Source organism: Providencia sp. PROV210 (assembly GCF_028479445.1).
Lineage (GTDB): Bacteria > Pseudomonadota > Gammaproteobacteria > Enterobacterales > Enterobacteriaceae > Providencia > Providencia rustigianii.
Map to the genome: position 1 here is coordinate 115,343 of NZ_JAMPNQ010000016.1, position 115,343 is coordinate 230,685.

The 115,343-nt window shown below is 41.4% G+C and carries 104 protein-coding genes and 1 tRNA gene (1 of these 105 cut by a window edge); 41 read left to right on the forward strand and 64 right to left on the reverse strand.

Going from position 1 to position 115,343, the window contains the following annotated elements; all coding sequences use genetic code 11:
* Positions 1 to 453: 453 nt before the first annotated feature.
* The gene (locus PR761_RS13445) at positions 454 to 1,341 is read left to right on the forward strand and encodes a helix-turn-helix domain-containing protein (protein WP_006815056.1); all 888 of its coding nucleotides are present in this window, start codon (positions 454 to 456) and stop codon (positions 1,339 to 1,341) included.
* A 50-nt stretch (positions 1,342 to 1,391) separates the two neighbouring features.
* On the opposite strand, the gene PR761_RS13450 is transcribed toward PR761_RS13445, so the two are convergent.
* The 15 genes from PR761_RS13450 to napF form a co-directional block, all read right to left on the reverse strand.
* A complete protein-coding gene (locus PR761_RS13450; RefSeq protein WP_039855157.1) occupies positions 1,392 to 3,431 on the reverse strand; it encodes a TonB-dependent copper receptor in 2,040 nt (679 codons plus the stop codon).
* Positions 3,432 to 3,606: 175 nt separating this feature from the next.
* Positions 3,607 to 4,041, reverse strand: coding sequence for a DUF2946 domain-containing protein (locus tag PR761_RS13455; protein WP_039855158.1), 435 nt, complete (start codon positions 4,039 to 4,041; stop codon positions 3,607 to 3,609).
* Positions 4,042 to 4,259: 218 nt separating this feature from the next.
* Positions 4,260 to 5,333 carry a cytochrome c-type biogenesis protein CcmH gene (locus tag PR761_RS13460; RefSeq protein WP_115164601.1) on the reverse strand — a complete coding sequence of 358 codons (1,074 nt, stop codon included), beginning with the start codon at positions 5,331 to 5,333 and terminating at the stop codon, positions 4,260 to 4,262.
* On the reverse strand, positions 5,330 to 5,887 hold the full coding sequence (gene dsbE, locus PR761_RS13465; protein WP_006815061.1) for a thiol:disulfide interchange protein DsbE: 558 nt from the start codon (positions 5,885 to 5,887) through the stop codon (positions 5,330 to 5,332). Before dsbE ends, PR761_RS13460 begins: the two co-directional genes overlap by 4 nt.
* A complete protein-coding gene (locus tag PR761_RS13470; RefSeq protein ID WP_154610662.1) occupies positions 5,884 to 7,815 on the reverse strand; it encodes a heme lyase CcmF/NrfE family subunit in 1,932 nt (643 codons plus the stop codon). Before PR761_RS13470 ends, dsbE begins: the two co-directional genes overlap by 4 nt.
* On the reverse strand, positions 7,812 to 8,291 hold the full coding sequence (ccmE, locus tag PR761_RS13475; protein ID WP_006815063.1) for a cytochrome c maturation protein CcmE: 480 nt from the start codon (positions 8,289 to 8,291) through the stop codon (positions 7,812 to 7,814). The genes PR761_RS13470 and ccmE overlap by 4 nt, the downstream gene beginning before the upstream one ends.
* Positions 8,288 to 8,500, reverse strand: coding sequence for a heme exporter protein CcmD (gene ccmD, locus PR761_RS13480; protein ID WP_006815064.1), 213 nt, complete (start codon positions 8,498 to 8,500; stop codon positions 8,288 to 8,290). The genes ccmE and ccmD overlap by 4 nt, the downstream gene beginning before the upstream one ends.
* Complete coding sequence (locus PR761_RS13485; protein ID WP_006815065.1) at positions 8,500 to 9,237, reverse strand: heme ABC transporter permease; 738 nt, start codon at positions 9,235 to 9,237, stop codon at positions 8,500 to 8,502. The genes ccmD and PR761_RS13485 overlap by 1 nt, the downstream gene beginning before the upstream one ends.
* A 140-nt stretch (positions 9,238 to 9,377) precedes the next feature.
* A complete protein-coding gene (gene napC, locus PR761_RS13490) occupies positions 9,378 to 9,980 on the reverse strand; it encodes a cytochrome c-type protein NapC (protein WP_006815066.1) in 603 nt (200 codons plus the stop codon).
* Between the two features lie 9 nt (positions 9,981 to 9,989).
* Positions 9,990 to 10,439, reverse strand: coding sequence for a nitrate reductase cytochrome c-type subunit (gene napB, locus PR761_RS13495; protein WP_006815067.1), 450 nt, complete (start codon positions 10,437 to 10,439; stop codon positions 9,990 to 9,992).
* Complete coding sequence (gene napH, locus PR761_RS13500) at positions 10,436 to 11,299, reverse strand: quinol dehydrogenase ferredoxin subunit NapH (RefSeq protein WP_006815068.1); 864 nt, start codon at positions 11,297 to 11,299, stop codon at positions 10,436 to 10,438. The genes napB and napH overlap by 4 nt, the downstream gene beginning before the upstream one ends.
* On the reverse strand, positions 11,286 to 11,981 hold the full coding sequence (gene napG, locus PR761_RS13505; RefSeq protein WP_006815069.1) for a ferredoxin-type protein NapG: 696 nt from the start codon (positions 11,979 to 11,981) through the stop codon (positions 11,286 to 11,288). Before napG ends, napH begins: the two co-directional genes overlap by 14 nt.
* Positions 11,982 to 11,987: 6 nt before the next feature.
* On the reverse strand, positions 11,988 to 14,474 hold the full coding sequence (gene napA / locus PR761_RS13510) for a nitrate reductase catalytic subunit NapA (protein WP_112837234.1): 2,487 nt from the start codon (positions 14,472 to 14,474) through the stop codon (positions 11,988 to 11,990).
* Positions 14,471 to 14,734 (reverse strand): chaperone NapD, encoded by a 264-nt coding sequence (napD, locus tag PR761_RS13515; RefSeq protein ID WP_039855161.1) that lies wholly within the window; start codon positions 14,732 to 14,734, stop codon positions 14,471 to 14,473. The genes napA and napD overlap by 4 nt, the downstream gene beginning before the upstream one ends.
* Positions 14,724 to 15,215: a ferredoxin-type protein NapF gene (gene napF, locus PR761_RS13520; protein ID WP_006815072.1), complete on the reverse strand. Its 492-nt coding sequence runs from the start codon at positions 15,213 to 15,215 to the stop codon at positions 14,724 to 14,726. Before napF ends, napD begins: the two co-directional genes overlap by 11 nt.
* A gap of 756 nt (positions 15,216 to 15,971) precedes the next feature.
* Between napF and nrfA the strand changes: the two genes are divergently transcribed.
* The 8 genes from nrfA to yegD all read left to right on the forward strand — a co-directional run bounded on the left by nrfA (position 15,972) and on the right by yegD (position 24,573).
* On the forward strand, positions 15,972 to 17,405 hold the full coding sequence (nrfA, locus tag PR761_RS13525) for an ammonia-forming nitrite reductase cytochrome c552 subunit (RefSeq protein ID WP_006815073.1): 1,434 nt from the start codon (positions 15,972 to 15,974) through the stop codon (positions 17,403 to 17,405).
* A 48-nt stretch (positions 17,406 to 17,453) separates the two neighbouring features.
* Positions 17,454 to 18,026: a cytochrome c nitrite reductase pentaheme subunit gene (gene nrfB, locus PR761_RS13530; RefSeq protein WP_006815074.1), complete on the forward strand. Its 573-nt coding sequence runs from the start codon at positions 17,454 to 17,456 to the stop codon at positions 18,024 to 18,026.
* Positions 18,023 to 18,694 (forward strand): cytochrome c nitrite reductase Fe-S protein, encoded by a 672-nt coding sequence (gene nrfC / locus PR761_RS13535; RefSeq protein ID WP_112837235.1) that lies wholly within the window; start codon positions 18,023 to 18,025, stop codon positions 18,692 to 18,694. The genes nrfB and nrfC overlap by 4 nt, the downstream gene beginning before the upstream one ends.
* On the forward strand, positions 18,691 to 19,647 hold the full coding sequence (gene nrfD / locus PR761_RS13540) for a cytochrome c nitrite reductase subunit NrfD (protein ID WP_006815076.1): 957 nt from the start codon (positions 18,691 to 18,693) through the stop codon (positions 19,645 to 19,647). The genes nrfC and nrfD overlap by 4 nt, the downstream gene beginning before the upstream one ends.
* Positions 19,648 to 19,671: 24 nt before the next feature.
* Positions 19,672 to 21,453, forward strand: a complete 1,782-nt coding sequence (locus PR761_RS13545) for a heme lyase CcmF/NrfE family subunit (protein WP_154610663.1) — start codon at positions 19,672 to 19,674, stop codon at positions 21,451 to 21,453.
* Entirely contained in the window at positions 21,446 to 22,519 is a 1,074-nt protein-coding gene (gene nrfF, locus PR761_RS13550) for a heme lyase NrfEFG subunit NrfF (protein ID WP_006815078.1), read from the forward strand. The genes PR761_RS13545 and nrfF overlap by 8 nt, the downstream gene beginning before the upstream one ends.
* 113 nt (positions 22,520 to 22,632) lie before the next feature.
* The gene (locus PR761_RS13555; protein WP_223844705.1) at positions 22,633 to 23,019 is read left to right on the forward strand and encodes a hypothetical protein; all 387 of its coding nucleotides are present in this window, start codon (positions 22,633 to 22,635) and stop codon (positions 23,017 to 23,019) included.
* A 201-nt stretch (positions 23,020 to 23,220) separates the two neighbouring features.
* Positions 23,221 to 24,573 carry a molecular chaperone gene (yegD, locus tag PR761_RS13560; RefSeq protein WP_154610664.1) on the forward strand — a complete coding sequence of 451 codons (1,353 nt, stop codon included), beginning with the start codon at positions 23,221 to 23,223 and terminating at the stop codon, positions 24,571 to 24,573.
* A 39-nt stretch (positions 24,574 to 24,612) separates the two neighbouring features.
* Here yegD and PR761_RS13565 read toward each other — a convergent pair whose 3' ends face one another.
* The 5 genes from PR761_RS13565 to PR761_RS13585 all read right to left on the reverse strand — a co-directional run bounded on the left by PR761_RS13565 (position 24,613) and on the right by PR761_RS13585 (position 30,992).
* Entirely contained in the window at positions 24,613 to 25,287 is a 675-nt protein-coding gene (locus PR761_RS13565) for an ABC transporter ATP-binding protein (protein WP_039855165.1), read from the reverse strand.
* 18 nt (positions 25,288 to 25,305) lie between these two features.
* Complete coding sequence (locus tag PR761_RS13570; RefSeq protein ID WP_006815083.1) at positions 25,306 to 27,006, reverse strand: ABC transporter permease; 1,701 nt, start codon at positions 27,004 to 27,006, stop codon at positions 25,306 to 25,308.
* Positions 26,990 to 28,024, reverse strand: coding sequence for a Fe(3+) ABC transporter substrate-binding protein (locus PR761_RS13575; protein WP_039855440.1), 1,035 nt, complete (start codon positions 28,022 to 28,024; stop codon positions 26,990 to 26,992). The genes PR761_RS13570 and PR761_RS13575 overlap by 17 nt, the downstream gene beginning before the upstream one ends.
* A gap of 254 nt (positions 28,025 to 28,278) precedes the next feature.
* Positions 28,279 to 29,733, reverse strand: a complete 1,455-nt coding sequence (locus tag PR761_RS13580) for a glycoside hydrolase family 32 protein (protein WP_154610665.1) — start codon at positions 29,731 to 29,733, stop codon at positions 28,279 to 28,281.
* A complete protein-coding gene (locus PR761_RS13585; protein WP_006815086.1) occupies positions 29,730 to 30,992 on the reverse strand; it encodes an MFS transporter in 1,263 nt (420 codons plus the stop codon). The genes PR761_RS13580 and PR761_RS13585 overlap by 4 nt, the downstream gene beginning before the upstream one ends.
* 237 nt (positions 30,993 to 31,229) lie before the next feature.
* Here PR761_RS13585 and PR761_RS13590 point away from each other — a divergent pair, with 237 nt between their 5' ends.
* Complete coding sequence (locus PR761_RS13590) at positions 31,230 to 32,153, forward strand: aminoimidazole riboside kinase (protein WP_112837242.1); 924 nt, start codon at positions 31,230 to 31,232, stop codon at positions 32,151 to 32,153.
* 29 nt (positions 32,154 to 32,182) lie between these two features.
* Here the strand turns inward: PR761_RS13590 and PR761_RS13595 are convergent, their stop codons facing one another.
* From PR761_RS13595 to PR761_RS13645, 11 genes are all read right to left on the reverse strand, one after another.
* A complete protein-coding gene (locus PR761_RS13595) occupies positions 32,183 to 32,671 on the reverse strand; it encodes a hypothetical protein (RefSeq protein WP_112837243.1) in 489 nt (162 codons plus the stop codon).
* Positions 32,672 to 33,181: 510 nt separating this feature from the next.
* Positions 33,182 to 33,682, reverse strand: a complete 501-nt coding sequence (locus PR761_RS13600; RefSeq protein ID WP_154610700.1) for a tyrosine-type recombinase/integrase — start codon at positions 33,680 to 33,682, stop codon at positions 33,182 to 33,184.
* A gap of 270 nt (positions 33,683 to 33,952) precedes the next feature.
* Positions 33,953 to 34,402 carry an IrmA family protein gene (locus PR761_RS13605; RefSeq protein ID WP_154610666.1) on the reverse strand — a complete coding sequence of 150 codons (450 nt, stop codon included), beginning with the start codon at positions 34,400 to 34,402 and terminating at the stop codon, positions 33,953 to 33,955.
* 65 nt (positions 34,403 to 34,467) lie between these two features.
* The gene (locus tag PR761_RS13610) at positions 34,468 to 34,956 is read right to left on the reverse strand and encodes a hypothetical protein (RefSeq protein ID WP_154610667.1); all 489 of its coding nucleotides are present in this window, start codon (positions 34,954 to 34,956) and stop codon (positions 34,468 to 34,470) included.
* A gap of 150 nt (positions 34,957 to 35,106) precedes the next feature.
* On the reverse strand, positions 35,107 to 35,580 hold the full coding sequence (locus tag PR761_RS13615) for a hypothetical protein (RefSeq protein ID WP_154610668.1): 474 nt from the start codon (positions 35,578 to 35,580) through the stop codon (positions 35,107 to 35,109).
* 5 nt (positions 35,581 to 35,585) lie between these two features.
* Positions 35,586 to 35,762 (reverse strand): hypothetical protein, encoded by a 177-nt coding sequence (locus PR761_RS13620; RefSeq protein WP_195848282.1) that lies wholly within the window; start codon positions 35,760 to 35,762, stop codon positions 35,586 to 35,588.
* On the reverse strand, positions 35,759 to 36,466 hold the full coding sequence (locus tag PR761_RS13625; RefSeq protein WP_154610669.1) for a helix-turn-helix transcriptional regulator: 708 nt from the start codon (positions 36,464 to 36,466) through the stop codon (positions 35,759 to 35,761). Before PR761_RS13625 ends, PR761_RS13620 begins: the two co-directional genes overlap by 4 nt.
* A 212-nt stretch (positions 36,467 to 36,678) precedes the next feature.
* Complete coding sequence (locus tag PR761_RS13630) at positions 36,679 to 37,515, reverse strand: DUF932 domain-containing protein (RefSeq protein ID WP_154610670.1); 837 nt, start codon at positions 37,513 to 37,515, stop codon at positions 36,679 to 36,681.
* Between the two features lie 14 nt (positions 37,516 to 37,529).
* Positions 37,530 to 37,955: an antirestriction protein gene (locus PR761_RS13635; protein ID WP_154610671.1), complete on the reverse strand. Its 426-nt coding sequence runs from the start codon at positions 37,953 to 37,955 to the stop codon at positions 37,530 to 37,532.
* Between the two features lie 91 nt (positions 37,956 to 38,046).
* The gene (locus PR761_RS13640; protein WP_154610672.1) at positions 38,047 to 38,919 is read right to left on the reverse strand and encodes a GTPase family protein; all 873 of its coding nucleotides are present in this window, start codon (positions 38,917 to 38,919) and stop codon (positions 38,047 to 38,049) included.
* A gap of 61 nt (positions 38,920 to 38,980) precedes the next feature.
* Positions 38,981 to 39,913 carry a hypothetical protein gene (locus PR761_RS13645; RefSeq protein ID WP_112860536.1) on the reverse strand — a complete coding sequence of 311 codons (933 nt, stop codon included), beginning with the start codon at positions 39,911 to 39,913 and terminating at the stop codon, positions 38,981 to 38,983.
* A gap of 437 nt (positions 39,914 to 40,350) precedes the next feature.
* On the opposite strand from PR761_RS13645, the gene PR761_RS13650 reads away from it, so the two are divergent.
* A complete protein-coding gene (locus tag PR761_RS13650) occupies positions 40,351 to 40,938 on the forward strand; it encodes an inovirus Gp2 family protein (protein ID WP_036975213.1) in 588 nt (195 codons plus the stop codon).
* Between the two features lie 105 nt (positions 40,939 to 41,043).
* Complete coding sequence (locus PR761_RS13655) at positions 41,044 to 41,253, forward strand: helix-turn-helix transcriptional regulator (RefSeq protein WP_036968140.1); 210 nt, start codon at positions 41,044 to 41,046, stop codon at positions 41,251 to 41,253.
* Between the two features lie 348 nt (positions 41,254 to 41,601).
* On the opposite strand, the gene arsC is transcribed toward PR761_RS13655, so the two are convergent.
* The 6 genes from arsC to PR761_RS13685 all read right to left on the reverse strand — a co-directional run bounded on the left by arsC (position 41,602) and on the right by PR761_RS13685 (position 47,759).
* Positions 41,602 to 42,054: a glutaredoxin-dependent arsenate reductase gene (arsC, locus tag PR761_RS13660; protein WP_036975215.1), complete on the reverse strand. Its 453-nt coding sequence runs from the start codon at positions 42,052 to 42,054 to the stop codon at positions 41,602 to 41,604.
* 10 nt (positions 42,055 to 42,064) lie between these two features.
* A complete protein-coding gene (locus PR761_RS13665; protein ID WP_036975217.1) occupies positions 42,065 to 43,354 on the reverse strand; it encodes an arsenic transporter in 1,290 nt (429 codons plus the stop codon).
* 55 nt (positions 43,355 to 43,409) lie between these two features.
* Positions 43,410 to 45,161, reverse strand: coding sequence for an arsenical pump-driving ATPase (gene arsA, locus PR761_RS13670; protein ID WP_154610673.1), 1,752 nt, complete (start codon positions 45,159 to 45,161; stop codon positions 43,410 to 43,412).
* 13 nt (positions 45,162 to 45,174) lie between these two features.
* Positions 45,175 to 45,540 carry an arsenite efflux transporter metallochaperone ArsD gene (gene arsD / locus PR761_RS13675; protein ID WP_036975222.1) on the reverse strand — a complete coding sequence of 122 codons (366 nt, stop codon included), beginning with the start codon at positions 45,538 to 45,540 and terminating at the stop codon, positions 45,175 to 45,177.
* Positions 45,541 to 45,587: 47 nt separating this feature from the next.
* Positions 45,588 to 45,923 (reverse strand): metalloregulator ArsR/SmtB family transcription factor, encoded by a 336-nt coding sequence (locus tag PR761_RS13680; protein ID WP_154610674.1) that lies wholly within the window; start codon positions 45,921 to 45,923, stop codon positions 45,588 to 45,590.
* Positions 45,924 to 46,169: 246 nt separating this feature from the next.
* Positions 46,170 to 47,759, reverse strand: coding sequence for a competence protein CoiA family protein (locus PR761_RS13685; RefSeq protein WP_154610675.1), 1,590 nt, complete (start codon positions 47,757 to 47,759; stop codon positions 46,170 to 46,172).
* A 300-nt stretch (positions 47,760 to 48,059) separates the two neighbouring features.
* Between PR761_RS13685 and gapS4a the strand changes: the two genes are divergently transcribed.
* A complete protein-coding gene (gene gapS4a / locus PR761_RS13690; RefSeq protein WP_110732138.1) occupies positions 48,060 to 48,977 on the forward strand; it encodes a GapS4a family protein in 918 nt (305 codons plus the stop codon).
* Between the two features lie 3 nt (positions 48,978 to 48,980).
* Positions 48,981 to 50,090 (forward strand): GapS4b family protein, encoded by a 1,110-nt coding sequence (gene gapS4b / locus PR761_RS13695; RefSeq protein ID WP_154610676.1) that lies wholly within the window; start codon positions 48,981 to 48,983, stop codon positions 50,088 to 50,090.
* Between the two features lie 42 nt (positions 50,091 to 50,132).
* Here gapS4b and PR761_RS13700 read toward each other — a convergent pair whose 3' ends face one another.
* Together PR761_RS13700 and PR761_RS13705 are read right to left on the reverse strand one after the other, a co-directional pair.
* The gene (locus PR761_RS13700; RefSeq protein ID WP_154610677.1) at positions 50,133 to 51,341 is read right to left on the reverse strand and encodes a tyrosine-type recombinase/integrase; all 1,209 of its coding nucleotides are present in this window, start codon (positions 51,339 to 51,341) and stop codon (positions 50,133 to 50,135) included.
* 194 nt (positions 51,342 to 51,535) lie between these two features.
* Positions 51,536 to 51,612: transfer RNA gene (locus PR761_RS13705), tRNA-Arg, on the reverse strand.
* 188 nt (positions 51,613 to 51,800) lie between these two features.
* Here PR761_RS13705 and folD point away from each other — a divergent pair.
* Complete coding sequence (folD, locus tag PR761_RS13710) at positions 51,801 to 52,658, forward strand: bifunctional methylenetetrahydrofolate dehydrogenase/methenyltetrahydrofolate cyclohydrolase FolD (protein WP_006815090.1); 858 nt, start codon at positions 51,801 to 51,803, stop codon at positions 52,656 to 52,658.
* Between the two features lie 17 nt (positions 52,659 to 52,675).
* Positions 52,676 to 52,888 carry a ribosome-associated protein YbcJ gene (gene ybcJ, locus PR761_RS13715; protein ID WP_006815091.1) on the forward strand — a complete coding sequence of 71 codons (213 nt, stop codon included), beginning with the start codon at positions 52,676 to 52,678 and terminating at the stop codon, positions 52,886 to 52,888.
* Between the two features lie 44 nt (positions 52,889 to 52,932).
* On the opposite strand, the gene PR761_RS13720 is transcribed toward ybcJ, so the two are convergent.
* Both PR761_RS13720 and cysS read right to left on the reverse strand, forming a co-directional pair.
* Entirely contained in the window at positions 52,933 to 54,012 is a 1,080-nt protein-coding gene (locus tag PR761_RS13720) for a protein-tyrosine phosphatase family protein (RefSeq protein ID WP_112837259.1), read from the reverse strand.
* A 546-nt stretch (positions 54,013 to 54,558) separates the two neighbouring features.
* Entirely contained in the window at positions 54,559 to 55,947 is a 1,389-nt protein-coding gene (cysS, locus tag PR761_RS13725; RefSeq protein WP_006815094.1) for a cysteine--tRNA ligase, read from the reverse strand.
* A gap of 298 nt (positions 55,948 to 56,245) precedes the next feature.
* Here cysS and ppiB point away from each other — a divergent pair, with 298 nt between their 5' ends.
* The 5 genes from ppiB to PR761_RS13750 all read left to right on the forward strand — a co-directional run bounded on the left by ppiB (position 56,246) and on the right by PR761_RS13750 (position 60,596).
* The gene (gene ppiB / locus PR761_RS13730; RefSeq protein WP_006815095.1) at positions 56,246 to 56,740 is read left to right on the forward strand and encodes a peptidylprolyl isomerase B; all 495 of its coding nucleotides are present in this window, start codon (positions 56,246 to 56,248) and stop codon (positions 56,738 to 56,740) included.
* 10 nt (positions 56,741 to 56,750) lie between these two features.
* Positions 56,751 to 57,473, forward strand: a complete 723-nt coding sequence (lpxH, locus tag PR761_RS13735) for a UDP-2,3-diacylglucosamine diphosphatase (RefSeq protein WP_006815096.1) — start codon at positions 56,751 to 56,753, stop codon at positions 57,471 to 57,473.
* A gap of 153 nt (positions 57,474 to 57,626) precedes the next feature.
* Complete coding sequence (gene purE / locus PR761_RS13740) at positions 57,627 to 58,142, forward strand: 5-(carboxyamino)imidazole ribonucleotide mutase (RefSeq protein WP_006815097.1); 516 nt, start codon at positions 57,627 to 57,629, stop codon at positions 58,140 to 58,142.
* Positions 58,142 to 59,224, forward strand: a complete 1,083-nt coding sequence (purK, locus tag PR761_RS13745; RefSeq protein ID WP_126437339.1) for a 5-(carboxyamino)imidazole ribonucleotide synthase — start codon at positions 58,142 to 58,144, stop codon at positions 59,222 to 59,224. The genes purE and purK overlap by 1 nt, the downstream gene beginning before the upstream one ends.
* Before the next feature lie 118 nt (positions 59,225 to 59,342).
* On the forward strand, positions 59,343 to 60,596 hold the full coding sequence (locus PR761_RS13750; RefSeq protein ID WP_039855167.1) for an MFS transporter: 1,254 nt from the start codon (positions 59,343 to 59,345) through the stop codon (positions 60,594 to 60,596).
* Between the two features lie 102 nt (positions 60,597 to 60,698).
* Here PR761_RS13750 and PR761_RS13755 read toward each other — a convergent pair whose 3' ends face one another.
* Positions 60,699 to 62,069, reverse strand: coding sequence for an esterase-like activity of phytase family protein (locus tag PR761_RS13755; RefSeq protein WP_006815100.1), 1,371 nt, complete (start codon positions 62,067 to 62,069; stop codon positions 60,699 to 60,701).
* Positions 62,070 to 62,300: 231 nt separating this feature from the next.
* Between PR761_RS13755 and PR761_RS13760 the strand changes: the two genes are divergently transcribed.
* Both PR761_RS13760 and PR761_RS13765 read left to right on the forward strand, forming a co-directional pair.
* On the forward strand, positions 62,301 to 62,813 hold the full coding sequence (locus tag PR761_RS13760) for a hypothetical protein (protein WP_006815101.1): 513 nt from the start codon (positions 62,301 to 62,303) through the stop codon (positions 62,811 to 62,813).
* 83 nt (positions 62,814 to 62,896) lie between these two features.
* Positions 62,897 to 63,190 carry a hypothetical protein gene (locus PR761_RS13765; RefSeq protein WP_006815102.1) on the forward strand — a complete coding sequence of 98 codons (294 nt, stop codon included), beginning with the start codon at positions 62,897 to 62,899 and terminating at the stop codon, positions 63,188 to 63,190.
* Between the two features lie 42 nt (positions 63,191 to 63,232).
* Here PR761_RS13765 and ybbP read toward each other — a convergent pair whose 3' ends face one another.
* Together ybbP and ybbA are read right to left on the reverse strand one after the other, a co-directional pair.
* Positions 63,233 to 65,680: a putative ABC transporter permease subunit YbbP gene (gene ybbP, locus PR761_RS13770; RefSeq protein WP_154610678.1), complete on the reverse strand. Its 2,448-nt coding sequence runs from the start codon at positions 65,678 to 65,680 to the stop codon at positions 63,233 to 63,235.
* Positions 65,677 to 66,363, reverse strand: a complete 687-nt coding sequence (gene ybbA / locus PR761_RS13775; protein WP_006815104.1) for a putative ABC transporter ATP-binding protein YbbA — start codon at positions 66,361 to 66,363, stop codon at positions 65,677 to 65,679. Before ybbA ends, ybbP begins: the two co-directional genes overlap by 4 nt.
* Here ybbA and tesA point away from each other — a divergent pair.
* The 5 genes from tesA (at position 66,331) to PR761_RS13800 (ending at position 70,196) form a co-directional block, all read left to right on the forward strand.
* Positions 66,331 to 66,966: a multifunctional acyl-CoA thioesterase I/protease I/lysophospholipase L1 gene (gene tesA, locus PR761_RS13780; RefSeq protein WP_039855169.1), complete on the forward strand. Its 636-nt coding sequence runs from the start codon at positions 66,331 to 66,333 to the stop codon at positions 66,964 to 66,966. The two genes, ybbA and tesA, sit on opposite strands and share 33 nt — an antisense overlap.
* A 93-nt stretch (positions 66,967 to 67,059) precedes the next feature.
* Positions 67,060 to 67,845, forward strand: a complete 786-nt coding sequence (locus PR761_RS13785; protein ID WP_126437342.1) for an SDR family oxidoreductase — start codon at positions 67,060 to 67,062, stop codon at positions 67,843 to 67,845.
* A 59-nt stretch (positions 67,846 to 67,904) separates the two neighbouring features.
* Positions 67,905 to 68,762 (forward strand): co-chaperone YbbN, encoded by an 858-nt coding sequence (locus tag PR761_RS13790; RefSeq protein ID WP_006815107.1) that lies wholly within the window; start codon positions 67,905 to 67,907, stop codon positions 68,760 to 68,762.
* A 13-nt stretch (positions 68,763 to 68,775) separates the two neighbouring features.
* Positions 68,776 to 69,720 carry an SPFH domain-containing protein gene (locus PR761_RS13795; RefSeq protein ID WP_006815108.1) on the forward strand — a complete coding sequence of 315 codons (945 nt, stop codon included), beginning with the start codon at positions 68,776 to 68,778 and terminating at the stop codon, positions 69,718 to 69,720.
* Complete coding sequence (locus PR761_RS13800) at positions 69,717 to 70,196, forward strand: NfeD family protein (RefSeq protein ID WP_006815109.1); 480 nt, start codon at positions 69,717 to 69,719, stop codon at positions 70,194 to 70,196. Before PR761_RS13795 ends, PR761_RS13800 begins: the two co-directional genes overlap by 4 nt.
* Here the strand turns inward: PR761_RS13800 and cueR are convergent.
* Entirely contained in the window at positions 70,150 to 70,560 is a 411-nt protein-coding gene (gene cueR / locus PR761_RS13805) for a Cu(I)-responsive transcriptional regulator (protein WP_039855171.1), read from the reverse strand. The genes PR761_RS13800 and cueR overlap by 47 nt on opposite strands.
* A gap of 117 nt (positions 70,561 to 70,677) precedes the next feature.
* Here cueR and copA point away from each other — a divergent pair, with 117 nt between their 5' ends.
* The 4 genes from copA to ybaK all read left to right on the forward strand — a co-directional run bounded on the left by copA (position 70,678) and on the right by ybaK (position 75,611).
* On the forward strand, positions 70,678 to 73,416 hold the full coding sequence (gene copA / locus PR761_RS13810; RefSeq protein ID WP_006815110.1) for a copper-exporting P-type ATPase CopA: 2,739 nt from the start codon (positions 70,678 to 70,680) through the stop codon (positions 73,414 to 73,416).
* A 142-nt stretch (positions 73,417 to 73,558) separates the two neighbouring features.
* Complete coding sequence (locus PR761_RS13815; protein ID WP_006815111.1) at positions 73,559 to 74,134, forward strand: HdeD family acid-resistance protein; 576 nt, start codon at positions 73,559 to 73,561, stop codon at positions 74,132 to 74,134.
* A gap of 159 nt (positions 74,135 to 74,293) precedes the next feature.
* On the forward strand, positions 74,294 to 75,100 hold the full coding sequence (locus PR761_RS13820) for a TraB/GumN family protein (protein ID WP_006815112.1): 807 nt from the start codon (positions 74,294 to 74,296) through the stop codon (positions 75,098 to 75,100).
* 34 nt (positions 75,101 to 75,134) lie between these two features.
* A complete protein-coding gene (gene ybaK, locus PR761_RS13825) occupies positions 75,135 to 75,611 on the forward strand; it encodes a Cys-tRNA(Pro)/Cys-tRNA(Cys) deacylase YbaK (RefSeq protein ID WP_006815113.1) in 477 nt (158 codons plus the stop codon).
* A gap of 57 nt (positions 75,612 to 75,668) precedes the next feature.
* Here the strand turns inward: ybaK and ushA are convergent, their stop codons facing one another.
* On the reverse strand, positions 75,669 to 77,339 hold the full coding sequence (gene ushA / locus PR761_RS13830; RefSeq protein ID WP_115164622.1) for a bifunctional UDP-sugar hydrolase/5'-nucleotidase UshA: 1,671 nt from the start codon (positions 77,337 to 77,339) through the stop codon (positions 75,669 to 75,671).
* Between the two features lie 255 nt (positions 77,340 to 77,594).
* Between ushA and PR761_RS13835 the strand changes: the two genes are divergently transcribed.
* Both PR761_RS13835 and ybaL read left to right on the forward strand, forming a co-directional pair.
* The gene (locus PR761_RS13835; RefSeq protein ID WP_006815117.1) at positions 77,595 to 78,809 is read left to right on the forward strand and encodes an MFS transporter; all 1,215 of its coding nucleotides are present in this window, start codon (positions 77,595 to 77,597) and stop codon (positions 78,807 to 78,809) included.
* A 296-nt stretch (positions 78,810 to 79,105) separates the two neighbouring features.
* Positions 79,106 to 80,854 (forward strand): YbaL family putative K(+) efflux transporter, encoded by a 1,749-nt coding sequence (ybaL, locus tag PR761_RS13840; RefSeq protein WP_006815119.1) that lies wholly within the window; start codon positions 79,106 to 79,108, stop codon positions 80,852 to 80,854.
* Positions 80,855 to 80,915: 61 nt separating this feature from the next.
* Here ybaL and PR761_RS13845 read toward each other — a convergent pair whose 3' ends face one another.
* From PR761_RS13845 to PR761_RS13860, 4 genes are all read right to left on the reverse strand, one after another.
* Positions 80,916 to 81,266: a DUF1937 family protein gene (locus PR761_RS13845; RefSeq protein ID WP_006815120.1), complete on the reverse strand. Its 351-nt coding sequence runs from the start codon at positions 81,264 to 81,266 to the stop codon at positions 80,916 to 80,918.
* A 118-nt stretch (positions 81,267 to 81,384) separates the two neighbouring features.
* Positions 81,385 to 82,161 carry a DeoR/GlpR family DNA-binding transcription regulator gene (locus tag PR761_RS13850; protein ID WP_039855172.1) on the reverse strand — a complete coding sequence of 259 codons (777 nt, stop codon included), beginning with the start codon at positions 82,159 to 82,161 and terminating at the stop codon, positions 81,385 to 81,387.
* A gap of 36 nt (positions 82,162 to 82,197) precedes the next feature.
* Positions 82,198 to 83,427, reverse strand: a complete 1,230-nt coding sequence (locus tag PR761_RS13855) for an FAD-dependent oxidoreductase (protein ID WP_126437344.1) — start codon at positions 83,425 to 83,427, stop codon at positions 82,198 to 82,200.
* The gene (locus PR761_RS13860; RefSeq protein WP_006815123.1) at positions 83,424 to 84,824 is read right to left on the reverse strand and encodes an NAD(P)/FAD-dependent oxidoreductase; all 1,401 of its coding nucleotides are present in this window, start codon (positions 84,822 to 84,824) and stop codon (positions 83,424 to 83,426) included. The genes PR761_RS13855 and PR761_RS13860 overlap by 4 nt, the downstream gene beginning before the upstream one ends.
* Before the next feature lie 242 nt (positions 84,825 to 85,066).
* Between PR761_RS13860 and PR761_RS13865 the strand changes: the two genes are divergently transcribed.
* Together PR761_RS13865 and eutH are read left to right on the forward strand one after the other, a co-directional pair.
* Positions 85,067 to 86,506: an FGGY family carbohydrate kinase gene (locus PR761_RS13865; protein ID WP_006815124.1), complete on the forward strand. Its 1,440-nt coding sequence runs from the start codon at positions 85,067 to 85,069 to the stop codon at positions 86,504 to 86,506.
* Positions 86,507 to 86,540: 34 nt separating this feature from the next.
* Complete coding sequence (gene eutH / locus PR761_RS13870; RefSeq protein ID WP_006815125.1) at positions 86,541 to 87,791, forward strand: ethanolamine utilization protein EutH; 1,251 nt, start codon at positions 86,541 to 86,543, stop codon at positions 87,789 to 87,791.
* Positions 87,792 to 87,864: 73 nt separating this feature from the next.
* Here eutH and PR761_RS13875 read toward each other — a convergent pair whose 3' ends face one another.
* From PR761_RS13875 to apt, 9 genes are all read right to left on the reverse strand, one after another.
* Positions 87,865 to 89,178: an inosine/guanosine kinase gene (locus PR761_RS13875; RefSeq protein WP_112837266.1), complete on the reverse strand. Its 1,314-nt coding sequence runs from the start codon at positions 89,176 to 89,178 to the stop codon at positions 87,865 to 87,867.
* 107 nt (positions 89,179 to 89,285) lie between these two features.
* The gene (gene wzz(fepE) / locus PR761_RS13880; RefSeq protein WP_112837267.1) at positions 89,286 to 90,413 is read right to left on the reverse strand and encodes an LPS O-antigen length regulator Wzz(fepE); all 1,128 of its coding nucleotides are present in this window, start codon (positions 90,411 to 90,413) and stop codon (positions 89,286 to 89,288) included.
* A 118-nt stretch (positions 90,414 to 90,531) separates the two neighbouring features.
* Positions 90,532 to 91,494 carry a ferrochelatase gene (gene hemH / locus PR761_RS13885; RefSeq protein ID WP_006815128.1) on the reverse strand — a complete coding sequence of 321 codons (963 nt, stop codon included), beginning with the start codon at positions 91,492 to 91,494 and terminating at the stop codon, positions 90,532 to 90,534.
* Positions 91,495 to 91,622: 128 nt separating this feature from the next.
* On the reverse strand, positions 91,623 to 92,267 hold the full coding sequence (gene adk / locus PR761_RS13890) for an adenylate kinase (RefSeq protein ID WP_006815129.1): 645 nt from the start codon (positions 92,265 to 92,267) through the stop codon (positions 91,623 to 91,625).
* A gap of 192 nt (positions 92,268 to 92,459) precedes the next feature.
* A complete protein-coding gene (gene htpG, locus PR761_RS13895) occupies positions 92,460 to 94,334 on the reverse strand; it encodes a molecular chaperone HtpG (RefSeq protein WP_006815130.1) in 1,875 nt (624 codons plus the stop codon).
* 318 nt (positions 94,335 to 94,652) lie between these two features.
* Positions 94,653 to 95,252 (reverse strand): recombination mediator RecR, encoded by a 600-nt coding sequence (gene recR / locus PR761_RS13900; protein WP_006815131.1) that lies wholly within the window; start codon positions 95,250 to 95,252, stop codon positions 94,653 to 94,655.
* A complete protein-coding gene (locus PR761_RS13905; protein ID WP_006659291.1) occupies positions 95,252 to 95,581 on the reverse strand; it encodes a YbaB/EbfC family nucleoid-associated protein in 330 nt (109 codons plus the stop codon). Before PR761_RS13905 ends, recR begins: the two co-directional genes overlap by 1 nt.
* 49 nt (positions 95,582 to 95,630) lie before the next feature.
* Entirely contained in the window at positions 95,631 to 97,577 is a 1,947-nt protein-coding gene (dnaX, locus tag PR761_RS13910; protein ID WP_006815132.1) for a DNA polymerase III subunit gamma/tau, read from the reverse strand.
* A gap of 124 nt (positions 97,578 to 97,701) precedes the next feature.
* A complete protein-coding gene (gene apt / locus PR761_RS13915; protein WP_006815133.1) occupies positions 97,702 to 98,253 on the reverse strand; it encodes an adenine phosphoribosyltransferase in 552 nt (183 codons plus the stop codon).
* Positions 98,254 to 98,403: 150 nt separating this feature from the next.
* On the opposite strand from apt, the gene priC reads away from it, so the two are divergent.
* Positions 98,404 to 98,952 carry a primosomal replication protein PriC gene (priC, locus tag PR761_RS13920; RefSeq protein ID WP_006815134.1) on the forward strand — a complete coding sequence of 183 codons (549 nt, stop codon included), beginning with the start codon at positions 98,404 to 98,406 and terminating at the stop codon, positions 98,950 to 98,952.
* Positions 98,953 to 98,966: 14 nt separating this feature from the next.
* Positions 98,967 to 99,137, forward strand: a complete 171-nt coding sequence (locus PR761_RS13925) for a DUF2496 domain-containing protein (protein ID WP_006815135.1) — start codon at positions 98,967 to 98,969, stop codon at positions 99,135 to 99,137.
* Between the two features lie 6 nt (positions 99,138 to 99,143).
* On the opposite strand, the gene mscK is transcribed toward PR761_RS13925, so the two are convergent.
* From mscK to acrR, 3 genes are all read right to left on the reverse strand, one after another.
* A complete protein-coding gene (gene mscK, locus PR761_RS13930) occupies positions 99,144 to 102,530 on the reverse strand; it encodes a mechanosensitive channel MscK (RefSeq protein ID WP_154610679.1) in 3,387 nt (1,128 codons plus the stop codon).
* Between the two features lie 74 nt (positions 102,531 to 102,604).
* Entirely contained in the window at positions 102,605 to 102,958 is a 354-nt protein-coding gene (locus tag PR761_RS13935) for a DsrE/DsrF/TusD sulfur relay family protein (RefSeq protein WP_006815137.1), read from the reverse strand.
* A 12-nt stretch (positions 102,959 to 102,970) separates the two neighbouring features.
* A complete protein-coding gene (gene acrR, locus PR761_RS13940) occupies positions 102,971 to 103,621 on the reverse strand; it encodes a multidrug efflux transporter transcriptional repressor AcrR (RefSeq protein ID WP_006815138.1) in 651 nt (216 codons plus the stop codon).
* 134 nt (positions 103,622 to 103,755) lie between these two features.
* Here acrR and PR761_RS13945 point away from each other — a divergent pair, with 134 nt between their 5' ends.
* From PR761_RS13945 to PR761_RS13955, 3 genes are all read left to right on the forward strand, one after another.
* On the forward strand, positions 103,756 to 104,946 hold the full coding sequence (locus tag PR761_RS13945) for an efflux RND transporter periplasmic adaptor subunit (protein ID WP_006815139.1): 1,191 nt from the start codon (positions 103,756 to 103,758) through the stop codon (positions 104,944 to 104,946).
* Between the two features lie 15 nt (positions 104,947 to 104,961).
* On the forward strand, positions 104,962 to 108,120 hold the full coding sequence (locus PR761_RS13950; RefSeq protein WP_006815140.1) for an efflux RND transporter permease subunit: 3,159 nt from the start codon (positions 104,962 to 104,964) through the stop codon (positions 108,118 to 108,120).
* Between the two features lie 128 nt (positions 108,121 to 108,248).
* A complete protein-coding gene (locus tag PR761_RS13955) occupies positions 108,249 to 108,470 on the forward strand; it encodes a hypothetical protein (protein WP_154610680.1) in 222 nt (73 codons plus the stop codon).
* Positions 108,471 to 108,596: 126 nt separating this feature from the next.
* Here PR761_RS13955 and PR761_RS13960 read toward each other — a convergent pair whose 3' ends face one another.
* Both PR761_RS13960 and PR761_RS13965 read right to left on the reverse strand, forming a co-directional pair.
* On the reverse strand, positions 108,597 to 109,982 hold the full coding sequence (locus PR761_RS13960; protein ID WP_006815142.1) for an SLC13 family permease: 1,386 nt from the start codon (positions 109,980 to 109,982) through the stop codon (positions 108,597 to 108,599).
* A 371-nt stretch (positions 109,983 to 110,353) separates the two neighbouring features.
* On the reverse strand, positions 110,354 to 115,343 hold the 3' portion of the coding sequence (locus PR761_RS13965) for a TcdA/TcdB pore-forming domain-containing protein (protein WP_154610681.1). It continues 1,820 nt past the right edge of the window; only the last 4,990 of its 6,810 coding nucleotides appear in the window; its start codon lies beyond the right edge, outside the window — the gene reads right to left on this strand; it ends in the stop codon at positions 110,354 to 110,356.

Consider the following 115,343-nt stretch of genomic DNA (forward strand, 5'->3'; position numbering starts at 1 on the left):
TTTTTATCATTTATAAAAAACATTTCAATAGTAACAATTTATAATGACAAATTTGAATATTCATGATTGATAATTGAATTACAGCAAATTAGATCCCCTCGAGTAACTCACTGAATGTTTGTCTAAATTTCATTCGATAGGTAAAGTTTTCTATTCTATTTGTATGAATATTCTTTTGTTTGCACAACAACTTAATGCACAAAAAGTGCTTTTATTTCAATCGAAAATTCAGCCTATTCTTACTCAAAACCGCAGTTGAAAAGGCTAGGGCTCAATATATTTGAACGCAAAAATACGAATGAAACTTACTTAACTTCACATTGCTTTAAAAAAAATTGCCCGTAGACATGTTATCCTATGATCAACTAGGATTAGTTCCTATGTATCTTATTTTAATACTCAGATTTGGGGTCTTAATTTTCGTCTAATGCGAAAGTGACTGGAAACGTAACCATGCTACAAGAAAGTGTTATCAGAGAAATTATTCTCTGGATCGAACAAAATTTAGAGTCGCGACTCTCTCTCGATACTGTCGCAGATAAATCTGGGTATACTAAATGGCACTTCCAACGCCTTTTTAAAAACCAAACAGGTTTAGCTCTAGGCTCTTACATTCGAGCTCGACGCTTGTCTTGTTCTGCCGTAGCACTACGTTTAACTAACGACAGTATTATGGATATCTCCCTACGCTACCGATTTGATTCGCAACAAACTTTTTGTCGTGCATTTAAAAAACAATTTGGCGTCACACCATCAGAGTATAGAAAACGTACAGGTTGGCATATTGAAGGTTTCTGCTTACCATTACGTGAAAGCAAAGAACTACAAGCTCAAGTTCAACTCGTCGAATTACCTGAAATTAATTTACTGGGAATGACCCACCGCTATACCCAAGGAATTAATGAGTGGAATTTAAAGACAGAAGAACTCAGAAAACAGTATTGGAGAACCTTTTTAGATAAAAATAAATTGGTCGCCCAGAATCTTTACGCCATCCATGGTGTAGATACCGCCTCCGAGGAAGAAGGTCGTTTTCTCTATTCAACCGCATTCAATGAACAAGACATGGCGACTGTTCCCCCCTTTTCTAAATCACTAAAAGTTCCGGCGGGTAATTATCTAGAAATTAAATTTCTCGGAAATTTACAAGGTACTGACTACAACGATATTATTTATACCGCATACGGCAAAGTTTTAGCAGAAATGGATATTGTTCGCAGCACTGGCTGTGATATTGAACACTATGTTTTGAAATCAACCCCGTCTTATGAGGAATTCGTCAATTATCCTCATGAGTATATTCAAGAACTCAATTATTATATTCCAGTACTTACAGGATAATTGCTAACAACCAGCCAGAAAACTGGTTGTTAGGTTGCGATAATAGCGACTTAGAATGTTAGGTTTAACTTAGCCCAGAAATTTCTTCCCGGTTCGTTAACAGGGCTATTTGATGAATATCCAAATCCACTATTTCCAGCTAAATTTAAGTGCTCGCTATAGGTTTTATCAAACAAGTTATCAACACCTGCACTTAATTTAATGCTTTCATTAATTCGATACGCGGTATTGAGTGAAAAAATGGTGAATCCAGCACTTTCACTGAAATCTTTACCGACAACGTTACCTTCATTAATTGCCACACGATCTTGACGGCTAACCATACGAACCAGTCCTGTTGCCGTCCAGTCCCCTTTTTCCCATGTCAAACCTAAACGGCTTTCCAACGGAGGCATCTGTGGTAACGCTTGACCATCAGTCCTATTTTTTCCCCATGAATATGCGAGGCTAGCATCCGCTTTCCATGCATCACTAAGTTGGTAGCCTACCCCCATCTCCCCTCCCATAATCATGGCATTCACATTCTCCACTTGGCTCATTTTGGCGTTGGTGGCACTGTAGCGGAATAGAATAAAGTCATCGACACGTCCAATGTATGCAGATACCCAAGCATTGGTTTTCTCATCACTGTATTTTGCGCCAATATCTAGTTGGGTGGTTTTCTCTGTTTTCAAATTATCAAAGACGTTTTTACTGCCATCCGGCCCCATTTTAGGTGAAAAAAGTTCCCAATAATCAGGGAATCGCTCGGTATACCCTACCCCCGCATATAACATAACGGGCATCTTAGGTAATGCATGCTCATAACGTACAAAACCAGCTGGCATCACCGTATTGCGCCCAGAAGATCCCACTCCAGTATAGTTATCTACAATAACCCGATCCACACGCCCGCCACCAATCACTTTTCCTTGGTCATTCGTTGCCCACGTTAACTCACTGAACACGCCATAATCCTGAAATTCTGCATCTTTTTTCCAGATATTATTACTATTTTTGCGATGTTTATTGGTTTGCATATCCGCACCGGAGCGCAATTCATAATCATTCCATAGCCAAGTACCCATCACTCGCCCACCAATTGTTTCACGGTCAACTCGCATTTTCATTGGCATATTCATCATGCCATGGCTTCCATGGCCGCCACTCATATGCCCACCGGATCCCATGTTGCTGGTTGGGCTACGTAATGAATAGTTATCCATGATATGGTCGGCATAGTTGTAATACACATTGCCTTCTAGTTTGTCGAATACCTCACCAATATTGCTCTTTTCAAAGCGCAAACCTAAGCTTTCGCGTTTAAATTGAGAGCCATCCATGCCACGACCAGCATAACGAGCCTCTCCATCCCCTTTACCGGCACTTAATTCCACTAATGTATATTCATCCGGAGTCCAGCCGACCGCCACGTCCGCATTCCATTTATCCCATTTCGATGGCACTTTATCCCCGTTACCATCTTTATAGTCGTTAGAACGTGATTTATTCCCAATAATACGAATGTAGCCTTTTTCATTCCCAGCACTGACATCTGCATTAGCATCCCAACGTTGATTTGACGCTGTTAACGCACTGGCATTTCCTTGAATTCCGGCTTCGGTAAAAATCGGTTTCTCACGCTCAAAACGTACCGTTCCTGCTGAGTTTCCCGGCCCCCATAAAACAGTCTGAGGGCCTTTAACCATGGTAAGCAAATCAAAGTTTTCCGGTGATATATAAGAAGTCGGCGCATCCATACGCGAGGGACATGCACCTAGCATTTCGCTGTCATTAGTCATGATCCGCAGGCGCGAACCAAACATACCGCGAAACACAGGATCGCCATTTGTTCCTCCATTACGAATTTGAGAAAAACCAGGAATAGTTTTTAAATAATCAGAGCCGTCACTGGCAGGCACTGGCTGCCTTGGTGTTTTCGGTGACGTTGAAATTGTTAGTGGAGAATCCACCGGCGCAGTCACAATCATGACTGAGTTATTAGTGATTGGCGTTTGGTTTTTCTCATTGTCTGCCACCGCTGAAATGGAGGTGATTGCAGTGATAACAAGCGCTGCGATAGGCGCAAAATTAAAGGTATTTGAGTTCATTTTTAACCTGTATTTATCTATTTATTGTCGCTGCCTTCTCAATGAAGCTTGGTTTACAATCCACATAAAGATGCCTATAACAGAGCCTCCTGAACATAAAACGGATATTCAAGATAAGTGGAATTGTTTTGCGCATTGAGAGCAAAAGCAGAATATTATTTTGTTTAATAATCGATTAGATAAAACAGGAAATCGGAGGCGCTCGCGCTAAACGCAGCGACCAAGGACGAAATACCCACAATTGGATACAGCGTTCATAAGGAATAAACAGGGTTAGTGTCGCCAGTTGTCGAATAATTGCGGCAACAAATAAAATCAGGAATGGGAAATTAACCAACAATTGGCAATAGCCACACGCGATATCTTCCATTGGGGATTGCCCAACACTGACCATCAGCATGTGGTTCATAGCACCGCCTTGCTCACAATGCTCAGACAATGGCATATCATGATGCTGAGACATCGAATGCTCTGCCATTGCGCCATGGCTCTCTGCACAGCTGTTCATCTGTTCCATTGATTTAGAAATCAATGGCGCGATAAACAGCATCGCAACAGCCAGCAATGCAAGATAAGCAGCAGATTGTCTGATTAAGGGGCGTAAGTGCAACGTTTTCCCGTGATTTCACGACGAATAGATAGGGGCGGATTGTATCTTAATTGGATGTTTGTTGTTATTGTTTTTTGCCAAAAACGTTAACTGTTATGCACTTAAACCTAGTGAGTCATATTTATGCTGATTGCACTTAACCATAAGAGGTTAGCTACAACGGATAACGGGAGCCTAAGCTCCCGTTATGGTCAACAATCATCGTTAATGTAGAAATATTATTTCTCTGCCGCGACACCTTTTTTCTCATGCAGCATCATTAAAGCTTGCTCGACACTGCGCTCGATTATAGCTCGGCGCTGGTCATTCTCAGGAAGCAATTTTAACATCATCTGCCATGCCGAAATGGCTTCAGGGTAACGTTCTTGTTCAAAAGCATTGAACGCAAATAAACTCAGTGCTTTAACATTCGTCCGGTTTTTAGCGATCAATTTTTTGAGTAACTCATTACCCTCCTGATTGTCACTGGGATCTGATGAACGCGTTAATACCTCAGCATACCCCAATGCGACAGCATCATCTTCTGGAGATAAGCGATACGCTCGACCATAGGCATCGGTTGCCATTGTCGCATTACCGAGAACCATACCGATGCGCCCTAACATCACCCATCCATCAATATTCTGCGGATCTTCCTGTAAGCGTGTTCTCAGCCCTAACGCCAAGTTCTCCATCTCTTCATTATTCAGAGGAAGTTCATTGGCATTTAACGCTCTATCCAATAATTCAGGGGCTTGCTGATAAGCCACATTCCAGTCAGCCACTTTTTTATAGTTACCGACTTGATAATAGGCTGCACCCGTAATACCCAGCGCAATAACGATCCCGGGAACATACACCCAAAAACTTGCTCGTGTCGCTTCCGGCAATGTTTCGGTATCATCTTGCTGACTATTTTTACTCACTCTTACGCGTTTTTTCGAGCGCGCAAAAATAATCCAGCCGCCAATGGCGATAGCGATAAATGGCATTCCCCATAAGGCTACAGTCAGCGGGGTTAATGGCGGGTTATACGTGACGAAATAACCGTAACGCGCCACCATATAATCGACAATTTCATCTCGATTTTTCCCTTCCTGCATCAATTCATACACTTTCTGGCGCAAGTCTAAGGCGATCATCGAGTTAGAATCAGCGATACTGTTATTTTGGCATTTTGGGCAACGTAACTCTTCTGTTAATTTACGGAATTGCTGCTCTTGCTGCTCATTGTCGAAGGTAAATACCTCCGTCGCTGCAAAACTCATCCCCGCACTCAATCCCCACATCAGCAAGGCAATTACATATCTCATTGCGTACTCTCCTTGCTGTATTTATCCCACAGAGGCTTAAGTTCATTTTGCCAAACACGTTCATCAACAGCACCGGCATGGCGATAACGAATAATCCCTTGCCCATCGATTAAAAACGTTTCAGGCGCGCCATACACCCCAAGATCTAATCCAAGCATCCCTTGCCCATCAAATAGGCTCAACGCATAGGGATTCCCCAGTTCACGCAGCCAAACAATCGCTTTTTGGCGATCATCTTTATAATTAAGGCCGACAACACGGATACCTTGAGCGGCTAATTGGTTCAAATATTGATGTTCTGCACGGCAGGTTGGGCACCACGTTGCCCAAACATTTAACAGTATAGGCTGACCTTGAATAAGCACCTTGGAGTCATATTCTTGCCCCGGATTTTCTAAGGATTCCAAACGGAAAACGGGTACCGGTTTACCAATCAATGCCGACTCTAATAAACGAGGATCATCCCCTTCGGCATTACGGACTAACTGCCACAGCAGGACAGCTGCAATGACCGCAAAAATAGCCAAAGGAATTAAAAAGATTTTGCGATTCATACGGTTTCCCCCTGTGATTTACGACGACGATAGCGCGGATCAAACAAACAAAAGAGCGCACCAATCGACATCAACACACCACCTGACCAAATCCAGCGAACAAACGGTTTGTAATATAAGCGTAACGTCCAAACATTGGGTGATATTTCCTCACCTAATGCGGCATACAGGTCTCGGGCAAAACCACCATCGATTGCGGCTTCAGTCATCACCGCACGGCTGGTACTGTAAAATCGTTTTTCTGGGTGTAATGTTGCAATAACCTTGTCATTCTCTTTCACGGTCAGTGTTCCAATTACCCCTTGGTAATTTGGACCATCGGCTTCATGCACCCCATTAAATACAAAAGTATAAGCGCGGATAGTCACACTATCATCGGCCTTCATTTTGACATCTCGCTCAATACTGTAATTCTGGCTAAAAGCAATCCCGACAATAGTCACCGCCAAACCAAGGTGAGCACAAACCATTCCCCAGTAGCTTGGTGTGAGTTTTATTTTTTTGCTAATGCGAACTTTCATTTCAGCAAAGGCCAAAATGATAATCCAGCACGCCATCATCAATCCCAGCACCGTCAACGCTTCTACGCGATCTTGCATTAACCAAGGCAGCACAAAAGAGAGGATCAATGTCAGCACGAGCGCCATGATTAACAACTTTTTAATCGCAGCTGGGCGATCTCTTCCCCAGCGAACCAGCGGTCCAATTCCTAAGAGCAGGGCAAATGGCACCATCAAGGCGATAAACATGGTATTGAAAAATGGCTCGCCAATCGAAATGGTTCCCAAACCAATTTGTTTGTGAATCAAGGGTAATAATGTGCCTAGCAGCACCACCAGCATCGCGGCGGTAAGGATCACGTTGTTCCCCAATAGCAGAGATTCACGCGACCAAAGTGCATTATTAACTTTGGAACGAACCTTATGCCCACGGACAGCAAAGACCAACAGTGAGCCGCCAATCACCAGTATCATAAAGGCTAAGATAAATAGCCCACGAGCTGGGTCAGAAGCAAAGGCATGCACAGAAACCAAGACACCGGAACGCACCAAGAACGTTCCTAATAAACACAATGAGAAAGCAAAAATAGACAATAACAGCGACCATGCTTTGAACGTAGCGCGCTGCTCAGTCACGGATAATGAGTGGATCAGTGCCGTCCCCACCAACCATGGCATAAAGGAAGCATTTTCTACCGGATCCCAGAACCACCAGCCTCCCCAACCTAATTCATAATACGCCCACGCGGAACCTAGCATGATCCCGAGGGTTAAAAAGAACCAAGCGGCTAATGTCCAAGGACGAGCAAAGCGAGTAAAGGAGCTATCTAATCGTCCACTTAACAGTGCAGCGATAGCAAACGCGAATGCTACAGAGAAGCCCACATATCCCATATACAATAATGGTGGATGGAAAATTAGTCCGGGATCTTGCAGCAGAGGGTTTAAGTCTCGCCCTTCAATCGGGAATGACGGTAACGTCCGCGAAAATGGATTTGAGGTGAAAATAATAAACAGTAAAAACCCAACACTCACCATTCCCATAATCGCTAATACGCGAGCCACAATATCTAATGGCATGCGATGGCTACAGAGGGCAACAGCAAATGTCCAGCCGCTCATCAATAAAACCCATAAAAGTAATGAGCCTTCATGAGCACCCCATGTTGCTGCAACACGGTACCAGATAGGGAGTTGAGTATTTGAGTTATTCGCCACATAAGTGACAGAGAAATCATTCACCACAAAGGCATTGATGAGAACTAAAAAGGCCCCGGTGACACAAAGAAACAGTAGCCATGCAAGCACTCGGGACGATCCCATCAAGCGAGCATCATTACGGGCAACCCCCCATAACGGATAAAAAGAGAGTAATACGGCGATCCCAAGTGCTAAACACAGCAGGATATTACCAATCTCTGGGATCATGATGCATTGTCCTTATACACTGCCTCTGGTCGTTTATGATTCTCTTGCATCGCGTGTTCGACTTCTGGAGGTGTATAATTTTCATCATGTTTGGCTAACACTTCTTTTGCTAATACATGATTATTCGGTTCTAACTCCCCTTGAACCACGACCCCTTGCCCTTCTTTAAATAAGTCTGGCAATGTGCCGCTATAGGTCACATCAATTTCAGCCTCAGCATCATAAACGGTAAACGTCACTTTCAATGAATCGGGATCACGGACAACAGAACCCGGCATCACCATGCCACCGACACGCAACCGCTGACCAACTTCAGGGACTTTTTGAGTTTCCCGTTTACCGTAAATAATTTCGCCAGGAGTATAAAATAGGTCAATGTTCGAACTTAAGGCGTACAGCACCAAAGAGAAGGTTAGCCCTACACCAAGAACTATCGATGAAATAAGCCACAATCGATTACGACGACGAATATTCATAGAGACTCCCTACGCACTCTTGCAGCTTTTTGTCTCGCTTCCCGCGTTTGCTGCTGAATGATTGAGTTGATAATCATTTTTCGTTGGATAAAGGTATGAAAACACAAGCCTAAAATAGGCAATATGGTCAAAACCACTGCAAGCCAGACATAAAATCCGTATCCCCCCATGGCAAAAAAATCGGACCAAGAGGCAAAGGCGCTATTCATTATTTTTTTCCTCTCTTATTCACGATATCTAGAACCCATGGACGATTACGCTCCAGCAATAAAAGTTGATTACGCAAACGAATGAGTGTTAAGGAGATAAACAAAAAGAGATATCCCAAAATCGCGAAACGCAATGGCGTACGCATCGCAGGATTAATACTTTCTTGCATACGGGTTGATGGCTGATGCAAAGTTTGCCACCATTCAACAGAATAGTGAATGATCGGTAAGTTAATCACACCAATAAGCACTAAAATGGCGGCGGCTTTCCCTGCGGTCCGGCGGTCATCAAAAGCATGCCATAAGGCAATAACCCCAACATACAGGAAAAAGAGAATTAATTCAGAGGTTAATCGTGCATCCCATACCCACCAAGCACCCCACATCGGTTTACCCCATGTTGCGCCAGTGACTAACGCAATAAACGTAAACACTGCGCCAACAGGTGCCATTGCTGCTATAGCGACTTCGGATACCTTCATTTGCCAGACTAAGCCAACAAAAGCGGTAATTGCCATCGTGGCATAAATCCCCATCGACCACATAGCGGCAGGGACGTGAATATATATGATCCGGTAACTATCACTTTGTGTTTTATCCGTGGGCGCAAAACCAAAACCCCAGATCCAACCTACCGCAAGAAAGACCACACTTAACACAATAAACCACGGCGCTAATTGCCCGCATAATCGATACAGGTTCATTGGAATGGCAAGTTGGTGAAGCTTTTTCCACATAGTTTAATAGCCCCGATTTATCCCGCTATAACGCGGTTTGCTTATGCTACCTACAATACACAAAACTAGCGTAACTTTATTGATTTAACACAAATATAACTTAGGCTAGCTGCCCCTTTCAAGCCAACTAGCCTACTCAATTAAAAGCCCGGTTCAACTTCTCGCATATCAGGTAGCTTATGTGCGATACCTTTATGACAATCAATACAGGTTTTACCGTCTTTGAGTGCTTGGTCATGCATTTTGGCTGCCACACTTTTTTGCGCGGTGAAATCCATATACTCAAAGTTATGGCAATTACGACATTCTTGAGAATTATTATCCTTCATACGCCGCCACTCATTTTGAGCCATTTCAAGTCGATGAGCTTCGAATTTTTGCGGTGTATCAATGACCCCAAAAATCTTTCCATAAAGCTCTTTACTCGCTTTGATTTTTCTCACCATCTTCGGCACAAACTCATGAGGGACGTGGCAATCTGGGCAAGTCGCTCTCACACCGCTACGGTTAGTATAGTGGATAGTATCCATATACTCTTCATAGACATTTTCACGCATCTCATGGCAGCTAATACAGAATTCTTCCGTATTGGCCTTTTCCATTCCGGTATTAAATCCACCCCAGAAAATCACACCACCCACGAAACCAATCAATAGCAAGGTTCCTAGAGCTAGATGACTAGGACGTCGCCACCACTGCCAGACGCGGCGAATGATGCCCGGCTTATCACTTTTATTCGTCATATCTGCCCCTTATTTCCCAAAGCCTTTGGATGGGGTGAATGTATTATCCACAATCGGCGCAGTATCAGATTGTGGTACGTGACACTGTAAACAGAAATAACGATTTGGCGACACTTCACCTAAGACTTTACCCGTCGCATCCATAAAGTGAGTTGGACTGATTCTTGGTGCGCCAGTAGTTCGGTAGTTTTCAACACCGTGGCACTGTAAACAGCGGTTGGTATTGGTAGTAATTTGATAGCCTTCCACGCTATGAGGGATCATTGGTGGTTGGTTAACATAATTCAGCGCCATTTTTTCCTGTTCTTTAGGAATATGAATGCCGCCCTCTGGAGTGCCAGACACTTCGGGTGATTGGGTCAGATCGACACCATTAGCCGCCCAAGCAAAACTGCTCACAACAACGGCCATACCCGCTATCCAACGGCTTAACGTTTTTTTCAGGACAGGGTTTTTCATGATTTAGCTCCCGAACTCCATTTTAGTGTTATTTTAAAAACGTCCTCAGCACAGACATCGACGCAACGACCGCAAGTGGTGCAATCTTTTGCGAGGATCTGTGCAGGGGCTTGTTTATCAAGAACCGGCGTCCGCAAAACTTGCGGTTCCGGACAAACGTGGAAACAGTCCATACAGCGGTTACACTGCTCTTTTTTATGTGCTGTCACTACCAGTGCGCCTTTACATCCCGCCACACCATACAGTGCGCCGAGCGGGCAAAGATGACCGCACCAACCATGTTCCACAACCAGTAAATCAAATAAAAAAAGTGCAATTAAAACTAAAGCGCCGCTACCAAAACCAAAAATTAGGCTACGTCCCATCAGTGAAACTGGGTTAATCCACTCCCACAATAATGTACCGCTAATCGCTGAACCGACTAAAATAATGACCAGCAAAACGTAACGGATATAACGCGGGATCGTCGCAGATTGATTAAATTCGAATTTTCGACGCAACCAAGCTGCCGCATCCGTGATCGGATTCACTGGGCATACCCAACTACAGAAAATACGCTTTCCTAACAGGGCATATACCCCGAAGACAATCCCAGCACCGATTAACGCAGAGATTCCCGGTAAGTAACCACTTGCTAAGCTTTCTAACGTAATCAGTGGATCAGTTAATGGCACAGTATCAAGCAATAAGCTGCTGCTGTAGTTTCCATGTAAGATCCACACACCAAACCATGGACCACTTAGAAACATAGCGAGCACAAGCAACTGACTGGTGCGCCTTAATACCAACCATTTATGGCTTCTCCACCACCCTTTTTTTGCCAGAGCCTCACGTCCGGCATCGTGTTTACGATTTGCCATTGTTTCCCTCCAGCCAACCAAAGCGGTAATGATGCCCTAACTCACCTTTCGCTAACGATCTTGGCAAGACTTTGATTGCCGATTCTTCTAACACACAGGCCTGTTCGCATTTACCGCAGCCTGTGCAGTATTCGCTGTTCACCGTGGGTAAGAAACGCGCGTGTTTACCGGTTCGATGGTTTTGCTCAAGTTCCAATGTGATCGCTTCATCAATCAATGGGCAAACGCGGTAACATACATCACATCTTAGCCCTTGAAAATTTAAGCAATTTTCATGATCGAGTAACACTGCCAATCCCATTCGTGCATCATTGATAGAAGCAATTTCTTTATCCAGAGCACCACTTGGGCACACTTTGGCACAAGGAATGTCTTCACACATTTCGCAAGGGTTTTCACGGGCGATAAAATACGGAGTACCGGCTGCCATACCTGATGCTAAGGTCGCCAACTTCAGCATGTCATACGGACACGCCTGTACACATTGGCCACAGCGGACACAAGCATTAGCAAATGCACGCTCATCTAAGGCTCCCGGCGGGCGAAGATGCACTCCGCTCGCTCGGGAAGTTTGTTGCTGTAGCCCCAGTACCACACCAACAGCCGCCAATCCACCCGCTGCGCGAGCAACATCACGCAAAAAACGGCGGCGACTATTCTGGGAACCCGGTTTCTGGGACATACGCAATTACACCTTTTCCAGTTTAACGGCACATTTTTTGTAATCCGTTTCTTTAGATAGCGGATCCGTTGCATCTAGCGTGAGGTTATTCACTAGCTGAGAAGCATCGAAGAATGCCATATAAATCAAACCTTTCGGTGGTCTATTTCGTCCACGTGTTTCGACGGTGGACAGCACTTCACCACGACGAGAAAGCACTTTCACTTTGTCACCACGACGCAAATCTTTCGCTTTTGCATCCAGTGGATTCATGAAAACAACAGACTCAGGGAATGCACGGTGTAGTTCAGGCACACGGCGAGTCATACTACCGGTATGCCAATGCTCAAGAACACGCCCAGTGGATAACCATAAGTCATATTCGTCATCAGGTACTTCAGCCGCAGGCTCAAACGGTAATGCAAAAATAACCGCTTTTCCGTCTGGCTTACCGTAGAACTGATAACCTTGCCCCGCTTTCACATATGGGTCATTACCTTCGCTGTAACGCCACTGAGTCTCTTTACCATCCACCACTGGCCAGCGAATACCGCGAGCTTTATGATAAGCATCGAAATCAGCTAGATCGTGACCATGTCCACGACCAAAACTTGCGTACTCTTCAAACAAACCTTTTTGCAGATAGAAGCCCAGTTCGCGAGATTCATCATTCAGTTGGTCTGGATCCAATTCAGTAATTGGGAATTTAGTTACAGATTCATTAGCAAACAGAATGTCGTACAAGGTTTTGCCTCGATATTCTGGTTTTTTCGCTAATAACTCTTCAGGCCAAACCTCTTCCGCTTTAAAACGGCGAGAGAATAACACCATCTGCATTAAGTCAGATTTTGCTTCACCCGGTGCCGGTACTTGTTGACGCCAGAATTGAGTGCGGCGTTCTGCGTTACCATAAGCCCCCTCTTTTTCTACCCACATTGCGGTTGGTAAAATCAAGTCGGCAGCTAATGCACTGACCGTTGGATAGGGATCAGAGACCACAATAAAGTTACGAGGGTCACGCCAGCCAGGCATCCGTTCTTCATTAATGTTCGGGCCTGCTTGCATATTGTTGTTACACATCACCCAATAGAAATTGAGTTTGCCATCTTTCAATGCACGGTCTTGGGCAACAGCATGTAAGCCGACTTTTTCAGGAATAGTTCCAGCAGGCAGTTTCCACACATTTTCGACTTTTTCACGGTGTTTTTCGTTAGTCACTACCATGTCTGCCGGTAAACGGTGTGAGAAAGTTCCCACTTCACGGGCAGTACCACACGCAGATGGCTGACCCGTCAATGAGAATGGACCACAACCCGGCTGAGAGATTTTTCCGGTCAAAAGATGCAAGTTATACGCTAGGTTATTTGCCCAAACCCCACGTGTATGCTGGTTAAAGCCCATGGTCCAGTAAGAAACTACTTTCACATTCGGGTCAGCATATAACTTCGCTAAATCTTCTAATTGATCTTTTGGTACGCCAGTCATTTCGGCAGTTTTGTCGAGAGTATATTCTGCGACAAACGCTTTATATTCATCCCACGTCATCGGTTCAGATGCATCAGAACCTGGGTTTTTAGCTTTCTGTTCTAAAGGATGTGTTGGGCGTAAGCCATAACCAATATCCGTTGCACCGCGACGTAAATTAACGTGCTTATCAAGGAATTCCTGATTCACTGCATTATTTTGAATAATGTAGTTTGCAATATAGTTAAGGATCACTAAGTCTGATTGTGGCGTAAAGACAATACCGTTATCTGCTAATTCAAAACTACGATGCTTATAAGTAGAAAGAACAGCAACCCGCACATCAGGGTTAGATAAACGGCGGTTAGTAATACGCGACCATAAGATTGGGTGCATTTCTGCCATGTTTGAACCCCACAGCACAAAAGCGTCTGCGTGTTCAATATCATCATAACAACCCATCGGTTCATCCATACCAAAAGTACGCATAAAACCAACCACTGCGGAAGCCATACAATGGCGAGCGTTCGGATCGAGGTTATTCGAGCGGAAGCCCCCTTTGAATAACTTAGAAGCCGCATAACCTTCCCATACAGTCCATTGACCTGAGCCAAACATCCCGATACCTTCAGGACCTTTCTCTTTTAGGGTGGTTTTTACTTTTTCTTCCATGATATCAAAGGCTTTATCCCAAGTAATTGGGGTAAATTCACCATTTTTATCATATTCGCCATCTTTCATACGCAGCAGCGGCTGAGTTAAACGGTCTTTTCCATACATAATTTTTGGCAGGAAATACCCTTTAATACAGTTGAGACCACGGTTTACTGGCGCTTCAGGGTCACCTTGGCTCGCTACGATGCGTCCATTTTGTGTTCCCACTAAAACGCCACAACCGGTTCCACAGAAACGGCAAGGTGCTTTATCCCATTTGATACTTTCTTGTTGACCAACCACTGCTTTCGCAATACTTGGTACACCAATGCCTGCCGCCGCAGCAGCGGCCGCTATCGCATTGGCTTTCATAAAGCTACGACGACTGAGTTTCATACTTTTTCCTCACATTGCTCATCCTGCTGGTGATAAACCAGTGAAACATCCAATACACCATCGATATTACGTGCTAAATCAATGGTATCTAATAACGTTTTGCTATCTTCCCCTTCCACGACCACAATTAATTTGCCATTTTCTGGAGAGGAAATAGCGACTTCGCAGTTAGGAAATTGATTTAATTCTTTAGTTACAGCGGGGATTCGTTCACTTTTTACTTGAACAATCAAGCTGCAAACTTGCCAATTATTGTGCATCTTCATGCTCCACGGTAATGGCTGATACGGGGCATCCTGCTACACAGGCGCCACAACCTGTACAGCCCTGCATTTCGATTTTTGGCTGATAAATACCTGACAGCGACGGTGGGAAAGAGATCACTTGCGGCTCGCAACTGTCTTCACAACGCCGACACTCTATGTATTTATAGGCAAGACAATTTTGCCCGATAGAAACCGTAATGTTCCAAGGCTGGGTATTTTGAGGAAGGAAAATAGGCTCAGGACAAGCGTCTGCACAGGCATAACAGAATGTGCATTCACCACGCTGAAAATCAACCATGGGATAGCCACCAGGGCCCGGTTGTAAAATAGACGTTTCACAACTTTTGATACACTGGTTACAACGAGTACACAGTTCAATAAAACGTGCCTCACTACCACTCCATGGCGGTCGAATTACTGGGGCTGCACTACGCCAAGCGCCAGTCAATACTCCTCGACGGGTGATATCAACCATGTTTATTTCCTTTACATTGCCCAACCAAAAACTGCTAAAAGAGACTAATAAACCGTAATTTTTATATGTATATTCAGCGTGAATATTAAATAGCTAATTATCAAAAATACATACTACCAAGTAGGTAATGAATTTGATGGCGTTATTATTAGGAAAAAAGGGATGTCCCCCACTTTATTGATGAATAAATTCTAAAAATATTCTTAAACAACAAATTAAGGTCGTTTGATAATCATTCATTAACATTTAGCAAATATGTTTTTTGCATTTAACCTTGAATTTTAAGATTACTATTTTTAATTCATCTGATTTAATACTACTAAAGTAGTATATGAAGAGCATTTTTGTGAAAATTTATATTTACTTTTTTTGATATTACGCATGTTTTGAGTCAAAAATTAACCAATGAAAATTACACCACTAAGTAATTAAGATTAAATACAATGTAATATCAATCCATTACGACATAAAAAACCGTTAAAGAAAATAATAACCATTCTTATCTAGTTATTTAATATAAAAATTAACAATCAAAAATAGATAATTTTTTAAATAACTAATCTTACTTATTTTTAATTAATTTTTGACACGAAAAAATAAACTCAAATTAACTATTGATCAAAAACAATATTTTTAGTGTGGTTTTTTGTTAATTATATAAGTTGGCTATTGTCTGATAGCAATAGTGCGATTGTTATCAAATATAAAAATAAATACAGCTAATGGGATGGCTGGCTTACTTCACTCGAGGCCCTTATGGCAAAGATAAGAAATAATGCACTGTACTTACTTAGTTTGCTTGCAGGAATATTTCTATTTACTTCTGTTCAGGCACAAACTCCGACTAAGGATACTACATCAACAATTAACGCTCGAAATGAAACCTTCGAGGCTTCTCATCCAGATCAATATCATTCATGGAGAGCGACTTCTGAACAATCGCAACGGGAAGATGCACTTGCTGAAGATCCTCGCCTAGTCGTGTTATGGGCAGGGTATCCATTCTCCCGCGACTACAGTAAACCTCGAGGTCACGCTTACGCGATTATTGACGTACGAGAAACATTACGAACAGGCGCACCAAAGACTGCTGAAGATGGGCCTCTTCCTATGGCATGTTGGAGCTGTAAAAGCCCTGATGTCGCAAGACTCATTCAGGAACATGGCGAAGATGGCTACTTTAAAGGTAAATGGGCAAAAGGTGGTCCAGAAGTTGTTAACGTATTAGGTTGTGCTGACTGCCATAAAACAGACTCTCCGGAGTTTGCGAAAGGCAAACCCGAATTAACCCTGTCACGTCCTTACGCTGAACGCGCTATGGAAACCATCGGAAAACCTTTCGATAAAGCCAGTCGATTTGACCAACAATCGATGGTTTGCGGTCAATGCCACGTTGAATACTATTTTTCTGGTGAAAATAAATCCGTAAAATTCCCTTGGGATAACGGTACGAAAGTCGAAGATATGGAAGTGTACTACGACAATATCGCCTTTTCTGATTGGACTAACACCCTATCAAAAGCACCAATGATAAAAGCCCAGCATCCAGAATATGAAACATGGAGTGCAGGGATCCACGGTAAAAATAATGTCACTTGTATTGACTGCCACATGCCTAAGTTACAAAACGAAAAAGGCGAGCTATACACCAGCCATAAAATTGGTAATCCATTCGATAACTTTGAGCAAACTTGCAGTAGCTGCCATACCCAAAGTAAAGAACAACTACAAGGGGTCGTTGCTGAACGTAAAAAAGCTATCCAAGAGATGAAGCTTAAAGTGGAAGATCAGTTAGTGCGCGCTCACTTTGAAGCCAAAGCCGCTTGGGATGCTGGCGCTACGGATGCTGAGATGAAAGATATTTTAACCGATATCCGCCACGCTCAATGGCGTTGGGATCTCGCTATCGCTTCGCACGGTATCCATATGCATGCTCCTGATGAAGGCTTACGAATGTTAGGTGGTGCGATGGATAAAGCCGCTGATGCCCGTACCAAACTAGCGCGCTTACTGGGTTCTAAAGGAATTACCCATGAAATTGCAATTCCAGATATCTCCACGAAAGAAAAAGCTCAACAAGCTATCGGCCTAGATATGCAAAAAATCAATGCCGAAAAACAAGAGTTTTTGAAAACCGTGGTTCCACAGTGGGATGCACAGGCACGTAAAAACGACCTGTTAGCCAAATAACCGACATCACCCCAGTTATTCTGGGGTGAGATAACCAATGGAGTGAATATGAGCGTACTACGTTCGTTATTAACTGCTGGGGTGCTGGCATCAGGCTTGTTATGGGCAATGGCTACATCTGCGACACCGAAAATGGCGGAAGATGCTGCCAAAGATGGACGTTGGTTGGTGACGCAGCAGCGTAGCCCTGATGCAGCTTGCCTTGATTGCCATAAACCCGATAAAGAAGGCATGCACGGTACGCATGCTGAGGTCATTAACCCGAATAACAATTTACCCGTGACCTGCACTAACTGTCATGGTAAACCGGGGCCTGATCACCGCGAAGGTGTCAAGGATGTCATGCGGTTTAATAATCCAATGTACACGGTAGAGCAACAAAATAGCGTCTGCTTATCCTGTCACTTACCGGAACAACTGCAAAAAGCATTCTGGCCACACGATGTTCATGTCACCAAAGTTGCCTGTGCCAGCTGTCATGACCTTCACCCTCAACAAGATACGATGAAAGTGTTGACGGATAAAGGTCGGGTAAAAATTTGTGTTGATTGCCACTCTGACCAACGGGATAACCCGAATTTTAATCCTGCTGCGGTCAATGTGCTTAAGGAGCAGCCATGAGTTGTTCTCGTCGTCAATTCATTATTTATTCAGGAGCACTGGCGGCGGTAGGCGGTATTGCGGGGCAATCCCTCGCCAATACCATGAAGATTGATGGGGTACGCTACGGCATGATCCACGATGAAAATCTGTGTATTGGCTGTACCGCATGTATGGATGCATGTCGTGAAGTTAATCAAGTGCCTGAAGGGGTGTCGAGGCTCACCATTATTCGTAGTGAGCCGATTGGTCAATTTCCTGATGTCAAATATCGTTTCTTCCGCCATTCTTGCCAGCATTGTGAACATGCCCCTTGTGTCGATGTGTGCCCTACTGGCGCGTCATTCATCGATAAAGCAACGGGGATCGTCGATGTTAACCCTGACTTGTGTGTAGGCTGCCAATACTGTATTGCGGCTTGCCCTTACCGTGTCAGATTTATCCATCCTATAAACAAAACTGCAGATAAGTGCGACTTTTGCCGTAAAACTAATCTTAAAAAAGGTAAGCAACCCGCTTGCGTTGAATCTTGCCCAACTAAGGCATTGGTTTTTGGTAATTTAGACGACCCAAACAGTGCCGTCTCCTTGATGCTAAGCCAAAAACCGACTTATCGATTCAAAATCGCTCTTGGTACAAAACCTAAAATGTACCGAGTTCCCTTTAAATATGGAGAGGTTAGCCAATGACAACTGCTTCAGCTTTCCATTTTGAATCCTTAGTTTGGGACTGGCCAATTGCGGTATATCTATTTTTGATCGGTATCTCCGCAGGCTTAGTCGTACTCGCAGTTCTAATGCGCCGTTATTATCCTAACGCCGCTGGCAGTGACAGCACTATTATGCGAGTCACTTTAGTTTTAGCACCAAGCACCATTATTCTCGGTCTATTGATCCTGATCCTCCATTTGACCCGTCCATGGACATTCTGGAAGTTAATGTTCCACTATAGTCCAACCTCCGTGATGTCGATGGGGGTTATGCTATTTCAGGTATATATGGCTGTTTTAGTGGTCTGGCTGGCTAAAATTTATGAAAAAGAGGTGATAGCGCTACAACAAAAATGGTTACCTAAACTCACCCTGATCCCTCGTCTACTCGCCATGTTAAATCGAGCAATTCGTACGCTAGATATCGCAATGCTGGTACTTGGGGTATTACTTGGCGCCTACACTGGATTTTTATTATCCGCGTTAAAGTCCTATCCTTTCTTAAACAACCCAATACTGCCCGCTTTATTCTTATTCTCTGGAATTTCATCGGGGTTAGCGGTCTGTTTAATGACTATCGCCCTACGCTATCGTAAAAATATTCATAACCAAGAAACCACTTTTTTACATAAAGTTGAAGGTTTCGTCGTCTGGTTAGAACTGTTTTTACTGGCCGCATTTTTTATTGGCCTAGCGCTAGGGGATGATGGAAAACTACGTTCATTAGTTGCAGCTCTTGGTGGCGGCTTCTGGACTTGGTGGTTCTGGATTGGCGTTATAGGTGTTGGCTTCGTGATCCCACTGGCATTGAAAAAATGGCAACAAAACAGTAGCCAAGCTTTTCGAGTGTTAATCGTCAGTGGTGCTAGCTTAATCGGGGTGTTTTTCCTGCGCTTCTTTGTGTTATATGCAGGTCAATTAACCGTTGCCTAACCCGTTAATAAGTAAAGGTGATATTTGGAAATTTTTCTTCCAGAAATAGGTTTTATCAGCCTACTACTGGCACTGTGTATCACCAGTTTCCACGCCTTCTGTGGGATTGTGGGAGCATTCAAACACGCTCCGAGTCAAATGTCTCGGGGCGTGCTTTGCACGTCTCTACAATTTATTTTTCTTCTCATTGCCTTTATTTGCCTAACACTTAGTTTTATTAACAGTGATTTCTCGGTAGTTTATGTAGCACAACATAGCCATCGCTTATCTCCTTTAGTGATTAAAATTGCCGCTGTTTGGGGTGGTCATGAAGGCTCTTTACTTCTGTGGGTACTCTTTTTTTCCAGTTGGAGTACGTTATTCGCTTGGCGTTATCGCCAGCAAAATAGTTCATTTTTCCCACTAACACTCGCCATATTAGCCGCCATGAGCGTGGCATTATTGCTGTTTATCGTCTTTTATTCCGACCCCTTTGAACGGATCTTTCCACCTGCGATTGAGGGACGAGATCTCAATCCGATGTTGCAACATTGGGGATTAATCCTGCATCCCCCTTTACTGTATCTCGGCTACAGTGGCTTAATGTTAGTCGCGGCATTAGTATTAGCTTGGTTACTCGCTTATCCAACGATTTTGCCTGACGATGCCAGCCAAGCGATTGGGCGTCTATGTTGGCGTTTTGCAGTTCCAAGTTGGTGCATACTCACTTGCGGTATTATCCTGGGTTCTTGGTGGGCATACAGTGAATTAGGCTGGGGAGGATGGTGGTTTTGGGATCCCGTCGAAAATGCATCGTTGCTCCCATGGCTCTCGGCGACCGCACTATTACATAGCTTAGCCATCACCCGCAGAGTCGGATTATACCGCCACTGGTCAATGTTATTGGCACTATTGACCCTCATTCTAGCTTTGCTCGGTACGTTGATTGTTCGCTCAGGGATCTTGGTTTCGGTTCACGCGTTTGCTTTAGATAATGTCAGAGCGGTTCCACTGTTTTTATTATTCAGTGTATTAAGCCTTGGCACACTCTTTATTTATGGCTGGAAAGCCAAATTTCCCCCCTCTCATTTAGAAAGAAAAGCACCCCGAGAAATTTATTTATTACTCGCCTTAATTCTATTTTCTATTGTTCTATTGATTGTGCTGATTGGTACACTCTACCCAATGATTTATGGGCTATTCGGGTTAGGAAAAATATCGGTAGGCGCGCCCTATTTCAATCAAGCCTTATTGCCGTTTGGCTTGATTATGTTGCTGGTTATTCTCGCAAGCACTATTCATTATCGAACGATTAATACCAACAGCAAGGCATCACTCTATCGCCAATTTGGCACCATCCTAAAGGATAAACTTCCTGCTTTAGTGGCTCACTCAGGGGTTTTGCTCTTCGCTGTAGGTATTTTACTTTCAGCCACAAATCGACATGAAGTTAGCCTGAATATTTCCGTTGGACAATCTATCTCGTTAGCGGGTTATCAATTTAAATTTGAGCAGCTGCAACTTGCCGCAGAATCGAATTACACCACAGAAAAAGCGCTAATTCAGGTTAAACAAAATCATCAATCTCTGTTTAATATCATTACAGAGCGCCGTTTATATTCAGCCCGACAACAACTCATGATTGAGCCGGGGATCCATTGGGGTTGGCTGCGTAACTGGTATGTGGTTTTAGGGGAAAAAACAGGTTCTGATCGTTACGCTATGCGTTTTTATGTTCAAGATGGGATCCAATGGATTTGGCTAGGTGGCTTCGTTATGTGTTTTGGGGCATTGATTAGCTGGGGTAGAGGACGCAAAAATGGTTAAGTTCATTGTTAGCCTTTTATTGTTAATCTGTACTTTTAGTGTCCATGCTCAAATTGTCGATACATGGCAATTTAGCTCTTCTGAAGAACAAGAAATCTCATTACAGATTGCTTCTCAGCTACGTTGCCCACAATGCCAAAACCAAAATTTATTGGAATCAAACGCCCCTACCGCTGTCAGTATGCGCCATCAAGTTTTTAAAATGGTTGCTGAGGGGAAAACAGAATCACAGATTATCGCTTATATGACCGAACGCTATGGGAATTTTGTATTATACAATCCCCCCTTTTCTCTCGGTACATCATTATTATGGCTACTACCGTTACTCTCTATTATTACTATAATATTTATTTTATGGCGATTCGGATTATTTAAGAAAAAAAATAATCAGTCCGAAACTTCATTAATATTGATTGATAATCCTGATTATAGTGAAAGTCAGTTATTACCTTTAGATATTAAAAATACTGAACTAAGTAAATCTGTATGGTTTAAATATCATTATATTTTTATGAGCTTTATTTTAGTCGTTGTCATGGTAGGCTATTTTGCATTACCTCGTTTTCAATTAGTACTTGAGTCCTACCAAGTGATGACCGATCCCATGCAATCTTTTACGCCTCTTCAACAAGAGACCCGTGACTTACAACGCTTGCAAGACGATATTCGCCAGACGCCTGACAATAGCGAGCTATGGGCTACGCTAGGTGAATATTATTTATATCAAAATAGCTATCAAAATTCCTTAATAGCCTACCGTTATGCCTTACAATATTCAGGCGAAAATGCACAGTTATATTCAGCTATTGCTGCCGTATTATATTATCAAGCTGGACAGCAGCTTACGGATGATGTGCAAAAAATGATAGACAAAGCACTGAGTCTAGATGAAAATGAAGTCACCGCTCTCATGTTATTAGCGTCAGATGCATTTATGAATGCAAACTACGCTACCGCGATTAATATCTGGCAAACATTACTCGACAACAATAGTAGCCGAATTAATCGAGCACAAATTATTGAAGCAATTCAAATGGCAAAATTAATGGAAAATAATGCCAAATAATAAAATTTCTTTCTCTTTTATTTTCTTCTCAATAACTCACATTGATAAAAAATAATAATAAATTTAATTGTTAAATATTCTAATTTAGAACAATCAATATTATGAAAAATAAGATGTTTTCACTCTTAGTCTATACGCTTATTGCGGGTAGCGCTTTTTTAGCGGGGGTGATGGTTAACTACACACCGGACTTAGATATTGTCAAAAAATCACAGGCTGCTGTTGAGGATCTTTTAGATTATCCCAAAACTGTGGAATTTAAAGACGTTAAATACCATGAAATAAGAGAAACTCTCGATCATGGTATCTTGGGGTATGTCTGCGGTCAGGTTCTCGTTTTTGACGCTAGAAACACCTATAATTACCACCGCTTTATCGTAAAAACCTATCAACACCAAGATGGCCGAAATATTGTCTCTATTCCATTATTAGAGAGAGAGGGAATAGAATTTCCTCTTGATGAATTTAATTCTATCTGGAATAAAAATTGTCAGAAATAAAAATTAATACTTAACAGAATATGATTAGTTCCCCCAGTAAGTGATTACTGGGTTGATTAGCTAATCTTGCCATTATTCATGCCCTCATTCTTTCTAGTTTGCTTAATCTCAAAAATAAACATGCGGTTCAGATAGCAATTCAGCTGTGCTTGATATACAGTTTTCCACTTTTTTCTTGGCACCCTAAATTTTGGAGGCGAAATGTTTATTGGTTTTGACTACGGCACATCTAACTGTTCTGTCGCAATGATGAAAGAGGGAAATCCTCAACTATTACCGTTAGAAGGAAATCACTTTTACATCCCATCAACCCTTTGTGCGCCGACAAGAGAGTCTGTCTCTGAACATTTATTTCGTCATCTGAATATCTCTCCAAGTGACCAAATTGGTCAGCAAATTTTACGCCGCTCTATCGCCTTTAACCAAGAGGAAGGCATTGAGTTAGTTCCTGAAGATATCGTCTTTGGCCAGGCAGCATTGGAACTTTACCTACGCGACCCTCGGGATGTTTATTACGTTAAATCCCCAAAATCATTCCTTGGTGCCTCTGGTCTTCATGAAACACAAGTCAGTTTCTTTGAAGACCTCGTTTGTGCCATGATGGCGAATATTAAGCGCACCGCAGAAGCGACAACCCAGCAAGAGATCCTCGATACGGTTATCGGTCGCCCAATTAACTTTCATGGTCGCGGTGGAGAGCTAGCTAACCAGCAGGCAGAAGCCATTCTAATGAAGGCAGCTAAGCGGGCTGGATTTAAAAATATCGAATTTCAATTTGAACCCGTAGCAGCCGGATTGGAATATGAAGCAACATTATCACAAGACCAAGTCATTCTGGTGGTCGATATTGGTGGCGGTACTACCGACTGCTCATTGATTCAGATGGGACCAAGCTATCGTGGTAGCCACGACCGCACTCAATCATTATTAGCCCACAGTGGTCAACGTGTGGGTGGTAATGACCTCGATATCTTTATTGCACTAAAACAACTCATGCAGCTGTTTGGTATGGAAAGCCAATACCAATCTGGAATTAAAATGCCGCTGCTACAATTTTGGAATCCTATTGCAATTAATAATGTCGAAGCCCAAAAAGAGTTTTATTCTCGACCAAACCTGACAGCGTTAACCCGTTTACAGCAAGATGCCGCAGAGCCAGCACTTATCGCTCGATTACTTGAGGTTTACCACCAAACCTTGGGATATCGCATTGTACGTAAAGCAGAAGAAGCTAAAATTGCCTTATCCGATGATCTCAACTATTTAGCCCAAATCCCTTTAGCCAAAGAGCTGCTGGAGACGAATATCAGTCGAGAAAAAATGGTGGAGTCCATTGAATCACCAAAAAGCAAAATGATTGAATTAGTCAAAGAAGCGGTAATTCAGGGGGGTGTACAGCCAGATGCGATTTTTGTCACTGGGGGAAGCGCGCGATCACCAATCCTACATAAGGCAATCCAACAGCAGTTGCCAAATATTCCGATTGTTCGTGGGGATGATTTCGGTTCTGTGACCGCCGGTTTAGCACGCTGGGCACAAACTTGTTTTAACTAATTGAACAATAACTATGCCGCGTTGAGCGGCATGGTTATTTTACGATTCAGATATCAATCGTCCGTCTTTCAGATAACTGATTTTACTTGCCATCAATTGCGCTTCATCTTCACTGTGGGTCACTAACAACGCAGTTTGTCCCGCTTCACGTAAAATATCTCTGACTTCTTGCCCTAAACGTTTTCGGCTATCTGGGTCTAAACTCGATAATGGTTCATCAAGAAGCAAGACTGCAGGTTGAGGCGCTAAGGCACGTGCTAAAGCAATACGTTGCTGCTGTCCACCAGACATTTCATGAGGATAACGACCCGCCAGCTCTTTCAACTCCACTAAATCTAGTAATTCATGTACCCGAGCATGTTGATATTCTTTCGGCTGTTTTCTCAAACCAAAAGCAATATTCTGCGCCGCGGTTAAATGAGGAAATAGCGCATAATCCTGAAACACCATGCCCACATTACGTTGTTCTGGGGGAAGATGAATTCCATCCCCTGCCACACAGCGTCCGCCCACATAAATCGTGCCCTGCTCTACATGTTCAAAGCCAGCAATAGCACGTAATGCCGTCGTTTTACCACATCCAGAAGAACCAAGTAAACAGCCAATTTCCCCTGCCCCTATGTGCAAAGAAAAGCCATTCAAGACATGATTACGTTGATGTTTACTCCCATAAGAGACATGCACATTATCAAGAACTAACATTGTGTCTGACACCTTGAGACTTCCTTATAGTTATTGTTGTTTTGACTTGGATGAAGATAATTGACTACGCGCCAGTAATATCACGGGAAGCGTTCCTGCCAATACAATCAATAATGCAGCAATAGCTCCTTCTTCGTAGGTGCCTCGTGCTGCTTCGGCATACAATGAGGTTGCCAATGTTTCAAAGTTAACAGGACGGAGTAGCAATGTGGTTGGCAGCTCTTTCATCGCATCAGCAAACACCAATAAAGCACTGGTCACTAATGCTGGGCGCAGCAAGGGCAAATGTACGCGGAAAAAGGTTCTGGATTCACTTTCTCCGAGTAATCTTGACGCTTGTTCCATGCTCGGTGGAATTCGGGTTAATCCCGCATCAATCGCCCCTATCGAAATCGCCATAAAGCGGATAGAACAGCAGATAACTAACAAAATTCCCGACGAAAGCAACGGTAAGCCCCGATAATTGAATAATTCAGCCAACACATTATCCAATGCCATCCCCGGCGTTAATAATCCAATAGCCAGCACCGTTCCCGGAACGGCATACCCCAGTGAAGCCACTTTCATTAATGTACGTCGAGTTTCTGGAGAGCCTCCAGAAATTGCACTTGATCTCGCATACCATGCCACAATCAAACTCACCAACGTCACCACGACGGTCACGCCCATCGCTAATAATAATGAATTTTGTAATGATTGTAGGAGGCTGGTAGAGATTTCCATGCTATCGCTGAGTCGCTTGATACTTTCCCAGCCTAAAAATAGCGCCGGCGCAACAAAGCCTAATAATACGGGCAGTAAAGTACATAAGGTCGCCAACCACGCGTGAACGCCCGTTAACCGAGTCGGTAAAATTCCTCGCATTTGCCGACCGGTACTATAACGTTGATTCTTGCGTCCATAATATTCCAAGGCCAGCAGCAAAATAATCACTGTTAACATCGAACACGCAATTTGCGCTGCTGCCGCTAGGTCTGAACGAGTTACCCAAGTGGTATACACCGTGACTGTCAGGGTGTTGATACCTAGGAATTCTGAAGCACCGATATCATTGAGGGTTTCGAGTAGCGCTAAGCTCGTTCCAACCACCAGCGCAGGACGAGCCATGGGTAGAGCAACACGGAAAAATGTTCCTGTCGAGCTCAATCCGAGAGTACGAGCGGCCTCCAATAAATGCGCTGGCTGGCTCATAAACATGGCTCGCATGGTGAGGTAAACGTAGGGATATAGCACCAGCCCCAATAATAAAATAGCCCCCGTCATGGAGCGCAAGTCAGGAAGCCTAAACTCTCGAGGGCCGCTATAGCCTAATAAATTGCGAATAACTTCTTGAATCGGGCCGATGGGATGCAGTAAATCAAGCCACGCAAATGCCACAATATAGGTAGGCATGGCAAGGGGAAGCAATAATGCCCAACTGAATAGCCGTTTTCCCGGGAAATCAAATGCCGTGACTAACCAAGCGCAGCCTGCCCCGATAACCATGACCAACACGCCAACACCAAGTAATAACATCAGGGTATTGAATGTCGCGTCCGGTAATACGTACTTCAGCAAGTGTTCCCAATGACTGACACCCGAACTTGCGGCAAGCCATAATAGAAATAATAAAGGGGTCATCACGCCAAGCGTAATGACCACAACACAAATACTTAACGGCGAAAAACCAAAACGTGGCAACCCGAAGGCGCCACGCTGATTGGATAAGCCTGTTTTATTGATCGAATCCAACTTTATCTACCAACTGGCTAGCTTGTTTACGGTATTTAACGATCTCAGTCAGTGGGATGTTATCAACTTTGATTTCACCAATCGCACTATTAATCGTGGCATCCAAAGGAACCCCTTTACGGATTGGATATTCATAGTTTGCTTGTGCATACAGCTGTTGAGCCGGAACTGAAACCAGATATTCCATCAATTTCACAGCTTGCTCTTTATGTGGTGCATTACGAGCAACCGCTGCGCCAGTGATATTGACGTGAGTGCCACCATTGGTGAAGGTTGGCTGAACCACTTTAATTGCATCACCCCATTGACGGGCATCAGTGCCCTCTTTGGCATTTTTCATGTGACCAACATAATAGGAGTTCGCTAAACCCACATCACAGATACCACCCAGAATGTCGCGAGCAACATCACGGTCACCACCAGCTGCTTTACGAGCTAAATTATTTTTCACGTCGCGTAACCAAGCTTCAGTTTTCGCTTCACCATCATGGGCGATCATCGCTGCAACTAACGCTGTGTTGTATGGATGTTGACCTGCACGAATACAGATTTTACCTTTCCATTGTGGGTCGGCTAAGTTTTCATAAGTAATGCTGCTTAATGGCATGGATTTTTCTGCATACAAGACGCGGGCACGCATCGATAAGCCAAACCATTGGTTATCTTTATCACGTAAGGAAGCAGGGATCACTTCAGTTAATACTTCAGATTGAACCGGTTGCGTCACACCCGCATCAACTAAATCAATTAAGTTCCCAGCATCAACTGTCATTAATAAGTCCGCTGGAGAATTTTTACCTTCCGCTTTAACACGCTCTAACATGCCATCTTTAATGTAGACAGTATTCACGTCAATGGCGGTTTCTTTCGTAAAAGCATCCAGAAGCGGCTGGATTAATCCAGGTTCGCGAGTGGTGTACAAAGTCAGGGAATCTTTTGCCATCGCTGGCAATGCGCAGGTAACAATAAGCGATGAGGCCAATGTAATTAAACGAGTCTTATTACGTAAAAAATACATTTTTTTCAACATATTGCGATCTTCTCCAAGGTGAAGTGATGCTTAAATTTATTTATTGAGTATTTTTGGTAAGTCGAAAAAAGTATATATGATAACGAATCTCGTTTGCAAATTATTTCCATTCGTAAATAATCAAGATTAATAATAATTAAAATTAATTAATACAGAATAATTGATTTTATTATTTGAATAAGGTTAAAAATTAAAAAAGGACACCCTGAGATGTCCTTTAAAATCAATAAAATTAGATATTTTTATACATCTAGCTCGGTATCGGATAATCCCAGTAGCCTTAATGCCCCTTCCATTAGAATGGCTTTTCCATGGAATGAAAATAGCGCTAACTGGCGCTGGTCTCTCTGCGGGTAAATTCGGCTACTCATCGTCGCGTCTCCCTCATTCACAAAGACTTCAATAGAAGAATAGTCGATAAATATTCTTAACTTGAGAAGCTCAGTTTTTGGCAAAGGAATACTACGATAACCATCCAAACCATATTCAGGATAATGACGCCACAGAACCAACCGTTCAGCTTGATTATCAACATATAATTCAAGCCCATTTCCTAAGCACATCCCATAGCGCTCAGCCTGACTATCTTGGATATTCCACGTGATTTCTAGCTCAACACTACGGGCATCTTTAAATAAAACCTCCGTTCCAGTGATTGATTGAGCAACAATAGGTGTACTTTGTTGGCGCAATAATTCAACCTCACGCACCGGACGCTGGCAAAGTTTGCCATCACGTTCGAATAATTCACGGGGTAATGTTAAACAACCCGCCCATTTTTCTTGCTTAGAAGGCATAGGCGATTCCCACATATCCATCCACGCCATAATCACTCGACGACCATCTTCCGTTGTAAAAGATTGTGGTGCATAGAAATCATGCCCATGATCCAACTCATGGAATGTCGATGTCAGTGCAAATGCGCTATTTGGCTGCCAGTGACCTTGCAACACACCGCATTGAAAACGATTACGATATTGATAACCTTCACTTTTTTTACCCTGCGGAGAAAACATTAAATAATGATGGTCTCCGCAAGGGAAGAAATCAGGGCATTCCCACATGTAGCTATCGCCAAATTCGGAGTGAGCAAGTACTCGCTCAAGTTGCCAATCACGTAGGGATGTACCACGGTACAATAAAACTTGCCCTACATCGGCAGCATCTCGAGCACCAATCACCATCCACCAATATCCATCTTGTTGCCACACTTTAGGGTCACGAAAATGCATGATGCCCTCTGGCGGTGTCAGAACAACACCTTGCTTTTCAAAATGGATTCCATCTTCACTGGTTGCAAGGCACTGAACTTCACGAATACCACTATCATCTCCGGGTTCTTTCAACCAAACATGTCCGGTGTACAACAGGGAAAGCACACCATTATCATCAACTGCGCTGCCAGAAAAACAGCCATCGCGATCATATTCATCACCGGGAGCTAAAGCGATAGGTTGATGCTGCCAATGCACCATATCGGAACTTGTTGCATGCCCCCAATGCATCGGACCCCAATCTTCACTCATAGGATGGTGTTGATAAAAAGCATGATAGTGCCCAGCAAACCAAGTTAAGCCATTGGGATCATTCATCCACCCTGCCGGTGGCGCTAAATGAAAAGAGGGATAAAATTCATCGCCGCGATGAGCTTGGAGTTGTTCGAGCGCTAATTGCGCAGTTTGAAGTTTCTGTTTCATAGTTCTACCGTTTTTTTCTGAATACTGACATTGTGAACTTTTGAGCTGTTTTCAGATTTCAGCAGCACACAAGAAATAATGGTTAACGTAAAGACAATACCCGCCAAAATCATATAGGTATCCGCAAAGCCAATCCGGTCATAACTGATCCCAGCTAATGGGGATAGCACCGTGGCGCACAGTGAGGCAATAAACTGGAAGCCCACGAGATAAATCGTGGCAGATAAACGCTTATCGAAAACTGTAGTGATATATTTAAATAAAGATATCAGTAGGATAGGAAGTTCAACGGCATGAAGTAATTTCATGAAAGAAATCGTAATGGTGTCATCTGCCAAACCCGAACCTAAGATACGTAGCGCCATTACAAATCCACTGAGGAGTAATCCATTCTTGGCGCCAATTCGGTTGACTAAGAATGGGGCTAAAAACATGCCGCCTGCTTCTAGAAAAACTTGCAGTGAATTCAGGTAACCAAACATTTCATTACCATGACTTTGTTCACTAAATAGTGAGGCAAAATAGATTGGGAATTGTTGGTCATATACGTTATAGACGCTGACGCCACACACAAAAACGACCAGAGACCAAAATGAACGCATTTTGAGTAACCCCAAGGCATCTGACAGTTTTAGTGCATTACTTTTACCAAATTCCAGCTCATTCATCGCTTGAGGACGAACATCACTTAATCTCCATAATAAAATGATGAAAATTAATGCGGATACCGATCCCATCGCGAAATTATAATTTGGATTAATATTGAATAAGATACCGGCGAAGAATGTCGCTCCAGCCCATCCCAATGATCCCCACATGCGCGCTCGACCATATTCGAATCCCGCAATTCGACTTACACGCTCAGTGTAAGATTCTAAAGCCCCTATCCCAGCGAAAAACGTTGCCCCGACATACACGCCTAAACTGATTGATCCGAGGAAAATATTCCAACGTAACAATGGAGTACAAACAAAAATAAACCATGGACCACTGATCACCAGCATCACACCAATGTACCAAAGTAAGTTTTTGCGTAATCCAAGCTTATCTTGGATAAATCCATAAAGTGGCTGGGCACAGAATGCGGTTAAACTGATCACCGAGAAGATAATTCCCGTATCCGTCCCCTTTAAGCCCACCTTCTGACTGAGCCAAAGAGAGACCAGCGAAAACGCAGATGACCATGTCCAAAAAAAGGTGAATAGCAAGCCGCTAAGGATAAAATAAGCGTGCCGAGTTGCTCCTATTATCTTTCCCATACCTAAATTCTCATTGATGAAATTGCACTCATTGTTAGGCGTAATGGCAGTAGATTGAAAGTGTTACTGACCCAATTATGCGATGTTAATCACAATTGTTAACGTTAACATAATGGGTTTGTGATGATTATCACGTAAGCCTTAGGTTCCGAATCCCTTCACTGATAATTGGTTGTTATACTCGCAAGTAACACACGTTGGCACCATGCCATAAAAACTGATTTAGGAAAAATACACATGACAGCAAAAGTATGGGTTCTTGGGGATGCCGTTATTGATTTAATACCTGAAAAACCCGGTGTTCTATTACAATTACCGGGTGGTGCTCCTGCAAATGTGGCCGTAGGAATTTCTCGTCTAGAAGGTCGTAGTGGCTTTATTGGACGAGTCGGCGATGACCCCTTCGGTAAATTTATGCAACGTACACTACAGCAAGAGAACGTTGATACTACCTATATGAAACGGGATCCCAAGCACCGAACTTCAACCGTGGTTGTCGAATTGGATGAGGACGGTGAACGCACCTTTACATTTATGGTTCGTCCGAGCGCAGATTTATTTATCGAACCAACCGATTTACCCGTGTTTAAAGCCAATGAATGGCTACATGTTTGTTCGATTGCTCTGAGTGCAGAACCAAGCCGCAGTACAACATTTTTAGCCATGGAACAAATCCACAATGCTGGCGGCATGGTAAGTTTTGACCCTAATATCCGTACGGATTTATGGCAAGATAGTAATTTACTTCGAGAATGTTTACATCGCGCCTTAGAACTCGCTTCCGTCGCTAAATTATCAGAAGAAGAATTATTGTTTATTAGTGGTGAACTCGACCTACATCAAGGTATTGAAATACTAGCTAATCGCTATAATTTAAAACTTTTACTGGTCACTTTAGGTAAAGATGGCGTCATGGTGTATTGGAACGGTAAAGTTCGTCATTTTTCAGCAAGACCTGTTATGGTCGTTGATACCACAGGCGCAGGAGATGCTTTTGTCGCAGGTTTACTCGCAGGATTAGCCGTTCATGGATTACCGAGTGATGAACAAACTCTTGGCGTGATCATTGAGCAAGCTCAAGCTTGTGGCGCATTAGCGACAACCGCCAAAGGTGCCATGACTGCACTGCCATATCGCAAAGATTTAGAGCGCAGTTTATAAACTGAGCACTGATGATCTGTGTGGCGTTTTCACATCCGGATCATCAGGACTTCTGCTGGAAAACCAATGTATTCACTTAATTTATTATCCAGCTTTTCTGGGAATTCTGCGGCCATTTTATTCCATGTGTCTTTTCCCCAAAAGTCCGCATTATAAATAGAATAGGCTATTGTTTTAGTGAAATTAAGGTTATCCAGTGAAATGAATGTTTGGCAGCATGGCGCCTCTCGAAGCGAAGAGAGGTCATTGAGATGAAATTCCATGTCATTCTCATCATAAATTTCACTCAAAATATCGCATATCCATTCGAGTGTTATTGGTTTTTGGCAATGAGGACAAGCAACGACATCGTGACCACAAGGATTCGCATGGCATTGAATGCCATGACTCACCTCATGGTCAATATGCTCTGCTTCAACGTCGTAACCAGCTAAAAAATCAACAATTTTATTTTGTTGTTCTGTCGTGGGAATATAATCAATTTCTTTAGGGATAACCTTCAAAATATAGATGCCCATTTTATTTCCTTGGGTTTATTATCAGTCTGTTTACTTCCTCGGCAAAAAGAATAATTCGAATCCATAAATATGGTCGTTTCATTTTTTCAATCACAATCCTAATCGATAGTGAACACTGTAAAAAATTATTTTCATCATCTTATCTAAGTATTTGATGATACAATCCCGCAGTTAAATCGTATAGGTTTATATCATGGAAAAAACTAAGCCGTTACACCTTAAACAAACAAGATTATGCAACGAGATAATATCTTCGAAAAATTGATAATATTGCTATGACGATATTTTTTCATACCTATCCCATTTGCAATTATTGGTGGTAAACCTTTAGCTAGGTATGCTATTGCACTTTGGCCTATTTATATGATTCGCTATATTTTTATTTTCGTAAAAAAGCCAAATATATCAACGACCCAATACTTAGAAAGTTAACACTTATTTTAATGAAGGGTAACCCGTACACGTGTTATCAATTGAGTTTATTTGCACTTACACTATCTATTGGTATATTCATACGTTCTTTTGGAATTTCCGAAGCACTTCTAGCATATCCAGTGGCTTAATTTCCGTAATACTAACTTTACCGATATAAGGAAAGATATCTTTCTGGAAGGCTTCCAATAAATCATCAGCATAGCCTTCTGACCAATTAGGCTTTTTATAGTCATGCCATTCAAGCGTGATTTTCTCAAAGCTATTATTAATCTGAGACTCTTTTTCTCGCTTTTCGGCTTTCTTTACCAAAGATGGATCATCACCTAACGCCAATATGCGCTTGGCCTCTTCTCTTTTAGCCCTAGCTTGTGCGAGTGATATTGATGGATACACACCTAAAGCTAGCCTTTTCTCTTTGCCAGCATATCTGTATTTCATGCGCCAATACTTGGAGCCATTCGGAGCAACTTCTAAATACATGCCACCACCGTCAAAAAGTTTATAAGCTTTATCTTTTGGCTTGGAAGCCCTACTTGTCTGGCTGTTAGCTTTATTTGAGGGGGCATCAATTCTCATTGAACGGGATAATGCCCCCAATTATGCCCCCACATATATGTAGGTTTCAATAGACGTGGCTAGACCTTGAAATGCTATAGATTCTTGTGAGTGCTGGTTTTATAAGGATTTTATAGACTATTGTAGACTTTGGAATACTTGAGAATGGCCCCTACAGGATTCAAACACAAGCCAATTAACATTGTTTTATAATGAAAATATCGTGTTCGATAAATTTTATACCAACAAATATACCAACAATTATTTTTCTATCATAATGCCTAAGCTTTTCTACTTCCCTGAAATCGACATCTTCGCCAACTCTGGATTATTGGCCTCAAAGATGGATAGTGGTAATTCAACCTTACGACCGTTTTGATCTTCCACCGCTTTAACCACTTCAAATTCAGCAACATCCTCACACGGAATTTCCAATCCTGCAAACGTAACACGAGTAGCGCTAGAATCGCCAAAAGGTTCAACTTCAAGTACTGCATCCCCTAATACTTTTCCTTGTCCATCTTTCATTCGTAGCGTTAACTCAAGCGCACCAAACTCCGCATGGGCTAGAACCATATGGTTACCGCCATTATCGAGGGTAAATGAGTAACCACAGTAACCTTGGTTAATAAAGTTTGAGCTGGTATGTGTGATGCTCGCATAACGCTGTTGTTCTTCAGCCAAGCTAAATGTACTGACTGCCAATAAACTCATCGCAAAAATGCTCTTTATCTTATTCATTACGTTACCTTTAGTTATCTTGTATCGTCCTAGCTACCGCCATTGACGGCAGCGAGAATATAGATTTATTGTTGGTAGGTTTGCAATCCGCCTTTAGTACGGTCTTTTTCTTTCCAGCGCGGTCGGTTCTTACCTGAGAACTCTTTTTGCATACTCCAATACCCAATGGGATAACGAGCTACAATCGTCCCGCCAACACCAATATCGACCGAAGAGTACTGACCATTATTAATCGTCCCTTTTTGGACATAGGCGTTAGGGCTACAAGTGCCCGTATCGCGTTGTTGCCAATTTCCATCAGTTCTTGCCACGATATAAAAATCACCAAATGCACAGCCTGACGCGGATTTATGATTCAGTACAGCAACATAATGCTTGGTTGAGCCCACAATCCTACAGGTGTTGTTTTGGCTTCCACACACTTGCCATAAGGTTTTACCGCCATCCCCTTTATATTCCCAAATGGTATTTTTAGGGGGCTGGCTGGTGGCAGAGGCTGGTGATGTTATCAACCACAGTGAAGCTAATGCAGTCACAAATACATATTTTTTCATTATAAATTCCTATCAATATAAATAGAAACGTCAGATTGACGCTTGATGAACACCGTCTAATGGGTGCTTGGTTTTCCCTGATATGGCGTATTCGATGGTTATCGGGTGAATGGTGAATAAGGTATCCACAACAAAAATTGCTGATCATGTTTAATGTGATGGTTGACGATTTAGCCGCACTGAAACCCAGTGACGAATTCGTCGATGAAGATAAAAGGCAATACCAGTGGCGATAAGCAAATCAACCAGCAATATCGTGGTGGCGATACCTTCAGTAAAACCGTATAGCCAACCGGATGACATGATAATCAGTAGGCTAGAGAGGGCTAATCCGATAATGATGGTAGAGATAATGGCAATTAATTTGGGGTTGAAATGGATTCTATAATCAATCCCCTTAAAGGCACTTAAAACCCACAAGCCTAATTGCGCCAAGAGTTGTGGGATAAGCAAAGCCGAAATATATAAAACGAAGTACATCAATGTGATCCCATACGGGTTCATGATGAGAGCGATAAGCTGGAAGTGTGTTAACAATACGCCAGTGATCCAAAGGCATAACAAAATACTGATAACAATAGCGATGCGTTCTAAACCCAATTGTAAGTGTGAAACGGTGTTCATATTTTTTAAGCTTCCTTATGTGATGATGAATTCACGGTATGAGGGTGATTTTGAATAGGCATGATCCATTCGTGACCGCAATCGCGGCACATCCAGCCCGTGCCCCATGCAATGATATCTTGTTCAGAAGAACAGTGAGGGCAATGGGTTGGATGCGATGCTAGTGGGGCTAATAACGTCATGGTCGGCTCCTTTCTTTGTGTGATGGAAGAGAGGTAAGTAATTGTGATATCAATCGAAAATGCGGTAAGGCTGCGATAAAACTGTTTTGTTGTGACAATTGCATCACTGTGTGTTTCGGTGTGAAGGGGGTATTGAGTGGTTGAACTTGCTGGATATCCTCTAACAACAAGACATGCACTTGCTGGTGGTATTCCGCCAATAAATACCACTGGCCTTCACGGTAAATCAGTTGATAGGGTTGTAGCGGATTAAAACGACGCTCAGGTGTGAGTATGCTAATAGATTGCTTACTGGTAATGGCATACACCAATTGATAGAAATGGTCGGCATGTAAAGCCGAAATCTTATGGGCGTGATGCCAAATCAAACAAGGTGCATGAGGCTGCTGAGTTAACAGCAATCCCAGTAAGCGGCTGTCTAGCCCCGGAAACAATCGAGTCATCCCAATCTGTTTCACAAAGGTCAGAACATCTTTGTCTCGATAAGCTTTTAGCGTATTGATAGGCAAGCGATAACAACCTTGCCGACCTTCTACCCCCAGATAAGCCAAGCGTTCACGTAAATCGCGCTGTAACGTGCGTTCAGAAACATTGAACTCTTGGGCTAAACATGAGAGCACTAGACTTTCGCCCGCCATTAAGCGGGCAATCAGTGCAGAGAGTCGCACAGCCATGCGGTCATATTTTCGGTTGGTCTGAAACATAACGTATTGCTCTCAATAACAAACAGTTAGAAATGATAGGGATAAGGGAGTTTAACTTAGGGGATTGACAGGTTATGTCTGTTGGGAAAAATTCTCATTGGGCTTTTTAGTGAAAAATGACTATAAGTAATTCATTGATAAATAACGCCATGCTGTTTATTTAAACGATAGGAAAGTGAGGCGTAACGACACAACCTGTCAGGGCGGGAAAATTAGTTGGGCTGGCGAGGGGCGAGTTGGTTAAATAAGGTATCTGCCATCACCCACAGGGCTTTATTGAGTTTAATATCGCCATCAATCCCATTCACCGAACGAGTACGAGCGCGTTTACCTTTTGCAGTTCTGCCTGATAATCCCCCTCTAATTAAGTTCTCTTGTAAACGTTGGTACACCGTCCAAAGATCTTCTTTCTTATCTTCAACGCGTCGAGGCTGTAGAATTTGCTCTCGCGTGACAGGCTGGAACTCTTCACCAAAGCGGTAGGTCAAAGCCGCTTCAGCAAAAGCGTGCTGAGCGGGTGAAGGTAACAATAACGACTGCATACTTTCGCGTTTTTCAGCCACTTGCTCAAACGTATCGAGTACCTCATACGCCCCTTCAATCACTTTCCCCACCACATCCCCTTTATGAGGTACTCGCACTTCCCCTAACACATCACCGCACACCAAACCGTTAGAACACACGGCTCTAAAGAGTCCCGGCAACATCTGATAGCTGCTTGAACCATCATGGCTATTAAGCAGAATAATTTCAGGCACTTGTACGCCCGTGATTTGGTCATGGCGACGTAGCCTCAACATATGCTTGGTGTGCTCTCGACGGCTAACATCGCGTACCCGAGTTTGGCAGGCAAAGAACGGATAAAAGCCTTCTTTTTGTAGGCTATCTAACAAGGTGATGGTGGGAATGTAAGTGTACCGTTCACTACGTGAATCGTGCTTCTCTTCAGAAAATACACTCGGTACAGTACGGAATAACTCTTCGATGGTGAGTGGACGGTCACGGCGAATACTGTTAGCAGAGCCAAAACGCGAAGCTAATAAACTCATGATAAAACTCCGGATTAATCAATTAAGTGGAAAATGGCAGAGGATTCGGGATGTTGTGAAGCGTAGTCACGCAGCTGATAAAAGCGGTCGCACATCACTTCGCTTTCCGTTTGGAATGACCAGATGCTGTACAAGATCAGGCATACCGCAATGCCTGCCGCCTCTTGGCTCACGGTGGCTTCATTGCCGTTGTGCATGTTGAATAGTGTTAAGGTGTCCATGTTGATATCGGGGTAGATAAAGGCACCACCATTATTGAGCGAGCCGTACTCCCAGTAACCGCCATGATACTCATCGCAGAATTGGCCCATAGTGGTGAAGATCACCACTTCAAAGGTGGCCCAGCCTTTAACTGCACCAAAATGGTTGAACCAAAAATCAAGGCGCTGTTCATCGGGAACGAGTGTCATTGCAATAGCGGATTCAGTTGTGTTACTCATAAGTTGAGACTCCAGTAAAAAGAAATAAAAAAGCGCCAATCCCGTTAAGGACTAGCGCTTGATGTCATCAATGTTGTGTTAATTTAAGAAGTTAAAAGAAAAAACTCCACAGGGATTTAGCGACGGAAACGATACTATTTTTGACCGTATCAATCGTACTTTTTATCAATGGTGGCAAGGGAATGATGTCGATTAAAGTATCAACAATATCACTGATACATTGCCCAAAATCGTTACGTGCTGAAGTTTCTATGGATTGCGTTCGGTAAGTACTGCTCAGTTGCCTAGCGACACCGCTACTAGCCTCTGCCGGTAATACCTGTATTAATTGCTCTGCTAATTCAGTCAGTTGGTAACCTTCTGCCGCAGAAACCGTCATCACAGGATGATGCGGCTTAAATGCGGTTATCACGGCTTGTTGCTTCAATTCCAAGTTAGCTACTTGCTCAGAGGATGGTTGCTGGCACACTTCATCCCACTGGCGACAGGGCTCTATCTTGTCGGCTTGGTTCAGCACAAATAGAAATCTCTTAGGTTGATAACCGCATTGCTCAGTGAGAAAGCGATAACACTGTTCATCCGAAGACCATGCTCTGTCATCCGCTTTGAGTACCCAAATGATTAAATCCAGTTCTGGCAATAAACTACGATAGAGCTGGTGGTATTCTTTATCTCGCTCAAGGCTTTCCCCCACGCCGGGTAAATCAATAAAGGTGAGCGTATGGTTGTTCATCTTCATACTGAAGCGTTGGGCTTGGCGTGTGCAGCCAGAGACATTATTCACGGGTGATAATGTCGATTGGAATAGTGCGTTGATAAGGCTGGATTTTCCTGCTCCGGTTTTACCCATCAGGCCGATGGTGGGGGAGTAGTTTATTAGGTAGTTGAGTTGGTTGAAAAACAGATTTTTAAATGAAGCAGGAAAGGCAGAAATAACCCTTCCTAATTCAGGATATTCGTTCATATTGCTTCCTTGAAAATAAATTCATCATCATTCAAGGTAATAATATATATTTGAAATTGTTTTAATTTTTCTTTTCAACTAACGATATGAGTTCTTTAAGTGGATCTCGTGGCAAAACAATTTCTTCAATCATCGCCTCGATAATTTCGTTAATATTTTTATTATGATTTTTAGCTATTTCTTTTAATTTCAACATAGATGATTTTGAAATATACGTATTGAGTACAGCCTTATCTTTAACTCCATCACGATACTTTTTTTGGCTCCATGCCTTCCTTGTTTGAAATAAAAAAAGCTTTACACGTTCTACGGTTGAAATAACAGCCCAATAATCAAAACAGGAAACAATTATTTTCCATTTCTGATTTTTAATAAGAACATTAACATCATCATCAGCAGCAATATTTTCGCGCATCATCCTCTCTCCTATCCATTTTAACGCTTCAGTTTTTTTTGACAAAAATGAAAAAGGATCTGGATATTCTTTGGTAATAGATGAAGCTTTATCTCTCATTTGAAAAACTATCGCATTAAAATCTTTAGGGGTCATAAATAAAACTATAAAATCCAAAAAACAAACAATATAATGAAAAGGTATATTTTTACCCATCATTGGCATCAAATTTAAAGGTGAATAATTATACACTCCAGCCATAATTGATTTATGACCCATTTCTATAAGGTATTTATTATACGACTTCATGAGAAAGTTTAAGATAACAAATGATATTCTTTCATCCCTTAAAAAAGATAGTTGTTCTATTGGAATAGTTTTTCTCTCCACCTTTCTTAAATAATGATCAACATTATTTAAGACATTCCCGACATGCTGATTCAACTCACGAATTAACGTATTAACATTCTTACCTCTTGCCTCGATAATCATTTTATAAAAATCTTCAGGTAATAGTGTTTTTTCTGAAAGCATACAGAATAGGACAGCATAATATTGTCTACACTCCAAATAATTATCATTTACATCTACACTTATCATACACTCTCTCCACCTAGTATTTTTTGCAGACCTTTACGCTGTATTTTACGTAGTATTTAAGATGTTATTATGCTACATAACAATCAGTATTTATGTGTTGAAAATCACTATAACCACACAAATTATTATTAGAATGAAGACTAATCTTTAGATAAGCTAATATCAGAGTTGAACTACTTGAAAAAGTATCAGTTCACCTTTGTTCAAAAGCGCTCTGTCACGGTCATCGGTGATGAGATAGAGAAGAGCCTTGCCGTGTTGGTATAGTATTATCTTAATAAAGAAAACCTATCCCATAACTACACCTAGAACATTAATCATTACCCTGTCACTGACTCACTAATTCATATGCTCATCATTTTTCTAAAGTGATGAATTCTTATTTTTAACAACATCCATTCTAGATATGAAAATAAAACCAACCAAAGGTATCAATCATGTCTAGAAACACCTACAACGAGCATTACATTCAAAAGATAAACCACACCATCCGTAAATCACTCTCAACCTATAATCGAGTTACTGCTATTCGAGTGGACTTGCGATTTCCTTCATCGGATATAATTCACTTAAGTGACTCCAATGCCATCACCCGATTTTTTGAATCGTTAAAAGCAAAAATAAATGCTGACCTAAAACGTAAAAATAAAATATGGAAGCGTAACCATTCATGCCCTTTGTTTTATGTATGGGTCAGAGAGTTTGGTGAGATAAAAAACAAAAAACACTACCATGTACTTTTGCTATTAAATAAAGATGTTTATTGGAACCTAGGTGATTTTATTAAAACCAAAGGGACGCTCTATGCATTAGTACAACAAGCATGGTGTAGTGCTATTGGTGTAAACCATCCTGATAAGCGTTATTTAGTTCATATCCCGGACAACGCCGTTACTTGGCTAGATAATAATGAAACCCACAATGAAAGTGCGATATTCAAATTAAACCAGCGTTGTCGTTACTTAGCCAAAGAGCATACAAAATATTATGGTGATGGCGAGCGTTCTTTTGGGTGCAGCCGTTAATCTACCAATAAAAAACATGAGGGGGATATCTTTTGGAAGAGAGATATCCCTAAATATTCATCGATATCCCTTCTGCCTTTTAACTTTAAAGACAGGAGTTCAATAATGAGCACTCAAGCGATTCCCTTATTAGATGACCAATTCGTTGATATGAAATTTATAACCCGCTTAACCGGACTAACAGATAAATGGTTTTATAAATTGATCCAAGATGGGGAGTTTCCAAAGCCGATAAAACTGGGGCGTAGTTCTCGTTGGTTAAAGAGCGAAGTTGAAAATTGGTTACAAGCACGTATTGCCGAATCCAGAGTCTAACCATCACATCACTCTCCTATTCTGCGTTAGTAACACCAACATTTAAGTCACACTGAAAACTCAACAATGAGAAAGTATCATGCTCTTTATGAGACATTGCTACGCCTTTACCAACTCTGACTGAATGGACTTACCAAACTTACTGTCGCTCACGGAATGCTTCATCCCTATATCAAGAATAGTTACCAGCTGGTGGAGAGGATCATTGGCAAGCAGATGGAGAACCAGGGGCTGGAGATAATAATGAATGATTATGTATTATTCACAACAACATATTTTATTTAATTAACAGCACAAACACATACAGAGTGTTGAAGTTGCCAACAACACTCAATCTCATTCACTTTCTTAGGGTTTATGCTTAACTGGCCTCTTCATTTGAATTTTTACATCGTGACTACCAATCACTATTTGACCATCTTCCTTGATAAATTCACTTTGTTGCTGATTAGGCAATATATCTAACACTACCTCTGAAGGCCTGCACAACTTTACGCCTAGCGGAGTGACTACAATCGGCCTATTAATCAGTATCGGGTACTGCAACATAAAATCAATCAATTGCTCATCGGAATAAAGGTTATTTTCTAAATTTAATTGCTCATAGGGCTCAACATTTTTCCGTAGTAATTCGCTGACTGTGATTTTCATATCGGCGATAAGTTGCACTAACACATCCTTAGTCGGAGGTGTTTCTAGGTAATGAATAATCGTTGGCTCAACACCACTATTGCGGATCATGGCAAGGGTATTACGCGAAGTGCCACAATTGGGGTTATGGTAGATAGTGATCTCATTCATGGGGTTACCTTTAATTTAACAGTGAAAGTCGAAGTACTAAAGCAACGAGTGTGACAATGAGCACAGGGATAGTCATGATAATCCCGGTTTTGAAATAATATCCCCATGTAATGGTCATGTTTTTTTGCGATAAAACATGCAGCCACAACAATGTCGCCAAGCTACCTATTGGTGTGATTTTTGGACCTAAATCGGCGCCAATCACATTGGCATACACCATCGCTTGTTGAATTAACCCTGATGCTTCACTTCCTTCTATGGATAGCGCACCAATTAACACCGTTGGCATGTTATTCATTATTGAGGATAAAAATGCAGTTATAAATCCCGTACCAATTGTTGCTACCCATAACCCTTTGTCTGCAAGGTAATTGAGCGTTTCAGAAAGATAATCGGTTAACCCTGCATTTCTTAAACCATAAACAACCAAGTACATACCTAAAGAGAAAATGACGATTTGCCACGGTGCTCCACGTAATACTTTTTTGGTATTAATCGTATGGCCTCTGGCTGCAATCACCCAAAGAATTAAAGCGCCAATAGCCGCAATTGCACTGATTGGAATACCTAATGGTTCTAAGACAAAGAAACCAATAAGTAGCAGTACCAATACCAGCCAACCTGTTTTAAACGTTGTCATGTCCTTAATGGCTAAAGTCGGTTCACTCAGTTTGGTAACATCATATTGTTTAGGAATATCTTTGCGGAAAAACCAATGCAGCATCGCTAATGTTGCAATAATTGCAGCAATATCCACTGGCACCATAATCGATGCATATTCCGTAAATCCAATATTAAAGAAGTCCGCAGAAACGATATTCACAAGGTTCGAAACAATCAGCGGCAAGCTCGCCGTATCTGCAATAAACCCGGCAGCCATGACAAATGCTAATGTCGTGCCTTTGTTGAAACCAAGTGCCAATAACATCGCAATCACAATGGGCGTTAATATCAATGCTGCGCCATCATTGGCAAACAAGGCCGCAACCGTTGCACCAAGTAACACGATATAACTGAATAACAGTTTTCCTTTACCCCCACCCCATTTGGCAACATGTAATGCAGCCCATTCAAAGAAACCACTTTCATCTAAAAGTAGGCTAATGATAATTACGGCAACAAATGTCGCCGTGGCATTCCAAACAATGTTCCAAACAATAGGAATATCTTGAAAACTGATCACACCAAAGATCAGTGCCAATACAGCCCCTACTGTGGCACTCCAGCCAATACCCAGTCCTTTGGGTTGCCAAATAACAAAGGTGATCGTTAAAATAAAAATCAATGCGGCAATAAACATAACAACCTCATTTAAAAGGTGCTTTTCCGCACCTTTTATTTTTAGAAAATAAAACTTACTCTGCAAGCTGACTTAATGCAGATATCCCCACAGGCTCTGTTTCAAGCAAAGGAACAATAGCAACACGTTTTGCCAATGTTGATGTCACTTTTTTAATCTGAGCGACTTCCTGTTCAGCTCTTGAAAGTAACAATGGTGATGTTGTTTCTGTGATAGATAGACTGTTATTGATTACCCACGCCCACGGATGTATATCTGCCCGTATTAAATCATTTTGTAAGTTCTCCGCCTCAAGCACAGGCGTAGTTTCAGCGAGTGTCGTAATAATAACTTTGGTGCGTTCAGGATCTTGTAATTGCATCATCGGCGTTAAATAATGGCCTTTTTCGCCCATTTTTTTAGCAATTTCTTTATGATATGCCCCTGTTGCATCCAGAAGTAATAATGTATGCCCAGTCGGCGCAGTATCCATGACGACAAAACGTTTACCCGCGTCTCTAATGATGCGAGAAAAAGCCTGAAATACCGCAATTTCTTCTGTGCATGGAGAGCGTAAATCTTCCTCAAGTAATGCACGTCCCTCGGCATCTAAATCTTTCCCTCTGGTTTCTAAGACATAATTACGATAACGCTCAGTTTCAGCGATAGGGTCAATTCGGCTAACTTGAAGATTGGGTAAAACACCATCGAGGGTTGATTCAATATGCGCAGCTGGATCAGATGTAGTTAGATGTACATCAAGCCCTTTTTCTGCCAATTTAACTGCGATTGAGGCCGCAATCGTTGTTTTCCCTACACCACCTTTACCCATTAACATAATCAGCCCATGCTGTTGCTGAGATATTTCGCCAACCAGTTCTGACAAGGTAGGTAAAGAAATAGGTTGTTTTGTCGAGGTAATAGTTGGAACTTGTGGTAAGTCATTAGATAACAACTGCTTCAGTGCATCGACACCCACCATATTGATATTTTGTAAATAAAGAATATCGACAGGTAACGAGCGTAGTGCTTCTGGCATAGACGCTAATGCCGCTTGTTCACGAGAGTAGAGCGCATGGGATAACTTATCATTTTCAGTCATCGCCGTTTCAGGGAAAACACCATTGACAATCAATTGTTGATTTTTGATCCCCAGAGATGATAACTCGCTATAGGTTCTTGCGACTTCCCTCAATGCGGCAAACTGAGGTCGTGCAACTAAGACTAGCCTTGTTAGTGATTTATCACTCAACGCTTCCACCGCCATGCTGTACTGCTCACGTTGTTTATCAAGACCAGACATTGGCCCTAAACATGACGCACCATCAGGATTGTCACTAATAAAATCACTCCATGCACTCGGGAGTTGTAATAAACGGATGGTATGCCCCGTTGGTGCGGTATCAAAAATGATATGGTCAAATTGCCCCGTAATTTCGGTATTAGTTAACAATCCAGTAAATTCATCGAAAGCTGCAATCTCTGTGGTACAGGCACCTGATAGCTGTTCCGTAATACTTTGAATTACCGCTTCAGGTAAACTTTCTTTGATTGGATTAATAATTTTGTTTCGATATTCTTCGGCTGCGGCTTGAGGGTCTATTTCAATAGCAAATAGATTTGGAACCAATGTTACTGGCTTAATATTGTTGCCTATCGATTGAGAGAATACTTGCCCAACGTTAGAAGCTGGATCAGTGCTCACCAGTAAGACTTTTTTCCCTTTTTCAGCCAACTTAATTGCGGTCGCACAGGAAATAGAGGTTTTACCCACACCACCTTTTCCAGTAAAAAATAAATAATTAGGTGTGTTATCTAAAAATTTCATTTTATTGCTCCTGTTAACAACACGTTTTACCATTACCACAACACGATTTAACAATTTCGGCTTTTTCAATATTCGGTCGAATACCAAACCATCTTGCTAGCTCATGTCGTTTTGGGTATCGACCAGTCAGCACAATCTCACCATCCAGAATCAATAGTGGAAGTGACTCGGCACCTGCGGTTTCCAAAAATGTTTTTGCTTTTGTGTTGTTAACGAACGCCATTGGCTCTTGTGCTAAATTAAAACGCCTTATATTTGCCCCTTGTTTTTTTAACCAATCCACATCTGTTGCGAAGTCTACCAATGCTTGATCGACTTCTGTTCCACAAACACCAGTGCTACAACATAACGCTGGGTCAAAGACTTCTAGTTTTTTCATACCTCAACCTTATATATGTTTTTTCATATGTATTAATTTAAAAAATTTTATGCGGAACAACTACTCGCAGATTCTTTTGTCTCTAGGCGTTTGAGCAAATCTGCAACTCTATTTTTCTCTGTGGCGTAAGTGACATCAATGACACTTTTCACCCACGGTAGTAATGCCGGAGATAACCGATAATGAACCCATTTACCATGTTTTGAGTCGAGCAAAAGATCTGATTCTCTTAGCATTGCTAGGTGCCGAGAAGTCTTTGGTTGCGATAAATTCAAGGCCGTATAGATATCACAGACGCATAGCTCACCAGATGCTTTCAAAAGCAACACGATATCGAGCCTTGTTTGATCACCTAAAATTTTAAACAGTTGTAATGGTTCCATGTATGCTCCTTTACTTATAATTTAAAAATACACACCCTGAACATATATGTCAAAACATATATAAACTATTTGTATATTATAACTATGGGATACATAAGACGGATACTGAATGAGTCAAAAACACAAAAAAACCACTTAGTGGCAACTAATTCATTGATAATTAATATTAAAAAATATTTGATGAATTCTAAAATGCAACAGTATTTCTGCTATCTATTATTAGATGAAACCCAAACACCTTATAACTTAACTAACTATCGATTTGCCAGTTTCTGAAGGAAATTTAATTTCATTTACCTTATGAAATTCACAAGCTAATAAAGGCAACAAATTAATATTTTTAACTAAATAATCATCGAAAACTTGAATATATCCATAACTAATAAAACTGCTCACCATTGAGCGAATAATATGCGGAACTATAATTAACTTCTTTTTATTTTCTGACATGTATTCACACTCTAACCCCTCTTTTAAGATATCAATATATTCATTATTTAAATAAAAACGTTCACTTAAACCCTTAAATATTTCACCGTAAGAAATACTATTACCAAGTTCAAATTGGTCTATTATTTGAATTAAATTCACCAACACAAAAATAGACCAAGAATTGAACATCCAGAAACTAGCATCATTTCTATACGTTTTTAAAACATCAGGAATCTTTATACTATAACCTATCCCATTTCTCACCATATTATTTTTAATTAACCATTTTCGCCATTTCTTATAATACAAACCAAATGCCTTATCCTTATTAAATTGTAAATAACTTTCAGCCAAATGTGATAAAGTACATTCAACTTTTTTTACATGGCTAAATTTAGCATATACTTCATCATGTACATTACTTAACCTTTCTTGTAAAGGAGCATAGTGAAGCCATGAGCTTGATTCAATAATTCTTGGATCATGAGAAATTGTTTTTACTAATACACTATTTTTCTCTTTACGAAAACCAAGAGGAATATCACAACCACTAGGCAAATATAGAACTTTTAAAAAACCACTTTTCCTTGTATATACAACAACATAATAATCCTCAAAAAAACACTGATATACGTGCTCAAATCTAGAAACACCTCGCTTAAAAAGAGTAATTTCTAATCTATGAGATTTATTTTCATAATCTATTTCAACCCAATGTTTTAATTCTGGTAAAAATAATTGCTTAGCATCATCATAATTTTCAAATATTTTTTCAGCTTTACTTTTTACAAGCTCATTTAGATAGCATCTTTCTTTTATAACTTTTGAAATATAATATTCACTCTTAAAATACCTGACCCATTCGAATTTCAAAATATTATATTTCAATGCAGCTATAGCTTCTTCTATTGGCCTATCTTTATAACCACTAAAATCATATTCAATTGCTGCCAAGTTATTTATTTTAAAATAATCAATTTTCTCTCGAGTACTTTTATGTGTAACGCAAATTTCAATAATTATTTCACCAATACTAGTTTTTAATAACACATCTGCACGATAACTCCCAATTTTAATTTCCTTTTGAGCACTCAATACTCGTAAATTTCTTCTAGGTATATTTATGATCGTATCATGAGCAATCATTTCCATTTCAGGAATTTCAAGAAAATCCAATATTGTAAAATACTCTTGAAAAAATCTATGAATCATGGTCATTCGACATGAATCTTTTTCAGACACTATATAATGAGCAAAATGATGTTCTTTGATTTTACCTTTTCTAGCGACCATTTTATCGCCACAACCGGGGCAAACACAGTTGCATTTCAATCCACTCATTACGTTATCTATATGGATAAGTTTATTTGTTCTGCTACATATTGCATACTCAAAAATTGCCATAAAATGAAATTCCATTAACATCTATACTTACAATTACCTATAGAACTTAACTACAATACAATCCATTATACCATCAAATTTATGGCATAATGGAAGACAAAATATTTTAGATACGCTAATGTATTAACGTCTACACTAGCATAAAGTCATTTACATATTCCAATCAGTTTTAGAATGCTTTTATATGATGTAAGACAGATGTATAGCTATAGAATATCAGAACGCATTTTTTTGATTTCTTTAACTATTAAGTGCAACCTAAATAGATTTTAATTCTATAAATTTTAAAGGGATAAAAATATGGGGGAATTTTCTAAGCTAGTTGGCGATAAGGGAGAGGATATTGTATCTCACTTTCTGAACCTATTCGGCTGGAAAAACCATGCTACAAACAAATATGTAACCTGTCATACCCGAAAACACAAGAAGGAAACCCATGGAATTGATGCCTTATTTGCTTATAACTCCCCTCTAGAATCTAAAGTTATAGAAAACATTCTAATTTCCTCAAAATATTCATCAAATCCGTATAAAAGTATACCATCAAACTTCAAATCACATTTTGAAGATATTGCAATTGCAATTGAATGTTATTCTAAATCGTCTTTAAAAAAGGATATAAATACTCAAATTGCCACTGATAATAAACTCAGTGGTTATAAATACGTTGATTCTGGTATTTTATTTTATATAAATAACGATACTGACCCTAACAACCAAGATATTTTAAGTAAGATAAAAAACTCACAAATAAATAACGACCTTAAGTTTAGAATAATTCATGTCATTGATAACAAAAGAGCTTCATTTCTATATGATGGGATTACTTTTATAAATAAAAAATATGGCATAGAAAATGTAAATTTTTATTACCCACCAACATCATTAAATTTAATCAGCCCCAATAAAAAATATTACGGAAAGATATTACCCGTTGAATATATATCATCACCAATCCTACCTTTCGTAATAGAAAGAAATAATAATTTACAACCAATCATTTGCTTAGTTTCATCTGAACCATTTTCTGCTGATAGTTTGGAAAGACTTATATCTTGTACGCGTAATTTAGTTTCAGATATATCTAAAGAACTTAGGTTTTTTTTCAACGACTTTAATGAACTTAGTGCAAAGGAAAGCATTGATAGATTAAAATTAGTAGTTGGTGAAGATATTAATTTTGAGGTTGGTTCATTTCATGAAACATTTAGAGGCTAATCTATGATTAATAATATATTACCTAGTGGTGATAATTTAAAAACGCTCTTATCACAAAATAAAATAAGTAAATCTGACATCAAATCAGTTTTAAGGCAGCGTGGTGTTTTCGTATCAAATGACGATAAAAGCAACACAGTTCCATTATTGATTAAGTCCTTGATAACTCCTTTAGAATTCAATGAATTACAAGAAAAAATAAAAACAAAAGAGCATAGTTCTAAGGTAAATATGCGAACTTTAGAATGGAGTTCTAAAGATACATTAATTGATGCTATTGGCGATGACCTCAACTTAGACGAGTTGATTGATGACCCTTTTTGTAATTATAGCGTTGAAAATATCTCTGGATTTTATGTCAAGGATGACAATGAAGATTCAATAGCTCTAGATTTTAGCATAAAGCGAATTGACCTAATGAATTCTTGGGATGAAGTTGAACAGTATTTTTCTGGAAGAATAGAGCTTGAGAAAAAACAATCCTCTGAGAAAATAGAGGTTAATATTTCTTTAAATCATACATCAAATGAAACAAAATTAGTTGCTGAAAAGATACTCAAAAACCTTAATATTCATTTAAAATCTCAAGGGCATATTAAGCAAGATTCTGAAATGCTTAAAATTCAATTCAATCATTTTAATAATTCAGGAAGAATAGCTTTTTTAGAAGATATTGCAAAATCACACTTTCAAAATGAATTTTATTATCAAAAAATCATTGATGTTGATTTTTACCCTGATTCATCAAATAGTTTTCCGGATGATTTAAAATGGCTAGAAAAAAATATTGATGAATTAAAATTAAAAGGAACCTTAAGTGAGTCAATTTTCTTTACTAACAAAAAGTTACATCCGAATTTAAAAATATCTAAACTAGTTGCAAGTTATACAATGGAAGATATTGGATATAATGCAGAATGTAAAATATCCTATGAGTTCCCTGAATTTTCATCTAGAAAAGTAGAAACAGCGGAGCTAGTGATTGATTTTAAATCGTTCAATGGGAAAGGTTCATCTAACAGTAAAATAAATAAAATAAAAGCATCTATAATGAAAATACTTGAATCAAAAAAAATAAGTATTTATGAAAAACACAAAGAAAATATAAAATAAACCTATTTTCATCTTTACCTTTTATGGTAAAGATGAAAATCATTACTTAAAACTCAAACTAATCACATTCCCTACCCCACACTCCAACTCATCAATATAATCCGCATACCACTGCATCATTTGGCTCCGTCCATCCATATACTGAGCATGGTTATACGTACCACGGATCGTATTCTTATCAACATGAGCGAGTTGAAGCTCAATCCATGCAGTATTGAATCCCTTCTCATGCAAGATAGTGCTCATTGTGTGCCTAAAACCATGTCCAGTTGCTTTTCCATGATAACCAATACGTTTAAGGACCTGATTAACACTCGCTTCGCTCATTGGCTTGGTAATGTCATTTCTACCGGGGAATACTAGTTTATAACGTCCGGTAATAGCATGAACTTCACGTAATGCCGTGATGACTTGAGTCGATAATGGAACAAGATGTGGGCGTCGCATTTTCATTCTTTCTTTGGGGATCTCCCAAATACAGCGTTCGAAATCAAACTCCCCCCATTCTGCTAAACGCAGCTCAATAGTTCTCACGCCTGTTAACATCAGGATTTTAGTTGCTAACCGAGTAATTGGGCTACCTGAATAATGATTTAATGCATTAAGAAACTCAGGTAATTCATTAGCAAGTAAATGAGGGTAATGCTGTGCTTTAGGAGGTGTTAATGCGCTAGCAAGTTCAGAGGCAGGGTTGTATTCCGCTTTGCCCGTTACAATCGCATATCTGAAGACTTGGTTACATGCTTGACGGATCTTACGTAACTTGTCCAGCACTCCCCTTTTTTCTAGTTTACGCAACGTACTGAGTACTTCTAGTGGCTTAATTTCAGCAATTGGCCTTTTACCTAGATCAGGAAAAATGTCATTTTCAAATGACTCCATCAGATCTTCTGCATAACCTTTAGACCAGTTTGGTTTTTTATACTCGTGCCATTCAAGGGTTACAGCTTGAAATGTATTATTAACCGCTGATTTACGTTCTATCTTCTCAAGCTTTTTCTGTTCTGAAGGGTCAATATTGTTAGCTATTTGACGTTTTGCTTCATCTCTACGCTGTCTTGCATCCGCTAAAGAAATTTCAGGGTAGACGCCAAGTGCTAATGTTTTTTGTTTTCCGTCGAATCGATATTGTAACCGCCAGTATTTAGAACCATTAGAATGCACGTAAAGGTGCATCCCTTCACCGTCAGTGAGTTTGTATCCTTTGTCGGCAGGCTTTGCCGTTCTTACCTTCACATCTGTTAGTGCCATATAGGAACTCCCATGAGTTTGTGTTGGTATAAAAATTCATTGAACCTGTATGTACCAACGCATATACCAACAAATATTACTTGATGTAGGTTGATATAGGTAGACGTCAGTTGAACGAAGAAAGGTTAAAATCAGCTAATTCACTGAATTTTAGGCATAAAAAAGACATCGATTGATGTCCATTGACTTCGAAATGGTACGCCCTACAGGATTCGAACCTGTGACCTACGGCTTAGAAGGCCGTTGCTCTATCCAACTGAGCTAAGGGCGCATTGTACATGCGGGCAGCCTATCTGGCTGATGGCGTTGAATTATACGGTTGCTGAGCGCTGAGTCAATGGCTTTTCGCTACTAAAATAGCTATGTGGTCATTTTATATAACAGTTTGAACTGACAAGGGGTGCAAGTTCTGACAAAATAGGGGCATCCCCCGTGTCTCATATATGGATTAAGTTACAGATGTTAGCAAAAATTATTGATGGGAAAACGATTGCGCAAGCAATTAGACAGGAAGTTGCTCAAAAAGTACAAACTCGCGTTGCCAACGGCAAACGTGCTCCTGGACTCGCCGTGATTTTAGTGGGTGCAAACCCAGCCTCTCAAATCTATGTGGGCAGCAAACGCCGCGCATGTGAAGAAGTCGGTTTCTTATCTCGTTCTTATGATTTGCCAGACACGACAACAGAAGCTGAGCTTCTGAAACTTATCGATGACCTCAATCAAGATCCAGAAATTGATGGCATTTTAGTTCAATTGCCGTTACCAGCTGGCATTGATAATGTCAAAGTGATTGAAAGAATTCATCCAGATAAAGACGTTGATGGTTTCCATCCTTACAACGTGGGTCGCTTATGCCAACGTGCTCCTCGCTTACGCCCATGTACTCCTAGAGGGATTGTTACCCTACTAGAACGTTATGATATTAATACTTACGGCTTAAATGCTGTGATCATTGGCGCATCAAATATTGTTGGTCGTCCAATGAGCCTTGAATTATTATTAGCAGGCTGCACAACGACCGTCACTCATCGCTTTACCAAAGATCTCGAACAACATGTTCGCAGCGCTGATTTATTAGTTGTCGCGGTTGGTAAACCGAATTTTATTCCGGGCGAATGGATTAAACCAGGCGCTATTGTTATTGATGTCGGTATTAACCGTTTAGAAAATGGCAAAGTAACTGGCGATGTCGATTTTGATGAAGCGTCAAAACGTGCCTCTTGGATCACACCAGTGCCCGGTGGTGTTGGACCAATGACAGTGGCTACTCTTATTCAAAATACGCTACAAGCGTGCGAAGAGTACCACGATATTTAATGTAATTTGGAGTAACAATGGAAATTTTTCGTCTTGATGGACATCCTCATATTGAGCTATGCGACCTACTAAAAACTGAAGGTTGGGCTGAAAGTGGTGCGATGGCAAAAGCAATGATTGCTGATGGACTTGTGCAAGTCGATGGTGTTGTAGAGACCCGCAAACGCTGCAAGATTGTAGCTGGAAAAGTCGTTTCTATGGGAAGCGAGCAAATTCAGGTTCAAGAATAGTCAATCGAGGTAAGCTGAGGAGTATCAGCTTACCTGCTTTATTTTTAAGAAGACATTTTCCGCGCGGCTTGAATAAATTGCTGTAACTCGAGCAATGTATTGTATTGAGCCTCCGTCTGTACCATATTTGCATTCCCTGATGTACGTAACGCCGTCACAACATCATCCACTGTGAGTGTATTATCTTTCTTAGTTAATTGCATTGCCGCAGCTAAAACTCCCGTTCGTCCTATGCCCGCTTTACAATGGATAACTGGTAACGGTTTATTTTTTCCATCAATTTCCACATTATGATATTTTTTTAGTTTAATCAGACTCCCATGGGTCAACACATTCACCATACGACTTAATTTTTTTAATTCCCCTGTAGATATCGTATTTCCATCCCCCCAATTAGTAATGTGAATCACTGGCAAATGATGCTTTCTTCCCCGGTCATTTATCTCTAAATTATATTGATTAAATTTTAACGGAGGCTGACTTTTTGAATGATGATTTCTATCAACCTGATAATCTGCTCTTATTCTTAAGGATTTAACTTTAATCTCACCATATTTTTTTGAGCTAATAAAATAGCTAGGCAAACTTTTTTCTCTACCAAAAAAAGGCTTAATTTCATTATTTGATGATAATACCACCAGCAATGGCACTCGATTATCAACCAACATAGTTAAATGATTTTCAATCGCTTGCGTATTATTCCTTGGATACTGGCAGCGAATAGCAAGCCCCATATCATTAACTGCTAATCGATTCGCTGACAATAAGACCCTTTCCCAATTTTTATTCAGAATAGAGACTTGCGTCTGTTTCGCAGCACCGATCTCAGGATAGAGTTGCCCTCGTTTTTGAGTATCATATTCAATGCCTTTTTCATTGATAATTTTTGTCGTTTGTACCTGTAATTTATCAAATGCGGATTGCTGTGCAAGTACAGCAAAATTAAGTTTTAGCCCCAACCTTTTTTTCAATGTTGGTTTTACTTTTGCAGACACATTTTCCGTTTGAGATATGTTTTTGATGCATTGGAGACTCTCAGATAAATTAGAGTGCTCCGAGCTAGCTACTGCGGGAGTGACAATTGCTTGAGATACAGATGGGCGAGTTAGATTTATTGGAAACATATTCATCCTTATTTATGTTAGTCAGTGAATTAAAACTCGATTCACTTAACAGTATTCATTTCCGTCATAACCTCGCTTGCATTTTTAGCCAAAAAACCAATAAAAAAGCCCACCAAAAATAGTTATTTTTTAGTGGGTCTTATTATTTGTTAGTTTACATAAACTTAAATATCAATCACTAAAAATAGAACATTTCTAGTAGATTTTATTTACGCGTTTATATCCGCTTAAATTCTCTAAATTATTCGAATTGTAGCAAGGTGCCAAAGGAGCTAATCCCTAGAAGCATACACAAGTATGTGACTAGGGTTAGCGAGTGTAGGCAACACAGCTACAGTTCGAAGAATGGAGAGAAATAAGTACGTGACCCGAGTAGCCGAGTAACGCCAACAACGCCACAGCGCGAAATATGACAAAGAGCAATATTCTAAATAGTTTGTGCGGTGGCTAGGCGGCTAGCAAGGATATCTCGGGGAGCATACATAAGTATGTGACCCGAGTAGCCGAGCGACGCCAACAACGCCACAGCGCGAAATATAACGAATATTACTTGCGACGCCACGTCGTGCCAGCAGAAGAGTCCTCCAACACAACCCCCATCGCCGTCAATGCATCACGCGCCTGATCCGCCAATGCCCAATCTTTACTTTGACGCGCATCATTACGTTGTTTAATCAGCGCTTCAATTTTCGCCACTTCGGCATCATCTTCGCCTTGTGCTCCACCTTGCAGGAAAGCTTCTGGCTCTTGTTCTAACAGTCCCAGAACTTTTGCCAGTTCACGCAGCTGTGCAGCCATACCATTTGCCGCCGCCATATCTTCTGTTTTCAGACGGTTAATTTCACGCGCAATATCAAACAGTACGGAATAAGCTTCTGGCGTATTAAAATCATCATTCATGGCTTCACAGAAACGGGCTTTGAAAGCTTCGCCACCCGCTGGCGCCACTGATTTATCAGTGCCACGTAATGATGTATACAGACGCTCTAATGCAGTACGTGCCTGCTTTAAATTTTCTTCGGTATAGTTCAGTTGGCTACGATAGTGACCTGACAACAGGAAGTAGCGTACGGTTTCTGCATCGTAATATTGCAAAACATCACGGATAGTGAAGAAGTTATTGAGAGATTTAGACATTTTCTCTCTATCAACCATGACCATCCCCGAGTGCATCCAATAGTTAACGTAAGGTCCTTCATGAGCACAAGTTGATTGCGCAATTTCGTTTTCATGATGTGGGAACATCAAATCGGAACCCCCACCGTGAATATCAAAATGGCTTCCCAGCGTTTTACTATTCATCGCCGAACATTCAATATGCCAGCCGGGACGGCCTAAGCCCCATGGAGATTCCCAACTTGGTTCACCTTCTTTTGACATTTTCCATAACACAAAATCCATTGGGTTACGTTTAACATCCGCGACTTCAACGCGAGCTCCCGCTTGCAGTTGGTCTAAATCTTGACGAGACAGTAAACCGTAATTAGGGTCAGTTTTAACCTCAAACATGACGTCGCCATTATCTGCAACATACGCATGCCCACGTTCAATTAAGCTTTCAGTTAGTTCAATAATTTCATGAATATGGCGAGTCGCGCGAGGCTCACTGTCTGGGCGTAAAATATTTAACGCATCAAAATCTTTGTGCATTTCAGCCAGCATACGCGTCGTTAATTCTTCCACGCTTTCATTGTTTTCAGCCGCACGTTTGATGATTTTGTCATCAATGTCGGTCACGTTACGCACATAATTAAGATCATATCCCAAATAACGTAAGTAACGGCTAATGGCGTCGAAAGCCACAAAGGTACGACCGTGACCAATATGACACAAATCGTAAATGGTGATGCCACACACGTACATCCCAATTTTTCCAGCATGGATGGGTTTAAATTCTTCTTTTTGGCGAGTCAGTGTATTGAAAATTTGTAGCATCTATTTATTTCCATTTTATTAGTACGTGTATACCTATCATACATCAGATTATCGTATGATTGCGGATATAATATCCAGAAAAAACTGACGAAAATAGCCTAATATTGAATCGCGAACTGCACTAGAAAGCAAGGTAAACTCCCCACTTTGGCATTCAGTTTGTTATATCTCTGTTATGCTATAAATATTTACAAAATGCGCTGTTACTTCAAGTTGAGTTTTATCTATGATATAAACTTGCTGATCTCAACGCTTTCGCAAGTGAGCGCATAAAAAACAATTATTCAGGATAGCTATTATGGTTACATTTCATACCAATCACGGTGACATCGTTATTAAAACTTTCGCTGATAAAGCACCAATTACTGTCGAAAACTTTTTAACCTACTGCCGTGAAGGTTTCTACAATAATACCATTTTCCATCGTGTTATTAATGGCTTCATGATCCAAGGCGGCGGTTTTGAGCCTGGCATGGTCCAAAAAGACACTAAAGCGACTATCAAAAACGAAGCTAATAACGGTCTGAAAAATAGCCGCGGTACATTAGCAATGGCTCGTACTAACGATCCACACTCAGCAACAGCACAATTCTTCATCAACGTCGCTGATAATGACTTCTTAAACTTCCGTTCAGAGCGCCCAGATGGTTGGGGTTACTGCGTATTTGCTGAAGTGGTTGAAGGCATGGACGTCGTTGACAAAATCAAAGGCGTTTCTACTGGTCGCAGTGGACACCACCAAGACGTACCTCGCGAAGATGTTGTGATTGAAAAAGTGACAGTCAGCGAGTAATCCCTGATTTATGTCCACTTATATCATTGCAGATTTGCATTTAAGTGAAGATGAACCGGCAATTACTGCCGGTTTTCTACATTTTATTGAACAACAAGCTATCCATGCGGACAGCCTGTATATTCTTGGCGATTTTTTTAACTACTGGATCGGGGATGATGACAATAACCCGCTGCACCAGCAAGTTGCCAACGCACTGAAACAACTTAGCGAACGCGGTATTCCCTGCTATTTTATTCATGGAAACCGTGATTTCTTAATTGGTAAACGCTATGCCAAACAGTGTGGAATGACCATCTTACCCCAAGAAACTCTACTTGAACTTTATGGCAAACGTATTTTGATTATGCATGGTGATACATTATGTAGCGACGATGCGGCCTATCAAAATTACCGTAAAAAAGTTCATACCCCTTGGATACAGCGTCTATTTCTGGCTTTACCGCTGTTTATTCGCCGCCGTATCGCACAAAAAATGCGTCGTAATAGTCAATATGCCAGCAGCATGAAATCGGAATCGATTATGGACGTCAATCCCGATGCCGTGATTAATGCGTTGAAAAGGCACCAAGCTCAGTGGATGATCCACGGGCATACTCACCGACCGGCTATTCATGAAATCAACATCGCTGGTCAGCTGCATTTTCGTGGCGTTTTAGGTGCATGGCACCATGAAGGCTCTGCATTTGTCATCAGTGAACAAGGAATTGAATTAATTTTCTTTCCTTTTTAATGAATCAATTGTGAATTATCAAGATTAAAACCCTCTCGTTTGCCTATTTTATAAACACGCAAACGTTTTCCTTACCCTAGTACCATGATATGATCAGGGCAATTCATCTTCCCGCCTTCGGGTGACATTATATCAATACAGGGATCACACCAAATGACTGCCCAAGTTCCTTCTCAATCTGCGGCAAAAATCGCCATTGTTATGGGTTCTAAAAGTGATTGGACAACGATGCAGCATGCTGCTGATGTGTTGACTGAACTTCAACTGCCTTTTCATGTAGAAATTGTTTCTGCGCACCGCACTCCGGACAAACTATTTTCGTTTGCTGAAAATGCAAAATCAAATGGGATTGAAGTGATCATTGCTGGCGCTGGCGGCGCGGCACATTTACCGGGTATGTTAGCGGCTAAAACGTTAGTTCCTGTACTGGGCGTTCCAGTTCAAAGTGCTGCATTAAGTGGCGTAGATAGCCTGTATTCCATCGTACAAATGCCAAAAGGCATCCCTGTGGGTACGCTAGCAATTGGTAAAGCAGGTTCCGCAAACGCCGCATTACTCGCGGCTCAAATTTTAGCAACTCATGATGCTGAACTGTTTAATCGCCTATCGGCATGGCGTGAAGCGCAAACTAATGACGTATTAAGTAATCCAGATCCGAGGGAAGCGTAATGAAACCGGTTTGTGTCCTCGGTAATGGTCAATTAGGTCGAATGCTCCGCCAAGCTGGTGAGCCTCTCGGTATTTCTGTTTTCCCCGTCGGTTTAGATGCAGAACCAGAAGCCGTTCCCTATCAACAAAGTGTGATCACCGCAGAAATAGAACGCTGGCCGGAAACTCCGTTAACTAAAGAGTTAGCACGTCACAACGCATTTATTAACCGAGATATTTTTCCTCGGTTAGCCGATAGATTTCCACAAAAAAGCCTATTTGATTCGTTAAATTTATCAACCGCCCCATGGGCATTATTAGACTCCCCTGACCAATGGCCCGAACTGTTCGCTACGCTTGGGGATTTTCTAATCGTTAAACGTAGAACTGGCGGTTACGATGGGCGCGGTCAATGGCGTGTGCGTCCCGGTGACGAAAAAAACTTACCCACTGAGATTTATGGCGAATGTATTGTTGAACAAGGTATTCCCTTTGACTCAGAAGTCTCAGTGATTGGCGCCAGAAGCCAATCCGGTGAATCCGTTTTCTACCCGATCACTCATAACCTACATCAAGATGGTATTCTACGAACCAGTGTAGCTTTCCCTGATGCTAACCCTGTTCAACAGCAACAAGCCCAATCCATGCTAAGCGCAGTGATGAATGAATTAGGTTATGTCGGCGTGATGGCAATGGAGTGTTTCGTAGTCGGTGACAAGCTGCTGATCAACGAAATCGCTCCTCGCGTGCATAATAGTGGTCACTGGACGCAAAACGGTGCCTCAATCAGCCAATTTGAATTGCACTTACGTGCCATTTTGAATTTACCAATGCCAGCTCCTGAAGTCTTTAGCCCCGCAGTGATGGTCAATTTGATTGGTACCGAGGTTAATAATGACTGGCTCAATTTACCGTTAGTGCATCTCCATTGGTATGACAAAGAAGTCCGCCCTGTCCGTAAAGTGGGTCACTTAAATCTTACCCATACTGATTGCCTAAAATTGAAAGATAGCCTTGATAGCCTGATCCCAATGCTGCCAAATGAGTATAAAAGTGGCATTGAGTGGGCAAAAACAAAATTAGACTGGTACTCTCGCCAATAAATAGGGAAAATAGCGCCATTCGTGCCCGAAAGTCATTTTTCGGGCATTGTGCTATTTTTACCCTGCAATTTACTCCCCAATTTTATCATTGAAAATGCAGGGATTTACTGGAGTCAACATGCCAGAAACACAATCCCCATCCTTTAGCCCATTGTATCAATGGTCAATTCTTATTCTTCTGGGAATGGTCTATTTTCTTGCAACGGCAACCACCTTTACCTCTTTAGGTGTGGTATTACCGGGTATGATCAATGAACTAAAATGGAATTGGACTGAAGCAGGTTTCGGCTTTACCTTACTCGGATTAACTTGTGGTCTAGCAAGTTTTCTCCCCTCCGTATTAATTCGTAAAATTGGTGTTCGTTTAACCTTATTACTGGGAATGCTGGTCTTTGTTTCAGGGTTTTATAACCTATATGCGACACAAACGATTAGCACCTATTTCCTAGGTACTGCATTAATTGGAGTCGGCTTTACCTTACTGGCTACCGTACCGGGCACCTATGTCATTTCACGTTTATTTGAGAAACAGTCTATCGCCTTTGGGGTTTACTTCACCATAGGAGGATTAGGCGGGGTTGCAGGTCCTTGGATCTATTTCTACGCCTCTAACCAGCTCGGTTCTTGGCGTATGCACTGGGTACTCTGTGCGGTTTACCTGAGTATTGTTACGCTAATCACTATTCTGGCACTACGTGAAGGTAAAAAAGAGCAGTCCCACGCTAAGAGCGTGACCCAAAAGTACGTTAGTGATCCCAACAAACCCATTTACCGTACTGCTGAAGTTTGGACTGTTAGAGGCGCGCTCAGAACATGGCAATTCTATTTAATTTCGGCAACCTATACCTCATTCCTATGGTGCGGCATTACCGTAAACAGCTTTGCAGTCGCGCATATTGAAGAACGTGGTTTTGGCATGACTGTCGCGGTTTCTTTACTCAGCACCATGGCCTTTGTGAATGCTTTCTCTCGCTTCTTGGGCGGTGCCGCAGGGGAATGGCTCGAACCGAAGCGATTACTGATTGGTAGCCTGATTATTATGGTTCTCGGGGTTGTTGCGTTAAGTATTTCAACTTCTTGGTTCTGGCTAATTATGTTCGTGATTTGTGTGGGGGTCGGCTATGGAATGACCTTCTTAGCATCCAGTGTTTTATTGTCTAACTATTTTGGTCGCGGCCCTTATTTAGAACTATTCTCTGTGGTAAATCTGATTTCTACCATTGCATGCTTAGCACCATTTATTGCTGGAGCCATCAAAGATCTTACGGGAAGTTTTACTCCCGCACTTTTGACTATCGCCGCACCGGTTGTGGTCATCTTATTTTTTACCTTGATGATGAAACCGCCTGTTCTCGCGGTTAAAAAACGCTAATCCAACACCAATAAAAAAGCTCGGGAAAATACCCGAGCAAATTATCAAACCAAGGGAAAAACAAGGATCCAGCTATCATCGTACGTCTATTACTTTATCGATTTACGGCTTCAGTAATTCAGGTACTTTCAGTAAAATAAATTCATTATCATCCGCTTTGTTCGGGTCGCGGCTGGAGGAGAATGGATAGTTATTATCATTGCCAACAATAATGTGCTCGCTATCCACCACATCCACGTTTTCAATTGTAAAAAACGGAAAGGTAAACACGCCATTATTCAACGGTTTTTTCGCTAAATTGTCAGGATCTTGGATATTCATCAGATCAACATAGGCTTGTTTATCCACGGCACCACCCTCGTTATTATCAGAGAATGCAATCCGATAAACACGTTTAAACTTCGCCAAATTGCTGAAGCAGTTTTCTTTGTTTGTCGCCCCTTCAACACAGGCTTTATCCACCGTACCTTCCCCATTATCACGTTCGATAATCAAACCATGGGAATCATCAATCAGGTTAAAATCACCAATGGCATTCTGGTTATCTTCAAATACATATAGCCAACTACGCCCTGTCCAATCCTGTTTCTTCACATCAAACTCAAGAATACGCGCCGCTTTTTTGCCGTTTACATTCTCATAATCTTGCTTATCTTCTAGCCACAAAGCACCCTCAAGCATTGGATAAAGTTTTGAACCATCTGGCGATGATGCCATGCCTTCAAAACCTTTCGAGCGATTAACTTGGAAATTCACTTTATCCGCGGGTTTACCCGGTGTAGTGAGTGTGTAATGGTCTGGTGACACCACCTTTTTGCCATTCACTTGGGTTTCAAATAGTGCAAGTACCTTGCCGTTTAAATCCATTTTTATCAGGTAAGGTCCAAATTCATCACCAACCCATAAAGCCCCATCTGCAAATTGAAAACTTTCAGGGTCAAAATCACTCCCCGTTAGATAACGTTGCTGGCTACTTTCATTAATAATATGGAAGGGGATAATTTTGTCTGGGTCATGGAAGAAGACTGTTTTCAATGGCGTCGTATTGCCACTTTTAAAATCAATATCATACTGGGTCAAATAGAGCATCGAGTCTGGAGAGTTCATTTTATTACCGAAACCATTATCGGTAAGTACCCAATAGGTTCCATCTGTCATCCGTTTAATACCTGAATGCCCCTGCCGTGGTTGACCTTTAATTGGTACATATTTACCCGTTGGACGACCGTCTGATTTTCCTTCGATTTTACCTAGCGAATCAACACGACTTCCGGTTGTATATTTACCACTATGCTGCATATCCGTAGGCGCATCTGAAGGTGTAGAGACTGTTGCATCAACAGATAATATTGAATGCCCAGCTAATGTCGCAGGCACAGCTTGTTGAGCAAATCCGCTGGAGCTAAATGAAAGCAAACCAATCACTAAAGAGAATGAGCTAAGCTTAAAGTGTGTAGTATTGAGGTAAGCCATTGTTATATTCCTATTTAGGGCTATCAATAATTGATAGCTGAATAATAACCATGGCAAATGACAATTTTATGAAAGATTGAAGATCTGTTCGTTTAATGAAGATGAAATAAATTGATGATTGCAATTAATTTTTTAATTTAACGATAAATTCACTCCGAAAAATAGTCCTAAATATAAGCATGGAGAAATATCATGATAAAATTTCCACCCCATAAAAATTGAGTAAAATAAATGTTTCTGAAATTAGCTTTAGAAAATAAATTACGATTAATTTATATGATAGTAAGCTTTTTATTAATATGGATATCAATTATTAATATAGATATGATAATTAGAAGTAATGATAATTTCATACTATTTTCATATTATGCATCCATTGCTACCATTATTGCCTTACTTATTACCATTATGGAAATCATTCATAACATCAACATATCTAAGAGCATAAAAGAAAAATCACTTTTTTCATTGAATAAATTTAAAGGCTCGACAGGATTAAGCCTATCTCATGAGTGTATTTTCTATTACAATCAATCATTAGATAATCTATCGAGTAAAAATTACGCACTATTAGTAACAAATTTCACTATCGCATTTAAATTACATTTAAATATTGCCAATAATTTCATGACACTTATAGATAAAAAAACCTTTGATAATGAAATTGAAAATCTCAATGAATTAGAAAAAAAGATCAATTCTACAAGAAACATAACATCGAAATCTCCTCTGGGTAACTTGTAGTTTCAGGATATTTTAGAGTCGTTATTATATGCAAAGCAACTTATTGAATCCAAATATACCTATAGAAAAATTGAGGAATAATTATGTTACCTGCTGCAATCACTCATTTTGTTGAACAGCTTATTAATGAAACAAGAACTAAAATAATTAACTGGAAATATATTTCAGATAGTGATGAAGTCAATTTAAATTATAAAGAAATGAAAGTTAATGTGGGTTATGAGTTTGATTTTAATCAAGAGGTCGGCGTCTATAAAATACAGATAGCTCAGTCTGATGGGCGTGTTTTTTACTTTGCTGTTTCTGAGTTTGATGCCGGATACATCAATTTGAAAAATTTATACAGTGAAGCCCAAGCTTCCGATTTTCATTTTTGACCTTGATAGCCATCATAATAGCTATCAAGGTCCATCATATTTTTAACTATTTGGCAATCTACGATGTTGGTTTCCGGTGCCAAGTAACCTTAGCCCCAACCAACTACCGCAAATAGAAAGTAATAGCGCAGCACATAATGGCAATAATACCCAAATACGCCATTCCGGTTGCCATGGGAAATCAAACACTTGAGTTTGTAATAACCACAATGCGACCTCTGCGCCAAATGCTGCTGCTAATCCTGCCATCAAACCGAGAAGTGCAAACTCACTCCATAGTGTGCGGCGCATCAATTTTTTGCTCGCCCCCAACGTTCGGTAAACAACTAATTCACGCTCACGTTGACTCATACCCACTTGAATTTGCGCCAGTAACAGTAACAAACCACAGAAAATCACTAACACCACCATGACCTCTAAAGCTTGACTAACCTGCTGTAAAATCTGTTGAATTTGGGTAATTATCGCTCCTGTATCCAAAACATTAATCGTTGGATATTGATGGCTCAATTGGGTTAACAGTTGACCATCTCCTTCATAATGGAAGCTACTCAACCACGTTGCAGGCATTGGAGATAACGTTTCTTCAGCAAAGATAAAGTAAAAATTAGGTCGTAAACTCTCCCAATCGACCTTACGAATGCTGCTCACCTTTGCTGTAAATAGTTGCGATCCTGCATTAAATGTCAGCTTATCGCCAATTTTTAACCCTAACTCTTTCACCACGGTTTGCTCAATGGAAACCTCCCCCGCTTTTGGTGGCCAGCTTCCTTGCTCCAATTCATTGGCTGGAGGAAGCACCGATTGCCACGTTAAGCTCAGTTCGCGTCTTACCGTATTATTATTAGGATCCCGTGCGTCGGCCCATTCTATTGCGGATTGATCATTGATCTCCGATAAACGCGCTAAAACGACTGGATTAAATTCTGTCGGCGTCACCTGATACTGCTTCAATAACTGCGTCACAGGCACTAGCTGCGACTCAGTCATATTGATCAGAAAATAGTTGGGACTATCCGCAGGTAACTGCTGCTGCCAGCGATCCAATAAATCACCACGAACCAAAATCAACAACGCCAATAGCATAAATGAAAGTGAAAAAGCGCTCATTTGAGTGATTGTTTGCAAAGGCTGACGTAGTAATCGGCTCACCGATAAACGTAAGCTGAGCTGGCGAAAACGTATTTTGCGTAATAGCCATAAGCCTATCCAGCCAATCAGGGCGAGCAAAACTGCCACAACGACAATCCCTAGCAAAATTGACCACAGCAGCGGATTTACTCCAGCAAACAGGAATAATCCCCCCACCACAATTAACGTAACTATCGGGAGATAATAATACAGCGGCCAAATCGGTGACTGAGCATCTTCACGTAATACCCGAGATGGTTGCGTTCCCATCATCTGATAGTAAGGTCGGATCCCGACGATAATGGCGATAATAAACAACGTTGCCACAGACCAAACCCACGGCCATAAACTCGCACTGGGTAATGCTTTAGGTAGCATCGCACTCAATATCTGCATCAAGATCCCTTCAAATGCGAGTCCTAGCAATGATCCCAATAATGCCGCGGCGACTAAGATCACCAGCCATTGACCAATGATCCATTTACGTAGCGCGCTCCGCCCTGCTCCCAACGTTTTCATCACTGCAATAAGTTGATGGCGGCTACGACAATAATGGTTCATCGATACCACCACCGCAGCGATCGCCAGTAGCAAGGTTAGTAATACAGAAAGTAATAAAAATTGTTGTGCACGCTTAAACGTCTTACCGACTGCACCACTGTCATCATCTAAGGTATACCATCGTTGGTCGCTTCTTAACTGTGAATCGTATTGCTGCTTAAAAGCATCGATTATCTGTCGATCTCCAGCGAACATATCCCGATACGTTAAACGGCTACCAAGTTGGATAGCTCCCGTTTGGGTGGCATCTTCAATTGAGATCAGTGCACGAGGAGCAATTTGGAATGGATTAAACCCGCTATCAGGCTCCTGAATTAATGCACCAGAAACCGTTAATGTGGCATCTCCAATATCAATTTGCTCACCAATTTTTAAATTCAGTAATTCCAATAGGCGTGGCGCAACTAAAATTTGTCCTTTGGTCGGTTTTAACCCTGCGGGCTCAGTCACTAATCCACCGTATAAAGGGTAGCTAGCATCCGCAGCTTTCACTAACACCAATTGAGGTCGACCATTTTCATCCGCTGTCGAATACGCCATTGTGGAAAAGGAAATTTGCTGGCTGTGATTTAAACCTGCTTGTTGAGCCGTATTCAGCCATTGAGGGTCAGAGGGATGAGAGGAGCGCAGCACTAAATCCCCTGCGAGGAGCTCTTGGCTCTGGTAACTCATACTATTTTCGATGCGATCGCTAATACGCCCCAATGCGAGCACACACGCCACAGCCAAGGTTAATGCTAACCAAACAATTAATAATGATGGCGTTTTCCATTCACGCCAAAACCAGCGCCAAATCATGACTCTTCCCTCAATAACCCGTCCACCAAGCGCAACCGGCGTTGGCAACGTGAGGCTAGTTCATTATCATGAGTTACCAGAATCAGCGTCGTTCCGTGCTCTTTATTCATGGCAAACAGTAAATCAGCAATTTTATCCCCAGTTTGGCGATCGAGGTTTCCTGTCGGCTCATCGGCAAATAAGATTTTTGGCTGACCATTGAATGCTCTCGCCAATGCCACACGCTGCTGTTCACCACCGGAAAGTTGTGCTGGCATATGCTTCAATCGATTACCTAACCCTAAATCCGTCAGTAAATTAACGGCTTGTTGATGACTTTTAGCCTCTGATTCCCCTCTTAATAAGGAGGGAAGTTGAACATTTTCAAGGGCATTCAAGGTTGGAATTAACATAAAAGATTGAAAAACAAATCCCACACTCTCCGCACGTAAGCGCGCACGTTGCTCTTCATCCATATTAGTGAGGTCTTGCCCTAACAAATGCACGCTGCCGCTCGAACCATCATCTAACCCGGCAATAATACCCAGTAACGTTGATTTTCCGGAACCCGACTCGCCAATTAGGGCAATTGTCTGACCGGACTCGACAATTAGCTCCACTCCTTGCAATATAGTCAGTTCATGTTCACCTTGACCAACACGTTTAATGAGATGATGAACTTCAAGAATATTTTGCGCCGACATATATTGGTTTTTCTCCTGTTATTGACCGCCAGCGGACAAACTCTAGCAGCCACAAAACTATTAATTCTGGGGGATAGCTTAAGTGCAGGCTATCGTTTACCGGCAGAGCAGGCTTGGGCCACTTTGCTTGCCGAACGCTGGCAGAAACATTCTCCGCCAATTCTTGTAGTTAATGGCAGCATTAGCGGGAATACCGCTACTCAAGGCTTAGAACGCCTACCCGCCTTACTGGCACAACACAAACCTAATTGGGTATTAATTGAATTAGGTGCTAATGATGGTTTACAAGGATTATCTGTAGAGCAATTAGAGATTACATTACAACAGATTATCGACCAAATAGAGCAAAATGGTGCTAAACCGCTCTTAATGCAAATTCGTATCCCTCCCAACTATGGCAGGCGCTATACTTCCAGCTTTGAAAAAGTTTACCCAACATTAGCTGAAAAAAATCAAATTCCTTTGCTACCCTTTTTTATGGAGAGCGTCATTACCAAACCAGAATGGATCCAACCTGATGGCATTCATCCAACCGCAGAGGCTCAGCCATCTATTGCTGATTTCATGGAAAAACAGCTCACACCGTACTTACTTAATAAATAAAAGTCCGGTTAACCAATAAAAGTCCAATAGATCGAGAGACTTTATTGCTCAACCAGTATGATAGCGAAAATTAAGCCTACAGTAGGTAAAGTTATGCAAAAAACAGTATTAGTGACGGGGGCTTCCAGCGGAATAGGCTTATGTGCAGCGCAAACACTACGTCAACGAGGTTATCACGTCATCACCACCTGCCGAAAACAGACGGATATCCAACGTTTACAAGAGCTTGGATTTGATACTGTCGCGCTTGATTTAGATGACTCAGACAGTGTTGAAACTGCGGCCCAGCAAATTTTAGCACTTTGCCAAGGACGACTTTTCGGATTATTTAACAATGCGGGATTTGGGGTCTATGGGCCACTAAATACCGTTAGCCGTCAGCAATTAGAATCTCAATTCTCTACGAATTTTTTCGGAGTCCACCAATTGACCTTCTTACTCCTCCCCGCCATGCTACCCCACCATGAAGGCAGGATAGTGCAAACCAGTTCAGTAATGGGAATTATTTCTACACCAGGTCGCGGTGCTTACGCTGCCAGCAAATATGCGTTAGAAGCTTGGTCCGACGCATTGCGTTTAGAATTAAAGGGCTCTGGAATCCATGTTAGTTTGATTGAACCCGGCCCTATTCACAGTTCATTTACCCAGAATGTGGCACAAACACAACAAGATAAGCCAATAAAAAATCCGGGAATTGCAGCGCGGTTTACGTTAAATCCAGAGCATGTGGTTGAAAAGCTGATTCTAGCATTAGAAAGCCCACGCCCTCGTGTCCGTTACTCCGTCACATTATTAACCGTTTTTGTGCGTATACTAAAACGCATATTGCCAGACAAATTAATGGATAAAATACTGGCAAATCCGGGCAAAAAAGATTGAAAAACCAGAAAAAGCCCCCATTTAAACGACATTAATAACGAATTTAAAAGAGATATTTTATGTTTGATAACGCACAAATTATTGATATTAACGAAACCAATCTACATCAAATCATCGAACAGTCCATGAACATCCCAGTGATGTTCTATTTTTGGTCACCTCGTAGCCCACAAAGCTTAGAATTTACTGGGATGCTCGAGCGTATTGCCAATGATTATGCTGGGTTGTTTATCCTCGCTAAAGTTAACTGTGATGAAGAACAGATGGTTGCGAGCCAGTTTGGTCTTAAAGGTGTCCCCACAGTGTATGTCCTGAAAGACGGCCGCCCTGTTGATGGATTTGAAGGTCCACAACCCGAAGATGCCGTATTGCAAATTCTATCTCGTGTACTGCCAAGCCCTGAAGAGTTAAAAGCGGCGCAAGCAGCTGAGTTTATTGCAGAAGGCAAACTTCAAGAAGCCCTGCCATTACTTAAAGAAGCAAACCAGCTGGCTCCTAAAAATAGCGATATCACCTTTTTATTAGCCGAAACACAAATTGCACTTAATTTAGTGGATGATGCAGAAACACTGCTAGCCACCGTACCAATGCAAGATAAAGATAGCCGTTACCAAGGTTTGGTTGCACAAATCGAACTCATGAAAAAAGCGGCAGACACTCCTGAAATTCAGCAATTGCAGCAAGAATTTAACCAAAATCCTGAAAACACCACTTTGGCCGTTCAACTGGCATTAAAACTTCATGAAGTTAACCGCAATGAAGAAGCCTTAGAAATGTTACTGGCCTTTTTACGTAAAGACCTTAACGCCGGAGAAGGTGCAGTCAGAAAAACCATGATGGATATCATGTCAGCAATGGGAACGGGGGATGCACTTGCCAGCAAGTACCGTCGCCACGTTTATTCATTACTTTACTAGTTAAGGATTACCTATGGATTTGTTCGCGTTTGGTGCTATACCGATTATTATCTTCGTCGCCTTGGTTATTGTTTTTACTTGTGTAAAAACCGTACCTCAAGGCTTTCAATGGACTGTTGAACGTTTTGGCCGCTATACCCGTACGTTACAGCCGGGGCTGCATCTTTTAGTGCCTTTTATGGACAGAATTGGTCGTCGTATCAATATGATGGAACAAGTCCTTGATATTCCATCGCAAGAAGTTATCTCACGCGATAACGCCAACGTCACCATTGATGCGGTGTGTTTTATTCAGGTTATTGATCCCGTACGCGCTGCATATGAAGTTAGTAATTTAGAATTATCTATTCTAAACCTGATCATGACGAACATTCGTACCGTTCTTGGTGCCATGGAACTCGATGAAATGTTATCTCAACGTGATTCCATCAATGGTCGTTTATTGCACGTTGTGGATGAAGCAACCAATCCATGGGGCGTAAAAATTACCCGTATTGAAATTCGTGATGTTAGACCACCAAAAGAATTAGTTAGTGCGATGAATGCTCAGATGAAAGCAGAACGAACCAAACGCGCTGACATTCTAGAAGCTGAAGGTATTCGCCAGGCGGCAATCTTAAAAGCCGAAGGTGAAAAACAATCACAAATTTTAAAAGCTGAAGGTGAACGCCAGTCTGCATTCTTACAAGCTGAAGCCCGTGAAAGAGCCGCGGAAGCTGAAGCCAAAGCAACTCAAATGGTTTCTGATGCTATTGCCGCAGGTAATATGCAAGCAATTAACTACTTTGTTGCACAAAAATATACTGATGCACTCACTAGCATTGGCTCTGCATCAAACAGCAAGGTTATCATGATGCCATTAGAAGCCAGCAATCTGATGGGCGCTATCGGCGGGATCACTGAGCTTATTGGCGAAAGCAAAAAAGCCAGCGATATTAAGAAACAGGAAAAAGCATGATAGAACTTATCAGCACTCAACCCGCATGGTTTTGGCTGTGTCTAGGTGGTTTACTGCTGATTGGTGAACTTCTGGGTACTGGAGGCTACTTGCTGTGGTCAGGTATTGCAGCTGTAGCCGTTGGGATCATCGCATGGGCAATGCCATTCCTCGGTTGGGAATGGCAAGGCATCTTGTTTGCGGTATTTACCGTGGTTTCTGCGGTCTTGTGGCGGAAATGGCTAAGTCACCGTAAAGAGAGTAAAGCTGATGATGTCAACCAAATAAGCCACCAGCTGATTGGTATTAAAGCCCGCTTATTAACGGATACCGAAGAGGGATTTAGCCGAGTACGTTTAGCCGATGGTAGCTGGCGTATTTATAGCGAAATTCCCCTGAAAGCAGACACTGAAGTCGAAGTGATTGCGGTGGATGGAATTACGTTAAAAGTTAAGCCTTACTCTGATGACAGCAGCCACGCGCCAAGTGGTCAATAATCGGACAGTCTGCCCCATCATCACCGGGGCAGGCATCCACTAACTCCTGCAACGTATTGCGAATCGACAGTAACTTGGTAATCGTCTGTTGAATCTCATCGATTTTAGCCATGGTGGCACTTTTCACATCAGAACTATGACGGCTAGGGTTACGAAATAATCCAAGCAATTCACCACACTCTTCCAGCGTGAATCCAACATCTTTAGCTTGTTTTAATAGCATCAGCTCATCAAGATGCCTATCTTTATAATATCGATACCCGTTGTCGCCACGCTCAGGGGGCGTAATCAAACTTTTATCTTCATAAAAACGAATCGCTTTTGCTGTCAGACCCGTTTTTTTGGCAATTTCACTGATATTCATAATTCCCCTTGACCTTACCCTTGTGGGAGGGTTTAACCTTAACAACATAGCGGATTATAGACTGATTTTATGTACAAATTATAGCCCCGTTTTATTTAAGGGCTCGGAGAATCAAAAATGAAAACTATACTAGCCCTGCAAGGCTTAAGCTGCATGCACTGTGTTGGCTCCGTGACAAAAGCACTCGAGGCCCGTGGTGATGTCACTAATCTGAAAGTAACCATCGAATACGCAGTCATCGAAAGTGATGCTAAAGCAGAAGATTTAATTGCCACAATTACCGATGCTGGCTATGAAGCCGTTATTGCGACGACGCCTGATGTTGAACTTCAGCTATCAGGATTAAGCTGCATGAAATGCGCAGGAAAAACTCAGCAAGCGTTAGAAGCGGTTGACGGTGTTGCTGTTGCTGATGTCGATACCAAAGTGGCTAAAGTGTATGGTTCTGCGCCAGCCGCAGATTTAATTGCTGCTGTTGAGGCTGCGGGCTATCACGCAACACTTGCCCAAGAAGAGGGTAATTCCCCAAAAACTGAGCCGCTGATGACATCAGTTGAACAACCGGAAACGGATTCAGCGGCAATTTGTGATATTCCGGCTCAAGAATCTGATTTAGGTGAACAACCTGAAATCAATCCTGCTGATGATAGCATTCAATTGTTATTAGATGGCATGACCTGTGCAAGCTGTGTAAATAAAGTTCAAAAAGCATTAAGTAGCGTTCCCGGCGTCGAAAACGCTCGGGTAAACCTCGCAGAACGTAGCGCATTGATTACAGGAACAGCCAATCCTGATGACTTGATTGCTGCGGTGGTCAAAGCTGGCTACGGCGCAGAAATGATCCAAGATGAAGCTAAGCGTCGTGAGCGCCAGCAAGAAGTGGCTCAAGCTAATATGCGTCGCTTCCGTTGGCAATCTGCTCTAGCTCTCGCCCTTGGTGTCCCTGTGATGATTTGGGGCATGATCGGCGATAACATGATGCTCACTGCCGAAAACAACAACATCTGGCTCACTATCGGGGTGTTAACCCTGTTAGTCATGGTATTTGCTGGTGGGCATTTCTACAAGAACGCATGGCAAAGCCTGAAAAATGGTAGTGCCACGATGGATACCTTAGTTGCCTTGGGTACGGGCGCTGCTTGGCTCTATTCCATCGTGGTTAACCTGTGGCCAGATATGTTCCCAGACCAAGCGCGTCACCTCTATTATGAGGCAAGCGCCATGATCATCGGTCTAATTAACTTAGGTCACGCTTTAGAGCAACGGGCACGTCAGCGCTCATCCAAAGCCCTTGAACGATTATTAGACTTAACACCGCCAACCGCCAGAGTTGTCACCGATCAAGGCGAAGTAGACATGCCTCTAGAGCAAGTGAAAAAAGGCATGATCCTGCGCTTAGCAACAGGCGACCGTGTCCCCGTGGATGGTGAAATTATTGAAGGCGAAGTCTGGTTAGATGAAGCCATGCTAACTGGTGAGCCGATCCCTCAACAAAAAAGTAAAGGGGATCAAGTCCATGCTGGAACTGTCGTACAAGATGGTACAGTTCTGTTTCGTGCGGCGGCGGTGGGTAGCCAAACAACCTTAGCCCGAATTATTTATCTGGTTCGTCAGGCGCAAAGTAGTAAACCACAAATTGGGCAATTGGCTGACCGAATTTCAGCTGTATTTGTTCCCGTTGTTGTGGCTATTGCAGTGATTTCAGGGGCTATCTGGTATTTTGTTGGTCCTGCACCGCAAATCACCTATGCACTGGTTATTACGACAACCGTGTTAATCATCGCTTGTCCTTGTGCTCTTGGCCTTGCGACTCCGATGTCAATTATCTCTGGTGTAGGTCGAGCCGCTGAGTTTGGCGTGTTGGTGCGTGATGCCGATGCGTTACAACAAGCTAGCAACCTCGATACCATTGTGTTCGATAAAACCGGTACCCTGACCGAAGGTATGCCTCAAGTCACCGATATTCATCTATTCAACGAATTCAGTGAGCAAGAAGCTTTACAGCTAGCGGCATCGTTAGAAAGCGGTTCAAATCACCCATTAGCTCGTGCCATCCTCAGCCGTGCAAAAGCGTTGGATATCCCAGCCAATGCGCAATTTAGAACGTTAGCGGGGTTAGGCGTCACCGCCCTCGTTGATGGGAAAACGGTGCTACTGGGTAACCAAAAACTGTTAACACAGAGCCAGATTGATACCCGCCCTATTGAAGAGATCTTGCATCAGCAAGCGTCTTTGGGGGTAACTCCTGTATTACTGGCTGTAGATGGAAAAATTGCGGCACTGTTATCGATCCGTGATCCACTACGTGAAGACAGTATTAGCGCCCTAACCCGTTTGCATAAGCAAGGTTTCCGCTTGGTCATGTTAACTGGCGACAACCCAGTTACTGCGAATGCCATCGCTAAAGAAGCCGGAATTGACGAAGTGATTGCAGGCGTCATGCCAGACGGCAAATCTGCCGCAATTGAAGCGCTACAAGCAAAAGGTCACCGAGTAGCAATGGTCGGTGATGGGATCAACGATGCGCCTGCCCTAGCTCGTGCTGATGTGGGGATTGCGATGGGTGGCGGTAGTGATATCGCAATTGAAACTGCATCCATTACTTTAATGCGTCAAAGTTTGCACGGTGTTGCCGATGCAGTGTCGATTTCAAAAGGCACATTGCGCAATATGAAACAGAACCTATTTGGCGCCTTTGTCTACAATTCATTGGGGATCCCGATTGCCGCAGGGATTTTATATCCACTCACTGGAACATTACTTAATCCGGTCGTTGCCGGGGCAGCTATGGCACTCTCCTCAATTACCGTAGTCAGTAATGCCAACCGCTTACTGCGCTTTAAACCTGAAAAATAATCCCGCCAAGTCACCTTGAATTCATCAGGGTGACTTTTTTCTCTTTGATTCATCTCAATTAATCGCTCGAATACCTCAGTTAATTTAATATAAGTAGTCTATAATTAAGTGAATTTAATTATTTTTACTGTTTGAGGGTTCCATGTTAAATATTAATCGCGAAAAACTATTGAGCTTAGCCAGTGGCGATATGAAAAAACAGCGTAATACGCTGATCGTCCTAGCGGTACTGCTACTACTGGGAGGCATAGTCTGCCTACTCAACCCAATGGCATCGGGAATTGTCGTCAGTGCTATTGTCGGCGTATTATTAATTTTAAGTGGCGTGGGCGCTATTGTTAGTATTTTAAGCTCAGCCATTTATACTGGCTGGTCGCGTTTATTTGGTTTTGTGATCGGTATTATTTACTGCATCGTCGGTTATGCTTTCATTAAAGAGCCTTTACAAGGCTTAATTGCGATGGCGATTATCATTGCTGCCCTGTTTATCTTCGGGGGTATCCTTCGCCTATATTCAGGTTTTCAACAAATTAAATCTGCCGCTGGTTGGGTTCAATTGATTATTGGTATCTTAGATTTCTTCATTGCTTACTTATTAATTGGCAATGGTCCTATTACCTCAATTGCACTTCTAACAACCTTAATCGGTATTGAAATGATTTTTAGTGCCTTCGGTTTATTCTCTTTATTAAGCTTGTTCAAACGCAAAGCTGAATAATCCCTAAGATTGAGATTCACAACGCGCTTTACTGGCTATCAGTACAGCGCGTTTTTTATAGTTTATGTAAAAAGTGTTTTATTTTGTCTAGCCATTCGCAAATCCCCGCAAGATTGTTTAACCTATTATTCTAATTCGCAATCTAGGGATGACTAGAATATGGGAACGTTTTTCAAAAACCTCAAAAACTGGCTGTATACTGGCACTGCCCCTGTTTATCCCTACCCTGCAATTGATGTCCGCCTTTCCAATCAACTAAAACTGCATATTGTGGGTAGCATCCATATGGGAACTGAAACCATGTTCCCTCTCTCCACCATTTTATTGGATAAGCTTAATCACGCAGATGGTTTAATCGTTGAGGCTGATATCACGGATACCCAAACCTCGTTTCCAGCGCCCACTACACCGATTTCACCAATACGCCAACGGCTGACAGACGGTGAATATTCTCTGTTTTTACAGTATTGCCAAGAAATTCGCCAATCCTCAGATCAATTTGACCACTTGCCATCTTGGCAAGTGGCGTTAGTCATGCAGGCAACACAGGCTCAAGGGTTAGGATTACGCGGTCACTATGGTATTGATTATCAATTAATTCGTAATGTTCAATCACAGCAAAAGCCGATTATTGAGCTAGAAGGCACCGCGGCACAGATAGAATTATTACTGCAACTTCCAGATCAAGGTTTACCGCTATTACAAGATACCTTAGTGCATTGGCGCACTAATGCACGCTCACTGCAAACGATGATTAGCTGGTGGCTAGATTATCAACCTGAACATTGCGCTACATTACCCAATACCTTCAGTGAAGACGTTTATAATGTGCTGATGACGCGTCGAAATCAGGAATGGGCAGATAAATTGAAAACATTACCTAATGGCAACTATGTCGTGGCAGTGGGTGCCTTACACCTGTTTGGTGAACATAGTCTGATTGATTATTTACGCAACGATAGTTAATAAACACGGTCATTGAAAAATAAAAGGTATAATTATGACGCCAGCAGTCAAGTTACTCGAAAAACAGAAAATTAAATTCACGCTCCATCCTTATGACCATGATCCCAATGAAAATAACTTTGGGGATGAAGCAGTTCAAAAATTGGGGTTAGATGCAAAACAGGTATTTAAAACCTTATTAGTTGCACTTAATGGGGATCAAAAAACGTTGGCCGTTGCTGTTACACCAGTTTCTGGTCAACTCGATTTGAAACTGGTCGCCAAAGTCTTTAAAGTCAAAAAAGTCGAAATGGCTGACCCGCAAATTGCACAAAAAACCACGGGTTATTTGCTTGGAGGTATTAGCCCATTGGGGCAAAAGAAGCGGCTTCCGACCGTGATTGATAGCCAAGCTCAAGAGTTCGCTACGATGTTTATTTCTGGTGGAAAACGTGGATTAGATTTAGAACTGGCACCAAATGATTTAGCGAGCGTCCTAAATGCAACGTTTGCCGAGATTAAAAAAGATTAATTCACTCCATTGAATCAAAAAGCCCCAATCAAGGGGCTTTTGAGTACAGATTATCCATTATTTATTTTTATAAACAATTTCACCTTTCGGTTCATAATCTGCCACTTTTAATGGCGAATGTTTCTCAATATAGCCTTTGAGCACTTCCGCATCGACAAAGCCTGTATTGACATAGTTTGGATGATTATCGATTGGTGGATAGCCATCACCGCCAATCGCATTAAAGTTTAATGTCGCCATACGGTATGTTTTGTTCTTATCAACAGGCTTGCCATCGATTTTCACATCACTAATGCTACCATCGGCATTCAGCGTAAGTGAGACATTATAAAACTGCCCATACGCACCTGAGTCTGGCTTCATATTTGCAACAGCTTGTAAGTAAGGGAGGACTTCCTCGCCTTTAAAGTCGACATATACCAACTCATTTGCAAATGGCTGTACTTTTAATACATCTTTGTAGGTGATATCGCCACTCTCGATAGAGTCACGTACACCGCCACCACTCATGATAGCGAAATCAGCCCCTGCACGCTCTTTTTGTGCCGCCAGCAATAAATGCCCCATATTGGTCTGTTCAAAACGAACTTTATTGCGGTCACCGACTAATTTCCCATCCACGGACCCCACTTTGACACCTAGTTGCTGGTCACCTTTATCTTGGTATGGTGTCAGTAATTTGGTCATTTCTGGATTATGTGCGATTTCTTGGGTGTAATAGACATATTCCGTTGTGTCATCGTCTTTCTTCACTTTCTTCTTCAAGTTAATCGGGATTAACTGGTAGTGTTTTAATGTGAATTTGCCATTTTTAAATTCAAAATCTGCACGACCGACATATTTTCCCCATTCATGGGCTTGAACAATCCAAGTCCCATTTTGGTTATCTGGCGCGCATGCTGTTCCCGGAACATACTCTTCTTGTTTATAGTTTTTGTTCTCTTGAGACATACAAACAGGATCTTGTGAGTGACCACCCACTATCATGTCTAAATATCCTTCCGGTAAGCTACGAGCCATTTCTACATCACCAGGGGCATTAGAACCATGATTACCATTGTCATAATGTCCCATATGGGTTGCGGCGATAATAATATCTGGCTTCTCTGTCGCACGCAGCTCTTCAACCACTTTCTTGGCTTCTGCTGCTGGAACTCGGAATTCCACATCAGGGAAGTTAGCTGGGTTACCAATCTTGGCCGTATCATCTGTTGTTAAGCCAAGAACTGCGATTTTCACCCCTTGCTTATCAAAAACCTGATAAGGCTTAAATAGGCGTTTGCCAGTACTGGTCTGATAAATATTGGCTGATAAGAATGGGAAGGTTGCCCATTTTTCTTGCTGTTTTAATACCTCTAGAGGGTTATCAAACTCATGGTTACCTAATGCCATCGCATCGTAACCCACTAAGTTCATTCCTTTAAAATCAGGTTCAGCATCTTGTAAATCTGATTCCGGAACACCGGTATTAATATCACCGCCAGAAAGTAATAATACACTGCCACCTTGCTTTGCCACTTCGTCACGAATTTGATCTACAACGGTTTTTTGTGCAGCTAAACCATACTCACCTTTTTCGTTGTGCCAAAAGTGACCATGATGATCATTGGTGTGTAAGATAGTGATATTGTAAGTTTTATCTTTTTCCCACGCATTTGCCATCATAGCTGGCAATAACGCCAAAGAGACGGTCAATGCACATGCGGAAGCCTTAAATGTCAATTTCATACATTCTCCCTGAGAGAGGAATTTTTCTACGAATGAGGTAGAGGATTGAGTGTCACCGAAAACAGTCTTATAGCACAAAAACCACGATAGGATCTGAGCACTACTGCATAATAAGAAAGCCGTTGCAGAGAAATGAGATCTAAGTCGTATAATTTATTTAATCAATTTTACAAAGTGCCTCATATTGCCATTTCAATAATTTCTAAATTAGTTATATTGGTTACAATTGCGTAACAAACTAAAGTGGTTATTAAAATGAGTGAGCAAACTGCGCCAACGAGTGGAACAAAGCCAACGAATAAGACAGGAAAAACGGTCTTTAGTATCCTGACTGCAATTAGTTTTTCCCATTTACTAAATGACATGATCCAGTCGTTGATTCTGGCGATTTATCCTTTACTACAATCTGATTTCTCCCTCAGTTTTGCTCAAATTGGGATGATTACCCTGACCTACCAAGTTACCGCTTCACTATTACAGCCGGTGATTGGTTACTACACGGATAAACACCCGCAGCCATACTCATTACCCATTGGTATGGGTTTTACTTTAACGGGGTTATTGCTGCTAGCGATGGCGGAAACTTTCCCAATGATATTAATTGCCGCGGCATTAGTGGGAACGGGGTCATCGGTATTTCACCCTGAATCCTCTCGAGTTGCACGTATGGCATCTGGTGGCCGCCATGGCTTAGCTCAGTCCTTTTTCCAAGTTGGGGGAAACCTAGGCGCTTCGTTAGGCCCGCTACTTGCTGCTTTAGTTATTGAACCGTATGGCAAAGGCAATATCGGTTGGTTCTCCTTTGCCGCCTTGCTCGCTATCATTATTCTATTGCAAGTCAGTAGCTGGTATAAACAACAGCATCGTGCAGCGAAAAAAATGCCGATTAATTCTAGTGATATCAAAATATTGCCAAGAAAAGTCGTTATCGGTTCTTTGAGTATTTTGCTTATTTTGATTTTCTCAAAGTATTTCTATCTAGCAAGTATTAGCAGCTACTACACATTCTATTTAATCGATAAATTTGGCGTTTCCGTACAAAACGCCCAAATCCACCTGTTTGTGTTTTTATTTGCTGTTGCTGCTGGAACAATGATTGGAGGTCCTATCGGTGATAAGATTGGACGCAAATATGTTATTTGGTTCTCAATCCTTGGCGTAGCGCCGTTTACCTTACTTTTACCTCACGCTTCATTATTCTGGACTGGGGTGCTCACCGTGATTATCGGTATGATCCTTGCCTCAGCATTCTCCGCAATACTCGTGTATGCTCAAGAGCTTATTCCAGGTAAAACAGGAATGGTTTCAGGTTTGTTTTTTGGCCTAGCCTTTGGTATGGGTGGCGTTGGGGCAGCCGTTCTTGGGTACATTGCCGACCAAACCAGCATTGAGCAAGTTTATCAATACTGTGCATTTTTACCATTACTGGGGATTTTCACTGTATTACTACCAAATATTAGCAATAAATAGAATTATAACCTTATTTTATCTATACTTATGAAAATATAAGTATAGATAATCCAGTATTTATTTCACAAAAGATACCCACAATTATGATAAAAATGAAAATCTTGTAACGATTTAGCACCATCACCTCGATTTTTTTTAGAAAAAATGTATTTTTTTAAAGAAATTTATCTCCAAAACCGTTAAAATACAAAAATCATGCAATTTGTGTTTCAAAATGGTGATAAACACCATCAACATTTTGAAAGTCAAAGGCATGTACCCACCTTTTTATACATAAATAACCCAGAGGAGACTAAATGGAGCATTCAACGCCCTTAATTACAACCATTGTTGGTGGTCTCGCCCTTGCATACTTATTAGGAATGCTTGCTCAGCGCTTAAAAATATCCCCGCTTGTGGGGTATCTCATGGCGGGAGTATTAGCTGGCCCTTTTACCCCCGGATTTGTTGCTGATACTACATTAGCCCCTGAACTCGCAGAGATCGGGGTCATTCTATTGATGTTTGGTGTCGGTTTGCACTTCTCATTGAAAGATTTGTTAGCTGTAAAAGCCATCGCTATCCCCGGTGCAATCGCCCAAATTGCTGTAGCAACCTTATTAGGTCTCGGCTTATCCATGTTATTCGGATGGGGGATATTTACAGGTATCGTCTTTGGCCTATGTCTCTCAACAGCAAGTACCGTTGTATTACTACGCGCCCTTGAAGAGCGGCAATTGATTGAAAGTCAGCGTGGACAAATTGCGATTGGCTGGCTGATCGTAGAAGACTTAGCCATGGTACTGACCTTGGTTCTCCTACCTGCTGCTGCAGGAATTATGGAAAGCAATGAGACCAGTATTGTTGAATTATCCATGAGCCTAGCTTGGACCATTGGTAAAGTTGTCGCCTTTATTCTGATCATGATTGTAGTCGGGCGTAAAGTTATCCCATGGATATTATCCCGTACTGCCTCAACCGGTTCCCGAGAGTTATTTACGCTTGCAGTTTTAGCTCTCGCATTGGGTATTGCCTATGCTGCTGTCGCAATTTTTGATGCTTCATTCGCATTAGGTGCTTTCTTCGCCGGTATGGTACTGAATGAATCCGAGCTTAGCCACCGTGCGGCTCAAGATACATTACCGCTGCGTGATGCTTTTGCAGTACTGTTCTTTGTGTCTGTGGGCATGTTATTCGACCCTATCGTACTCATCGAACAACCGTTGGGAATTCTAGCGGTTCTTGCCATCATCATTATTGGTAAATCTGCGGCGGCGTTGGTACTCGTTCGAATGTTCGGGCACTCACGGCGAACCGCATTAACCATTTCAGTCAGCTTGGCACAGATTGGTGAGTTTGCCTTTATTCTGGCTGGTATGGGGCTGACTCTTGGCGTGATGGATAAAGATGCACAAAACTTAGTCTTAGCCGGTGCAATTGTTTCTATCATGCTCAATCCGATATTGTTCACCTTATTGGATAAGTATCTGGAAAAAACCGAAACTATCGAAGAACAACTGCTTGAAGAAACACTGGAAGAAGAAACGCAAATTCCAGTGAATATTTGTGGCCACGCAGTGATTGTTGGTTATGGTCGAGTTGGCGGTATGCTCGCGGACAAACTACGTCGTCGTGAAATTCCACTCGTGGTGGTTGAAGATACTCGAGCCCGCTTTGAAGAACTTGCTGAAAATGGTTTCTGTGCAATTTTAGGCAACGGAGCCAGTAAAGAAATTCTAAACTTAGCCCGTATCGAATGTGCAAAATCCCTATTGCTTACCATTCCTAATGGCTATGAAGCAGGTGAGATTGTCGCAACCGCTAAAGAACTCAATCCGAATATTACTGTGGTTGTTCGTGCTCATTACGATGATGAAGTTAGCTTTATCAAAGAACGTGGCGCTGACCATATTATTATTGGGGAGCATGAGATTGCGAAATCGATGGCAACCTTAATGTGTAATGATATTGAAGAGTTCGGCTGCACTATTACTGATTTTACAGATAATGATAGTAATAAAGGCGAGAGTAAAAATTTAGATGAATATCTAAAACCGAGCCACTAACCACCTATAATAAAAGCCGTAACCTATTAAAAGTTACGGCTTTTTTATTTGAATTTAAAAATCAATTTACTAACTGTTCAATAAATTCTTCATTTGTCCAAACTGGCAAACCTTTATCTTTAAAGAATTGAATCTCAGCAGCCACACCACCACTTTTCTCCCAGCCTGGTAATGTTAAAACAATCAATCCATCACAACGCTTTAAAAACGCCATATCAATCTCTGACCAAGCTACTTTTTGCCCTTGAGAAGCTAGATATTGGTTAATTGGATGGGTCATCGTAATTTGGCTATACGTTGCAATCCCCTTAACCGCTAGTTCAGCAGCAAATTGAGTGCACGTTTGGAAGCGCATTTCTACGACTTCACTATCTGGGTCTGAATATGGGCAAGCAATAAAGTAGAGTTTCATTTGGTTCCCTTGTGTGTATTTTTGACCATTTTTAGATAAAGTAACCCCATGAAAAATAATTTAATTATTTTCCTTGGGGTGCTAAATTAAATTTTTTAGTACTGTGGTTTGCGATGAACTATTGAATATCAGCAATAATAATTTTCGTATTTGGACGCTTTTTATTTTCTGTAAACTTAAAATCTTTACTGGTTGTCACTAGAAAATCAATATTCTCCCATCCAGCTACGAAGTTAATCGCATGCTTATGCGCTTTAGTGCCATCCGCTAACACCATTAACTTATCGCTATTTTCCATCATTTTTTGCGCTATTGCTGCTTCATCAACATGCTGATCCATAACGCCATGTTGAGGATGGAAAGCTCCCGCGCCAATAACTGCATAGTCGGCAAAAAACTCAGTAATATTCTTCAGAGCAATTGCCCCTAAACAGGCATTTTGTGCCGCATTAAATTGACCACCAATGAGAATGGTTTCAATCGTTGTATTTTCCTGCAACGTATTGGCTAATAAGGGTGAATTGGTAATTACCGTAATATTATCAATCAATTTAATTCGCTGGCTAAATTCAAAAGTGGTCGTTCCAAAATCAATAAATAGCGTGTCACCGGGCTTAATCAACTCAGCGGCTTTTGCTGCAATTGCCCTTTTTTCATCGACAGCTGCTTGCGCTCTTTCTGTAAAATTACGCTCAAATTTAGACTGAATGTTGACCGCACCACCATGAACTTTCTTCAATAATTTTTGAGTTTCTAGTTTGCTAAGATCTCGACGGATAGTTTCCTGCGCCACATTAAAATGTGTTGCAAGCTCCTGTACATACACTTGCCCTTGAGTAGATAGCATCTCAATGATGGTTTGATGTCGTACTTTAGAGGAGCGCCCTTCACACATAGTTTAATCCTTCTTGACCATTTAACATTTCCAGCACTATACAACAGTGACTGTAATTTCAGTAGCACTCGGCTGTATTTTTGTTAAATCGATATTTTTCAGCAAAATACGTCGCGTCGGTAAACAGCGGTGGCGTTTCTCATACAGGAGTGAATTTCCAGCCATAACTCGGATAGTCCCAGTCACCGCTGTGTTGACTTTAATGTTGAAATCAACATTTTTGCCAGAGATACTCGCCATATCAATACAAGCAGGAACCGTAAATCGGATAGGCTCGGCAAACTGTACTGGCAATTTACAAACTGACTGAGATATCTCTCTATGATGATTAGCCAGTAAATCATCTGCAATATATTGGCCAGTCCATAGCCCCTCCTGATAACACTGATCCCCCATATCCGCTGGGTGTAACATATTACCCGCAGCGTAATAACAGGCATCCGAACAGCGTCCCCATTGGTCGGTATTTGGTTTCCCCGTACTGGCTTCATATTCAAGATGACTTTTACGGATCAGCGTATTTTCACCAACAAATCCCCCCGTAAAAATTACAGAGTCACAGACTATTTTGTGGGATTTTCCTGCGGTTTCTACCATCACATACTCAACGCGGTCTAGCCCACCAATTTCAGTGATTTTACTCTTTAAATAAACGGGTGTTCCCATGGCTTTGGCAAATAACGTTGCAGGCTTGAACGAAAGAATTCGTTCACCACTTTCGATCATTGCTTGAGCTTTAACTCCCGCATTTTTTAACGTCCATAGAGCAGAGAAACTAACGAGCTCACTGCCCACAATCACTGGATTTAAACACGGCTTTTTACCCGTGAGATAAACGAATTGTTGGAGTGCCCCCGCCGTCAATATTCCTTGAGGTCTTAATCCTGAAACCAAGCGAGGATGACGAGGCGTTTCACGTACCCCTGTCGCAATTAAAATACGTTTTCCTCGCATTTCAACGACGCCCTCAGGCATGCTGACTGTCAATACACCATTAGGTTGCAATTGAGTCACTGTACTTCGAGTAAAAATCCTCGTATCACCTAAATCCTTGATGATTTTCTCTGCAAATTTATTGCCTTTCATTGGGCGTTTAAAGGCAAGTACGCCAAAGGTAGGATGCTGGCAATGGCGAGGAACACCCCCTGCATGAGCTTCACGCTCCAAAATAGCAATATTATGGATCCCACGACGACGTAGAGTTTGCGCGGCAGCTACTCCAGCAGGACCAGAACCAATAATGATCACATCATAATTAAAACTCATTTCACGGCCTCCACGGCTAATGTGTTGTCAAAGCGACCATTAATTATTTCAGCCACCTGACTGCTGCAATAAAAACCATTGCAACGCCCCATCATGACCCGGGTTCTACGGCGTAGAGCACCTAAACACTCAGGAGGAATATCAGAGTCAAATGCAGCTTCAATTTCTCGCTGAGTCACTAATTCACAGTGACAAACAATGCCGCCATTACTTTTACATTGATAGTCCCGTTTATCGTATTCAGATAACATTGGCATGGTTGGCCAAATTAGCTCTGTTGGTGGTGATAGTTCAAATAATGGCGTGAAATTTTCTTGATAAAGCTTTCCAAGGTGATTAGCAACACCCAGCGCTGCGGTTAAACCCGTCGAACGAATTCCCCCAGCACATATCCACTGTTTATCTGGATAATCATTAATTCGATAATGTTTTTCTTCTGTTGCAGGACGAAGACCCGCATACGTTGCCGTCACACTGTAATTATGTAACGAAGGAAGCATTCGTGAGCCTTGGTCAATTAAATCTTGAAGAACGTCTTCTTTTACTTCGGCTTTCCAACGGTCACTCTGCTCTTCTGCGGTTGGCCCCAGTAATAAGTTGCCAAAGATAGTTTTTGAGAGCAATACGCCTTTAGTGATGGCAGTTGGTACAGGTAAAATGATCGCATTAATATCCGCAGCTGCCGCTTTGTCATACACTAAAAATTGCCCTTTGCGCGGCTTAATTTCAAATGGAGATGGATGGCAGATAGATTCCACAATATCCCCATTAATTCCAGCACAGTTAATCACTAAACGGGCAGAAAATTCACCTTTAGATGTGACTAATTTCCAGATTCCCTCATTTAGCTCACCCGCGGTCACTTCGCAGTGAAACTGATATTCAGCCCCATGTTTTACGGCTTGAGTTAAATAAGCCAGCGGGGTACTCCATGGGTCAATGACCGCTTCTCCAGGAACTTCGACTGCGGCAAGCGCCCCCGATGCTAAATGAGGTTCCCGACGATAAAGTTCGTCTTTATCGATCATCCCCACATCTAGAACATGGTTTGTATGCGCCTGTTCTACAATACCGGGTAATTTGCTCCGCTGCTCGTCGTTCCAAGCAACGACGAGTGCCCCTGTTTTGAGTAATGGTAAATTCATTTTTTCTCTAATATCAATGAATTCCTGATACCCATCTTGCATACATTCAAGTTCTAAAGTCCCTGGTGTGGCATCAAAACCTGTATGTAACAGTGCGCTATTTGCCTTACTGGCTCCAGATAGAATATCGCCGCCACGTTCTAGTAGCAGCGTATTGGCCCCCATCAATGTGAATTTTCGTGTCACCGCACAGCCAATGACACCACCGCCAATGACAATGACATCCCAAATTTTTTTATTATTAATATTCATGGCTGAAATCCTTAATCTCAAACTTGAACACATAAAACCACATAATTCCCACAATCACAATAATTAAAACAACACAACTCACAGGAATAACTCAACAACCTCTCACATTGTTACTTTATTGTGACAGTTCTCACATTCATAGAAGTTATTGTGAGTTTTTTGTGGATTTTATTTCCGATTAAACGATAGTAAGCAAAAAAACAAACCAATTAACAACATTTATAACACTGGGGAATTCACCGATGCTCAATCAACGTTATGCCGCTATCGATCAGGGAACAACGGGAACCCGGGTCGTCGTCTTTGAAGAAGGGGGTCACTACCACTCTCCGATGAGTATTCCTCATAAACAGATCACACTGAACAGTGGTTGGGTGGAACATGATCCTGAAGAGATTCTGGCCAACATTATAAAGTGTCTAAATAGTTGTGAGGTTGTGGATGCGATTGGTATTTGTCACCAAGGGGAAAGTATTGTTGCATGGGATTCTGAAACTAAACATCCCCTGTATAACGCAATTGTTTGGCAAGATCTTCGCACAGAAAAAACGATTCAAAAACTTAAAGATGCGGGATTGGAATCCATTGTACAGGCTAAATCTGGGTTACCGTTAGACCCTTATTTTTCCGCCAGTAAGATGGGTTGGATCATTGATAACGTCGTTGGAGCAAAATCACTTGCAGATAAAAATCGTCTACGAATTGGCACTATGGATGCCTTTTTCCTAGACCGATTATGCGATGTGTTCGTCACTGATTATAACTCTGCATCACGCACCTCACTGCTGAATATCCATACCTTGGAATGGGATCCACAGCTGTGTGAAATTTTTGGTGTTCCTATTCACTGCTTACCACCACTGCGCGATAACATTGGTGATTTTGGTGCCATTAATCTCGATGGGCATCTCACGCCAGTCACCGCCATTATTGTTGATCAGTTTGCCGGAACCTTTGGTCATGGTTGCCGTAATCAAGGGGATGCCAAAATTACCTTTGGAACTGGGGCATTCTTGCAGGCACTAACAGGCAATGATATTCCCCAAACCCATGAATCAGGTTTACTGCCTACCCTATGCTGGAAATTCCCAGGGGAGGCACCAGTTTTTGGCTTGGATGGAGGAGTCTATAACGCAGCCTCAGCCGTCAATTGGGCTAGAAAAATTGGCCTATTTGATGACTTTGATGAATTAACCGATTTTCGTGATGAATCAGCCATTAAACGCGGTTTAGCCTTTGTTCCTGCGCTATCTGGTTTGGGTTGTCCATATTGGGATCGCAGTGCCGCAGGGCTGTGGGCGGGGCTTTCATTAGATACCGATAAGAAAGATATGATGCAATCGATATTAGAAGGGATTGCCGCTCGCTCTGCGGAAGTTATTTTTGCAATGGAGAAGATTTCCCCATTAGGACAATCCATTTCTGTGGATGGGGGGCTATCGTCAAATCAGTACTTTAAGCAGTTTTTAGCCAATTTATTACAAAAAAATATTGAAGCACCAGCAAATCGTGAAGTCACAGCTCTCGGGGCCGCCTTACTTGCTCGTAAAGGTTTAGGGATCACCCATGACATGGCAGTAAGACGCAATACCAGTATCACACGCCCTGATGGCACGAATATGCAGGGCGTAATGGAACAGTATCGCGACATTATTGCCCGTTCTCGCCAGCTCAGAAATTAATTTTCCAACAATAAAAAAGAAAGGAAACCCTACTATGGCCGAATTCGGAAACTACATTATCTACTTAATCATGTGCGGGGCCGTGATCGGTGCCGTTGCATCGATAGTGAGACCTGCCAGCGATCTCGGAAAAGAGTTTGTTAACGGTATTTTCTCTATCGGTCCTGTATTCCTTGCTCAAGCAGGGATCATGGCCGCAGTTCCTCTACTTTCACAGCTGATTTCGTATATTTTAGGTCCCGTTTTTAGCTCAGTGGGATCCGATGTATCTATTGCCGCGCTATCAATTATCGCCGTCGATATGGGCGGATATCAATTAGCTGATGCCTTAACCACCAACAGAGATATGTGGATCACTGCGATGTTGATCGGCTATACCTCTGGTGCCACCATTGTTTACCTGATCCCTGTCGGTTTAACCATGTTAAATCGTAAGGATCACAAATATCTCGCCTTAGGGGCAATGGCGGGATTGATTTCGATCCCGTTTGCGGTGTTAGCCTCTTTGCTGCTGATCACTTTCAACAATATTCCCGTGCGGGAGATTATCTCGACCAATTCCCCAACAACCCACCAGTTGACATTGGACTTCTTGACGATGCTTCAGTACCTAATGCCGCTGTTTGTCTTCTGTTTCTTACTAGCCGCAGGGTTAAAATATCGTCCAATGCTGATGGTAACTGGCTTTCTGATCTTCGGTAAGATCATGGATGCCTTTATTAAACTTGTTTTGGCATTTTCCATCGTTGAGCATTTTACCGGTTTCTTCAGTAAAGTTTTTGGAGCATGGGGCTTCGACCCATTATTTGCAGACCAAAATGAATTATTCCGAGCGATTGAAATTGCAGGTTATATCGGGATCATGCTCGCAGGTACTTTCCCTATCTGTTATCTGTTCCAGCGCTATTGTAAACCACTAGTAAACACGTTAAGTCGCCGCTTAAAGCTGAGCGATACCGGATCTTTAGGTTTTATTATGGTGTTGGCAAACATTATTGCAACGTACCACTTATTCAAAGATATGCGAGCAAGAGATAAAGTGTTATGTGTGGCATTTGGGGTTTGTGCACAAGCGACTATCGGTGACCACTTAGCCTTTACTGCTAACTTCCAACCAAGTCTCGTCTTGCCTATTTTATTAGGTAAATTAGTCGGTGGGTTCTTAGCGGTGTTTATTGCGATTAAGATTTCAGTGCCGCAAGCGATGCGTTATGAAGAGGAAGATGCTAAGGCCATTGACGCAGTTAAAGCCGAGAACCCAGCAGGTATTACCAAAGAAGCTTAATAACTTCAATGTGAAGTCACTGCAATACAAACAAAAACACCTCAACATTTATTGAGGTGTTTTTACTTTCAAGTTAACGATCCCAGTACGATTCTTCTAAGCTGTCTTCTTTTTCCGGTAACCCACGGGTTAAGCGCGGTGAGTGTTGAGAAAGCACTTGGTAGCTGACTCGGTTGGCATATTTACAAACCTGAGCTAACGAAGAGTAGGTCAAATATTGCCGCTCATGCTTACTGGAATTTGGCACATTCGAACGATGATACGAGTTTGCAGTAATATCATGCAATAAAGCTGATAACGCACCATCTCCAGCACCATTGGTGTTCATAATTTTCTCTGGCCCCCCCATATACGGTTCGATATGAGAGAATATGCGCAATGGTTGCTTGCAATCCTGCAAACGCATTGCTCGGCTAAATTCATAAAGATTGAATTCAGCGATGGCTCCCGGTAACAATGGATGCTGAGTTTTGCGCTTAGAGTCTTCTTCTGTAAATCCGGCCATATACAGCCCTGCTGGACCTGCGGTACAAAGAACAAGGTCAACCCAATCCAGCGCCATATTAGATGCTAATAGAGGATCGCTAAAGCCCGTCAGTTCAAGCGCTTCATCCTCATTCATTGCGACCACAGAAACGTGTTCAGCAAGGAAATCGCGCCAAAATTGAGGGTCTTGTGCAATCACAAACTTAGTACCCAGTGTTAATACCACCGGAACATTATGTTTTTTGGCATAATGGATAGCTTGCATTGTCGCTTCTGGCATCGTTTCACCGGGCTTGCAACGGACTAAGTAAGCAGTTAATACCAGTGCAGACGCACCTGCAATAATCTCTTCCGGAATACTGCTTGGATGTAAACGATTCATATGACCCGGACTTATTGCAAAAGTCCGCTCACCATTTTCAGTGATTAGCGTAAAACAGCGACCAATGGGACCGTCAACCCCTTGCAAATAATTTAAGTCCATGCGACTTGAAGTATGGCATAGATAACGGTAAGCATAGCTACCAATTTGAATGCTGTTGCACATGGTTCCCAATAATACCGAGCGGTCATCGGCTAATACTGAATAATTGTGTAGCGTATTACCGATGGTTCCCCCCGCAAATTCATGGGTAATAAGTGCTTTATCCGTTAGCTCTTTATAGAGTGCTTCTGCAACATCATCTTCAATAACCAGAGAATGGCCTTTGCTTAATTGATAGCGTTCAATAAACTCATCATCAATTTTTGCTTCAATGTCGACTAACGTTTGGTCGATACCAACGATATAGGATTTGCAGTTTTCATCATCTGTCATCATCTCTTTCATGGGTTTCAAGAGAGGATCTCTGAGACTAACAGGGAAATAGTGTTTTGATTTGCGTTGACCGGGGAATTTCATATTGGAAATATCAAAAAAGGAACATTTGCGTATTCTAGCACGATAAAATAAAACCAGCACCCTTCCATGAAAGGTGCTGGTTCATAATCAATAATTTGATAGATTGATTACTTATAGTGTCTATTTTGACCGTTATAGTTGCGGTACAGATCACGCCCTAATACAAAAGCACAACTTAAAATCAAGCCAAGAATAGCCCCTAATGCCACAATTAATGCCGACTTAGGAGAATCTTTTGCTATCGGTAAATCAGGTGTCAGGATAAATCTTACAGGCTGGAAATCTAATTCTTTAGTGGTTAACCCATTGAGATTACCAATATATCTTTGTGCGTTTTGTAATTTCTCACTAATTAACGCAAGGTCACGGTTTTTCAGCTCAATCGCCAGTTTTTCTTCTAATGCCTCAGAACCTAGTGCAATTGGGTAATCTGGGTCATCATTGATTGCCACTGCATCTCGCGCTATTGGGCGTGTAATTCCAGCGGCCTTTGCGATGGTAATCGCGCGTTTTAAACGTTCAATTTTAACATCGTAAGCAATTTGGATTTTAGCGGTATCATTCTTTAATGCTTCAACGCTATAAATCAACTGACGCGAAATGGCATTATCAATTTCCGTTTTAAAACGCTTACGTACTTGCGAAGCGGTATAACGAATATAGCCATTTAATAAATCCTGAGCTTCAATTGCTGTGGGAGCAGTAAAAGAGAGTACAATATCACTATCATCGCTGTCTTTTTCTTTTGCGTTGTACTTCAGCTTAATAGAGTCTGCAATAATCCGATTGACTAATCGCTGTTCCTCTTGGGTATCACTTTTATCCCCCAGTTTCGATAACAGGCTTTGATAATATTCAGTGCTTCTCACAAATGCTTCTTGATTCACTTTAGAGCGATATTGAGTTACAAACTCATTGTAGATACGCTGAGAACCGAGGTCGATATCAAAATCTAATGCGCTTAATTGAGCTGCAAATTCACTGACTTCTTTCGTTTCTTCTGAAGTAGGCGGAATGATGATTGCCTCACTTGTCCACTTTTGAGGTAATGTTTTAACCACCCCAATACTTAACGCAGTAATGACAACAGTAAAAATAATAATTAGATATTTATTTTTGAACAAAACAGCGACCAGCGCCATTAAGTCGATTTCATCATTTTTCTGTAGTTGAAAATCTGGATTTTGCTCTAGCTGATTTTTTAATTCAGGAGACAAGTTTGGTTTATCAGTCATATTTATTCCAAACAACAAGTTCTTTTAATTAAACATCAAGCCGTCAATTATAAACAAAAATTGGGCTTTGGATACATTCATTAGGCATCTTTATCAGATTAACTAAGAAATCATCTCGTTATAAGATATCTTTCAGAATTAACCGAATCATATTAATGCTGATATCGCTGTCATTCAGTGCAGGAATATAACGATATTGCTCACCACCATTGTGCAAGAAAAATTCTTTATTTTGCTCGCTAATTTCTTCTAATGTTTCTAAACAGTCCACAGAAAACCCTGGGCAAACCACTTGCACTGACTTAACTCCCTCTGACGGTAGCTTTTTCATCGTCTGATCAGTGTATGGGCTTAACCACGGTTCTCGACCAAATCGAGATTGGTAAGTCATTAACACTCGCTCACTTGGGAATTTCAGGGTCTGCTTTAATAATTCTGTGGTTTGCTCGCACTCTTTATCATAAATATCCCCTGAATCACAATAACGCTGCGGGATACCATGGAAAGAGAGGATCAACCTATCCGGTTCACCGTGTTCAGCAAAACTGGCCTCAATAGATTCCGCTAAGGCTTGAATATACGCAGGATGGGTGGCGTAACTACGGATAAACTGCACTGACGGGATAGTCCGTATAGGTTTAAAAGCACGAGTGATAGCTTCATAAACGGCGGCAGTCGTGGTGCAGGAATATTGAGGATACAAAGGTAAAACGACTAATTCTGTCACATTTTGTGCAATTAAGTTATCGATAGCACTCTTTATTGACGGCGAACCGTAAGTCATTCCCAGCTCAATCGGCGTATTAGGAAAAAATGCAGATAATTTTTCTTTCTGACGCTGAGAATAAACCAATAATGGAGAACCTTCATCCATCCAGATTGAATCATATAATTTTGCCACTTTTGATGCGCGGATCGGCAAAATCGCACCGTATAAAATAGGTTTCCAGATCAGCGGAGAAAGATCGATAACCCGTGGATCTGTCAAAAATTCGGCTAAATAGCGTTTCACTGCTGAGGCTGTTGGGGCATCGGGAGTTCCCAAATTTACCAATAGTATTCCATATTTTTTTTCTAACATCAGAACAGCTCCTAATTGATAATTATTCCCAACAATAACAGGTTTTAATAACTATTTTTGCTAACTTGTGGCACAAAAACAAAGGCAGCGGATAAGCGCTGCCTTGGTATATGAAACTCAAAAAGTTATTAACCTAAAATTTTTGCTAATTCAGCGCTAACTTCAGCAACTTTACGGGTACCATCTAATTTGAAGTATTGAGTGCTGCTGGTATTCGCTTCATTTTGATAATAAGCGATTAATGGTGCAGTCAATGAATGGTATTCAACTAAACGCTTACGAACAGTATCTTCTTGGTCGTCTTTACGGATAGTTAACTCTTCACCAGTCACGTCATCTTTGTTTTCAACTTTAGGTGGGTTGAAAGTAACGTGATAAACACGTCCAGAAGGCGCATGAACACGGCGACCAATGATACGTTCAACAATGATGTCATCTGGAACGTCAAATTCAAGAACATAATCAACGTTGATGCCCGCTTCTTTCATGGCATCAGCTTGAGGGATCGTACGTGGGAACCCATCCAACAAGAAGCCATTGCGGCAGTCATCTTGTTTGATGCGCTCTTTAACTAATGCGATAACTAATTCATCAGTTACTAATTTACCGTTATCCATCAGCTCTTTAGCTTGTATACCTAACTCGCTCCCTGATTTTACAGCGGCACGTAACATGTCACCGGTTGAAATCTGAGGGATCCCAAACTTCTCCATAATAAATTGAGCTTGAGTGCCCTTACCAGCGCCTGGAGCGCCAAGCAGAATGATACGCATTGCGTAAACCCCTTGCTATTTAGTTTTTTATAATTTGAAAAGAAAACGCTCTACCATACCATTAGCATGGCATCTTACTCAAGAAGACACGTAAACGTTTTCCCATTTATCTTTTTTCGCAAAAGAAAAAAACCACGCAAAAAAATGATATTTCGCGTGGTTTACGCTCGAAAACGAAAGTGAATCAGCGAATTATTTCAAAAGCAATTCGTTAACCTTTTTGATGAATAAGTTTGGATCTTCCAATGTGCCGCGCTCAGCGAATAAAGCTTGGTCTAATAACACATCAATCCAATCTGCAAACAACGCTTCCTGCTCCACTTCAGCGGCTTTTTTCACCAGTGGATGGTTTGGATTCAGCTCAAAGTTATATTTAACTTCAGGCGCTGCTTGCCCCGCAGCTGCGAATAATTTCGCCATCTGGGTGCTCATTTCATCGGCATCCGTGGTTACGATCGCAGGTGTATCCGTTAAACGATGTGTTAATTTTACATCCTTAACTCGCTCACCTAAGAACGTTTTCACACGCTCAACAAATGGCTCTAACTGCTTCTCAGCTTCTTCTTGCTCCGCTTTGTTCTCATCCGCTAATTTGTCTAAAGACTCATCCGCTTTGCTGACAGATTGGAACGGCTTACCATCAAATTCAGATAAGTAGTTCATCATCCACTCGTCAATGCGGTCGGATAATAGCAGAACTTCAATGCCTTTTTTGCGGAACAGCTCTAAGTGAGGGCTACTTTTCGCCGCCGCATAGCTGTCTGCAGTAATGTAGTAAATTTTATCCTGACCTTCGACCATGCGGCTCACATACTCTTCCAGTGATACATTTTGTACACTGCTGTCGTTATGAGTCGACGCAAAGCGTAGAAGTTTAGCAATGGCTTCACCATTACTCATATCTTCCGCTGGGCCTTCTTTCATGACTAAACCGAATTGCTGCCAGAAAGTTTGGTATTTTTCAGCGTCATTTTTCGCTAATTTTTCAAGCGTTTGCAGAACACGTTTAGTTAATGCACTGCGCAGATTACGCGTCAACGCGCTATCTTGTAAAATTTCGCGTGAAACGTTCAGTGGCAAATCATTAGAATCCAAGACACCACGAACGAAACGCAGATAGTTCGGCATAAATTGTTCAGCATCATCCATAATAAAGACGCGTTGAACGTACAGTTTTAAGCCGTGACGTTGGTCGCGGTTCCACAGATCAAATGGGGCTTTAGATGGAATATACAGCAAGCTAGTATACTCTTGTTTCCCCTCAACACGGTTATGTGCCCAAGTTAATGGATCTGCATAGTCGTGGGAAACATGTTTATAAAACTCTGCATATTCTTCATCTGAGATTTCAGATTTGCTACGCGTCCACAGTGCTTTGGCTTGGTTAATTTTCTCCCAAGTCACCGTACCGTCTTCTTCATTTTTCTCTTCGATTTCGACAGGCAGAGCAATGTGGTCAGAATATTTGCTGATGACTGAACGTAAACGCCAGTTATCTAAAAACTCTTTTTCATCATCGCGTAGATGCAGTGTGATTTCAGTACCTCGGTCGGCTTTTTCGATGTCAGCGATGGTGTATTCGCCTTCACCTTCAGACTCCCAAAATACCCCTTCACTTGCTGGGGCACCGGCAGCACGGCTACGCACAGTGACTTTATCAGCCACAATAAATGCAGAGTAAAAACCAACCCCAAATTGACCGATCATTTGGCTGTCTTTAACTTGATCACTGCCCAATGATTCTAAAAATGCTTTCGTACCCGATTTAGCGATAGTCCCTAAATTATCAATGACTTCATCACGGCTCATACCAATACCGTTATCACTGATGGTCAGAGTTCCTTTATCTTTATCTGCACTGATACGTACGCGTAATTCGCCATCATTTTCATACAATTCAGGCTTAGATAACGCACGGAAACGCAGTTTATCTGCCGCATCGGATGCGTTGGAGATCAACTCACGCAGAAAGATTTCTTTGTTTGAGTAAAGAGAGTGGATCATCAACTGTAGCAGTTGTTTGACTTCTGATTGAAACCCACGAGTTTCTTGTCCTTTCATACTCATTAATCGCCTCTATTTCATCAATCTAATAGTTAGTTTTGACTTATCGATGGAAACTAATCTGGGGACAAAAAAATAGAATTCAACCACTAACCACAAATTAGCCGCCAAATTAATATGAATGAAAGGAAATTACAGAAGACTACGATGTTTTTGTTTTTTTGCTTTTACCTTTAAAAGACCACTCCCACTATCATCCTCTAAATAATTTGTGCCGTAGCTAGGCGTCGAATGCATTAATCCCTGGGAGCATACAAAAGTATGTGACTAGGGTTGATGCATGAAGACAACAACGCTACGGCGCAAAGTATGACGAGGACTTTAGAGCCGTTGGCGCCCCGCCAACGAGTGAGAAAGTGTAGTTCCGTCAACCATCTCCAACTCCCCGCCGACAGGCACCCCATGGGCAATCCTACTCGCCACAACCCCATACTGCGCACACATCTGCCCAATATAGTTTGCGGTCGCTTCCCCTTCGACTGTCGGGTTAGTCGCCAAAATGACTTCCGTAATGGTTTCAGATGACAATCTTTCTTCCAGCCTATCCAACCCAATATCCATTGGACCAATACCATCTAATGGCGATAAATGCCCCATGAGAACAAAATATCGACCTGAAAATTGACCAGTTTGTTCTATTGCATAGATATCGGCAGGGCTTTCTACGACACAGATCAGCCCATTTTGCTGGCGACGAGGGTTATCGCAGATATTGCAAATATCTTGTTCTGTGAATGTCCGACAATCGCTGCAATGCCCGATTTCGGACATTGCACGAGTCAGCGACTGAGCCAAACGCATTCCGCCACTGCGGTCGCGTTGTAAAAGATGAAAAGCCATTCGCTGCGCTGACTTGGGTCCCACACCGGGGAGGCAGCGCAGAGCTTCCATTAATGATTCAAGAAGCGGACTCGTTTGCATTAGAATGGCATCTTAAAGCCTGGTGGTAACTGCATACCGCTTGATACGCTAGCCATTTTTTCTTTTTGAGTCTCTTCAATGCGACGTGCTGCATCGTTGAATGCCGCAGCAATCAAGTCTTCCAGCATATCTTTATCATCTTCTAACAGGCTAGGGTCGATTTCAACACGACGGCAGTTATGTGAACCATTAATAGTCACTTTCACTAAACCTGCTCCAGATTCACCTGTAGCTTCGAGTTGAGCGATTTCTTCCTGAACTTTTTGCATTTTATCTTGCATTTGCTGGGCCTGTTTCATCAGGTTACCCAATCCACCTTTACCAAACATATTTTTCTCTCACAACTGAGGCTACAGCTTAATTAGCTAGACTGTAGCGTTAAACGGGGCGAATACTCTCTTCATCCAACTGCGCATCAAACATTGACTGCAATTTTTGAATCGTTTTATCCGCAATAATAGACTGACGAGCTTGCGCCAGTTTTTCTTCATAAATCGCCTGACGCCATTCCAGCGGTGTTTTTACCGCAGTATTATCATCTTGAACGACATTCAGTTCAACAGGGCGACCATAATGTTGACTCAATGCATCTTGCAATACTTGGTGCGCATTGGGTTTATCAAGATGGCGCTGAGATGAGCGTAAGTGTAAAACGATTTGCGACTCACTTAACTCTTCTTTATATGAATTCAAAGCCAATTGTTCAACTAGCTTTGGAATATTTAATTGTGCTATTTCACCGGACCAACTATCTCTAACACGACCTTCTTCAACAATTTTTGCTGCTAATTCAGGGGTTTTTTCGTATTCCAGCGCCTCTTTAATTTCAGCTGGCGTGGTAACGGCATCTTTTACGTCTAGCACCTCTCCGTTCTGAGGTCGCCATTGATACGGTTTTGGTTTAGTTGGCTTAGTGCTTTGTGTTGCCTTATTCAGCATATTTTGCTGATGCTTGCTGGTCACCGCGGCCAGCCTTTCCAATGCTGATGCCGCCGGCTTAGCCCTTTCGGACGTCACCGGATTAGTCTTTTTTGGACTCGGATCCTCACTTTGTGGTGCTTGTAGCGCCTGCCTCGCTTTTAATAACTGCAAGGTCGGGCTATTTTCTGGCAAATTTTCAGCGCTCACTGGCGGTGGAACTTGACGTTTTACCGTTACGGGAACTGATTCTGACTGAAATGAAGGTACTGAATCACTTGCAACTAATTTCGGCGGCAGCTCAATTTCTTCAATAATATTTTTGGGGTGGAAGGCTAAGGCACGTAATAATGCCATCTCCACGCCCATACGCCTTTCCGGTGCAAATGCCAGCTCTTTTCGTCCTACCAACAATGTTTGGTAAAACAGTTGCAGATCTGCAGGAGAAATAATTCTTGCGACTTGCCTCAATCGACCTTGCGTTGATGACGGGTCGGTCTCTTTTTCTGGAGGAAGTAGCTGGATCATAGCGATACGGTGAAGCTGGGCTAAAATTTCAACCAAGAGGTTTTCCCAATCAGCCCCACGAGAAGCTGCCTGTTCAACCTGAGCCATTACAGCTAAGCCATCCGCACGAACTAATGCTTCAATAATCGCCAACGGCTGCTCATCATCTAAGGTGCCCAGCATCTGGCTCACGATTTCTGCAGTAACCGTTCCCTGCCCCATTGCAATCGCTTGGTCCGTTAAACTTAACGCATCACGTAAGCTGCCATCGGCAGCACGGGCAATGAGTTGGCGGCCACGAGTATCATGCTCAATATTTTCTGCATTCAGGATCAATTCCAGCTGTTCACTGATTTGATCAACATCTAATGCTTTTAAATGGAATTGTAGGCAACGAGATAAAATCGTAACAGGAAGTTTTTGCGGATCCGTTGTAGCAAGTAAAAATTTCACATGTTCTGGTGGCTCTTCAAGAGTTTTCAACAGCGCATTGAAGCTATGTCGAGATAACATGTGTACTTCGTCAATCAAGTAAACTTTGAAACGTCCGCGAGCAGGTGCGTACTGGACGTTATCCAGTAGATCGCGAGTATCTTCAACTTTGGTTCGTGAGGCGGCGTCAATCTCAATCAGGTCAACAAAACGACCTTGTTCAATTTCCAAGCAATTGGCACACTTTCCGCAAGGCGTCGCTGTAATGCCGTTTTCGCAATTTAAGCCTTTCGCAAATAAGCGGGCGATCGTCGTTTTTCCAACACCGCGAGTGCCAGAAAATAGATAAGCGTGATGAAGCCGTTGGTGCTCAAGCCCATTGGCAAGTGCAGTCAGAACATGCTGCTGACCAACAACGTCCGAAAATTTTTGGGGGCGCCACTTACGGGCAAGTACCTGATAGCTCATGGATTCCACTGTAATTAAACATGGTACATTGATAGATCTAATAATAGTACCATGCTACCACAGCCTCAACCTTTACGGCGAGACTGTAGTAAAAATAGTAAAGAGAGTGTGAGTGCAAATCAGATTAGTGGCCGGGAAACTCAACTAAACAGTAGGAAGTGACGCCTTGTTTTTCTAAGCGCTCAACGCCACCTAAATCAGGTAGGCCGATAACAAATGCAGCATCAACAACTTTGGCGCCTAACTGTTTGATCATTTTCACCGTTGCTTCAACAGTACCACCTGTCGCCAGTAAATCATCAACCACAAGTACATTGTCTTTTGGCGCAATACTGTCTTTGTGAATTTCCAGTGTGTCAGTGCCGTATTCCAAATCGTAGGTCATACTTAACACTTCACGCGGTAATTTACCTTTTTTACGCACTGGAACAAAGCCAATACCGAGGCGTAAAGCAACAGGAGCGCCAAATAGGAAACCGCGGGCTTCAGTACCGACAATTTTCGTCACACCTTTGTCTTTGTAATGTTCAACCAGCATATCAATCGTCGCTTGATAAGCGGCAGGTTCATTTAGCAGTGTGGTAATATCGCGAAATAAAACACCTTCCTTCGGATAGTCAGGGATAGATGCGATACTCTCTTTAATCAATTGCAGTTGTTGCTCTTTAGCGGTCATAATAAAAACCAATAATGTAGTAAGTAAATACGAAAGGGTAGAATCTATGCAAACTACCATAAAAATGCAATAAGAAGCCGCCTTTTTGCGCTAAGTTTTATTGCTGGATATCAATATTCCGCCACTTTTCACATTTATTGAGAATAAAAAATGAAAACACAGGCTCTCTTAGAGGCTTTAAAAAAGCAGATCGATGAATTAGAGGCGCGAGTGACTCCGATAAAGGATCAGGAGTTTTCACACTCTCGGTTTGATATGCAACTATTCAGCCATAAGTCGACTCGACTCGGTGATTGCCAAAAAGAGCTTAATAACCTTTATCAGCAACTGTGCCATAGTGTCACTCTCAAACACACTCAGCAAGTTAACTTTCTAACTGAAAAAATTGTTCATCAGATGCAAGCAATCTCTCGGGAGCTATCTACCCAATCCTTACGCGAAAAAGAATCTTCATTCCGTGCAAAAAAGGAACAGGTTGATTTATATGAACGTTTATCACAACATCAAGATTACGAGCGACGCTTACAATCAATGGTAAGTGAAAAAGAGCTCTATTTAAGTGGTTTAACTGACCACCATTTACAGCATCAGTGTCAAAAGGAATTAGCGGTTTTAGCGGGTCGTTTATATCGTTGCCGACAAGCACTTTTGCGCATTGAAAAAGCCATTGAACATCAAGAAAATCAATTTTTAGAATAAAGATAGGAGTCCCCATGGGAACACTGGAAAATGCCCCGATAGAGATCCAACTCGCTGTCGACCTTATTTATCTGCTGGAGTCATCAGACGTCGAAACGGATGTGGTATTAAAAGCCTTAGATATCGTTAAGCACGATTATTTAAATAAGCAAGCTGCCGAAGCAGCCTGCCACAGTGAAGATTGATGTCTTTTAACCCTCAGTTTTATCTTGGCCATCTTTTGCTATGCGTTTAACTTCCTGCACTTCATCCCCTTGACTATTGTGCAGATGAACTTCAAGCTGATTAAATGCAATATTGATATCGTTTTCGCGGCAAAGTCTATCAATCTCACGATTCACTTCATCACTAGTCACTGCACGATCACCAATTTGACGAACATAGAAACGCAGCTCGTGATCTAACGTACTCGCACCAAAACTTAAGAAATACACACCGGGTGCAGGTTCTGCCATCACTTTACTGTTTGATGTCGCTGCTTGCAGCAACACCCGCTTGACCTTATCCAGATCGGATCCGTATGCCACCCCGATAGATACCGTAATACGAGTCACGGTGTCGGATAGAGACCAGTTGATCAACCTTTCAGTCACAAATGCCTTGTTCGGGATGATCACCTCTTTGCGATCGAAGTCCACAATGGTAGTTGCACGAATGCGGATTTTACTAATCGTTCCTGAATACGTCCCAATTGTGACCGTATCACCGATTCGAATCGGTCTTTCAAACAGTAAAATGATCCCCGAAACGAAGTTAGCGAAAATTTCCTGTAAACCAAAACCCAGACCAACGGTTAGGGCTGCGGCTAACCATTGCAATTGATTCCATGTCACGCCAATCATTCCAAGAGAGGATATCGCACCAATACTCACAATAATATAAGTCAGTATCGTGGTGATGGCATAGGTCGACCCTTGGCGCAGTTTCAAGCGTGATAGCACTAAAACTTCCAATAACCCGGGTAAGTTTCGCGTCATGATCCAAGCCACTACAATAATCACCACTGCTAAGATAAGGTTGGCTAAAGTCACAAACCGGACAACATTGGTGCCTTCCGCAGAGGTTGTTCCGTAGCTCCACAGTTCTACACTGTCTAAAAATGAAAAGATTGTGATAAAATCTGACCAAATCGCGTAGAAACCAAGGGCGAAAATAATAAATAGCACCATCGTCGTTAAGCGCAATGACTGCTGACTAATCAGCTCAATCGTCATTGGCGGCTCTTTGATTGGTTCATTTTCCGTCTCTTCTTGCTTCAACATAGCTCGACGTTCAAGCGCTCGCTTATACGCCAATTTCCTTGCCCCAAGGCTCAATCCACGCAAGCATGCGTTATACGTGATATACCATAGCACTAATAAATACAGGCTATCTAACCATCGGTTAGCTAATCGTAACGTGGTGTAATAATACCCTGCAATCATTAATCCAATGAGAATCAGTGGTGAGAATGTCAGTAATGTAATCAAAATAGAGCGTGTTAAATGACTACCACTTTCTTGCCAGACTTGCTTACAAAATGGGATCGTGAAAATGCACAATAACAATAAACTAATCGACACCACCAATTGACCAATAACATCCTCTGACACTTTCATTGGATTACTCATCCCATAAGTCGAGAAGAAGATTAATGGCAGCAATGGGATTGATAATCGAATCATTCTACGACGCATTTTTTGCGCATAAGAATGTTCAATATTGAAGTGTTTTTCTGCAATTCCATCGGGCTTCAGAACCCGGAACGTTAGCTCAAATAGCGCCCAGAAAATAGCGAGTTGTAAGCAATAAGCCCAAACAAACTCCCCTTGTAAGTTACCAGTTTTTAAGAACCAGTAACCAATAGCTATCACGACTAAAGAGATTGGTATAGTTTGCAATAACGTCAAGAGCAGCGCTAATGGCGTATTTAAAACACTGTCGTGCCTTAAACTTGATAAACTTTGATTGATCGCTTGCAAACGTAAACTGATTTTTCGGTTAAACCAGATGAAAATCAGTGCAGCAAGTAACAGTGGGATAGTAACAGGTAACGAATTTATAAAGCCTTTTTTCAGACTAGAGAGTGAAAAATCAAAATCCACATGTGTCAGCTGATTGGCAGCGGCTTCGGGGAACGCTTTTAGCCACTCAATATCCATGGGTTTGTTACTGTTTACCCAAAATATTTGCTGTGCCAACGTATGCTCTAAAGACCCCACTACACTCAGTAACTGATTTTGATCGAGCTGTAAATTAATTGCTTGGGATATTTGTCCACCAAGCTGCAAATTGAGCTCATCCAGCAGCTCACGACGCACATCCAAAATTTTGACTAATGCGCTCTTATCATCGGAGGTGAATAAAACAGCACTGTCTTGCTCTCCAACTTTTACTGCTTGCTGGTGCTCTAGATTATTAATGTAATCGTTGGTTTGATATAACGCATCACGCTGCTGATTGATATCAAATTGTTCCAAACGCAAGTCAGCAATAATGACCGGTAAGTTTTTCGTTAAGATATCAGGAGGTAAATCGATTTGTTGTTGAAATAAAATTCGAGATAACAATAAGCTACCTCGTAATACATTAATTTGCTCTTTTAAGTTGCGCTCAGACTGGGTGGCTCGCTCTAACCAGGTTTTTACACGGATACCATTTTGCACCATCCGATTGCCATCTTGTGTTACTTCAATCAGGCGATTACTGAGCTGATTGTTAATTTCAATCTCTTTTTGAAGAATAGGATTCTGCTGTACAGCAACATCATTAGTCGAGGAATTTTGAGCTTCTCGGACAGTGGATTGTGAATCTTTTAGGCGCTCCTTACTAATAGCCCCCTGAATACGCTGAATATGATTATCTAATTGCTCAATATAAGCAGCGGTATAGTCTCGCTGTTTTTGCAGTACATCTTGTAACTGGGTATTCGCCTGTAATACTCGTTTTTGATATTCATTTTGTTGCTGCAATAAATATTGCTCTATTTGCAGCATATTCACTTGAGAGGGCCGTAATTTGCTCGCGCCCGTTATGGTTGTATTGAGCTCATTACGGATCTCTTGTAACCGATTCGCGTTATCTAGCATCATCGCCTGAGCGCGTTCGGGCTGAGTCTGTAAGCCAATCAGTTGGCTATTATAGGTCGCTAAATCATTTTGTTCGGATTGTAGATTTTCTAGGTAAGTTGCCAGCAGAGCTTCTAATTGCTGCAAACTGCTATTTTCAATTTGATGGTCAAAGTTAATGTCAGGATTTTCACTTTGATTTTTTATCTGCGATAAACCTTGAATTGCCTTTCTTGATTCTTCATCAGCATGGCTAAGTTTTTTTTGCAGTTCATCTGAACGCTGCTCAATTTTATCTAGCTCATCATAAAAATTTAATGATTTCTCTAGATCTGCAATCGTTAATTTATCTTCCTGCCCCGCACTACTTTTTTTATTTAATGAATTGAGTTCAGTTTTGAGCTCATTTTTAGTTGGGAGGTTATTTGTTGGTGCGGCAATGACATGGAAAGAAAAAAGGGTAATAACAAACACCAGAAATAGTCTGACAGAATATGACCGCATTTTTCTAAATTGCATCAGTAAGCTCATGAGATATATTTAAAATCCTACATTTATACAACACTAAGCTGCAATTCAAAAAGAACCGCAGCTTAATCTTCGACTTAGAATGTTAATACTTTATCTGCTTCTAACGTCCAAGCTGCTAAGTCGACAAGAGTACCAATCTCAACACCATCAATTAATGGTAATTCACTGATACCGCGAGCATCGGTGCAAGTTTTGCACAATTTAACGGGGACATTTTGAGCGGTTAAAATCTCAAGCATCTGCTGAAGATTATAACCTTCTTTTGGTTTTTGAGCTGTTAATCCCGCAGTGACTGAATCGGACATTAAGAAGATTTTTAATGAGGTTTGGGGATGTTGCTCTTTTAACGTGATAGCTAGGCGTAGGGAGTTAAATAACATTTCACTCCCATAAGGGGCACCGTTCGCAATGATCAGGATGGATGACATGGCTTTCTCCGATTAATCGTTATGCGTTGATAACACTCTTAATGACGTACTATTTTTGAGTGTCTCTAATAGAGTATCAACTAACGTCGTTGTATGTGTCCCTATCATAAAACTCTCTGGCTGTAATAACCAGTTTTCGAGTAAGCCAGACATCAATGCACGGATCATTATCGCACTGCATTCTACATCTAAGTTCTCAGGGAGTTGCCCAGCGGCCACACAATCGTGAAGATTTTTGACAATGCGCTGCTGGATTGCCATATAGTTTTCACGTTTAAAATCCACGACAGATGCCATTTCCCCTACTAATTCACATTTTAAGAAAAAGATTTCCATCAATGCGCGGTTTTTGGGGATACTAATGAAATCAGTGAGAATATAAATTAACAATTCTCTTAGTATTAAAAGTGGATCATTGGTATATTTCGAACGATAATAATCTTCAGCCTGAGTAATTTGATTGTCGCTAAACTCACAGGCTTGATGGAAGAGATCCACTTTATTTTTAAAATGCCAGTATATAGCCCCTCGGGTCACTCCCGCGGCTTTTGCTATATCGGCTAATGATGTGGCTGAAACACCTCTCTCAGAAAACGTTTTGATAGCGGCATCTAATATTTCCTGACGGGTTTCTTCAGCCTGTTGTTTAGTTTTTCGTGCCATTGTGACCCGTTTTTATCGAAAGCTGATTTACATACATTAGTGTATGTTTGTACTATAGCATAGTGATAATTCATATTTTTTGCTATTTTTCCTATTTTTGTTTTGAACTCATATCGATTAATTGAGGTTAACTTATGCGAATAAACAGAGGGGTGTTACCTCTGGCTCTGTTGGTTCTGTCAGGCGGCTTAGCGTTATCTGGTTGTAACGAAGAACAGAAAGGTGGCGGTGAACGCCCGGCGCCTGATGTAGGAATTGTTACGCTTAAAGCTGAACCTCTGACTATAAAGACCGAACTACCAGGTCGTACATCTGCATTCCGTATTGCGGAAGTTCGCCCACAAGTAAGTGGTATCATCCTTAAACGTAACTATAAAGAAGGTACTGATGTTGAGGCCGGTGTATCCTTATACCAAATCGACCCGGCTCCATTCCAAGCTACCTATAACAGTGCTAAAGCAGAATTAGCAAAAGCGCAAGCAAATGCTAATCTCGCCGCATTAACGGTTAAACGTTATAAACCACTACTTGGTACTAACTACATTAGCCAACAAGAATACGACCAAGCGAATTCAACCTACGCACAATCACTTGCAGCAGTAAAAGCGGCAGAAGCAGCTGTTGAAAGCGCTCGTATCAACCTTGACTACACTAAAGTGACTTCACCAATTAGTGGTCGCACAAGTAAGTCAAATGTGACTGAGGGTGCGCTAGTTTCTGCAGGTCAAGCCACTGAACTGATGCGAGTTCAGCAGTTAGATCCTATCTACGTAGATGTCACTCAGTCGAGTGAAGATTTCTTACGTTTAAAAGCTGAAATTGAAAATGGTGCTCTGCAAAAAGAGCCTGGCAAAGCTCCTGTTAGCTTAGTGATTAACAATGGTCAAGAGTACGCTCAGTCGGGTCAATTAGAATTCTCTGACGTCACTGTTGATGAAACCACTGGTTCTATCACTATGCGTGCAGTGTTCCCTAACCCTAACAAAGAATTGATGCCGGGTATGTTTGTGCGCGCTATCTTAGAAGATGGTGTTAAACAAGATGCAATTCTGGTTCCTCAACAAGGCTTAGCGCGTACACCTCAAGGTGATGCACAAGTTATGGTTGTGGGTGCAGAAAACAAAGTTGAAGTTCGAAAAGTTAAAGCTGGACAAGCAATTGGCAATAAATGGTTAGTGACTGAAGGCTTAAAAGATGGCGATCGCGTCATTGTACTTGGCTTACAGAAAATCAAACCAGGAATGGTTGTTGTTCCGAAGCAAGCAAACTTAGAAACCCAATCCATTGTAGACACTCAGGCTAAACCTGAACAACAGTCTAAATAAGGGAGCTATTGATTAATGCCTAGGTTTTTTATAGATAGACCAATTTTTGCATGGGTAATTGCGATTATCACCATGCTTGCAGGTCTGCTGGCAATTATCAAGTTACCTGTAGCTCAGTACCCGACGATTGCACCGCCGGCTGTTTCTATTTCAGCTAACTACCCAGGTGCGGATGCATCGACGGTACAAAATACGGTGACCCAAGTTATCGAACAGAATATGAACGGTATCGATAATTTGGTGTATATGTCATCAACCAGTGATTCATCAGGTTCAGCAAGCATTACGCTAACCTTTGAAGCGGGTACTGATGGCGATATCGCCCAAGTACAGGTACAGAATAAGCTGCAATTGGCTATGCCACTTTTACCTCAAGAAGTACAGCAACAAGGTATCAGTGTCGATAAGTCAAGTAGCTCATTCCTAATGGTTGCAGGCTTCATATCCAAAGACGGCTCAATGGGTCAATACGACATTGCCGACTATGTAGGTTCGAATATTAAGGATCCTCTTAGCCGTGTAAATGGTGTCGGTGAGACTCAGCTGTTTGGTACCCAATATGCAATGCGTATTTGGTTAAAACCAGAGCAACTGGTTAAGTACAATATGGCAACTTCGGATGTCATTAATGCTATTCGTGTACAAAACAACCAAGTTGCTGCCGGTCAATTAGGGGGAACTCCTCCGGTTGGCGGTCAGCGTTTGAACGTGTCAATCATTGCTCAAACCCGTTTAAGTAATGTAGAAGAGTTTTCCAATATCTTACTGCGAGTGAACCAAGATGGTTCTCAAGTTCGCCTGAAAGATGTCGCTACCGTTCAGTTAGGTGCTGAAAACTACAGTACGATTGCACGTTTTAATGGTATGCCAGCGGCGGGTATCGGTATTAAACTCGCAACAGGTGCTAACGCACTGGATACAGCAAATAACGTTCGTGCTGCATTAGCTGATATGGAACCCTTCTTCCCTGATGGGTTAGAAGTCGTTTATCCATACGATACGACACCATTCGTTAAAATTTCGATTAACGAGGTAGTTAAAACGCTGGTTGAAGCAATCATGTTGGTTGTTGTAGTTATGTATCTGTTCTTACAGAACATTCGTGCCACACTGATCCCAACCATTGCCGTTCCAGTTGTCCTATTAGGGACATTTGCTATCTTGTCAGCGTTTGGTTATTCGATTAACACCTTGACCATGTTCGCCATGGTCCTCGCCATCGGTCTACTGGTGGATGACGCCATCGTTGTTGTCGAAAACGTTGAACGTGTGATGCAAGAAGAAGGCTTACCACCAAAAGAAGCAACTAAGAAATCTATGGAACAAATCCAAGGTGCTCTGGTTGGTATTGCGATGGTATTGTCCGCGGTATTTATCCCTATGGCCTTCTTCGGTGGTTCAACAGGGGCGATTTACCGTCAGTTCTCAATCACGATTGTTTCATCAATGCTGTTATCGGTATTGGTGGCGATGATCCTGACCCCTGCACTCTGTGCGACGATCCTGAAGCCAATTGAAAAAGGCAGTCATGGCTCGACAAAAGGGTTCTTTGGATGGTTTAACCGTACATTTGAGAAACAAGCTCACCATTATACAGACAGCGTAAGCCGTATGTTGAATGGGACAGGTCGCTACTTGGTCATTTACCTCCTGCTGGTTGCCGGCATGGCGTTTATGTTCGTGAAGCTACCATCCTCATTCTTACCTGCGGAAGACCAAGGTGTATTCCTGTCAATGGTTCAGTTACCACCAGGATCAACACAAGAACAAACCCAAGTCATCTTGGATGAAGTGAGTGATTACTTCAGAAAAGATGAAGGTAAAAACGTTGAATCAGTGTTTACAGTTGGTGGCTTTAGCTTTGCTGGTGCAGGCCAAAACATGGGTCTAGCGTTCGTCGTTCTGAAAAACTGGGATGAGCGTAAAGGTGATGAAAACCATGTTGATGCTATCGTTGCTCGCGCAAACGCAGCATTATCGAAAAAGCAAGGTGCCTTCATTTATGCCTTCAACTTACCAGCCATTGTAGAATTAGGTACATCAAACGGATTCGACTTCGAATTGGTTGATAAAGGCGGCTTAGGTCATGAAAAACTGATGGAAGCACGTAATCAGTTACTTGGACTGGCAGCTAAACACCCTGAAATTCTGCAAGGTGTACGCCCTAACGGTCAAGATGATACTTCACAATATCGTATCTATATTGACCAGCAAAAAGCACAGGCTCAAGGTGTCGCAATTAGTGATATCAACGCAACCCTGAGCTCGGTGTTTGGTGGAACCTATGTAAACGACTTTATCGACCGTGGTCGTGTGAAGAAAGTTTACGTACAAGGTGACGCGGAAAGCCGTATGTTACCGTCAGATATTAGCAGCCTGTATGTTCGTAATAACCAAGGTAAAATGGTCCCGTTCTCTGCATTCTTAGACGAGTCCAAAGATCCATGGAAATTCGGTTCACCACGTTTAGAACGTTATAACGGTGTTCCAGCAATGAACATTCAAGGTCAAGCTACTGAAGGTCAAAGTACCGGTGCAGCGATGCTGATGATGGAAAAACTGACCACAGAAAACCTGCCGGAAGGTATTGGTTATGAGTGGACAGGAATGTCATACCAAGAGCGTCTGTCTGGAAACCAGGCCCCTGCTCTGTATGCTATCTCACTGATTGTTGTATTCCTGTGTCTGGCAGCTCTATATGAAAGCTGGTCGGTACCATTCTCAGTTATGTTAGTGGTTCCTCTTGGTGTCATCGGTGCGTTACTCTTTACCTCTGTTCGAGGCTTAGATAACGACGTTTACTTCAAGGTGGGTCTATTAACAACCATTGGTTTGTCGGCGAAGAACGCAATATTGATTGTTGAATTCGCCAAAGACTTGATGGAGAAAGAAGGAAAAGGATTGATTGAAGCTACTCTGGATGCAGTAAAAATGCGTCTCAGACCAATCCTGATGACATCATTAGCCTTCATGCTGGGTGTTATCCCTCTGGTATTCAGTAATGGTGCTGGTTCTGCAGCGCAGAACTCAGTAGGTACTGGTGTACTTGGTGGTATGTTCGCAGCAACATCCCTGGCTATCTTCTTCGTTCCGGTATTCTTTGTGGTGATCCGTCGCCGCTTTGATAAGAAAATTGATAACGCAGAACACAGTCAGCCACCCGCAGCTCACTAAATTTACTTAGTACTCATTAAAGGTCACTTCAAATGAAGTGACCTTTTTTTTGCATGAATGGTGAAGAAAGTCATCTACAGGTCACTATCATAAAACAACGTTAGTACGGATAAAAAGGAGCATCATTATTGGGATTAATTACGGTGGTTTCTTGGTTGATAGGGAGGCTCGGATTTAGCACTATTGCCTTGATGATGTTATTGGCACTGTGGTTATCTTCCGTTTCAAATTATCGTTGGTTAAAAATCGGATTTTTTGCCTTATCCTTACTATTAATATCGCCTTATGTTTTCTTCAGTGCTTACATTATTTTTATGTTTTTACTGGCCACTGGAATTGACCTTTCTTAATACCTTAATCCTTATCATTCCCAAACATTATGTTTTAATGTCAGCAGACAGCACCATACTCAGCGCATAAAAAAACGGCCCCATTCTTTGGGGCCGTTATCATACTTTTAGAATCTATCGATTCAATTAAATCCAGAAGAACCAAGCAAACAGAGAAATGACAATGATACAAGCAACGTTCAGTACTGCACCAACTCGTACCATCTCAATTTGTCGAATATAACCAGAGCCAAATACAATAGCGTTTGGCGGTGTTGCAACTGGCAGCATGAAGGCACAAGAGGCACCGATACCAATAATCATGGTTAATGCCATAACTGGCATACCTAATGCTTCAGCCACGGTAGCGAAGATTGGAACTAACAGCGCCGCACTTGCCGTGTTACTTGTGAACTCGGTCAGAATAATAATAAAGGTTGTCACTGCAAGAATAATCACAAACCAATGGCTTTGACCAAATGTCATTTGCATCCAGTCAGCCATGATTTTACTTGCCCCTGACGTGCTTAAAATTGCACTCAAGGTTAAACCTCCACCAAACAGCATTAAGACGCCCCACTCAGTGTTTTTCTGAATTTGAGACCAACTAGCAACACCTGTGATAGCAATCAACACGGCGGCGCTAAGAGCAATAATGGTATCTAAGTCTTTCACTCCACCTAGCGCACTACTGATAAATGTACTCGTGATCCAGCAAATAACAGCTAATAAGAAGATAACCATGGCAGTAATACGTTTACCATTCCATTTAACTTCTTCTAGCTCAATGTCAAAACGATGCTTTAAATTTGGACGCAACATCATATACATCAGGACAAACATCATTGGCAGCAATACCACCATGATAGGAATACCGTATTTCATCCAAGATAAAAAGTCTAAACCAAGAGCAGATGCCGCTATCGCATTTGGTGGGCTACCCACAATAGTACCCAATCCGCCAATGCTCGCACTGTATGCCACACCTAATAAGACGAATACAAAAGTATTTCGTTCATGACGAACATCTAAGTTAGATAAAATCCCTAATACTAACGGTAACATCATAGCAGCTGTTGCTGTGTTACTGATCCACATGGATAACCCTGCAGTTACCCCAAACAGTAATAATACAGCAACAGAAAGGCGCCCACGTGCAGCCATTAACAAGCGATTAGCAATCAGCCTATCCAGACCTTGAATATGCAAAGCTGTTGCTAACGCAAAGCCACCAAAAAATAAAAAGATAATTGGGTTAGCAAATGCTTTTAATGCATCACCCGTTCCCATCAATCCAAGACCCACGGCGAGTAAAGGAATACAAAGTGCAGTAATCGTTACGTGGATCGCCTCAGTCAGCCAAAGAACACCAACAAAGACCATTAAAGCCAGCCCTGCATTTGCTTTGTCATCAAAAGGCAAAAATTTCAACAGTAAAATAAGCAGTACAATATCAACAGCTAAGATTATCCAACCACGCTTGTTCGGTGGGGTTGGCGAAACTGCTGGTGTCAAAGATTCGGAAGCATCCATGTTAACTCCATAGCTCGGAAGCAAAAATAAATATTTGAGTTGTTTTTTGTTAATGGTTTTTTACAAGGAGTAAAATATAGAGTTAATTTAATGGGATGAAAATGTGGATAGTCCAAAATTGCGATCTGTGCCCCGCAATTTACCTGTTTTATAGTGAAATAATCAAAAATCTATCTATAGATTCACAAAATAGGTTATTTAATCACTTAATTCATAAGTTAATAAAGTCACAGCCCGTTTATTTTCTCTATAAATCATTCCCACTAAAAATATATAACAACTTGATAGTTATCATAAATAGTACAATTTTGATTTTGTGACCTACAATCCAGCTTGACCATGAAACTCAAGCTGGATTACATTTTTATGAATTACCTTGTGAAATTTTGGTTTGATGCGTTGTTGCCTAACATCATATTTGGTACAAGATGGGTATCCATTCTTGGCATAGTTAATGAATCTCGGCTATCAAGCGCAGCCATGTGCTCCGATATTAATCGCATATGACTATCACTCTCGATATTTTGATGATTATAAATGTATTGCGTAGGCTTTATCTCGCTAACTGAAGTATAGCGATCAATAAATTGCTCAATCGAAATGCTATTTGGATGATTGATAAAATGCAGCTTTAAGTGCCGATGGGATTGTTTTTCTACACCAAAAACTTGGCGTAAAATAAGCACCGTATTTTGTTCATTATCGATTACCAATAGGTCATCATCATATCGAGTAACCACCAACGAATCTAAATTTTCAATCGGTAGCATCAAGGTATCAACTAATAAGTCATTAGCATTATTATCAATAATGATGGCTTGATAATGTTGCCAAGTATCTTGTGAAATCGAATACGTATCTTGGCCATCACCAGCATTTAACACGATTTGTTTAACATTTTTGATTATCGATGGAACCAAAGTATCATTCTCTTTGCCACCTCGAATGATCAACGAAGAACCAATATGAGAACGATTTTCTCCATTCTCCTTTTCAAGCATATCGACATATAAAATTTCACCACTTTCAGCAGATAGCAACAGACCGTGCCCTATGTTCTTAACGTTCTTAAATTGTAGATTTGGATAAAGATCTACAGCCTCCGGTAGCGCAGTCGAGGAAAGAAGCAACCGATCTTGACCAAAAGCTGAGTTTAATTCTATTTCACTTATGGCTGATTGCCGATACAGTTTTTTATTCACTGTATCAAAGATCAATCCCCCCATATTTTCAGCATCTACCCCTAAGAATTGCAGATTATTTTCAGTGGATAAACTAGACGCAACAATGATTTTTCCATTGTCATACCAGGCGGGTATGAGTTGCTGACCTGAAGAGTCCCTAATTCCCAATAAAGCGATCGTTTTACAGCAATAATAATCCTGCAATTTGCTCCACCAAATAGGATTTTCTGTAAACCACTTTTCATTCAATCCCACCGGATGAAATTCACCTTGGGCATTAATTTGGCCTATAACACCATCGACATTAACGACAAATAAACTACCTTTCCAGAAAATTACATTCTCTATAAATGGCATATTCATATACCATGCTGTGGGTTTCGTTGCATCCAAGACATTCTGACCAGGACCAACCTGCCGATAGAGTTCTTTATTTTTTGCACTATAGAAATAGAAAACTTCGTTTCCAGTAGAGTCAAATATATTTCCAATCAGAGCTAGGTCATGAGGGATAGACCAGTGACTCTGTACCATTTTAGGATTTAGCGATATTTCCCCATGACCCAGTGAAGGTGACAGGTTGGGCTTTATTAACAGATTGTCTAAGCGTCTTAGCCAATAACGATGTTCGACTTGATTATGATCTACACCATAGAGAGTCAACAGCTCCGATGCTCTGGAATCAATTTGATTAGTATGGTTATTTTCCTTTTTCACGCCACTGATCATGTAGTCATGTAAAATGTCTCGTACAGTGCTTTGAGTCAGTTTGGGATCTGTTTTAGCCAATTCTATTAATCGCTGATGTTCCGCATTTAAGCTCAATATCTCAATATTATCTTGACCCAGTCGGAAATGAGCGACCTCATTTGAGTCATTATAGCGGCATGAAAAATAGAGATCCTCACCCCCTCCCCATATCTGCATAATTTCAAAAGCACGATCAATGTCATGATTTAATTGGTATTCTGTGACAAGAGATCCACTCGCAATATCCACTTTCCAGATGGATTTTTGCGTAGGGAGATAAAAGTAGGCTTCGCTTTTTGAAATAAACCCTAGAATAGCATGTTGTTTATTTTCATCTAAAGTATCAATGAAAATATAGCGTTTATTGGTAACATCATAGAATGCTTTTCCTACATTTTTACCATTATACTGATGATTATCAATAACAATATATTGCCCATGCAATTGATGCTTATCTGCATAATGTTGTAGATGAGAATCCAAGGACTCTGTTGAATCTTTCCACTGATTTTCATTTTCGCTAACAATATTTATCTGAGCTGAAGAAATATCAATTTCATTTATTTCACTTTTCTTATTAATCACCCATATCTTCTCTTGCTTACAGGTAATATCGATCTCTATTTTTACACCACCGATAATTAAATTATTATTTTTAATTTCAATAGTATCATCAGCTAATAGGCTGGAATTAATAATCCATTTTGATGGTTTATCCGCTTGAATATCATCCATGAGAACAACTTTTATACCCTGATTAAGATTAAGCTTATATTCCCCACCATTTCCCTTAAGTTTATACTCAATTTTTCCATACCATTCTTTGGCTAATTGAGGAACAACTAGTTCCCTATTTTCCTCATCCAAAATAATATCAATTGGCGTATTTACATACTCATGAAAAATTTGGGTGATTGTATTTTCACTTGGGAAAATATAAAAATCATAATCAAAATTATCCGCTTGCTCTAAACGTCGAATAACATTAAAGCCACTATCATTACGGGAAGTACAGCCTGGCCATAAATTGTAGCTATACTTGATATATGACTTAGGGATTACGGGTAACATAACTGCTTTAGCATTTTGAAAATCGACTTGATGAACCGCATCCTGATAGCCAATTCCTCGACGAATATTTATTGCCTGCTGCTTATCTTTTACCATCGTTGGGAAATTGCCCGCCCAAAAGATATAATTTTTACGACCACCACCGGCTGAATGAGGAGTTGTACGATAGATATATTGGCTATCAAATTGAATCTGATTATTTTTAATGTCAATCGTATTAAATACAGCCCCAAATTTTGGAATAAATGTTTCTTTATCAGCAAGGTAATCATAACCATTGCCTTTATATGCTTGGTCTAAAGCATAAAAATAACTTCCGACGGCTTTAGCATCTTCCCCTATAATCGCGAAATTACGGGCTAGACCAACAAAACCAATCCCTAGCCCGGCAACTATCACACTTGCACTACCTAAAGCGGCAGCGGCTGTCGCACTGCCCATTGCACCAAGCCCAATACCTGTAACGCCCGATGTGAGTCCCGCCGAGTCAAATGCAAGTTGAGTACCAAAAATAATACGTTGGGGGTCATTTTCTGCATGACTTAATTCATATATATCAAAACCAACTAACGCGCCACTAAATATGACAGTTAACCCTTCATTTGCAGTTTTAGCAAAAGAGGAAAAAAAGCAGCTAATTTCTTTTACAGAGATATTACTTTCATTATTAAGCCCTAGCTTTATTATCTGATTTATTTTTATCATATCATTCATAGCACCATGAGCCATCATGGTATAGTTGACATAGCTATGAATTTTTAATGCTAGAAATAAATTTGGCGCATTTCTTCTTACAGATGATTTATCGAGATTTTTTTCCTCAATCCATTGAATAAGTGATTGAATAGCAATACCTGCATTTAGTCCATCTACAGAGATTGAATTTGCCTCATGGTTTCTTAAGCGTATTTTATTTTCTTCAAATTGATAATACTTTCCAAATATACCCATTTGCTCCATTGAATAGCGATGGAATCGCATAAATGTGTGATCAGATGTTTCAACCCATCGAGTTATTTCCGTATCTTTTATATTAATAAATTTTATTTTATAACGATCATTTTCAATTACTTCGACTGAAGAAAATAAAGGGATCCAGTTTTCATTAAGGGAGTACTCTGAAGATAGATTTATCGATGCAACATTAATTCTCTCTCCCCATAACTCGGCATCAAGTATAGCCAGTGTGGTTTTTAATTTTGTGTCATGAATAATTTCATCTTGCTGATAAATAATTGCATCAATTTCTTTCTCTTTAATTGATTTTATGGATAGTGGCTCTAATAGACTTAAATCCTTGACGGTTAAATGGTCACCTACAGAAACGCTTTCCATATCATCTGTATTAATGAAAACTAATTCAAAGGCTGGCTTATTATTTCGCTCAAATGAAGAGTAGTAATCTGCCATTTTTTTATCAACAAAGAATGTTTTTAGTGCGGAAAATAAACGTTTACTATTCTTAAAAGAAAATAACCCAAAATTAGGATCATAAAAATAATAACTACTTTTACCATCAACAATAATCTTTCCAATTAGCATTGCATGTTTTTTACTATTCAGAGCAAATAGTTTTGTTTCCTCTTTCATTTCTAACAATGTTTGTATCTGCTTTAGCTCCATCACACCATGGGAAAAAGAAGATTCAACTGCATTGATATTGGAATGAAGATTTTTTAGTGACGATTGCAATAACAGAGCATCTCGGCTTTCAGGATCAGCAGCTGCAATATACAATTTATCAATGAGAATATCTGCCCCTGCTTGCCCATTACGAGCCAAAGCAACAGACATTGCTCGAACTAGGGGATAGCAACGTCCACTCGAATCTCCCTTCATCAAGGATAAATAAAAGTCTTGTGGTATCAATCGATTCGTCTTGCTGCCTAACGAAGAAAATAACTCACTGAATTTACCCGTTTGAGTGAGAACCTTTGATATGTATTCTGAATGGCCAACTTCTTGAATAAGCCGATATAATGCACCTCTTTCTTTAGCATTATACTCACTTGTTATATACAATTTTTTTAATTGTTGGGATGACATCGTTTCATCAACACCTGGAACAGTGACCTCCAAATATTGCTTAGCCCCAAGATTAAACTCACTTTTAAAGCGTAAATTACGTGTGACTTTATGCAAATAGATGAGATTATCGTAGCGTTCATTGACTGTTAGATGATAATCATAATTTGCATTAACACTGATATTCGTATCATAGTCATTAATTTTAATGACAGCATTCATTCCTTTTTTAGCTTTCACACTCTGCCATAACCATCCATATTCTACTTCACGCAAATCATGAAATAGTTCACTATATTGTTTTTTATTTAATGAAATAATAGTTTTATTC

Bases quoted from the DNA above. Each gene is read 5' to 3' on its own strand.
- priC (WP_006815134.1), top strand. From the start codon at position 98,404: ATGAAAACACAGGCTCTCTTAGAGGCTTTAAAAAAGCAGATCGATGAA.
- PR761_RS13595 (WP_112837243.1), bottom strand. From the start codon at position 32,671: ATGGGCATCTATATTTTGAAGGTTATCCCTAAAGAAATTGATTATATT.
- PR761_RS13580 (WP_154610665.1), bottom strand. From the start codon at position 29,733: ATGAAACAGAAACTTCAAACTGCGCAATTAGCGCTCGAACAACTCCAA.
- ccmD (WP_006815064.1), bottom strand. From the start codon at position 8,500: ATGAATAGCGCCTTTGCCTCTTGGTCCGATTTTTTTGCCATGGGGGGA.
- PR761_RS13720 (WP_112837259.1), bottom strand. From the start codon at position 54,012: ATGTTTCCAATAAATCTAACTCGCCCATCTGTATCTCAAGCAATTGTC.
- PR761_RS13575 (WP_039855440.1), bottom strand. From the start codon at position 28,024: ATGTATTTTTTACGTAATAAGACTCGTTTAATTACATTGGCCTCATCG.
- PR761_RS13665 (WP_036975217.1), bottom strand. From the start codon at position 43,354: ATGTTTATTGCCGCATTGATTTTTATTTTAACGATCACCTTTGTTATT.
- PR761_RS13795 (WP_006815108.1), top strand. From the start codon at position 68,776: ATGGATTTGTTCGCGTTTGGTGCTATACCGATTATTATCTTCGTCGCC.
- ybcJ (WP_006815091.1), top strand. From the start codon at position 52,676: ATGGAAATTTTTCGTCTTGATGGACATCCTCATATTGAGCTATGCGAC.
- ybaK (WP_006815113.1), top strand. From the start codon at position 75,135: ATGACGCCAGCAGTCAAGTTACTCGAAAAACAGAAAATTAAATTCACG.
- napC (WP_006815066.1), bottom strand. From the start codon at position 9,980: ATGACGAATAAAAGTGATAAGCCGGGCATCATTCGCCGCGTCTGGCAG.
- PR761_RS13685 (WP_154610675.1), bottom strand. From the start codon at position 47,759: ATGGCAATTTTTGAGTATGCAATATGTAGCAGAACAAATAAACTTATC.
- PR761_RS13615 (WP_154610668.1), bottom strand. From the start codon at position 35,580: ATGAACACCGTTTCACACTTACAATTGGGTTTAGAACGCATCGCTATT.
- adk (WP_006815129.1), bottom strand. From the start codon at position 92,267: ATGCGTATCATTCTGCTTGGCGCTCCAGGCGCTGGTAAGGGCACTCAA.
- PR761_RS13605 (WP_154610666.1), bottom strand. From the start codon at position 34,402: ATGAATAAGATAAAGAGCATTTTTGCGATGAGTTTATTGGCAGTCAGT.
- htpG (WP_006815130.1), bottom strand. From the start codon at position 94,334: ATGAGTATGAAAGGACAAGAAACTCGTGGGTTTCAATCAGAAGTCAAA.
- PR761_RS13620 (WP_195848282.1), bottom strand. From the start codon at position 35,762: ATGACGTTATTAGCCCCACTAGCATCGCATCCAACCCATTGCCCTCAC.
- PR761_RS13875 (WP_112837266.1), bottom strand. From the start codon at position 89,178: ATGAAATTCCCCGGTCAACGCAAATCAAAACACTATTTCCCTGTTAGT.
- PR761_RS13925 (WP_006815135.1), top strand. From the start codon at position 98,967: ATGGGAACACTGGAAAATGCCCCGATAGAGATCCAACTCGCTGTCGAC.
- napA (WP_112837234.1), bottom strand. From the start codon at position 14,474: ATGAAACTCAGTCGTCGTAGCTTTATGAAAGCCAATGCGATAGCGGCC.
- ccmE (WP_006815063.1), bottom strand. From the start codon at position 8,291: ATGAATATTCGTCGTCGTAATCGATTGTGGCTTATTTCATCGATAGTT.
- PR761_RS13645 (WP_112860536.1), bottom strand. From the start codon at position 39,913: ATGATAAGTGTAGATGTAAATGATAATTATTTGGAGTGTAGACAATAT.
- PR761_RS13460 (WP_115164601.1), bottom strand. From the start codon at position 5,333: ATGAGATATGTAATTGCCTTGCTGATGTGGGGATTGAGTGCGGGGATG.
- folD (WP_006815090.1), top strand. From the start codon at position 51,801: ATGTTAGCAAAAATTATTGATGGGAAAACGATTGCGCAAGCAATTAGA.
- PR761_RS13450 (WP_039855157.1), bottom strand. From the start codon at position 3,431: ATGAACTCAAATACCTTTAATTTTGCGCCTATCGCAGCGCTTGTTATC.
- PR761_RS13850 (WP_039855172.1), bottom strand. From the start codon at position 82,161: ATGTGTGAAGGGCGCTCCTCTAAAGTACGACATCAAACCATCATTGAG.
- PR761_RS13630 (WP_154610670.1), bottom strand. From the start codon at position 37,515: ATGAGTTTATTAGCTTCGCGTTTTGGCTCTGCTAACAGTATTCGCCGT.
- copA (WP_006815110.1), top strand. From the start codon at position 70,678: ATGAAAACTATACTAGCCCTGCAAGGCTTAAGCTGCATGCACTGTGTT.
- PR761_RS13865 (WP_006815124.1), top strand. From the start codon at position 85,067: ATGCTCAATCAACGTTATGCCGCTATCGATCAGGGAACAACGGGAACC.
- arsC (WP_036975215.1), bottom strand. From the start codon at position 42,054: ATGAATGAGATCACTATCTACCATAACCCCAATTGTGGCACTTCGCGT.
- dnaX (WP_006815132.1), bottom strand. From the start codon at position 97,577: ATGAGCTATCAGGTACTTGCCCGTAAGTGGCGCCCCCAAAAATTTTCG.
- ushA (WP_115164622.1), bottom strand. From the start codon at position 77,339: ATGAAATTGACATTTAAGGCTTCCGCATGTGCATTGACCGTCTCTTTG.
- napG (WP_006815069.1), bottom strand. From the start codon at position 11,981: ATGTCCCAGAAACCGGGTTCCCAGAATAGTCGCCGCCGTTTTTTGCGT.
- PR761_RS13650 (WP_036975213.1), top strand. From the start codon at position 40,351: ATGTCTAGAAACACCTACAACGAGCATTACATTCAAAAGATAAACCAC.
- PR761_RS13855 (WP_126437344.1), bottom strand. From the start codon at position 83,427: ATGAGTTTTAATTATGATGTGATCATTATTGGTTCTGGTCCTGCTGGA.
- gapS4a (WP_110732138.1), top strand. From the start codon at position 48,060: ATGGGGGAATTTTCTAAGCTAGTTGGCGATAAGGGAGAGGATATTGTA.
- ybaL (WP_006815119.1), top strand. From the start codon at position 79,106: ATGGAGCATTCAACGCCCTTAATTACAACCATTGTTGGTGGTCTCGCC.
- PR761_RS13555 (WP_223844705.1), top strand. From the start codon at position 22,633: ATGTTTTCACTCTTAGTCTATACGCTTATTGCGGGTAGCGCTTTTTTA.
- PR761_RS13845 (WP_006815120.1), bottom strand. From the start codon at position 81,266: ATGAAACTCTACTTTATTGCTTGCCCATATTCAGACCCAGATAGTGAA.
- gapS4b (WP_154610676.1), top strand. From the start codon at position 48,981: ATGATTAATAATATATTACCTAGTGGTGATAATTTAAAAACGCTCTTA.
- PR761_RS13755 (WP_006815100.1), bottom strand. From the start codon at position 62,069: ATGGCTTACCTCAATACTACACACTTTAAGCTTAGCTCATTCTCTTTA.
- PR761_RS13905 (WP_006659291.1), bottom strand. From the start codon at position 95,581: ATGTTTGGTAAAGGTGGATTGGGTAACCTGATGAAACAGGCCCAGCAA.
- ybbA (WP_006815104.1), bottom strand. From the start codon at position 66,363: ATGTCGGCGCAAAATATTCTTGAAGTTCATCATCTCATTAAACGTGTT.
- hemH (WP_006815128.1), bottom strand. From the start codon at position 91,494: ATGTTAGAAAAAAAATATGGAATACTATTGGTAAATTTGGGAACTCCC.
- nrfB (WP_006815074.1), top strand. From the start codon at position 17,454: ATGAGCGTACTACGTTCGTTATTAACTGCTGGGGTGCTGGCATCAGGC.
- PR761_RS13815 (WP_006815111.1), top strand. From the start codon at position 73,559: ATGTTAAATATTAATCGCGAAAAACTATTGAGCTTAGCCAGTGGCGAT.
- PR761_RS13590 (WP_112837242.1), top strand. From the start codon at position 31,230: ATGACAGCAAAAGTATGGGTTCTTGGGGATGCCGTTATTGATTTAATA.
- PR761_RS13610 (WP_154610667.1), bottom strand. From the start codon at position 34,956: ATGAAAAAATATGTATTTGTGACTGCATTAGCTTCACTGTGGTTGATA.
- yegD (WP_154610664.1), top strand. From the start codon at position 23,221: ATGTTTATTGGTTTTGACTACGGCACATCTAACTGTTCTGTCGCAATG.
- cysS (WP_006815094.1), bottom strand. From the start codon at position 55,947: ATGCTACAAATTTTCAATACACTGACTCGCCAAAAAGAAGAATTTAAA.
- cueR (WP_039855171.1), bottom strand. From the start codon at position 70,560: ATGAATATCAGTGAAATTGCCAAAAAAACGGGTCTGACAGCAAAAGCG.
- arsD (WP_036975222.1), bottom strand. From the start codon at position 45,540: ATGAAAAAACTAGAAGTCTTTGACCCAGCGTTATGTTGTAGCACTGGT.
- purE (WP_006815097.1), top strand. From the start codon at position 57,627: ATGACTGCCCAAGTTCCTTCTCAATCTGCGGCAAAAATCGCCATTGTT.
- PR761_RS13945 (WP_006815139.1), top strand. From the start codon at position 103,756: ATGCGAATAAACAGAGGGGTGTTACCTCTGGCTCTGTTGGTTCTGTCA.
- PR761_RS13485 (WP_006815065.1), bottom strand. From the start codon at position 9,237: ATGTGGAAAAAGCTTCACCAACTTGCCATTCCAATGAACCTGTATCGA.
- PR761_RS13640 (WP_154610672.1), bottom strand. From the start codon at position 38,919: ATGAACGAATATCCTGAATTAGGAAGGGTTATTTCTGCCTTTCCTGCT.
- PR761_RS13470 (WP_154610662.1), bottom strand. From the start codon at position 7,815: ATGATCCCAGAGATTGGTAATATCCTGCTGTGTTTAGCACTTGGGATC.
- PR761_RS13635 (WP_154610671.1), bottom strand. From the start codon at position 37,955: ATGAGTAACACAACTGAATCCGCTATTGCAATGACACTCGTTCCCGAT.
- PR761_RS13820 (WP_006815112.1), top strand. From the start codon at position 74,294: ATGGGAACGTTTTTCAAAAACCTCAAAAACTGGCTGTATACTGGCACT.
- lpxH (WP_006815096.1), top strand. From the start codon at position 56,751: ATGTCCACTTATATCATTGCAGATTTGCATTTAAGTGAAGATGAACCG.
- recR (WP_006815131.1), bottom strand. From the start codon at position 95,252: ATGCAAACGAGTCCGCTTCTTGAATCATTAATGGAAGCTCTGCGCTGC.
- PR761_RS13700 (WP_154610677.1), bottom strand. From the start codon at position 51,341: ATGGCACTAACAGATGTGAAGGTAAGAACGGCAAAGCCTGCCGACAAA.
- napD (WP_039855161.1), bottom strand. From the start codon at position 14,734: ATGCACAATAATTGGCAAGTTTGCAGCTTGATTGTTCAAGTAAAAAGT.
- PR761_RS13835 (WP_006815117.1), top strand. From the start codon at position 77,595: ATGAGTGAGCAAACTGCGCCAACGAGTGGAACAAAGCCAACGAATAAG.
- napH (WP_006815068.1), bottom strand. From the start codon at position 11,299: ATGGCAAATCGTAAACACGATGCCGGACGTGAGGCTCTGGCAAAAAAA.
- PR761_RS13445 (WP_006815056.1), top strand. From the start codon at position 454: ATGCTACAAGAAAGTGTTATCAGAGAAATTATTCTCTGGATCGAACAA.
- dsbE (WP_006815061.1), bottom strand. From the start codon at position 5,887: ATGAATCGCAAAATCTTTTTAATTCCTTTGGCTATTTTTGCGGTCATT.
- eutH (WP_006815125.1), top strand. From the start codon at position 86,541: ATGGCCGAATTCGGAAACTACATTATCTACTTAATCATGTGCGGGGCC.
- PR761_RS13785 (WP_126437342.1), top strand. From the start codon at position 67,060: ATGCAAAAAACAGTATTAGTGACGGGGGCTTCCAGCGGAATAGGCTTA.
- PR761_RS13935 (WP_006815137.1), bottom strand. From the start codon at position 102,958: ATGTCATCCATCCTGATCATTGCGAACGGTGCCCCTTATGGGAGTGAA.
- PR761_RS13860 (WP_006815123.1), bottom strand. From the start codon at position 84,824: ATGAATATTAATAATAAAAAAATTTGGGATGTCATTGTCATTGGCGGT.
- PR761_RS13760 (WP_006815101.1), top strand. From the start codon at position 62,301: ATGTTTCTGAAATTAGCTTTAGAAAATAAATTACGATTAATTTATATG.
- nrfF (WP_006815078.1), top strand. From the start codon at position 21,446: ATGGTTAAGTTCATTGTTAGCCTTTTATTGTTAATCTGTACTTTTAGT.
- tesA (WP_039855169.1), top strand. From the start codon at position 66,331: ATGATGAACTTCAAGAATATTTTGCGCCGACATATATTGGTTTTTCTC.
- PR761_RS13655 (WP_036968140.1), top strand. From the start codon at position 41,044: ATGAGCACTCAAGCGATTCCCTTATTAGATGACCAATTCGTTGATATG.
- PR761_RS13790 (WP_006815107.1), top strand. From the start codon at position 67,905: ATGTTTGATAACGCACAAATTATTGATATTAACGAAACCAATCTACAT.
- napB (WP_006815067.1), bottom strand. From the start codon at position 10,439: ATGAAAAACCCTGTCCTGAAAAAAACGTTAAGCCGTTGGATAGCGGGT.
- ppiB (WP_006815095.1), top strand. From the start codon at position 56,246: ATGGTTACATTTCATACCAATCACGGTGACATCGTTATTAAAACTTTC.
- PR761_RS13585 (WP_006815086.1), bottom strand. From the start codon at position 30,992: ATGGGAAAGATAATAGGAGCAACTCGGCACGCTTATTTTATCCTTAGC.
- acrR (WP_006815138.1), bottom strand. From the start codon at position 103,621: ATGGCACGAAAAACTAAACAACAGGCTGAAGAAACCCGTCAGGAAATA.
- PR761_RS13800 (WP_006815109.1), top strand. From the start codon at position 69,717: ATGATAGAACTTATCAGCACTCAACCCGCATGGTTTTGGCTGTGTCTA.
- nrfA (WP_006815073.1), top strand. From the start codon at position 15,972: ATGGCAAAGATAAGAAATAATGCACTGTACTTACTTAGTTTGCTTGCA.
- napF (WP_006815072.1), bottom strand. From the start codon at position 15,215: ATGGTTGATATCACCCGTCGAGGAGTATTGACTGGCGCTTGGCGTAGT.
- arsA (WP_154610673.1), bottom strand. From the start codon at position 45,161: ATGAAATTTTTAGATAACACACCTAATTATTTATTTTTTACTGGAAAA.
- PR761_RS13960 (WP_006815142.1), bottom strand. From the start codon at position 109,982: ATGGATGCTTCCGAATCTTTGACACCAGCAGTTTCGCCAACCCCACCG.
- nrfD (WP_006815076.1), top strand. From the start codon at position 18,691: ATGACAACTGCTTCAGCTTTCCATTTTGAATCCTTAGTTTGGGACTGG.
- PR761_RS13600 (WP_154610700.1), bottom strand. From the start codon at position 33,682: ATGAGAATTGATGCCCCCTCAAATAAAGCTAACAGCCAGACAAGTAGG.
- PR761_RS13750 (WP_039855167.1), top strand. From the start codon at position 59,343: ATGCCAGAAACACAATCCCCATCCTTTAGCCCATTGTATCAATGGTCA.
- nrfC (WP_112837235.1), top strand. From the start codon at position 18,023: ATGAGTTGTTCTCGTCGTCAATTCATTATTTATTCAGGAGCACTGGCG.
- PR761_RS13950 (WP_006815140.1), top strand. From the start codon at position 104,962: ATGCCTAGGTTTTTTATAGATAGACCAATTTTTGCATGGGTAATTGCG.
- purK (WP_126437339.1), top strand. From the start codon at position 58,142: ATGAAACCGGTTTGTGTCCTCGGTAATGGTCAATTAGGTCGAATGCTC.
- apt (WP_006815133.1), bottom strand. From the start codon at position 98,253: ATGACCGCTAAAGAGCAACAACTGCAATTGATTAAAGAGAGTATCGCA.
- PR761_RS13765 (WP_006815102.1), top strand. From the start codon at position 62,897: ATGTTACCTGCTGCAATCACTCATTTTGTTGAACAGCTTATTAATGAA.
- PR761_RS13625 (WP_154610669.1), bottom strand. From the start codon at position 36,466: ATGTTTCAGACCAACCGAAAATATGACCGCATGGCTGTGCGACTCTCT.
- mscK (WP_154610679.1), bottom strand. From the start codon at position 102,530: ATGAGCTTACTGATGCAATTTAGAAAAATGCGGTCATATTCTGTCAGA.
- ybbP (WP_154610678.1), bottom strand. From the start codon at position 65,680: ATGATTTGGCGCTGGTTTTGGCGTGAATGGAAAACGCCATCATTATTA.
- PR761_RS13680 (WP_154610674.1), bottom strand. From the start codon at position 45,923: ATGGAACCATTACAACTGTTTAAAATTTTAGGTGATCAAACAAGGCTC.